We start from the raw sequence: 107417 nt of genomic DNA, 5'->3' as shown, positions 1-107417 counted from the left end.
ACCCGCGCCACGTCACCCGACAGCCGCCCGCGGTCGATGCGCGGCGCCGCCAGCGTGATGGCCACCGGCACGGCCGCCGCCAGCAGCAGCACGGCGACGAAGGCGCGCTCGGCGTGGCGGCGCCCGTCCAGTGCGCGCTGCCAGCCCATGGCCGCCAGCAAGGCCAGCGGCGGCAGCACGGGCAGGGCGTAGCCGATCAGCTTGGAGCGCGGCAGCGAGAAAAACAGCACGATGGCGCCCACCCAGATCCAGCACAGCACGGCCAGCCGGCGCTGCGCGTCGAGCGCCGCCGGGGCGGGCCGCCGGCGCAGGCGCAGCAGGCCGTCCCAGGCGGCGAAAAAGGCCCACGGAAACAGCAGCAGCGCACAGGCCGCCAAGTAAAACCACCAGGGCTGCGGATTGTTGAAGCCGCCGCCGGTGTAGCGCCCGAACTGCTGCACGCCGAACAGATAGGCCCACAGGCCCGGATAGCGCTGGCCCGCCAGCACGAACCAGGGCAGGGCGAGCACGGCAAACAGGGCCAGGCCGCTGACCCAGGGCAGGTGCAGCACCTTGCGCCACTGGCGCGTGGCCAGCAGCCAGGCGCCGATCACCAGCGCCGGCAGCGCCACGCCGATCAGGCCCTTGGTCAGCAGCCCGCCGGCGCACAGGGCGAAGCCCGCGCGCGCCCAGCCCGCGTGCGGGCGTTCGCCGTCCCAGCAGGCCAGGGCGAAGCACCAGATGGCGCTGGCGATCCAGGCGGCCACGCCCATGTCGTGGTTGACGTACTGGCCGCCGATCAGAAAGCCCGCGCTGGCGCCCAGCATCAGCGCCGCGCGCCGCGCCAGCGCGGCGTCGCCCAGGCGGCGGCCGGCCACCAGCACGCCCAGTAACATCAGACTGGCCAGCAACATGCCCGGTACGCGCGCGGCCCAGGGCGTGACGCCGAACACCGCCATGCTGGCCGCCTGCAGCCAATGGGTGAGCGGCGGCTTGTGAAAAAACGGCAGGCCGTCCAGGCGCGGCGTCAGCCAGTCGCCTGAGAGCAGCATCCAGCGGCCGATGTCGGCGTAGCGCCCTTCGTCGGGCACCGACAGCGGCCGCAGCGCGGCCAGCAGCGCCAGCAGCAGCACGAAGCCCAGCGGCGACCAGGCCCGCGCGCGCACGCCGGACGTCGGCGCCGGGGCGGGCGCCGCCAGGGAGACGGAGGGGTTCATGCGTGGGGGGGGTAGAGGGTGCTGCCGCGCACCAGGCGCACGCCGGCGGTGGCGCATTGTGCGGCAAACGCGGCGCTGGCGAAATGGGCGAATTCCCAGGCGCGGGCGGCGGCGATGGGGTCGGGCCCGTCGGTGGCCTCGGGCGCGGCGCCGGGGTGGCACATCAGCAGCGTGCCGGCGGGCGAGCCGGCCAGCCAGCCGGCCATCCGGTGGGCGTAGCCGGCCTCGTCGCCGGTGAAGTCATAAATGCCGGAAAGGGCTGAGGCGCATGGAATACGTGCGTGAGCAGCTATCTTTTCAAGAGCGTCGGCGCCCAGGCTGGCGATCACCCAGCTCTTGAGCGTGCGCTGGCCGGCTGGCGGGCGCGACACGCGCAACCAGGGCGGGCGGGCGCCGTAGCGCCGTGTCAGCACCTGCACCAGCGGCGTGCGGATGCCGGCGAACTGCTGTACGTGCTGGTGGCCGTCCACGTGGTCGGGTGGTGCGCCCCAGGCGGCCTCGAAGGCGTCCAGCTGGCGCTCGATCACGACGCGCGCGGCCGCGGGGTCGAAGCCGCCCAGCAGCGCGCGCCGCATGGCCGCGCCCAAGCTCAGGCCATGGCCGGCGGCCACCGCAAAGTCGCTGGTGAAGTCCAGGTGCAGGCCCACGTCCAAGCGGTCGCGCCACTCGCGCAGCGGCGCCGCATCCTCGCGCCAGCGCGGCGACAGCACCATGGCGCTGGTTGCGGTCAAGCGACCCTGCGCCGCCAGCGCCAGCACCGCCCGCGTCACGCCCGCGTGCTGGGCGTAGTCGTCGGCGCACAGCACCAGGGGCTTGGCGTCAGCGCCCACGCGTCACCAGGCGCCCCAGCCGCGCGCCAAAAACACCGCCGGCAGCGGGATCACGGCCACCAGGTGCGTGCCCAGCATGATCGGCTTGCGCGCGCGGTTGATCTCGGCCTCGCTGGGCAGCGCGCCGCCGGCGTCCAGCGCGAGCTGCCAACGGCGGTAGGCGCGCGTGGGGCCGATCTGCAGCCACGCGGCGGCCATGAACAGGCCGAACTTGGCCCACAGCAGCGGGTTGCTCCAGTACCAGCCGAAGCCCTTGCTGCCCAGCCAGGTGCGCGCCAGGCCGGTCAGCAACACGAAGGCGGTGGCGACCCACAGGATGCGGTCCAGCCGCACCAGGCGCGGCACGCTGGCGGCGTTGAACCAGGCGGCGCGGCAGATCGCCGACTGCGCGGTGGCGAACACGATCCAGCCGATGAAGGCGCTGATGTGCAGAAAGGCGAGTATGGGTTCGAGCATGGGGGCGATGTTACGGCCGCGTCCAGAAACCGGGCTCGGCGTAGCGCTGCTTCAAAAAATCCACCCACAGGCGCACGCGCAGCGGCAGGTGGCGCGTGGCGTGCGGCAGCAGGGCGTAGATGCCGTTGGGCGGCGCGGCGTAGGCCTGCAGCACGGGCACCAGCGCGCCGGCGGCGATCTCGGCTTCGACCTCCCAGGTCGAGCGCCAGGCGATGCCGTGGCCGGCCAGGCACCAGGCGTGCAGCACCTGGCCGTCGCTGCAGTCCAGCGGGCCCTGGGGGCGGATGTGGATCGGCTGCCCGTCCACCGTGAATGACCAGCCGCGCGACTGCGAGGCGTCGCTGGACAAAACCAGGCAGTCGTGGCGCGCCAGGTCCTGCGGGTGGCGTGGCACGCCACGGCGGCGCAGGTAGGCCGGCGTGGCCACCGCCAGGCGGTGGTTGTCGGCCAGCCGGATGCTGATGAGCGAGGAGTCGGGCAGGTCGCCCACGCGCACCGCGCAGTCGTAGCCTTCGGCCGCCAGGTCGACGATGCGGTCGGCCAGGTTGAGCGAGATGCGCAGCCGCGGGTGCGCATCGTGAAAGGGCGGCACCAGCGGCGCCACGTGCCGGCGACCGAAGCCCGCCGGCGCGGTGATGCGCAGCTGGCCGCTGGCCTGCACGCCGCCGGCCGACACGCTGGCCTCGGCGCCGGCCACCTCGGCCAGGATGCGCTGGCAGTCGTCCAGAAAGGCCGCGCCCTCGTGCGTGAGCGCGATGCGGCGCGTGCTGCGCACCAGCAGCTTCACGCCCAGCTGCGCCTCCAGCGCGTCCAGCCGCCGCCCGATGATGGCCGGCGCCACGCCCTCGGCACGCGCGGCCGCGCTCAGGCTGCCACGCGCGGCCACCGAGGCGAAGGTCTCGTAGGCCTTGAGCTTGTCCATGGGGGCGAATTATCGACAGCCGGCGTGCGGGCCAAGATGAACGGTCGGCGGGACCATTGGATTGAACCGCTGGCTATGCCATCATGCCAGCCACCCGTTGCCGCTCATCGCCGTGACCACGACCATCCCGCCCGCCCCCTCCGCGCCCGACATGCGCCGCTTCAGCCTGGCCCAGCTGCACCGGCTGGCCGAGGGCGGCAGCCGCCGCGCCCGTGCCGAGCTGGAGCGGCGCCTGCGCGAGCCTGGCCCCGCGGTCGCCGCGCCGGCGCCACGTGCGCCTTCGGTGGTCGCGGCCGTGCCCGGCAACGCCCGCCCGGTGCCCGCGCCGATCGCCGCGGCGGCAGCCGATGGCCACGACGCGCGCATCGACTCCTGGGCGCTGATGGAGCGCCAGCAGCTGGAGGCCGCGCGCCAGGACGGACCGCCGCGCCTGGTGGGCCTGGTGCTGATCGCCTGGGGCGTGCTGCTGGGCCTGGGCGGGCTGGCGCTGCTGGCGCGCGGCGGCGGCGCCTATTACCTGCTGTGCGGCGGGGCCGGCGCGGGCGTGGGCGCCCTGCTGATGCGCTGCAGCCGCTGGGCGCTGGCGCTGCAGGCGCTGGTGGTTCTGCTGGCGCTGGCCTGGGCCTGGCGTGGCGGCAGCGTGCTGCTGGCCGTGCTGCAGGCGGCGCCGCTGTGGCTGGCGGCGCTGTGGGCGGCGGTGCCGGCGGTGCGCGAGCCCTTGCGCTGACACGCGGCAATCGACTTCGGTGGCGTCCGGCCACTTGTGCAAAAAAGTCAATGGTTTTGCAATCCAGAGCTTCTTTTTTGCTGATACGGGTTGAAATATAGTGGGGCTTCGATGGCCGCCCGCAGCCGGCGGCCGGTGGTTTTTCTCCTGAAGCTTCACTGCCATGAATCAACGCATCCAAGCCGGCGCCCTGCGGGTGGCCTCCGAGCTCTACGACTTCATCAACCGCGAGGTGCTGCCCGACGTGGGCGTGGACCAAGGCCGCTTCTGGAAGGGCTTCTCGTCCATCGTCACCGAGCTGGCGCCCAAGAACGCCGCCCTGCTGGCCGAGCGCGATCGCCTGCAGGCCGAGCTGGACACCTGGCACCAGGCCAACCCCGGCCCGATCACCGACATGCGCGCCTACCGCGCCTTCCTGGAGGGCATCGGCTACCTGGTGCCGGTGCCGGCCAAGGTGAAGATCACGACCAAGAAGGTCGACGCCGAGTTGGCCGTGCAGGCCGGCCCGCAGCTGGTGGTGCCGATCCTGAACGCGCGCTATGCGCTGAACGCCGCCAACGCGCGCTGGGGCAGCCTGTACGACGCGCTGTACGGCACCGACGTGATCGCCGAAACCCCCGGCCTGGAAAAAGGCAAGGGCTACAACGCGCGGCGCGGCGCCAAGGTGATCGAATGGGCGCGCCACATGCTGGACCGCACGGCGCCGCTCAAGAAGGGCTCGCACCTCGATGCGGTGGGCTACAAGATCAAGGACGGCGAGCTGGTCGTCAAGCTGGCCGACGGCCGGCGCAGCAAGCTGCTGGACAAGGCGCAGCTGGTGGGCTTTCAGGGCGACGCCAAGGCGCCCAGCTCGGTGCTGCTGGTGCACAACGGCCTGCACCTGGACATCCGCATCGACCCGCAGTCCCCCATCGGCAAGACCGATGCGGCCGGCGTGGCCGACGTGGTGGTCGAGGCGGCCGTCTCCACCATCATGGACTTGGAAGACTCGATTGCCGCGGTCGACGCCGAGGACAAGGTGCTGGGCTATCGCAACTGGTTGGGCATCCTGCGCGGCACGCTGACCGAGAGCTTCGACAAGGGCGGGCGCACCGTCACGCGCGGGCTCAACCCCGATCGCCTGTACACCAAGCCGGCCGGCAAGGGCACGGTGCGGCTGCACGGGCGCTCGCTGATGTTCGTGCGCAACGTCGGCCACCTGATGACCAACCCGGCCATCTTGTACAAGGCGGCCGACGGCAGCGAGAAGGAAATCCCCGAGGGCATCCTGGACGCGGTGGTGACCACCGCCATCGCGCTGCACGACCTGCAGGGCAAGGGCGCGGGCGGCATCCGCAACTCGCGCACCGGCAGCGTCTACATCGTCAAGCCCAAGATGCACGGCCCGGCCGAGGTGGGCTTCGCCAGCGAGCTGTTCGGCCGCGTCGAGGAGCTGCTGGGCCTGCCCGACAGCACCGTCAAGCTGGGCATCATGGACGAGGAGCGCCGCACCAGCGTCAACCTCAAGGCCTGCATTGCCGCCGCCAAGTCGCGCGTGGCCTTCATCAACACCGGTTTCCTCGACCGCACCGGCGACGAGATGCACAGCTGCATGCGCGCCGGCCCGGTGTACCGCAAGGGCGACATGAAGAGCAGCGCCTGGATCGCCGCCTATGAGCGCAACAACGTGCTGGTCGGCCTGGCCTGCGGCCTGCGGGGCAAGGCGCAGATCGGCAAGGGCATGTGGGCCATGCCCGACCTGATGGCCGCCATGCTGCAGCAAAAGATCAACCACCCCAAGGCCGGCGCCAACACCGCCTGGGTGCCCAGCCCCACCGGCGCCACCCTGCACGCCATGCACTACCACCAGGTGCTGGTGAGCGACGTGCAAAAGGCCATGGAAGCCGAGCTGGCGCACGCCGACGTCGCCGCGCTGCGCGACGAGCTGCTGACCGGCCTGCTCAGCATCCCGGTGGTGCCCGAGGCCAAGTGGAGCGCCGCCGAGCGCCAGCAGGAGTTGGACAACAACTGCCAGGGCATCCTGGGCTACGTGGTGCGCTGGGTCGACCAGGGCGTGGGCTGCTCTAAGGTGCCCGACATCCACGGCGTGGGCCTGATGGAAGACCGCGCCACGCTGCGCATCTCCAGCCAGCACATCGCCAACTGGCTGCTGCACGGCGTGGTCAGCGAAGGCCAGGTGCGCGCCACGCTGCAGCGCATGGCCGCGCTGGTCGACCAGCAGAATGCGGGCGACCCGCTGTACCGCAACATGCACGGCAACTTCGAGAAATCGGCCGCCTTCCAGGCCGCCAGCGACCTGATCTTCAAGGGCCTGGTGCAGCCCAGCGGCTACACCGAGCCGCTGCTGCACGCCTGGCGGCAGAAGGTGAAGGCGGGGGCTTGACGATCGCGTCGGCGCCGAAAACTATATAAATGATAGCTGCCGGCGCTTGATGGATGGGCGCTACAGCCCGATTTCGCATATTTTCTGGTGGCGATCCGCGCGCTCGCCGCCTCAGCCGCGCAACCCCTGCTTGCGCTCGCGCTGCGACTTGCAGGCCACGCAATGCAGGGTCATGGGCTCCACCTTCAGGCGCTCGAAGGCGATCGGCTGGCCGCACTCCACGCACAGGCCGTAGCTGTCCTCGGCCATGCGCTCCAGCGCGCGGTCGATGCGCGCCAGCTCGTCCACGTCCAGCGAGGTCAGCGCCGCATCCACCTCGCGCGTCTGGTTGGTCAGGCGCCCGTTCTCGTCCTGCGACACGCTGCCGGCGGTGTTCTCGGCCGGTGCCAGGTTGCTGCGGTTTTGCTGCATCTGCGCCTGCAGCTCCTGGCGGCGCGCCAGCAGCAGGGCTTTCAGTTCTTGCCGCTGGGCGGCGGTCAGTGGTGCGGCGCTCATGATCGATTCTCCAAAAGCTGCGGGCGACGGCGGGTCCTGTACAGCAGAATATCACCCCCATGACCCCCGCGCCGCTGCCGCTCGACCCCACGGTTTGCCCCCTGTGCGGCGGCCCCAACGGCTGCGCCATGGAGCAAGAGCGCGCCAGCGGCCCGCCGCAGCCGCCCTGCTGGTGCACGCAGGCGTCGTTCACGCCCGCGCTGCTGGCGCGGCTGCCCGAGGACGCGCGCCGGCGCGCCTGCATCTGCGCCGCCTGCGCGCGGGCGGCGGCCGAGGGCGAACGGTCGCCGCCGTAGCATACTGAGCGCCATGTGCCAGCTGCTCGGGATGAACTGCAACACGCCGACGGACGTGACCTTCTCGTTCGCCGGTTTCGCGCAGCGCGGCGGGCGCACCGACCACCACGCCGACGGCTGGGGCATCGCGTTTTTCGAGGGGCGCGGCGCGCGCGTGTTTCTCGACCCCGGGGCGGCGGCCGACTCGCCCATCGCCGAGCTGATCCGGCGCTATCCGATCAAGAGCAAGAACGTCATTGCCCACATCCGCAAGGCCACGGTCGGACCGGTGCTGCTGGAGAACTGCCACCCCTTCCAGCGCGAGCTGTGGGGCCGCACCTGGGTGTTCGCCCACAACGGCGACCTGAAGGACTACCACCCGCGCCTGCACGGGCACTTTCACCCCGTGGGCGACACCGACAGCGAGCGCGCCTTCTGCTGGTTGATGCAGGAGCTGGCCAAGTCGCACGCCAGCCTGCCGCCGGTGGCCGAGCTGACGCGCACCCTGGCCGAGCTGCTGCCCCGGGTGGCGCGCCACGGCAGCTTCAACATGCTGCTGTCCAATGGCCAGGCGCTGTGGGCGCATGCCTCGACCAAGCTGTGCTACATCGTGCGCCAGCACCCCTTTGCCCGTGCGCGGCTGCAGGACGAGGACCTGGCCATCAATTTCGCCGAGCACACCACCCCGCGCGACCGCGTGGCCGTGGTGGCCACCACGCCGCTGACCTGCGACGAGGCCTGGACGCCGTTCGCGCCGGGCGAACTGGCGGTGTTCGTGGACGGGGCGCTGCAGGCGCTCGAGTTGCAATCGTTTCGATAGCTGCCCGCGCTTGGTGGGCGGGTGCTGGAGGCCTGAATGGTCCAAAAACCGGCGTGCTTCGACGCCAGCCGCCGGCCCTCAGCCCAAGCCTCGCCCAGAGGGCGAGGGGGTCGACGCGGGCCCCGCCCGCACCGTGCTTTCGCGCAGCGCGCGCCGCACGCGCGGCGGCTCGGTGCCGATGTGAAAGGCCAGCTTGCGCTCGCGCAGCGCCACGTCGGCGGTGGTGGTGCGCTCGAAGCGGCGCAGGTGCTCGGTCCAGGACGCGTCTTCGATCACCTCGATGAAGCGCCCCGGCTCGTTGATGTCCGACAGCAGCTCCCAGTCCACCGCGCCCACGCGCAGACGCGAGCGGCGGCTTTCCTCCATCAGGGCGCGAAAGGCGGTGGCGCGCGCCGGGTCGATCTGGTATTCGACCGTGACGACCACGCGGCCCTCGGGCGGCGGCGCCTCCACCTGCGGCAGCGGCCAGGGGCCGGCCGGCGTGGGGTCGTCGATCACGCCGCGGTCGGGCATGCGCCAGGTGGCGATGGCCATCGTCAAAATGCCGCTGGCTGCGCCGATGCCCAGCGTCAGCGGCACGTTGGTCCAGGTGGCCACCTGGCCCCACACCGCCGCGCCCAGGGCGGTGGCGCCCATGATGGCCATCTGGTACATCGACATGCCGCGCGCGCGCACCCAGTCGGGCAGGCTGATCTGCGCCGACACGCTGAGCGAGTTGGCCGTGGTCAGCCAGGCGCCGCCGCACAGCAGCATGGCCGGCACCGCCAGCCACAGGCTGCGCGTGACGGCCATCAGCGCCATCGTCGCCGCCTGCGTGATGGCGCCGGCCAGCACCAGCCGGTCGCGCGGAAAGGCGCGCCGCAGCTGCGGCAGCACGAAGGTCGACGCAATGGCGCCCGCGCCCATGGCGGCCAGCAAGACGGTGAAGGTGCCGGCGTTGCCGCCCTCGATCTCGCGCGCCACCAGCGGCAGCAGCGCGATCAGCGCCGTGGAGTGAAAAAAGAACAGCGCGATGCGCAGCAGCACCCCCTTGAGGTGGTAGGACTGCATCACGTACTGCAGGCCCACGCGCATGGCGCCGCGCAGGCTTTCGCGCCCCAGCGGGTGCGGCGTGTGCGGGCGCTGCCAGCGCGAGATGACCACCGCCGCGCCCACCGACAGCACGGCGTTCAGCCCGAACACCCAGGCGCTGCCCAGGCTGGCGATCAGCGCGCCGGCGATCAGCGGGCCGACGATGCGCGCCGCATTCATCGACGCGCCGTTCAGCGCCAGTGCCGCCGGCAGCTGCGCGCGCGGCACCAGCTCGGGCACGATGGCCGAGAACACCGGCCAGCGCAGCGCCAGCCCCACGCCGTTGCAAAACAGCAGCAAGAGCAGCAGCGGCGGCGTGATGACCTGTGCGAACGCCGCCAGCGCCAGCAGCGCGCCCACCACCGCCACCCACAGCTGGGTGAACAGCAGAAAGTGCTTGCGGTTCAGGATGTCGGCCAGCGCGCCCGAGGGCAGGCCCAGCAAAAAGACCGGCAGCGTGGCCGCCGTCTGCACCAGCGCCACCCAGTTGGGCTGCTCGGTCAACGTGGTCATCAGCCAGGCGGCCGCCACGTCGTTCATCCACATGCACAGGTTGGCGATCAGCCAGGTGCTCCACAGCAGGCTGAACACGCGGTGGCGAAACGGCGCCAGCGCGCCCAGGTCCTCGTCGGCGAGGGGGGCGGTGCTCGGGTGCGGCTGGGAGTCGGGCATGGCCCGCCGATCATAGTGGGGGCGGCGGCCCGCGGCCTGCGCCGCGCTCCGATAACTATGCATTCAATAGCTGCTCGCGCTTGACTGGAAACGGCTGCAGCCCGATTTGGCTTGAAATCGTGCGCCCCGACTCAATGCGCCGGCACCGACACCGTGGGGCGCGGGCGGGCCGACGCCGGCGCCCGGTCACGCCAGCGCAGCGCCCAGCGCTCGATCGTGTAGTAGGACAGCGCCGCCAGCGCCAGCGAGATGGCGCCGCCCAGCAGCACCACCCACGGCCAGGGCAGCTCGGCGCGCAAATAGCGCACCACCGGGTAGTGCCACAGGTACACGCCGTAGGACAGCTGGCCCAGCTTGACCAGCGCCGGCGCGCTCAGCATGCGCCAGATCAGGCCGCGCTGGCGCTGCACCGCCACCAGCAGCACCACCGCCGCGCCCTCGACCGCCGGCATGCCCCAACTGAGCGCATCGCTGCTGTCCCAGCCCAGGCCCATCAGCACCGGCACCGCCAGCGGCAGCCACAGCGCGCTGGGCAGGTGGCGCCGCGCGCGGGCGATGAAGTCGGGCTGCTCGTGCAGCAGCGCCGCCAGCAGCGCGCCGGCCAGCAGGCCGGTGGCGCGCGTGTCGAAGCGAAAGAACACCTGGTAGAACGGCTGGTCCCACGCCACGCACAGCACGCGCCACGCTGTGGCCGCCACCCACAGCACGGCAATCACGCGCCACAGCTGGCCGCGCCGGCAGCGCGCCACCCCCAGGGCCAGCAGCGGCGGCCAGATCAGGTAGAAGTGCTCTTCCACCGACAGCGACCACATGTGCAGCAGGCTGGCCGGCTGGTCGAAAAACGCGATGCCGTAGTCGGCCAGGTACAGCGCCGACACCAGCGCGTCGGTCAGCGCGTCGTGTGCGCCGGGCCACAGCAGCGGCGCCACCGCCACGTAGACGGCCAAAAACAGCAGCAGCGCCGGCATCAGGCGCAGCAGGCGGCGGCGATAAAAGCGCCAGTAGTCCAGCCGGCCCTCGGTCTGCAGCTCGATCAGCAGCAGCGAGGTGATCAAAAAGCCGCTGAGCACGAAGAACACGTCGACGCCGAAGAACGCGCCGTCGAACAGCGGCACGTGCGCGTGCGACAGGATCACCAGCGCGATGGCCACGCCCCGCAACCCATCCAGCGCCGGGTTGTAGCGCAAGCCGATACCGCCAGCCTTCATGATGTACTGCCCTTCTTCTGCCCGGCCCGCCGCGACAGGCGCGGGCCGAAAGGCAGGCAGTATGCGGGATAACCCGCAGATGTAGAGTTACAAGGCGTAGAGGCTTCTGCGCGGCAGCCAGACTGCGCGAGGTGCTACAAAATTAAACACCAGCCCGGTAGGCTGGGTTGAGGAACGAAACCCAGCTTGGAGCGGCCTTGGGATCAGCGGGCGCTGCCGCCGGGTCGCGCTGCGCTTGACCCAGCCCACGACCCTGCGCTTGACTCAGCCTGCGCGCCTATGACCTGCCCGCCACGCGCCGCTCCAGCGCGTCGACGAACAGCGCCGGCACGTCGCAGCCGGTCTGCTCGTGAATCTCCTGAAAGCAGGTCGGGCTGGTGACGTTGATCTCGGTGACGTGCGTGCCGATGATGTCCAGCCCGATCAGCAGCAGCCCGCGCGGCGCCAGCACGCGGCCGATGGCGGCCGCGGTGGCGCGGTCGCTGTCGGTGATGGGCTGGGCCACGCCCTTGCCGCCGGCCGCCAGGTTGCCGCGCACCTCGCTGCCCTGCGGGATGCGCGCCAGCACGAAGGGCACGGGCTCGCCGTCGATGATCAGGATGCGCTTGTCGCCGGCGGCGATCTCGGGCAGAAAGCGCTGCACCATCACCGTCTGCGCGCCGCCCGCGTTCAGCGTCTCGATGATCGAGCCCAGGTTGAGCGCGTCGGCCTTGACGCGGAAGATGCCCATGCCGCCCATGCCGTCCAGGGGCTTGAGGATGATGTCCTGGTGCTGGGCGTGAAAGCGGCGAATCTCGTCGCTGGATCGCGTGACCAGCGTCGGCCCGATGAACTGCGGCCACTCCATGATGGCCAGCTTCTCGGGGTGGTTGCGCAGCGCGGCGGGTTTGTTGACCACGCGCGCGCCCTCGCGCTCGGCCTGCTCCAGCAGGTGCGTGGCGTAGATGTATTCGGCGTCGAAGGGCGGGTCCTTGCGCATCAGCACGGCGCCGAAGTCCTTCAACGCCACGTCCTGCGCCGGCTCTTCGGCAAACCAGTCGGGCGTGCGGCCCGTGAGCTGGATCGGGCGTACGCGCGCCTGCACCACGCCGCCCGATTGCCAGTGCACATCCTGCGGCCCGCAGGCGGCGATGCGGTGGCCGCGCCGCTGGGCCTCGCGCATCATCGAGAAGGTGGTGTCCTTGTAGGTCTTGAAGTGCTCGAGCGGGTCGGCGATGAACAGCAGGTTCATGAGGGGGCTTTCGTGGGGCGTCGGGCCAAATCTTGCCTCAACGCGGCGGAGCCTGCGCGGCGGCGGGTTTTCGCCGCGCCTGGGTGACGAGCAGCGCCAGCGCGCCGGCCACCACGCCCCAGAAGGCCGAGCCGATGCCGGCCAGCGTCACGCCCGACAGCGTGACCAGGAAGGTGATGACGGCCGCCTCGCGGTGCGCCTCGCCCTGCAGCGCCGCCGCCAGCCCCGAGCCGATGGTGCCCAGCAGCGCCAGCCCGGCAATGGCGGCCACCAGCTCTTTCGGAAAGGCCGTCAGCAGCCCCGCCACCGCGGCGCCGAACAGGCCGATCGCCACGTAGATCACGCCGTTGACCACCGCCGCGGTGTAGCGCCGCGCCGGGTCGGGGTGCGCTTCGGGGCCCATGCAGATGGCGGCGGTGATGGCCGCCAGGTTGAGCGCATAGCCGCCAAAGGGCGCCAGCACCAGCGTGGCCAGGCCCGTCAGGCTGATCAGGCGGCTGACGGGCATCTGGTAGCCGGTGGCGCGCATCACCGCCACGCCCGGCAGGTTTTGCGAGGCCATGGTCACCACGAACAGCGGCAGCGCCACACTCACGGCCGCCTGCCAGCTGAACACCGGCGTCGTCCACACCGGCTGCGCCCAGTCCCAGCGCACCGCCGTCCAGCGGATGGTGCCCTGCCAGGCGGCAAACGCAATGGCCACGGCCAGCGTCGCCGGCACCGTGTAGCGCGGCCACCAGCGGCGCGCCAGCAGGTAGGCCGCCAGCATCACCAGCACCAAAGGCAGCGCCGTGCGCGCCGCGCCGAAGGCCGCCATGCCGAAGTGCGCCAGCACGCCCGCCAACAAGGCCGAGGCAATCGCCATCGGGATGCGGTTCATCACCCGCTCGAACCAGCCCGTCACCCCGCACAGCACGATCAGCGCCGCGCAGACGATGAACGCGCCCGTGGCCTGCCCCAGGTCGAACCCCAGCCCCGCGCTGGCCAGCACCGCCGCGCCGGGCGTGCTCCAGGCAATCATCACCGGCTGGCGCAGGATGAGCGAGGGAATGGCCGAGCACAGCCCCATGCCCAGCCCCAGCGCCCACATCCACGACGTGATGACCTCTTGCGACGCGCCGAACGCCTGCGCCGCCTGAAACACCAGCGCCACCGAGCTGGTAAAGCCCACCAGCACCGCCACGAAGCCCGCGCTGGCGGCCGACAGGCTCAGGTCCTTGAAAAATCGCATCGGGGGATTGTGCGCGTGCCGGCGTGGGCACGGCGCGCACGGGTAGCCAACGTGGCTCACCGCAGTTGGCAGGCCAATTGTTGTACGTACAACAATACAATGAGCGCTGAGTTCCACGATCGGCTGTACGTGGTGGTGTTCGTGCAGCGCGGCGAGGTGATGCGCATCATCAGCCTGCGCAAGGCCAACCGACGTGAGGTGAAGCTGTATGACGAAGCGATCTAAAAACCGGGGGCTGCTGCTGCCCACCGCGGCCGAGGACGCCGCCATTGCCGCCGGCTTGGCGCAGGACGCCGACACGATGGAAATCACCCGTGCCGACCTGCCGCGCCTGGCACCGCTGCGCCGGCCCGGTCGGCCAGTCGCCGAGCACCCCAAGGTGCCCATGACGATGCGCGTGGACGCCGACGTGCTGGCCGCCATCAAGGCCAGCGGCAGCGGCTGGCAAACGCGTGTCAACCGCGTGCTGCGCGAGGCCGTGCGCCGGGGCAAATTGGCCGCGTGAACGGGTCGGCACGGGCATCAAACCCGCGCGCCGATCAGGCCTGGGCCAGTCGCCGCGCTTGCCGTTGCAGTCGCGCTTTGCGCGCCTCGTCGAGCGGCAGCGCCGCGATGCGGGCAACCAGGGTGTCCATCGAGATGATGCCGTGGCGCAGCATCGTCGCGACGAAAGGGCCGTCCTTGTCGCGCCCCGCCACGAGCTTGGCCGCCGCCAAGTCATGCGGTTCCAGGCACCACCCCAGCTTCAAATCGGTCTGCTCGTTCTGCAACTTCACCAGGCGCTCTTGCCAGCCGTCCGGCAACACGGCGGTCTCGGGCCCCACGCCTTGGGCGTAATACCCGAAGCGCTCGTGAAACGGCGACAGCTCGCCAATGGCGCCGTCGATCAAATCCGCCAGCTCTGGGCGCCGCAGCGGGTAGCAGTCGGCCTCCATCGACTGCACCAGCTCGGGTGGCGGCGCTGGTACGCTGGCCAGAATCGATTGGCTGCCGATCACCACGATCTCGTATTCGTTGGTGACGGCCGCTGCCGCGCGGATCAGGTGCTCCAGTTCAGCGCGCCGCATCGCCTTGCCTTGCGCGCCAGTCTTTCAAAAACGCCAAGCGCTCGGCGTTGCTCAAAACGCCTGCAAAGGGCGATGCCTGGCGCAATGCGTCCGCGTGGGGTGAATCTTCTTCCGCCATCGCCAGGCAGGCTGGCAAGCCTTGGTCGGCCAAGGCTTGCCACTCGCTCACGTAGGGCTGCACCTGCGGGGCGGCATCGCGCTGCCAGCGCGCCAGATTGGCCCGCACGCGTTCGAACAAGGCCGGCTCGGCACGCACGCGCGCGGCCGCCAGGCGGTGCAGGGCGCGGGCGCGTTCGTCAAGCTGGGCATGCGTGGGCATGACTGGATTGTGCCGTCGCTCTCACGTCGCCGGTTGCGCGCCGCCATCGGCCGGCCCCACCGCCGCGCCCTGCAGCAGGCCATCCAGTTGCCGCCGGGCAATCGGGTGGCCCAGTGCCGCCGCCTTGGCGATCCACATCACCGCCAGTTGGTCGCCTTGCTCAGTGCCCTTGGCCGCATGGGCCGTGCCCAGCCACTGCATGGCCTCGGCGCTGCCCTGCTCGGCGGCCGCCTGCAGCCAGTACAGCGCGGCTTCGCGCCCCCCGTGCACCTGCAGCAGGGCGCCGATGTCGGCCTGCGCCTGGGCGTCGCCGGCGTCGGCCTGCAGCAGCACGGCCAGGTCCGCGTCGCTGAAGGCCACACGCGTGCCCTCGCCAATCAGGCCCAGCACGTCGGCCAGCGCCACCGTGGCACGCCCGCGCGCGTCCTTTTCGCCCTTGGCCAGGGCGCCGTCGGCCAGCTTGCGCCACAGGGTGCTGCGGCCGATGCCGGTCAGGGCCGCCACGGCGTCCAGGCTGATCGAGTTCATGCGCTGGGTTCTTTCATGGTCGGGCCGATTCTAGAGGGCTGAGCCCGTGTCGCCGGACGCCGGCGCCCATCCAAGGCGACGGCATGAGACGCCTGTCGCCGTCCCGCCGGGGTGTGAGACGGCGCTTGCCGTCCCAAACGCCGTCCTGTCACGTGCGATTTGTCACAAAAGGCGCCTGGTTGCCGCTTGGCACGCCCCCTGCAACACACAAGGCGTGCGGTGACGCACCTATCTATCCAGGAAGTGTCTCCAAGGTCCGAATCAATTTTTGAGAGGAAACGGAAATGAAACAAATGAAGAAACTGCAGCAAGGCTTTACCCTGATCGAATTGATGATCGTGGTGGCCATCATCGGTATCTTGGCCGCCGTGGCGCTGCCGGCGTATCAGCAGTACACCAAGAAGGCCAAGATGTCGGAAGTGATTCTGGCCGCCTCGCAGTGCCGCACCTCCATCACCGAAGCAGTGCAATCTGCGGTGAGCACGGCGCTGTCGGTCGCGACCGACGGCTGGGGTTGCGAATCAAGCGCAGCTTCGGGTACCGGCACCAAGTATGTGAACAAGGTTTCAACCAGTACCGTCGGAGTGATTACCGTCACGGCGCAGGGTTTTGGTGATAACGAAATTGATAACAAAAATGTGACGCTGATCCCGATGATCAATGGCACAGCTCTTGCGGCTACCGACGGCGGCAAGCAGATCACTTCGTGGGTGTGTGGCGGAACCGGCACTACGATTGCCACGAAATACCTGCCTGGCTCCTGCAAGGGCGGCGTCTGATTTTTCTTGAATGACAGCGAAGTGCGGCCTGCGGGCCGCACTTTTCATTGGTGCGCAATATTCTTGTCACCTTCGGCCTGATCGCCCTGTTTTTGGGCTGGAACCTGCCGAACCATTACCCTCTGTGGACGACCTTCCACAGCGAGGCCGTCACGGCGTTGGGCGTGGGCCTGCTGTTTCTGGGCCTGCTGGGTCGGCTCAAGGCGTCCGCGGGCAGCCCGGCGGCTGGCCTTGGCACGGCGCCCCTGCAGCCGCTGCACTGGCCGCTGTCCGCACGCATTTGGCTGCTGGCCGGTCTGGTGCCGGTCGTGCAGTACCTGGCGGGCGCCTTGGTATTTCGCGGCGATGCGGCGCTGGGCTTCATGTACGCGCTGGGCGGCGCGTTGAGCATCTACACCGGCTGTCTCTGGGCCGCGCAGGAGGGGCGCGGGCCGGTGTTGCAAGCGCTGTTTGGCACCCTCACGGCGGCTGCCATCGCCGCGGCCGGCCTGGCACTGATGCAGTGGCTGCGCCTGCCCAACCCGGGCTGGTGGGCGATGGACCTGATCAACAACCGGCCCTACGCCAATTTTGCGCAGCCCAACCTGTTCGGGCTGCTGATGGTGATGGGCCTGGTGGCGGCCACGGCGCTGTTCGAAATGCGCGTGCTGTCGCATCGCGCCAGCTATGCCCTGACCGTTGCCCTGCTGGGCTTTGGCGTGCTCATCAGCGAGTCGCGCGCCTCGCTGCTGGCTTTGCTGTGCATCGTCGCGTTCTGGTTTTTGGGCCGCGGGCGGGTGCCAACGCGGCTGCGGGTGCCGGAGGTGTTGGTCGGCCTGGCCGTGGGTTGGCTCATCCACCGATACCTGGGCGCGATCGAAGACGCGCTTTACCTGAAGGCCGAAGTGACACGCGAAATGCTGGAGGTCGGCCCGCGCGCGGGCATCTGGCGGCAATACATCGCGGCGATTCTTGAGCACCCCTGGCGGGGTTATGGCTTCGAGCAGGGCATGCTGGCCTTGCGCGAGGTGGCGGCGCACGCCGAGCCGGCGCGCAACGCCACCTATGCCCATAACTTCATGCTGGATTTGATGGCCTGGGGCGGCGTGCCGCTGGCGCTGGTTTTGAGTGGTGCGCTCGCCGTGTGGCTGCTGGGTTGGCTGAAAAAAACCCCGGATGCGGAGTTGCAGGCGCAGCGCCAATGGGTGTTTGCGGTGTGGCTGGCGCTGACGGTGCAGTCGCTGCTGGAGTTTCCGTTTGCCCACACCTTCTTCCTGTTTCCGGCAGCGTTGCTGGCGGGCTGCATCACAAGCCCGTCACAGAAGAGCGGGGCGCCGCACCGACAAGAGCGGTCCGGACGAATGGTGGCCAGTCGCTCTGCCGTGTTGCTCGGCGCACTCGGCGCCACCATGTTGGTCGCGCTCACGTACGACTATTTCAGGCTTGAAGACGACTTTCGCGCGAATCGATTCGAACGCGGTCGTTTCATTGGTGCTCCCGTTCACGAGTTGTATGCGAGCCCGCTGATTCTCGACCAGTTCGCTGCGCTGAATGCCGCGTCGCGCATTGCCATACGCGCCGGAATGTCAGCCGAGGAACTGGACCGTCTGGGCGTTATCGCCAGACGATTCCACCTGCTGTCCAGTCGCATGGACTACGCGAAAGCCCTGGCCCTGAATGGCCGGATGCCGCAGGCAAAGCAGGAACTGGTGGTTATCCGCGCTACCTACCATCCGACCTACTACGCCAAGATCGAGCGAGGATGGAATGAGTGGGTTGAGCAGAACAAAGCTGAAATCAGAAAAGCGGGGACAGATCATGATTGATCGTGACGCCTCGAAGCTGAAATGCCGGATGGCTGAATTTGAACGCTGACATGACCCTCTGGATATCCAAAGTTCGCGCATTGGTCATCCATCTGGGGCTCAGCCTGGCGGTGGCCGCCTTGGCCGCCGCACTGGTCTTCTGGCTTTGGTATCCGCCGCCATTTCGCGCCCTCTCGGGCGGGCGCGAGCTGTTTGTGCTGGTGGCCGTGGTGGACGTGGTGATCGGCCCGCTGGTCACCCTGGTGGTGTTCAACCCCCGCAAGTCGCGGCGCGAGAAGTGGCTGGACTTCTCGGTGATCGGCGTGCTGCAGCTGGCGGCGCTGGGCTATGGCCTGCACACCATTCATGAGGCGCGGCCGGTGCACGCGGTGTTCGAATACAACCGCTTTCGGGTGGTGCATGCCAACGACATTCCGCCCGACTTGCTGGGCCGCACGCCGGCCGGGATCACGGCCTTGCCTTTGAGCGGCCCCACCTGGCTGTCGCTGCGCCCGCTGGTGGGCGGCGAGGTGGCGGACTACACCCTGCAGGCGCTGGATGGCGTGCCGATATCGGCGCGGCCGGAGCTGTGGCAGCCCTATGACAGCGGCCGGCAGGCCATCCTGGCGGCGGCGCGCCCGGCGACGGAGCTGGAGGGACGTTTCCCCAGGGAGGCGGCGCTGATTGGGCAAGGCGTGGCGCAGTCGGGGCGTGCGGTGGACGGCTTGAAGTACCTGCCCATCCAGGGCCGCAAGGGCGTGGTGTGGACGGTGTTGCTGGATGCCCGGACGGCGCAGCCGGTGGGGTTTGTGCCGCTGGATTCGTTTTGACCTGGTTCGAGAAATTTTTCTGGCTCAGATGATCATTTTCCCTGTCGGGGGACAAGTTGGGCAGGGTAGGCTGGGCGCCGGTGGATGGGTTTTGATTGTGGGTAAAACAAGCCGCTGACGCCCGATCCGCAAGCGCTGGGAGCTATCAAATCAATAGAATTTGGCTGGGTTCGCGAAGCGAAATCCGGCATGAACCGGGGCGATGCGGCCGATGCATGGGATGCGCCCATGCATGGGTTTCGTGCCTCGACCCATGCATGGACGCCTCCGACGAAATCAGGCCAACTCGTGCTTGCGGATGTGGGCGAGCACGGTCTGCATGGACGACTGGGCGGCGCGCAGGTCGTATTCAGCCTGAAGGTTCATCCAGCTGATGGCATCGGTGCCGAAGAAGGCCGCCAGCCGCAGCGCGGTGTCGGCCGAGATGCCGCGCTGGCCCTTGACGATTTCGTTGACGCGCCGCGCGGGCACGCCGATGTCCTTGGCGATGCGATATTGGCTGATGCCCATCGGTTTGAGAAAGTCCTCCATCAGCACTTCGCCGGGGTGGGGCCATTGGATGCTGCTGCTCATGCTGGTTGCTCCTTTCAGTGGTAGTCCACGATTTCGACCTGCGTGGCGTTGCCGTCCGCCCAGACGAAGCACAGCCGCCATTGGTCGTTGATGCGGATGCTGTGCTGACCCGATCGGTCGGCGCTCAAGGCTTCCAACCGATTGCCGGGCGGCAATCGAAGAAAGTCGAGCGATCCGGCAGCATGCAATTGGGCCAGCTTGCGCAGCGCCACCGCCTCGATGTTGACAAACCGCCGTACGCGCCGCTGTTCAAACAAGGATTGCGTGTCGGAACAGCGGAAGCTCAAGATCATGGGGCGCCAATGATAACGCTAGTCGTTATTAACGTCAATCGCCCAGGGTGGTGCTGCGGGCACGTAGACTGGGAAAATTGGGGATGAGCATTTCCCCGATGCGCCGTCCAGTGGGTGCGCACCGGAATGGTCGAGGCCGCGCAGCGGGTGCAGCGCTTTGTCAACGGACGAAGCTATTAGGGCGAAAACTGGGTTGCCCCTGGTCCGCGGCAAGACGCTGGACTGGGTGGCCTCTACCAAGCTTTCAAGAAACTGATGGCCGCCATCAGCGAGAAGGACTCGGCTACGATTCATTGATTCTCAACCAGTGGTGTTGCACTTCGGAGTTGAGATCGCCCTTTCATCCAGCCCCCATCAAAACCCCGATTTCAGGGCTCGAACCGCACATCCTCATACAGCTCGGCCATGGGCAGGCGCAGGCCGACGCTGTCGCACTGAACCTCGTCGCCGGCCACGAACGGGTAGAGCACCCAGTGGCCGGAGTCGCTGTCGCGGCGAAACAGGTCCACGCTCAGGCGCTCGGTGTCGATGACGGCGTATTCGCGCAGGCTGGGCAGCTTGCGGTAGGCGGCAAACTTGGCGCCGCGGTCGAAGGCGCTGGTGCTGGGCGACAGCACCTCGGCCACCAGCGTGGGCGCACTTTTGAAGTGGCTTTGCGCGCGGTCGGCCTCGGCGCAGGTGACGAACACGTCGGGATAGAAAAAGGCGTTGTCCTCGGCTACCTGCAGCTTCATGTCGGAGATGAAGACGCTGCAGGGGCCGCCGCGCAGGTGACGACGCAGGGCCATGTAGAGGTTGCCCGCAATGGTGACGTGGGCGTCGGACGCGCCGGCCATGGCGAAGACTTCGCCATCGACGTATTCGTGCTTGTCGGCCTGCTCGGCTTCCCACGCCAGGTACGCCGGCGCGTCGAAACGGGGTTGGGGCAGAGGCAGCGACATGGCGGTGTTGAGATAGGGAGGAATCGCATCAAAGCTTACAGGAGATGGTGCGACGTGGCGAGCCACAGTTTTCTGGTCCATACGCCGCAATCGAAGCGTGACCTGACTGACATGGGTCAGAACCATATTTCACGTGATCCCAATGCGCCACCGTGATCGGAATGGGTCGGCGGCCGCATTCGCATGCGCAACTGATTGCCCGGATGCCCTTCGATCGGTAGACTGGCCATCATGCATGCCGCCATCGCCCAACACCTTGACGAGATCGCTGCCATTTGTCGCCACTACGGGGTTCGCAGATTGGATGTGTTCGGCTCGGCGGCGCGTGAAACCGACTTCGACCCGGCCCGCAGCGATGCCGATTTCTTGATCGAATTTGCGCCAGACGCACCCCCCGATCTGCATCGTTTCTTCGGCGCCAAGGCGGAGTTGGAGCAATTGCTCGGGCGCGACGTGGATTTGGTGGAGCCGGATGGGGTGCGCAATCCCTATGTGCGCGCGGCGATGAACCGGCAGCGCCAGAACGTGTATGCCGCCTGACCCAGAAAAAACTGGGGTCAGATGAACATTTTTCCGTCCACCCCCCTCGCCGGCCTGCGCGTGATCGAGATGGGCCAGCTGATCGCCGGGCCGTTTGCCGGCAAGACGCTGGGCGACTTTGGCGCGGAGGTGATCAAGATCGAGCCGCCGGGCGCGGGCGACCCGCTGCGCAACTGGCGGCTGCTGCGGCACGGCACCTCGGTGTGGTGGCAGGTGCAGTCGCGCAACAAGCGTTCGCTGGCGCTGGACTTGCGCGCGGCCGAGGGGCAGGACGTTGCGCGGCGGCTGATTGCCGAGGCCGACGTGCTGATCGAGAACTTCAAGCCCGGCACGCTGGAGGGCTGGGGCCTGGCGCCCGAGCGGCTGCAGGCGCTCAACCCGGGGCTGATCATCCTGCGCATCTCGGGCTATGGCCAGACCGGGCCGTACCGCGACCGCCCCGGCTTTGGCGTGGTGGGCGAGGCGATGGGCGGCCTGCGCCACCTGACGGCCGAGCCGGGACGCGTGCCGGTGCGGGTGGGTGTGTCCATCGGCGACACGCTGGCGGCGCTGCACGGCGTGATCGGCGTGCTGCTGGCGCTGCACCACCGCACGGCGCACGGCGGCGCCGGGCAGGTGATCGACGTCGCTCTGCACGAGGCGGTGTTCAACTGCATGGAAAGCCTGATCCCCGAGTACAGCGCGTTCGGCGCGGTGCGCGAGCCCGCGGGCAGCGCGCTGCCGGGCATCGCGCCCAGCAACGCCTACCCCTGCCAGGACGGCTGGGTGCTGGTGGCGGGCAACGGCGACAGCATCTTCAAGCGGCTGATGACCGCCATCGGCCGGGACGACCTGGGCGGCGCGCCCGACCTGGCCGACAACGCCGGCCGCGTGGCGCGCGTGGCCGAGATCGACGCCGCCATTGGCGCCTGGACGCAGCCGCGCACGGTGCGGGCGGTGCTGGACGCGCTGACCGCCGCGCGCGTGCCGGCCGGCAAGGTCTACACCGCGCGCGACATTGCCGAAGACCCGCACTACCAGGCGCGCGACATGCTGCTGGCGCAGGCCACGCGCGACGGCGACACGCTGACGGTGCCGGGCATCGTGCCCAAGCTGTCGGCCACGCCCGGTGGCGTGCGCGCCAGCGCGCCCCACTTGGGCGAGGACAGCGAGGCCGTGCTGCGCGAGCTGGGCCTGAGCGCCGAGCAGATCGCCGCGCTGCGCCAGCGCGGGATCGTGCAGTGATTGAATTACTATTTAAATGATAGCTTCCAGCGCTTGATGGACGTGCGCTGCAGGCCGATTCGGCTCAAATTTCGATCTGCGTGCCCAGCTCCACCACCGAGTTGACCGGCAGCTGCAAAAACTCGGCCATCGGGCTGGCGTTGAGTTGCAGGCGGGTGTAGAGCTTTTCGCGCCACAGCGCCATGCCGCCGCCGGTGTGCGGCACGATGGTGGTGGCCGACAGGAAGTAGCTGGTCTTCATCGGGTCCAGCGGCCCCACCGTGTCGACCGCGCCGCGCAGCGCGCCGGGCAGGTCGATGTGGTCCTTGAAGCCGTAGTGCAGCGTGATGCGCCAGCAGTCGTGGCCCAGCTCGACGATCTCCAGCCGCTCGGCCGGAGCCACCCAGGGCACCTCGTGGTTGCGCACGTTGACGAACAGGTTGCGCGCGTGCAGCACCTTGTAGTGCTTGAGGCTGTGCAGCAGCGCGTTGGGCGTGATGCCGGCCACCGCGCACAAAAACACCGCCGTGCCGTCCACGCGCAGCGGCGGGTGCACGAAGACGGCGTCCAGAAACAGCGGCAGCTCGACCGCGTGGTCGCGGTTGTTGGCGCGCACCAGCTCGCGCCCGCGCCGCCAGGTGCTCATCACGGTAAAGACCAGCGCCGCGATCAAGAGCGGAAACCAGCCGCCGTCGGCGATCTTGAGCGCGTTGGAGCCGAAGAACACCAGGTCGACCAGCAAAAACACCCCCGTGGCACCCAGCGCCAGCGGCAGCGGGTAATGCCAGCCGTGGCGCACCACGAAAAACGTGAGGCACGTGGTGATGACCATCAGCAGGCTGACCGACACGCCGTAGGCCGCCGCCATGGCCGAGGAGCTGCGAAACACGCCCACCGTCAGCACCACGCCCGCCAGCAGCAGCCAGTTGACGGCGCGGATGTAGATTTGCCCGATCTCCTCGGTGGAGGTGTGGTCGATGCGCATGCGCGGCAAAAAGTCGAGCTGCATCGACTGCTTGGCGGCCGAGAACGCGCCCGAGATCAGCGCCTGCGAGGCGATCACCGTCGCCGCCGTGGCCAGCAGCACCAGGCCCACCAAGGCCCAGGGCGGCGCCAGCAGGTAGAAGGGGTTGTCCACGGCCGCCGGCTGCGCCAGCACCAGCGCACCCTGGCCCAGGTAGTTCAGCATCAGCGCCGGCATCACCCCCACGAACCAGGCCAGCCGGATGGGGCGCTTGCCGAAGTGGCCCATGTCGGCGTACAGCGCCTCGGCGCCGGTCAGGCACAAGAAGACGGCGCCGAGTGCGATGAAGGCGATGTGCGGCTGCTCCCACATGAAGCGCAGCGCGTGGTGCGGCGACAGCGCCGCCAGCACCTGCGGCGCATGCGCGATCTGCCGCGCGCCGATGACGGACAGCACCACGAACCACAGCACCATCACCGGCCCGAAAAAGTGCCCGATGCGCGCCGTGCCGTGCTTTTGCACCATGAACAGCAGGGCCAGCACGACCAGGGCGATGGGGATCACGTAGGGCTTGGCCTCGGGCGTGGCCACCTCCAGGCCCTCCACCGCCGACAGCACCGAGATGGCGGGGGTGATCACGCCGTCGCCGAAGAACAGCGCCACGCCGAAGGCGCCCACCGCCAGCATGCCGGCGCGCAGGCGTGGGCGCGCGCCCACCGAGCGCGAGGCCAGCGCCAGCAGGGCCATCATGCCGCCCTCGCCGTCGTTGTCGGCGCGCATCACCAGCGCCACGTACTTGAAGGCGACGACCAGGATCAGCGCCCAGATGAACATGGACGTGGCGGCCAGCACGTTGGCCTGCGAAAACGGCACGCGCCCGCCGGCGAACACCTCGCGAAAGGCATACAGCGGGCTGGTGCCGATGTCGCCGAACACCACGCCCGTGGCGCCCAGCATCAGTGCCTGGATACTGGGTTTCGCCGACGCCGTCATGCTTGTCCCATGGGTTTTCCGGGCTCGACTCCGTGGCCCGTTCGATCAGTATGGGCAGATGGCTGCCGGCAAGGCTGCAGCGAGCCCAATGGCCGCGGAGCAGGCCATGCCAGCGATCGCCGTGGCCGGGGTCTCCCTGGCCACTGGCGATGCCCCCTTCAGGGGGAGGCGCAACATCGCGCGGCGAGTGGAGCAACGGGGGTGTTCATATCTCCACCTTGCCGCCCAGCTCGACCACCGCGTTGCTCGGCAGGTTGAGGTATTCGGCCGCCGCCGTCGCCGTGTGGTGCATGTAGGCGAACAGCTTTTCGCGCCAGGGCATCAGGCCGGTGCCGACGGTGGGCGTGACGATGTGGCGCGACAGGAAATAGCTGGTGCTCATCGGGTTCAACTTGACGCCGCGCGCGGCCAGCAGGGCCAGCGCCTTGGGCAGGTCGGGGTCGTTCTTGAAGCCGTAGTTCAGCACCACCTGCCAGCAGTCGTGGCCCAGGGGTTCGAGCAGCAGGCGCTTTTCCATGCCGATCCACGGCACCTCGTGCTGCTGCACGGTGACGAACAGGTTTTGCTGGTGCAGCACCTTGTTGCCGGGGTCGGGCGTCAGGAACACCGCCGTGCCGTCCACCCGCGTGGGCGGCGCCTCGAACAGGGCGGCCAGAAAGTCCTTCAGGTCCAGCGCCGTCTCCTGCAGCGCCTGGTGCAGCAGCGCGCGGCCGTCGCGCCAGGTCACCATCAGGATGAAGATGGCGCCGGCGATGGCCAGCGGAAACCAGCCGCCGTGCACCAGCTTGAGCAGGTTCGAGCTCCAGAACAGCAGGTCGACCACCAGGAAGAAGCCGGTGGCCGCCAGCGTCAGCGCCAGCGACAGCTTCCAGGCGTAGCGCACGACGAAGAAGGTCAGCACCGTGGTGATCAGCATGTCGGTGGTGACGGCGATGCCGTAAGCCGCCGCCAGGTTGCTGGACGAGCGGAACATGCCGATGGCCAGCACGATGGTGACGAACAGGCCCCAGTTGACCAGCGGCATGTAGATCTGCCCGATGTCGCGCACGCTGGTGTGCTGGATCGTCAGGTGCGGCAAAAAGCCCAGCTGGATGACCTGCTTGGTGACGCTGAAGGCGCCCGAGATCAGCGCCTGCGAGGCGATCACCGCCGCCGCCGTGGCCAGGCCCACCAGTGGCAGCGTGGCCCAGTCGGGCGCCATGTGGAAGAACGGGTTCTTGACCGCCGCGTCGCCCTCGGCCAGCAGCAGCGCGCCCTGGCCGAAGTAGTTGAGCACCAGCGCCGGCATGGCGATGGTGAACCAGGCCAGGCGGATCGGCCGCTTGCCGAAGTGGCCCATGTCGGCGTACAGCGCCTCGCAGCCGGTCACGCACAGCACCACCGCGCCCAGGGTGATGAAGGTGACGCCCGGGTGCTGCGCCGCGAAGGCCAGCGCGTAGTGCGGCGACAGCGCCCACAAGATGCGCGGGTTGTTGGCGATCTGCAGCACGCCCAGCACGGCGATGACGGCAAACCACAGCAGCATCACCGGGCCGAAGAAGCGCCCGATGCCCGCCGTACCCTTTTTTTGCACCAGAAACAGCGCGAACAGCACCGCCAGCGTGAGCGGGATGACGTATTCGGTGAAGGCGGGCGAGACCACCTCCAGCCCCTCCATGGCGCCCAGCGTGGTGATGGCCGGCGTGATGACGCCGTCGCCATAGAACAGGCAGGTGCCGAAGATGCCCACCATCAGCATGCCGCGCCGCAGCACCGGCTTGTCGGCCACCGCGCGCGAGGCCAGGGTCAGCATGGCCACCAAGCCGCCCTCGCCGTTGTTGTCGGCACGCAGCACCAAGGCCACGTACTTGATGGAGACGATGACGGTGAGCGTCCAGAAGATCAGCGACAGCACGCCGTAGACGTTGTTGGGCGTGAACTGCACGTGGCCGGGGCCGAAGATCTCCTTGACCGTGTACAGCACGCTGGTGCCGATGTCGCCAAAGACCACGCCGATGGCTCCGACCATCAACGTGGGCAACGAGGACTTGGTTTCGGCCATGGTCGGATGGGCGGGCGATGCATTGTGCGCCGAACGCGCCGGCGCGCCAAACCGGGCGGGGCCCAAGGCCTCAGGCGGTGTCGAGCAGTTCGGGGTCGGTGGCTTCCAGCTCGTAGCTGGCGGCCACCATGGCCAGGCGGGCGATCACGCCGTACATGTAGAAGCGGTTGGGCGCGCGCGCCTCGCCCTTGGCGCCGGGGCGCGGCAGGTGGGCGTTGCCGGCAAAGGGCAGGGGCACGAAGCGCGCGCCCGGCGCGTTCAGGCTGTTGTCGGCGCCGCGCTCGGCGTGGATGCGATAAAAGCCCCCCACCACGTAGCGGTCGATCATGTAGACCACCGGCTCGGCCACCGCGTCGTGGATGCGCTCGCCGGTCAGCACGCCTTCCTGGATGATCACCTCGCCGGTGGGCACGGGTGCGGCGCCGGCCTTGGGCGCCTTGGCGCCGATGTCGGCCAGGTCTTTCACGTCGCGCACCGTCATGATGCCCATGCCGCGCGGGCCGTGGTCGGCCTTGACGACGACGAAGGGCTTCTCGGCAATGCCGTATTCCTTGTACTTGCGCCGGATCTTGGTCAGCAGCGCGTCCACGTGCGTGCGCAGGCAGTCGCCGCCGTAGGCCTCGTGGATGTCGATCTGGCCGCAGGTGGCGAACAGCGGGTTGATCAGCCAGGGGTCGATGCCGATCAGCTTGCCGAAGCGCTTGCTCACGTCCTCGTAGCACTGGAAGTGCCGGCTCTTGCGCCGCACCGTCCAGCCGGCCTGCAGCGGCGGCAGCAGGTATTGCTCGTGCAGGTCTTCCAGGATGCCCGGCGCGCCGTCGGGCAGGTCGTTGTTGAGCAGGATGGTGCAGGGGTCGAAGTGCTTCAGGCCCAGCCGAAAGCGCTGGCGCTGCGCCGGCTCCAGCGTCAGCTTCTGGCCGTCGGCCAGCGTCATGGGGGTGGCGCGCTTGAGCAGCGGGTCGATCGAGCCCAGGCGCACGTTCAGCCCCGCCATGGTGAAGATTTCGGCCAGGCGCGCCAGGCTGGCCAGGTAAAAGCTCGACAGCTTGCCGCTTTCGGGCACGATCAGCAGGTTGTGCGCCTCGGGGCAGATTTTTTCGATCGCCGCCTGCGCCGCCTGCACCGCCAACGGCAGCGTGTCGGGCGACAGGTTGTGCCAGCCGTCGGGGTACAGGTTGGTGTCCACCGGCGCCAGCTTGAAGCCGGCGTTGCGGATGTCCACCGCGCAGTACAGCGGCGGCGTGTGCTCCATCCATTCCAGGCGAAACCAGCGCTCGATCACCGGCGTGGCGTCCAGCAGGCGCTGCTCCAGCTCGTTGATGGGGCCGTTCAGGGCGGTGATGAGGTGGGGAACCATGGGGGCGGGGGCGTTGGAGTCCCCGCAGTGTAATGGGCCTGCCAACCGGCCTCGGCCGCGTCGGGCGTGCCGGCGCGGCCGCTGGTTCAGCCGCGCACCTCGCCCTCGCCCAGCACCACCCACTTCAGCGAGGTCAGCCCCTCGATGCCCACCGGCCCGCGGGCGTGGAACTTGTCGGTGCTGATGCCGATCTCGGCGCCCAGGCCGTATTCGAAGCCGTCGGCAAAGCGCGTGCTGGCGTTGACCATGACGCTGGCCGAATCGACCTCGCGCAGAAAGCGCTGGGCGTGGCGGTGGTCGCTGGTCAGGATGGCGTCGGTATGGTGGCTGCCGTAGTGGTTGATGTGGGCGATCGCCTCGTCCAGGCCCGCCACCACCTTGATGCTGATGACGGGCGCCAGGTATTCCTCGTACCAATCCGACTCTTGCGCGGGCTTCAGCAATGCTTCGATATCAATAGCTGCTGGCGCTTGACTGGCGGGCGCTGCAGGCCGATTTTGCTTGAGAATCGCCAGCGCCTCGGCATCGCAGCGCATCTCCACCCCCTTGGCGGCAAACACGGCGCCGATGCGCGGCAGAAAGGCTTGGGCCACGCCGCGCGCCACCAGCAGGCTTTCGGTGGCGTTGCAAGGGCTGTATTTTTGCGTCTTGGCGTTGTCCACCACGGTGACGGCCAAGTCCAGGTCGCAGGGCTCGTCGACGTAGCTGTGGCAGTTGCCGTCCAGGTGCTTGATGACGGGCACCCTGGCCTCGCGGCTGATGCGCTCGATCAGGCCCCGGCCGCCGCGCGGGATGACGACGTCGACGAACTCGGGCATGGTGATCAGCAGGCCGACGGCGGCGCGGTCGGTGGTGGGCACCAACTGCACCGCCGCGGGCGGCAGGCCGGCCGCTTCGAGCGCCTGCTGCACCAGGGCGGCCAGCGCGCGGTTGGACTCGATGGCCTCGCTGCCGCCGCGCAGGATGGCGGCGTTGGCGCTCTTGATCGACAGGCTGGCGGCCTCGATGGTGACGTTGGGGCGGCTTTCGTAAATCATGCCGAACACGCCGATGGGCACACGCATCTGCCCCACGCGGATGCCGCTGGGCTGCTGCCGCAGGCCCACGACGTCGCCGATCAGGTCGGGCATGGCGGCCAGCTGCTCGCAGCCCTGGGCGCAGGTTTCGATGATGGGCGGCGTGAGCTTGAGGCGGTCGCGCATCGGCGCGCTCAGCTCGCCGGCGCGCGCCAAGTCGCGCGCGTTGGCGGCCTGCAGCGGCTCGACGTGGGCGCGCAGCAGGCGCGCCAGCTCGCGCAGCGCCTGGTTGCGCACGGCGGCCGGCGCGCGCGCCATGGCGCGCGAGGCGTCGCGGGCCTGGCGGCCCAAGGCTTGCATGGTGAGGGAGACGTCGGGCGCGTTCATGCCCCGATTGTCCCAAAAGATCGCGCCGAACGCCGGTTCAGCGCGCCGGTGCGCAGGCGCCGGTCAGGCTTTGCGCCAGCCGCTGCAGCGCCTGCCAGGGGTCCTGCGGCCAGCCGGGGTGCTGCAGGCCCTTGACGATGCCGTCCACGCGCCAGGCGGCCTCCAGCAGGGCGTCGAGCTGGCGCTCGGACAAGAGCGGCAGCACGCGCTCGAACAGGCGTTCGCGCAGGCCCCACACGCGCTCGCTGCGCAGCGCCAGCGGCAGCGGCTTGCCGGCGGCCATGGCGTCCTGGATGCGCTTGAGCGCGCGGATGTCCTCGGCAATGGCGTAGTGCACCAGCACCGGCGCCTCGCCCTCGGCCTGCAGGCCGTCGATCATGCGCTGCACGCGCTCGCGCCGGCCGGCCAGCACGGCCTCGGACAGCTTGAACACGTCGTAGCGCGCCACGTTGGTGACGGCCGCCTCCACCTGCTCCAGCGTCAGCTCGCCGGCCGGGTGCAGCAGGCCCAGCTTGCTGATCTCCTGGTGCGCGGCCAGCAGGTTGCCCTCCACCTGGTCGGCAAAGAACTGCAGCGTGCGCTGCCCCGCCTCGCCCGCCTGCACGCGCTGGCCCTGCGCGGCCAGGCGCTGGGCGATCCAGGCCGGCAGCTGGGCGCGCTCGACGCTGTCGATCTGGATCGCCACGCCGGCGCCCTCCAGCGCGCTGAACCAGGCGGATGTGCGCGTGGCCTTGTCCAGCCGCGGCAGCAGCACCAGCGTCAGCACCGCGTCGTTGCCCGCCGCCTGCTGGGCGATCTGCTGCAGCGCGGCGCTGCCGTCCTTGCCCGGCTTGCCCGAGGGCACGCGGATTTCGACGATCTGCCGGTCGGCAAACAGGCTCAAGGATCCGCCGGCGGCCAGCACGGCGCTCCAGTCGTAGTTGGCGCCCGCCACGGTGAAGCTGCTGCGCTCGGTGTAGCCCTGCGCGCGCGCCGTCGCGCGGATGGCGTCCGCCGCCTCCTGCGCCAGCAGCGCCTCGTCGCCGTGCAGCACGTACAGCGGGCGCAGCGCCTTTTGCAGGTGGGTGGGCAGTTGGGCGGCGCTCAGTTGCATGGTCCGATTCTCGCCGCTGGTGGCTTTTCTTGCGAGTCGGCATGGTGAACACGACAGTGGTCATGCTCGGGGTGGTGTGAATTGTGAAGCCTGTTCCAGATCGATGCATAGCAATTGCACTACACTTGGCTCATGAAAACCGCCCAACTGCCCCCGGTGCGTGTCGCCCCCGCCGTACGCGCGCAAATCGAAGCCGTGCTGCAGGCGGGCGAAACGCTGTCGCAGTTCGTCGAGCAGGCCGCCGTGCAGGCCGCGCAGCGCCGCCAAGCCCAGCAAGCCTTTGTGGCGCGTGGCCGCGCGGCGCTGGCCCGGGCACAGGAAACGGGTGTGCTGCATGACGCCGACGACGCTTTGGCAGCCATGCAGGCGCGGCTGGACGCCCGCGTGGCCGCGCTGCGGCGGTCATGAATCCCCGCACGCCCGCCGTGAAGGCAGCCCGCACGGCAATGAGACACACGGAGCTGACCCGGTGAGCTTTGCCGTCTGCCTGACGCCCGAGGCGCTGGACGACCTGCAACGGCTGGAAGACTTTCTCATCGAGTCCGCGCTGGCCCACGGAGACTTCGACCTGCCCGCCCGCGCCATGGCTGCCATCCAGCGCGAATTCCGCATCTTGGCGCGCAATCCCTTTACCTGCCGCATCGCTTTCGATGACCGGCTGGAGCGCGAACTGGTGATCCCGTTCGGCGCCTCGGGCTACGTGGCACTGTTCCACATCGTCAGCGACAAGGAAGTGATCGTGTCGGCCATTCGCCATCAGCGCGAGGATGACTATCACTGATGCTTGGGCATCACTGGCCTGGTTCAGTTGAGCTTGACGGTGGCCAGCCGCCGCATCACCTGCTGCACGATGTCGCTCTGCATGTTCTGGTAGAGCATCAGCGCCTCCTGCTCCTTCGACAGCGCGGCCGATTCGCTGTAGCTCTGGTCGATTTCGCGCAGGATTTCGGCGGTGGGCAGCAGCTCGCGTCCGGCGGGGGTGACGACCCGGAAGGCGAAGCGGATGCGCAGCTGGAACTCGCGCACCTCGCCGGTGGCCGTCAGGCTGACCACGGCGCGCTCGCGTTGCTCGCCCTTGCTTTCCAGCACCACGTCGGCCTTGGCCTTTTGCGCGGCGTCGGTAATGACCTGCACCTGTCCGGTGCCCTGCAGCTGGCGGCGCAGCTCCAGCCCCAGGCCCGACGTGGCGGGCAGCGCCAGGTCGATGCTGTGAAAGCTGAACGAAGGCGCCTTGCGCAGCGCAAAGCCGCAGCCGGCCAGGGCCAGCGGGGCGGCGGCCAGCAGCAGGGCGCGGCGTTGGCGGCGCACCGTGCTCAACCCACGACGACGTTGACCAGGCGCCCGGGCACGATCACCACCTTGCGCACCGTGGCGCCGGCGCCGAACTTGGCGAAGGCCTCGCTGGCCAGCGCGGCCTGCTCGATGGCCTCGCGCGAGGCGCCGGCGGGCACGCGGATGGCGCCGCGCAGCTTGCCGCCTACCTGCAGCACCAGTTCGATCTCGTCCTGCTCCAGCGCCTTGGCGTCGACGCCGGGCCAGGGCGCGTCCAGCACCTCGCCCTGCAGCGCGGCAAAGCCCAGCTGCTGCCACAGCTGGTGCGTGACGTGCGGCGTGACCGGGTAGAGCACGCGCAGCAGGATGGAGAAGCCCTCGGCCAGCGCGGCGGTGTCGCCGGGCGAGCCGTCGGGCTTGAACGCCTCAAGAGCATTGAGCATCTTCATCGCGCCCGACACCACGGTGTTGTATTGCAGGCGCTGATAGTCGTGCTCGACCTGGCCGAGCACGGTGTGGATCTCGTGGCGCAGCGCCTTGGCGGCCTTGCCGAGTTCCAGGCCTTTTTGACCGCTGACGCCCATGGATTGAGCGCTGACAGCTATGTTTTGAATAGCATTCAGCTTGACGCCGAAGTTCCACACCCGGCGCAGGAAGCGGTAGCTGCCTTCGACGGCGGCGTCGTTCCACTCCAGCGTCAGCTCGGGCGGCGAGGTGAACATGGTGTACAGGCGCGCGGTGTCGGCGCCGTACTTCTCGATCAGCGCCTGCGGATCGACGCCGTTGTTCTTGGACTTGGACATGGTGCCCACGCCCTCGTAGTCGATCGGCGTGCCCGCGGGCAGCCGGCCGTCGCCGCTGTCGGCCGGGTTCTTCAGCCGCGCGCCGACGATCTTGCCGCCTTCGTCGGTGACGTTTTCCACGTCCTGCGGCCAGAAGTAGTCCTTGCCGCCCTTGGCGGTGCGACGGCTGTAGATGTGGTTGAGCACCATGCCCTGCGTCAGCAGGCGGGTGAAGGGCTCGTCGACCTGCACCAGCTTCAGGTCACGCATCACCTTGGTCCAGAAGCGCGCGTACAGCAGGTGCAGGATGGCGTGCTCGATGCCGCCGATGTACTGGTCCATCGGCATCCAGTGGCGCGTGCCGCCGGCCACCATGGCCTGCTCGTTGGTGGGGTCGCAGTAGCGCATGAAATACCACGAACTGTCCACGAAGGTGTCCATGGTGTCGGTCTCGCGCCGCGCCGGCTTGCCGCATTGGGGGCAGCTGCAGGCCAGGAAGGTCTCGCACTTGTTGAGCGGGTTGCCGCTGCCGTCGGGCACCAGGTCCTGCGGCAGCACCACCGGCAAGTCCTTTTCGGGCACCGGCACCGCGCCGCAGTCCGCGCAGTGGATGATGGGGATCGGCGTGCCCCAGTAGCGCTGGCGCGAGATGCCCCAGTCGCGCAGGCGCCAGGTGACCTTTTTCTCGCCCAGGCCCTTTTGCTCCAGCGCCTCGGCCACGGCGTCGACCGCGTCGGGGTATTCGAGGCCGCTGAAGACGTCGGAGTTGATGGTCACGCCGCCCTGCTTGTCGGCGTACCAGTCGTGCCAGCGCGTGTCGTCGTATTCCTCGCCGTCGACGTGCACCACCTGCTGGATCGGCAGGCCGTACTTGAGCGCGAAGGCGAAGTCGCGCTCGTCGTGCGCGGGCACGCCCATCACGGCGCCGTCGCCGTAGCTCATCAGCACGTAGTTGCCGACCCACAGCGGCACCGCCTCGCCGGTCAGCGGGTGCGTCACCGTCAGGCCGGTGGCCATGCCTTCCTTTTCCTTGGCGGCCAGCTCGGCCTCGGTGGTGCCGCCCTGCTTGCACTTCTCGATGAAGGCGGCCAGCTTGGGGTTGCCCCGGGCGGCGTGCGCGGCCAGCGGGTGCTCGGGCGCCACGGCGCAAAAGGTCACGCCCATGATGGTGTCGGCGCGCGTGGTGAAGACGTACATGCGTCCGCCGCCGATGGGCTGGCCGTCCGCGCCCGCGATGTCGTGCGTGAAGGCAAAGCGCACGCCTTCGCTCTTGCCGATCCAGTTTTCCTGCATCAGGCGCACGCGGTCGGGCCAGCCGGTCAGCGTCGCCTTGGGGTTGCCGATCTGCACGTGGTCGAGCAGCTCTTGCGCGTAGTCGGTGATCTTGAGGTAGTAGCCCGGGATCTCGCGTTTTTCGACCACCGCGCCGGTGCGCCAGCCGCGGCCGTCGATCACCTGCTCGTTGGCCAGCACGGTCTGGTCCACCGGGTCCCAGTTGACGACCTGGGTCTTGCGGTAGGCGATGCCCTTGTCCAGCATCTTCAAAAACAGCCACTGGTTCCAGCGGTAGTAGCTGGCGTCGCAGGTGGCCACCTCGCGGCTCCAGTCGATGGCCAGGCCCATGGCCTGCATCTGGCCCTTCATGTAGGCGATGTTGTCGTAGGTCCACTGGGCCGGCGGCACCTTGTTCTTCAGCGCGGCGTTTTCGGCCGGCAGGCCGAAGGCGTCCCAGCCCATGGGCATCAGCACGTTGAAGCCCTTCATGCGCAGCTGGCGCGTGAGCATGTCGTTGATGGTGTAGTTGCGCACGTGGCCCATGTGCAGCTTGCCGCTGGGGTAGGGCAGCATGGAGCAGGCGTAGTACTTGGGCTTGGCCGCGTCCTCCGTGACGCGGTAGGCGTCGGCCGCACGCCACTGGGCCTGCGCGGCGGCCTCGACCTCCGAATGCGTGTATTGGTCTTGCATGGGGCAAATTGTAGGCGGCTCGCGGCCGCCCGATAACTATTAAAACAATAGCTGCCAGCGCTGGATGGACGGGCGCCGGAGGCCTGAAACGCTTGAAAACCGCGCCGCGCTCAGCGCGCGGCCCCCGCCGCCGGTGGGGCGCCGGCAGCGGCTGGCGGGGCGGCGCCGGGCGCCGGCGCGGGCGCCTCGGCCACGAAGCCGATGCGGTTCAGGCCGGCCTTTTGCGCCTCGCCCATCACCTCGACCACGCGGCCGTAGGGCACGCCCTGGTCGGCGCGCAGCTGCACCTCGGTGTCGGGGTTGTCCAGCTTGGCCTGCTGCAGCGCCACCGACAGCTCGGCCGCGTTGACCGGCTTGTCGTTGAAGAAGGCCTGGCCCGCCTGGTCCACCGCCACGGTGACGAACTGCGGCGGATCGCCCGGCTTGGCGCCGTCGGTCTTGGGCAAATCCAGCCGGATCGAGCTGGCCAGCAGCGGCGCGGTGAGGATGAAGATGACCACCAGCACCAGCATCACGTCCACCATGGGCGTGACGTTGATGTCGTACATGGGCTCGCTGCCCTTGGTGCGCTCCAGCCGCCCGAATGCCATGTCCGACTCCGTCAGGCCGGATGGGAGAACAGCTCGCGCAAATCGCGCGCAAAGCCTTCCAGCTCGGCCTCGATGGCGCCGATGACGCGCCCGAAGCCGTTGTAGGCCAGCACCGCCGGAATGGCCACCGCCAGGCCGGCGGCGGTCATGATGAGCGACTCGCCCACCGGGCCGGCCACGCGCTCGATCGAGATCTGCCCCGAGCCGGCGATGCTGGTGAGCGCGTGATAAATGCCCCACACCGTGCCCAAGAGGCCGATGAAGGGCGCGATGGAGCCGGTGGTGGCCAGCAGCACCTGGCCGAACTGCAGCCGCCGCATGACGCCGTGCAGCGCGCCGCGCAGCGTGCGCGTGAGCTGCTGCTCGCGCTCGCCGGCGCCGGCCAGGGTGCCGCCGTCCGGCGCCTGGGTGGCCTGCACCAGCGGCAGCACCAGCGCGGCGCGGTCGATGCCCTGCAGCTGCGTGGCGGCGTCCTGCAGCGAGGGCGCCTGCCAGAAGGCCGCCACCGCGCGCGTCACGTTGCCGCCGGCGCGCCGCAGCATCCAGGCCTTCCAGACGATGATCACCCAGCTGGCGATGGACATGAGCAGCAGCAGCAGCGCCACGGCCTTGCCGATGGCGTCGCTCTGCGCGAAGACTTGTTGCAGGTTCATGGAGGTTCAGCGCAAATTCAGCACGTCGGCCATGTCGAACAGGCCCGACTTCTTGCCGGCCAGAAAGCGCAGCGCGCGCAGGCTGCCCTGGGCGTAGCCGGCGCGGCTGGAGGACTTGTGGGCGATCTCGATGCGCTCGCCGGTGCCGGCGAACATCACCGTGTGCTCGCCCACGATGTCGCCGCCGCGCACGGTGGCGAAACCGATGGCGGCGGGGTCGCGCTCGCCGGTGTGGCCATGGCGTTCGTACACGGCGCGGTCGGCCAGGCGCGTGCCCTGCGCCGCGGCGATCACCTCGCCCATCTGCAGCGCCGTGCCCGAGGGCGCGTCGACCTTGTGGCGGTGGTGCGCCTCGATGATCTCGATGTCGTAGCCGCTGGACAGCGCCTTGGCGGCCAGCTCCAGCAGCTTGAGCGTGACGTTGACGCCCACGCTCATGTTGGGCGCCAGCACGATGGGGATGTGCTGCGCGGCGGCCTCGATCTGGGCCTTTTGCGCGTCGGCAAAGCCGGTGGTGCCGATCACCATGGCCACGCCGTGCTGGCGGCAGGCGGCCAGGTGCGCCAGCGTGGCCTCGGGGCGGGTGAAGTCGATCAGGCAGCTGGCGCCCTGCAGGCCGGCGGCCAGCTCGGCCGTCACCTTCACGCCGCTGGCCCAGCCGGCAAAGGCGCCGGCATCATGGCCCAGCGCCGGACTGCCGGCGCGGTCGAGCGCGCCGGCCAGCTGGCAGTCGTCGGCCGCGCGCACGGCCTCGATCAGCATCTGGCCCATGCGGCCGGTGGCGCCGGCAATGGCGACGCGGTGAGGAGCGGGGGCAGCGGTCATGGCAGGGCGGGGGAGGGCGCGGCGCGCGCGAGTGGCGCCGCAAGAAAACGTCAGCGCGGGCTGTCGAGCGGGGGGTAGCCGCCGGCCGGCGGCTCGGGGGTGGGCGCGGTGGCCGCCGCGGCGGCCGAGGCGCCGGGCGCCGGGAACTTGGCGAGCTGCTCCTCGGTGGCCTCCAGCGGCGGCACCTTGTAGGTCTTGTCGCGGCCGATGCGCTGCACGAACTCGTTTTCGCTGGGCATCTCGTCGCCCTCGAAGTGGTCCAGCGCGTCGCCGTTGAAGAACAGGGTCAGGCGGTACTGCTGCGGCTTGACGCCCTGGCGCGCGATGGTGAACACGTAGTCCCAGCGGTCGTTGTGAAACAGGCTGGTCATCAGCGGCGTGCCCAGCAGGTCGCGCACCTGCAGGCGCGTCATGCCCGGCTGCAGCTGGGCCACCTGCTCCTTGGAGACGAAATTGCCCTGCACCACCTCGGGCTTGTACAGCGTGATGGCGTTGGCCATGTCGCGCGTGGCGTCGTTGAACGAGCTGCAGGCGCCGACGAGCGCGGCCACGCACAGGGCGAGCGTCACCCGGCCGGCGTGGCGGACGGGGGGGCGGGGCATCTGGGGCATCGACGGGGGCTTGGGCACGATACGACCGGGCATTGTAGCCAGCGCGCGGCGCCGGGGCGTGCCGGCGGGTATGCTGCACGCCATGGACGACACCCTCAACGAGCTGAAGAACACGGGCCTGAAGGCGACCCAGCCGCGGCTGAAGATTCTGGAGATCTTCCAGACCTCCCAGCTGCGCCACCTGTCGGCCGAGGACGTGTACCGCCTGCTGGTGGCCGAGCACTCGGACATCGGTCTGGCCACGGTGTACCGCGTGCTGACGCAGTTCGAGCAGGCGGGGCTGCTCAGCCGAAACCACTTCGAGGCCGGCAAGGCGGTGTACGAGCTCAACGACGAGCAGCACCACGACCATCTGGTGTGCCTGGACTGCGGGCACGTCGAGGAGTTCTACGACGCCGAGATCGAGCAGCGCCAGAGCGCCATCGCGCGCGAGCGCGGCTTTACGCTGACCGACCACGCGCTGAGCCTGTACGCGCACTGCGACAAGCCGGTGTGCCCCTATCGCGGCAGCGCGCCGCCGCGCAAGGGGCCTTGAGCACCGCGGCCCCTCAGGCCGACGAGGCGCCGCCCTTTTCCATCGCCACGCGGTGGCGGTTGACGAACTCTTCGTAGGTGTCGATGCCGCGCAGCTGCAGGATGTGGTTGCGCACGGCGGCCTCCACCAGCACGGCGATGTTGCGGCCGGCCACCACCGGGATCACCACCTTGTGGATCGGCACGCCCAGCACGTCCTGCGACAGCGGCTCGTAGGGCAGGCGCTCGTAGTCGCGCTCCATGGTCTCGCGGCGCACCAGGTGCACGATCAGGCGCAGGCGCATGCGCCGGCGCACCGCCGCCTCGCCGAAGATGGCGCGGATGTCCAGCAGGCCGATGCCGCGCACCTCCAGCAGGTTTTGCAGCAGCTCGGGGCAGCGCCCCTCGATGGTGGTCTGGTTGATGCGAAACAGGTCGACCGCGTCGTCGGCCACCAGGCCGTTGCCGCGCGAGATCAGCTCCAGCCCCAATTCGCTCTTGCCCAGGCCGGATTCGCCGGTGATCAGCACGCCCAGGCCCAGGATGTCCATGAACACGCCGTGCATGGTGGTGCGGTCGGCAAAGTGCTTGGACAGGTAGGTGCGCAGCACGTCGATGACGAAGGCCGCCGACTCGTGGGTGGCGAACAGCGGAATCTGCGCGCGCTCGCACATGCTGACCAGCGCGTCCGGTGCCTGCTGGTTCTCGCACAGCACCAGCACCGGCGGCTCCAGCGTGACGATGCGCGCGATGCGCCGCGCGCCGTCCTCGGGCGAGCATTCGCTGATGTAGCGCACCTCGCGCTCGCCCAGGATCTGCAGGCGGTAGGGGTGGATGTAGTTCAGGTAGCCCACCAGGTCGGCACCCGAGCGCGCCTGGCGCACCACCACCTCGTCGAAGCGCCGTTCGGACGCGCCCTGGCCGGCCACCCAGTGCCAGCGCAGCGATTCGCGGTGGTCCTCGAACAGGACGTCGGCGCTGATGACGGTGGGTTTCATGCCGTCGTGACGCGGGGCGGAGGTGAAGCGGAAGCGGCGCTCAGCCGCCCTGGGCCGAATGCCAGTCGGCGATCAGCGCGTGCAGCTGCTCGGCCGTGGGCGCGGTCTTGATGCGCTCGCGCAGGCTGGCGTCCGACAGCAGCTCGGCGATCTCGGACAGGATCTCCAGGTGCTTTTGCGTCGCCGCCTCGGGCACCAGCAAGAAGATCAGCAGGCCCACCGGCTGCTCGTCGGGGGCGTCGAAGCCGATCGGCTGCGCCAGCTGCAGCACCGCCGCCATCGGCGCCTTCAGGCCCTTGATGCGCCCGTGCGGAATGGCCACGCCATGGCCCAGGCCGGTGGAGCCCAGGCGCTCGCGCGCGAACAGGCTGTCGGCGATCAGCGCGCGCGACAGCCCGTGCAGGTTCTCGAACAGCAGGCCGGCTTCCTCGAACGCGCGCTTCTTGCTGGTGACCTCGATGCCCACCAGCACCTGCGCGGCGGGAAGGATGGATGCAAGTCGATTCATGAAGGGGTGCGACAGCGTGGAGCGCCCATGTTACGCCAGCCGGCCGGCGCGCTGTCAAGCCGCGCGGTGCCGCGTGGGCGCTGGCTCATGCATGAGCCCGAGGGCCATCGAGTCATCGAAAAGAAAGCCGCCCGAAAAGAGGCGGCTGTGTAAGTGGAGTCGGTTGCAGGTGTTTTTATTTGCGAATCTTACATCAGATGTTTGCCGGCCACCCGGTCCACCGTCTGGCGCCGGTCCTTGTCGCGCACCAGCTGGCGATCGAGCTTGTCCATCAGTTCATCCACGGCGGCGTACAGGTCTTCGTGCGCACTCTCGGCATACAGCTCGCCGCCCTTGACCTTGATGTTGCATTCCGCGCGCTGGCGTCGGTCCTTTTCCTTCAGGTTGTCCACCGACAACAGCACCCGCACGTCCATCACCTGATCGAAATGCCGCGTGATCCGGTCCAGCTTGCCAGACACGTATCCGCGCAGCGCCGGGGTCACTTCCAGGTGGTGTCCGCTGATCGTCAAGTTCATACCAATCTCCTTGCTTGCGATGGGTGGCCGCCACGGGCACGTGCGGGTGGCGACCACCGGCCCATGCACGGCGCCTGGCAGCGCGCCGGGCGAGCCGTGCGATGCCATGATGCCCCCGATCCGCGGCCAGTGCAATCCCGCGGTGGCGCCCGGGGTGGTGCCATAATCGCCGCCGTTGAACCAAGCCAAGAAAGCACATCGTGGAATCCATTCCCAGTTGGTAGCTTTCGCCTCCCTGGAACGCTGGCACGGGGGGCCGAAAGCCCGCCTTGACCCATCCGCCAGACGCTTGCACCCCGCTGCAGGGAGAGCCTCATGTTGAACGTCTTCACGCTGTCGAACGGCCGCCTGTTCCAGGAAGAAATCGAATCGCTGGAAGAGCTGTCGCGCTTCCACCCCATCTGGGTCGACCTGGAAGAGCCCACACCCGAGGAAAAGCGCTGGGTCAAGCAGTATTTCGGCCTGTCGATCCCAGAGGACGCGATCGACGAGGACATCGAGGAGTCCGCCCGCTTTTACGCCGAGGACAACGGCGAACTGCACATCCGCAGCGACTTCCTGGTGGCCGACCCGGATGCGCCGCACCAGGTGCGCGTGGCCTTCATCCTCAACATCGTCAATGAGCAGCTGCGCAGCCAGGGCGTGCTGTTTTCCATCCACGACGAGACCGTGCCCGCGTTTCGCCTGCTGCGCATGCGCGCGCGCCGCATGCCCGGCCTGCTGACGGACGCCAAGGAGGTGCTGCTCAAGCTGCTGGACGCCGACGCCGAATACTGCGCCGACACGCTGGAGGGCATCTACGACGACCTGGAGGCGGCCGGCAAGAAGGTGCTGGACGACAACATCAGCGACGAGATGGCCAGCGAGGTGCTGGCCACCATTGCGCGCCAGGAAGACATGAACGGGCGCATCCGCCGCAACGTGATGGACACGCGCCGCGCCGTCAGCTTTCTGATGCGCAGCAAGATGCTGGACGCCGAGCAGTTCGAGGAGGCGCGCCAGATCCAGCGCGACCTGGACTCGCTGGACAGCCACACCACCTTCCTGTTCGACAAGATCAACTTCCTGATGGACGCCACCGTCGGCTTCATCAACATCAACCAGAACAAGATCATCAAGATCTTCTCGGTGGCCAGTGTGGCCCTGCTGCCGCCGACGCTGATCGCCAGCATCTACGGCATGAACTTTCGCAACATGCCCGAGCTGGAGCACCCCCTGGGCTACCCTTTCGCGCTGGCGCTGATGATCGCCAGTGCGCTGCTGCCGATGTGGTACTTCCGCCGGCGCGGCTGGCTGAAATAGCCCCTGGGTGTTCTCCCTCGCCCTCCGGGAGAGGGTTGGGGTGAGGGCGAGCGTTTTTGGACAAAACGTGGCCCTGGCCCGCGTCCAGCAAGCGCCAACAGCTATGCAAATCAGAGCGACTGGAAATACGCCTCCAGCACCGCCGCGCTGACCGGGCTGGCCACGCGGGCGACGAAGCGGCTGAAGTCGACGTGCGCGCTGTCGTCGGCGCGGTCCGAGATGGTGCGCAGGGCGGCAAAGGGCAGGCCGTAGTCGTGGCACACTTGGGCCACGGCGGCGCCTTCCATCTCCACCGCCAGCGCGTCGGGCAGGGCGGCGCGCAGCGCGGCGCTGTCGGCGGCGGCGGCAACGAAGCGGTCGCCGGTGACGACCAGGCCCTGGTGCAGGCGCGCCGCGTGCAGCGCGAACTCGCGCGTCACGCCCGCGCCCAGCGTGGCCTCGGGCCGCGCCAGCACGGCCTGCGCGGCGCGCGCCAGCGCGTCGGACAACGCGGCATCGGTGGCGAAGCGCGCGCGCCCGTACAGCGGCACCTCGTGGCGCGCAAACAGCGGCGAGGCGTCCATGTCGTGCTGCAGCAACTCGCGCGCCAGCACGAGGTCGCCCACGCGCACGTGCGCGGCCAGCCCGCCGGCGACGCCGGTGAAGACGATGCGGTCGACGCCGAAGCGCTCGATCAGGATCGTGGCCGTGGTGGCGGCCGCCACCTTGCCCACGCGCGCCAGCACCGCCACCAGCGCGTGCCCGTGCCAGTGGCCGCACCAGAAGTCGCGCCCGGCCACCGGCGCGCGCTGCTCGTCGGGCAGGCGCTGCAGCACGGCCGCCAGCTCGTCGTGCAGCGCGCTGACGATGCCGATGCGGGGCACTTCGTTCATCCCCGGCGCTGCGCGCCACCCGCCCCGCATGACACCCACGGAGCCGGGCGGCCGCGGAGCAGGCCACGCCAGCGATCGCCGTGGCCGGGGTCGCCCCGGTCACTGGCGATGCCCCCTGGAGGGGGGAGGCGCAACATCGCGCAGCGAGTGGAGCGACGGGGGTGGGTCATCATTTGTCGCGCAGCTCGCGCCGCAGCACCTTGCCGACGGGCGTCTTGGGCAGGTCGGCGCGGAACTCGATGATGCGCGGGCGCTTGTAGCCGGTGAGGTTGTCGTGGCAGTACTGGCGCACGGCGTCCTCGGTCAGGGCCGGGTCCTTCTTGACGATGACCAGCTTGACCGCCTCGCCCATCTTCTCGTCGGGCACGCCGACGGCGGCCACCTCCAGCACGCCGGGCATGGCGGCCACCACGTCCTCGATCTCGTTGGGGTAGACGTTGAAGCCGCTCACCAGGATCATGTCCTTCTTGCGGTCGACGATCTTGGTGTAGCCGCGCTCGTCCATGATGCCGATGTCGCCGCTCTTGAAGAAGCCGTCGGGCGTCATGACCTTGGCCGTCTCGTCGGGGCGCTGCCAGTAGCCGGCCATCACCTGCGGGCCCTGGATGGCGATCTCGCCCGGCTGGCCCAGCGGCACTTCGACACCGTTGTCGTCCAGGATCTTGATGGCCGTGCTGGGCAGCGGCAGCCCGATGGTGCCGGTGAAGGCCTTGGACGTCACCGGGTTGCAGGTGGCCGAGGGGCTGGTCTCGGACAGGCCGTAGCCCTCGCAGATCGGGCAGCCGGTCTTTTCCAGCCACAGCTTGGCCACGGCGCTCTGCACGGCCATGCCGCCACCGACCGACACCTTCAGGTTCTTCCAGTCGACGGTGCCGAAGTCGGGGTGGTGCGCCAGGCCGTTGAACAGCGTGTTGACGGCCGGAAAGGTGTGGATGGTCTCCTTGGACAAATCCTTCAGCACCGAGGGCAGGTCGCGCGGGTTGGGGATCAGGATCAGCAGGCCGCCGGTGCGCAGCGACAGCATCATGCCCACGGTGAAGGCGAAGATGTGATAGAGCGGCAGCGCGCAGACACAGGTGGACTGCTGGTCCTTGGGCACGGTGTCCATCGCCGGCTGGTTCCAGGCCTCGGACTGCAGCACGTTGGCGATGATGTTGCGGTGCAGCAGCATGGCGCCCTTGGCCACGCCCGTGGTGCCGCCGGTGTACTGCAGCACGGCGATGTCGTCCGGGCCGATGACCGGTGCCTTGAAGGTGGCGGCGCGGCCGCGGGCCACGGCGTCGTTGTAGCGCACCGCGCCCGGCAGGCTGAAGGGCGGCACCAGCTTCTTGACCTTGCGCACCACGTAGTTCACCAGCGTGCCCTTGAGCCAGCCCAGCCGGTCGCCCATCGAGGCCAGCACCACGTGCTTGACGGGCGTCCTGGCGATGCACTGCGCCAGCGTGGCGGCGAAGTTCTCGATGATGATGATGGCCTTGGCGCCCGAGTCGGTCAGCTGGTGCTCCAGCTCGCGCGCGGTGTACAGCGGGTTGACGTTGACCACCACGTAGCCGGCGCGCAGCACCGCCGCCACCGCGGCCGGGTACTGCGGCACGTTGGGCATCATCAGCGCCACGCGCTCGCCCTTGGCCAGGCCCAGGCCCTGCAGGTAGGCGGCCAGCGCGCGGCTTTGCTGGTCGGTCTCGGCGTAGCTGACGCTGTGGCCCATGAAGCGGTAGGCCGTGCGATCGGCGTACTTGCCGAAGCTCTCCTCCAACAGCTCCACCAGCGAGCCGTAGGCCGACGGGTCGATGTCCGCCGGCACGCCCTCGGGGTAGCCACTCAACCAGATGCGCTCGCTCATGCCAGAAATCCTCCGTGGGTTTGGTCGGGAAAAGGGGGAAATGCAAGCCATTGTGACCGGCGCCGGCGCGCCCGGTGCCGGCCGGGGTCAAAAAGAAGGCAAATGGAGAAGTCGGCAGGCGAAAAAAAGCGAGGCACGCCGTGCCTCGCCGTTGCCGGTGCGCCGGGCGCGCGGCCTACTCGATCGCCTTGGTGATCTCTTCCACCACCTTCTTGGCGTCGCCGAACACCATCATGGTCTTGTCCATGTAGAACAGCTCGTTGTCCAGCCCCGCATAGCCGGCCGCCATGGAGCGCTTGTTGACGATCACGGTCTTGGCCTTGTAGGCCTCCAGGATCGGCATGCCGTAGATCGGGCTGCCCTTTTGCAGCGCGGCGGGGTTCACCACGTCGTTGGCGCCCAGGATCATGGCCACGTCGGCCTGGCCGAACTCGCCGTTGATGTCGTCCATCTCGAACACCTGGTCGTAGGGCACCTCGGCCTCCGCCAGCAGCACGTTCATGTGGCCGGGCATGCGGCCGGCCACGGGGTGGATGGCGTACTTGACCTCGATGCCCTTGTCGGTGAGCTTTTGCACCATTTCTTTCACCGCGTGCTGCGCGCGCGCCACCGCCAGGCCGTAGCCGGGCACGATGATCACGCTGTCGGCGTTGCCCAGCATGAAGGCCACGTCGTCGGGGCTGCCGCTCTTGACCGGGCGCTGCTCCTGCTTGCCGCCGGCGGTGGCCGTCTCACCGCCGAAGCCGCCCAGGATCACGCTCAGGAAGGCGCGGTTCATCGCCTTGCACATGATGAAGGACAGGATGGCGCCCGAGCTGCCCACCAGCGAGCCGGCGATGATCAGCATGCTGTTGTTGAGCGAAAAGCCGATGCCCGCCGCCGCCCAGCCCGAGTAGCTGTTGAGCATGGAGATCACCACCGGCATGTTGGCGCCGCCGATCGGGATGATCAGCGTCACGCCGATGACGAAGCCCAGCAGACACACCAGCGCGAAGTCCCAGTTGCTTTGCGAGTGCCAGAAGCCGTAGATGAAGAAGATCGCCGCCAGGCCCAGCAGCAGGTTCAGCCAGTGCTGGCCGGCAAACTGCACCGGCGCGCCCTGGAACAGCCGGAACTTGCTCTTGCCCGACAGCTTGCCCCAGGCGATGACCGAGCCGCTGAAGGTGACCGCGCCGATGAAGGCGCCCAGCGACAGCTCGATGCGGTTGCCGCCCGGAATGGCCTCGCCCACCTGCGCCACGATGCCCAGCGCGTGCGGCTCGATCACCGTGGCCGCCGCGATGCACACCGCCGCCAGGCCGATCATGCTGTGGAAGAAGGCGATCAGCTCGGGCATCTGGGTCATCTCGACCGTCTTGGCGCGCCAGGCGCCGTAGCTGCCGCCGATGACCAGGCCCAGCAGCACCCAGCCCAGGCCGGCCATGGAACCCGAGAGCTTGACGATCAGCGCCGCCGTGGTCAGCACGGCAATCGCCATGCCGACCATGCCGAACAGGTTGCCGCGGATCGACGAGGTGGGGTGCGACAGGCCCTTCAAGGCCTGGATGAAGCAGACGCTGGCAATCAGGTACAGCAGCGCGACAAGGTTCATGCTCATGCCATGTGCTCCTTATTTTGCAGCGCCTTGCGCTTGTTCCGCCTTGGCTGGGCGCTCTTTTTTCTTGAACATCTCGAGCATGCGCCGGGTCACCAGGAAGCCGCCGAAGATGTTGACCGAGGCCAGCGCCACCGCCGCCACGCCCAGCAGCTTGGGAAACCAGTCGCCGGTCAGCGCGGCGGCCAGCATGGCGCCGACCACGACGATGGCCGAGATGGCGTTGGTGACGGCCATCAGCGGCGTGTGCAGCGCCGGCGTGACGGTCCACACCACGTGGTAGCCGACGTAAATGGCCAGCACGAAGATGGTCAGGTTGATGAGGGTGTGGGATACGACATCCATGGGTGGGCTCCTCGAAATCTCGGGTCGGGCCGCGCGCGGCGCGGGCCTATTGGCGGTCGGCGCGCGGGGCGCGGGCGGGCGGCGGCGCGGGCGGGTTCACCTGCACGGCGGTGGCGGCGGGCGGCGCCGTCACGACCGCTGGGGCGGCGGCAGGCGCGGGCGCCGCCAGCGGGGCCGAAAACGGAAACGGCGGCACGCGCAGCGCGCCCCCGGCGGCGGCGGCCTGCGTGGCGTGCGCGAACTGGCGCGCCCAAGCCTGGCCGGTGCCGCCGCTGACCAGAAAATCGTAGTTGTTGCGCGTCACCGGCTCCAGCAGCGCCGGGTTGACCAGCGCCACCGCCTCCACCGCGTCGCCGCTGCCGGTGGCGCGGTCGCTGATCCAGGCGCGCGGGCGCGCGGCCCAGCCGCGGGCGTCGATCCAGCGCTCCAGCACCGGGTTTTGCTGCTGCAGCCAGTGGTCGAAGTCGGCGTCGCGGCGCATGCGCAGGCAGCCGGCGGCGTCCTTCACGTCCAGCCGGCCGGGCGCGGCGCAGCTGCTGCCGCCGCCGGCCACGCGCTGCACCAGCACCAGCGCCAGCCACTGGCCGTCGGCGCGCTGCAGGCCGGCCACGCGCGTGGGCACGCTGGCGCCGCTGGCGGGCGCGGGGCCCACGCCGGCCAGCCAGGGCGCGTCGTAGGCGCCCAGGTCGTACCAGCGGCCGATGGCGCTGGGCGGCACCTCGATGGCGGGGGCGGATTCGGCGCCCTGCGGTGCGGCGGCCACGGCCGGGCTGCCGGCCGGCGCCGAGGCCAGCGGGGCGTTGGCGCAGGCGCCCAGCGCCAGCGCGGCGGCCAGCGCCAGGCCGGTGGCGCCGCGGCGAAGAAGAGGGGAGGAAGCGGTCATGGGCATGGCGCGGGGCGGCGCGTCAGGACTTGCGGGTGACGGCGCCCTGGTGCGCCATCAGGCAGGCGGCGACGATGTCGTCTTCCGGGTCGATGCGAAAGGCGCTGGCCGGCTCGCCCTTGGGTGCCGGCGGCAGCACCAGCTTCAAGAAGTCGAGCACGTTGCGCGCGTACAGGCTGCTGGCGTCGGCACCCACCAGCGCGGCCAGGTTGGTCTCGCCGACGATCACCACGCCGTGCCGGGTCACGGTCTGGTCGGCCACCGTCAGCGGGCAGTTGCCGCCCACCGTGCCGTTGGCGTTGGGCGCGCCCTTGCCGGCGGCCATGTCGATGATGACCGAGCCGGGCTTCATGCTTTGCACCATCTCCTCGGTGATCAGCACCGGCGCGGCGCGGCCGGGGATCAGCGCGGTGGAGATCACCACGTCGGCCTGGGCCACGCGCTTGGCGACCTCGACCTTCTGCCGGTCGAGCCAGCTTTGCGGCATCGGCCGGGCGTAGCCGCCCACGCCCTCGGCGGCTTCTTTCTCCTCGGCCGTCTCGTAGGGCACGTCGATGAACTTGCCGCCCAGCGACTCGATCTGCTCCTTCACGCTCGGGCGCACGTCGCTGGCCTCGATGACGGCGCCCAGGCGCTTGGCGGTGGCGATCGCCTGCAGGCCGGCCACGCCCACGCCCAGGATGACCACGCGCGCCGCCTTCACGGTGCCGGCGGCCGTCATCAGCATGGGAAAGAACTTCTGGTAGCGGTCGGCCGCCATGATGACGGCCTTGTAGCCGGCGATGTTGGCCTGGGATGACAGCACGTCCATGCTTTGCGCGCGCGTGGTGCGCGGCGCGGCTTCGAGCGCGAAGGCGGTCAGGTTGGCGGCGGCCAGGCGCTGCAGGCCCTCGGCGTTGAAGGGCTCCAGCATGCCCACCAGCACCGCGCCCGGCTTCATCTGCGCCAGCTCGGCCGGTGCCGGGCTGCGCACCTTCAGCACCATCTCGGCGCCCAGGGCGGCGGCGGCGTCCACCAGCTGCGCGCCGGCGGCGGCATAGGCCTCGTCGGTCACGCTGGCGCGCACGCCGGCGCCGGCCTGCACGCTCACCGCATGGCCCTGCGCCACCAGTTTCTTGACCGTTTCCGGGGTCGCGGCCACGCGGCTTTCGCCGGCGGCCGTTTCGGCGGGGACGCCAATCAGCATGAAATCTTCTCCTCGTACAAGCGCTTGCGCGAAGCGGTCCGGCGCGAGCCCGCGGCCCAGTCCGGCGGGCGGGGCCTCGGCCCACGGTGTCGGGGGGCCATTATGCTTGATTTCGGCTGGCCTACCCGGTTACGCCGTGTCGCGCCCGGCCGGCTCTGCATAATCGGCGCCATGAGCAAGCCCCGTTGGAGGCCGCGCGTCACCGTCGCGGCCGTGATCGAGCAGGACGGCCGCTACCTGCTGGTGGAGGAAAACACCGCGGACGGCCTGCGCCTGAACACCCCCGCCGGCCACCTGGAGCCGGGCGAGTCGCCGCAGGACGGCGCGGTGCGCGAGGCGCTGGAGGAAACCGCCCGCGCCTTCACGCCCAGCGCCCTGCTGGGGGTGTACCTGGCCGCCTCGCCCGACGCCGAAGGGCAGCCCACCACCTGGCTGCGCATCACCTACTGCGGCACGGCGGGCGAGCCCCAGCCCGGCCGCGCGCTGGACGCCGGCATCGTGCGCACCGTGTGGCTGACGCCCGAGGAGCTGCGCGCCAGCCAGGCGCGCCACCGCAGCCCGCTGGTGCTGCGCTGCGTGGAAGACCACCTGCGCGGCCAGCGCTTCGGCCTGGATGCGGTGCAGGCGCACGCCTCGGCGCTGGGTTTGAAATGAAATCGGCCTCTGGCGCCCGCCGGATGTGCGTGGACAGCTATCAATATCGTAGTCATGGCGGATGATGCGCTGACCTGGGCCGTGCTGGCGGCGGCGGCGTTCGGCGCCGGCGTGCTGAACGCCATGGCCGGCGGCGGCACCTTTTTGACTTTTCCGGCCCTGGTGTGGGCGGGCGTGCCGCCGATCGCGGCCAACGCCACCAGCGCGCTGGCGGTGTGCCCGGGCTACTTCGGCAGCGTGGCGGGCTTTCGGCGCGAGCTGGCGGCCCTGCCGCGCGCGCTGCTGGGGCGCGAAATGGCGATCAGCGCCGTCGGCGGCGTGGTCGGCGCCCTGCTGCTGCTGGTGACGCCGCCCCAGGTGTTTGCCGGCGTGGTGCCCTGGCTGCTGCTGCTGGTCACCGTGCTGTTCGCCGCCGGCCCGCGCCTGGCGCGCTGGAGCGCGGGCGAGGGTGGCAGCCGTCTGGCCGCCTGGCGCGCGCCCGGCCTGCTGCTGGCCACGGCCTACGGCGGCTACTTCAACGGCGGCGTCGGCATCCTGCTGCTGGCGCTGTACCTGCTGGTCGGCGAGACGCGGCTCACCACCGCCAACGCGCTCAAGAACCTCAACTCGTCCGTGCTGTCGGTGCTGTCGGTGGCCGCCTTCGCCCTGGGCGGCGCCATCGTCTGGGGGCCGGCGCTGCTGATGGCCGTGTTCGCCACCGTCGGCGGCGTGGCCGGCGCCCGCCTGGCCCGGCGCCTGCCCACGGCCTGGGTGCGCGCCATCGTCATCGCCACGGGGCTGGTGATGAGCGTGCTGTTCTTCGTGCGGGCGTAGGCGCTTCAACCGATCGGCGCGCCGGGTGCCGGCTCAGCCGCGGCTCACTTGATCCACAGGCGCACGGCGTCCCAGGCGCGGCCCAGGAAGCCCGACTCCTCGACGGCGTCCAGCGCCACCAGCGGCACCTCGGCCAGGGGCTGGCCGTTTTGCGTGATCTTGAGCGTGGCCACCACCTGGTCCTTCTTGAAGGGGGCGATCAGCGGCTCGGGGCGCGCCACCTCGGTCTTGACCTGGGCGGCGCTGCCGGCGGGCACCGACACCACGATCGGCGTCAGGCTGCCCAGCTTGAGCTCGCTGGTCTTGCCCTTCCAGACGCGCGGCGTGGCCACGGCCTGGCCGGCGTCGAACAGCTTGACGTCTTCCCAGGCGGTGTAGCCCCAGTTGAGCAGCTTCTGCGATTCGTTGGCGCGCGCGCTGTCGCTGGTGGCGCCCAGCAGCACCGACACCAGGCGGCGGCCCTTGAGGTTGGGAAAGTCGCGCGCCGCGGTGGCCACCAGGCAGTAGCCGGCGGCCTTGGTGTGGCCGGTCTTCAGGCCGTCCACCGTGGGGTCGCGAAACAGCAGGGTGTTGCGGTTGGTGTCGTTGCTGGCGGGCGTGCCGGGGTAGCGGTACTTCTTGATGGCGAAGTACTTCACGTCCTCCGGAAAGTCCTGCATCAGCCGCGCCGACAGCGCGGCCAGGTCGCGCGCGGTGGTGACGTGGGCCGGGTCGGGCAGGCCGTCGACGTTGACGTAGTGGGTGTTCTTCAGGCCCAGCGCCTTGGCCTGGTCGTTCATCATCTCGACGAAGCGCTCCACGGTGCCGCCCACGCCCTCGGCCAGGGCCACGGTGGCGTCGTTGCCCGACTGCACCAGCATGCCCTTGATCAGGTCTTCCACCGGCACCTGCATCTTGGGGTCGATGAACATGCGCGAGCCGGGCGTCTTCCAGGCGCGCTCGCTCACCGGCAGGGTCTGCGTCAGGCTCACCTTCTTGGCGCGCAGGGCGTCGAACACCACGTAGGCGGTCATCAGCTTGGTCAGCGAGGCCGGCTCCACCGGCGCGTCCATGTCCTTGCCGGCCAGGATCTGGCCCGAGCTGAGGTCCATCAGCAAATAGGCCTTGGCGGCGACCTCGGGCGGCTGCGGCGCCTGCGCGTGCGCCAGCAGCGCGGCGCTGGACAGGGTGAGGACGGCAAGGGAGCGGAGCAGGCGGTTCATCGGTTTGGGCAAGGGGAAAAAATGTTGGGGTGGTTCAAGCGCGCACGTGACGCATCACCAGGGACTTGAGCAGCGGCAGCTGACCGTGAAAGAAATGGCCGCCGCCGGGCACCACGGTGATCGGCAGGCTTTGCGGGCGCGCCCAGTCGAGCACGGCGGCCAGGGGAACGGTGTCGTCCTGCTCGCCATGGACGACCAGGGTGGCGGGGTGCAGTTCCGCCGCGATCGGCGCCACCGCGAAGTGCTCGGCCGCCGTGCCGACCAGCACCACGCGCTCGATCCGGCGGCGGCCGTGCAGTGCGGCGACCGCCTGGCTGGCGACGAAGGCGCCGAAGGAGAAGCCCGCGATCAGCAGCGGCGCCGCGGCCGGCGCCTGCTGCTCGATGACGGCCAGCATGTCCTGCAGCTCGCCGCGGCCTTCGTCGTAGGCACCCTGGCTGGCGCCCACGCCGCGAAAATTGAAGCGCAGCGCGCGCCAGCCGCACTGCACGCAGGCGCGCGCCACGGTCTGCACCACCTTGTTGGTCATGGTGCCGCCGAACTGCGGGTGGGGGTGGGCGATGACGGCGGTGCCGCGCGGGGCGGCGCCGTCGGCCGGCAGGGGGGTGTCGAGCAGGGCCTCGATCGCGCCGGCGGGGCCGGGCAGCGTGAGCGATTGGGTCAAGGCGTTCATCAGCTATTTAAATTATAGCTACCGGCGCTTGCCACAGCCGCGCGAGAACCTGAAAAAGCTTGTAAACGGCGGGCTGCGCGGGCGGCGGCCGGGCTCAGCGGCCCACGTCCGGCGGCAGCAGCAGGCGCTCGACCACCTGGCCGTTCTTGAGGTGCGCCTCGATGATCTCGTCGATGTCGCTGGTGTCCACGTACGAGTACCAGGTGCCCTCGGGGTACACCACCGCCACCGGCGCGCCGGCGCAGCGGTCCAGGCAGCCCGACTTGTTGACGCGCACCTGGCCCACGCCGGCCAGGCCCTCGGCCTTGACGCGCGCCTTGCAGTGATCGAAGGCGGCCTGGGCGCCGTGGTCGGCGCAGCAGTTTTCACCGTTGCTGCGCTGGTTCAGGCAAAAGAAGATGTGGCGCTGGTAGTAGGGCGGGGCGGCGGGGGTGCTCATGGCGCGATTTTAGGCACCGGCGTGCGCGCGAGGGTGCGCGCCGCCAGCCAGGCCAGCAGGGCAAAGGGCCACAGCCAGCCCAGCCACTGGGCCAGGCCGTAGAAATGAATGAAGCGCCCCTGCTCCCAGTTTTGCAGCGTGGCGGCAAAGTAGACATTGGGCGTGGCGCTGTTGAGCAGCGCCAGCTGGGCCAGCACGGCCAGCAGCAGGACGACGGCGCAGGCGCGCGGCGGCAGCGCCAGCAGCAGCAGCGCCGCCAGCGCCGCCAGCGGCAGGCCGTGCTGCACCGCCGGCGTCACCCAGGCCCAGGCGTTGACCGGCCCGTAGGACAGCGCCGTCGACAGGGTGGAGACAGCGATGCCCACGCCCAGCGCGGCCAGGGCAAAGGCGGCGCGCCGCCCGCGCGGCGCGATCACGCAGTAGCCCAGCAGGCAGGGCGCCAGCGCGCCCAGCGCGACGCTGGCCGCCTCGGCCCACGGCAGCATGGGCTGCAGCTCGATGTCGCGCACCGGCAGCCAGTCCAGGAAGGGCGTGCCCTGCAGCCAGTCGCCCAGCGCGGCCTCGCTGCGCTCGATCACCTGGCCCATGCCGAAGGCCACCGGCAGCGGAAACAGCAGGCCGATCGGCCACAGCGCCAGCAGCACCAGCGCGCCGCGCGCATCGCGCGCGAACCAGCGGCGGCGCACGCGTCGCCCGTGCTCGATGGCGCCCAGGCGATCGAGCAGCGCCGCGCCCAGCGCGCCCAGCAAGCCGCCCAGGGTGTTGAAGCCCAGGTCCACGTTGGAGGCCACGCGCAGCGGCAGGTAGGACTGCAGGCATTCCATGCTGAAGGACAGCGCCGCCGTGGCCAGGCTGGCCAGCAGCGCGGCCGTCCAGCGCGCGCGCGTGCGCAGCCGCAGCGCCAGCGTCAGCAAAAAGCCCATCGGCAAATAGCCCACCAGGTTGATCGCCAGGTCGAACCCCGTCCAGTACCGCGGCCAGGGCGCGCGCAGGTAGGCCCAGGGCACGATGCCCTGGTCGCGCCAGCCGGTGAACGGAAACAGGCTGGCGTAGACGATCAGCGCCGCGTACAGCAGGGTCAGCGGCCAGGCGGTGGAGGGCGGGTGGCGTCCCATGGCGGGCGCCTGGCTCGGTATCAAAACGGCTTGACCACCACCAGGATGACGGCGGCCAGCAGCCCCAGCACGGGCAGCTCGTTGAACCAGCGAAACCACACGTGGCCGGGCGCGGCCTGCCCGCGCTCGAAGCGCGCCAGCAGACGCGCGCAGGCCACGTGATAGACGATCAGCAGCGCCACCACCCCCAGCTTGGCGTGCAGCCAGCCGTTGCCCGGCCCCTGGCCGATGCCGTAGCCCAGCCACAGCCACAGGCCCAGGCCCAGCGCCGGCACGGCCAGCATGGTCATGAAGCGCAGCAGCTTGCGCGCCATCAACAGCAGGCGCGTGCGCTCGGCCGTCGACTGCGGCGGCACCATGGCCAGGTTGACGAAGATGCGCGGCAGGTAGAACAGGCCCGCGAACCAGCTGACCACGAACACGATGTGCAGGGCTTTGATCCACAACATGGGCTGAGTGTAGGCCGCTGCCGCGCAAGTTCCGCCGAACGGGCGGGCGGACAGGTACCAGTAAAAAACCCCAGCCGCGAACGGCTGGGGTCGAAAAGCCTGTCTGCTGTCACACATCAAGGCTCCCGCTCAGGGAGGAAAAGCGGGGGGCGACGAATCGCCCAAATGAACTATACCAAAAGTGTTCATGACTTTGCACAAAACCCATGAACTTTTCATGGGTGGCGGGATCGCGCGGTGCCGCCGGGTCGATCGCCAAGCGGCCATCGGCCGGCCCGCCGTTTGGGGCACAATTTTCCCCCATGACCCCTTTTGCACCCGCCCCGTTTCCCGCCCTGCGCCCGCGCCGCTTGCGCCGCGACGACTTCACCCGCCGCCTGGTGCGCGAGCACCGCCTGTCGGCCGACGACCTGATCTACCCCGTGTTCGTGCTCGACGGCAAGGGCAAGCGCCAGGCCGTGCCGTCCATGCCGGGCGTGGAGCGCCTGTCGCTGGACCTGCTGCTGCCGGTGGCCGAGGAGTGCGTGGCGCTGGGCATTCCCGTCATGGCGCTGTTTCCGGTGATCGACGCCAAGCTCAAGGACGACAGGGGCAGCGAATCGACCAACGCGCGCGGCCTGATCCCGCGCGTGGTGCGCGAGCTGAAAAAGCGCTTTCCCGAGCTCGGCATCATGACCGACGTGGCGCTCGACCCCTACACCAGCCACGGCCAGGACGGCTGGCTGGACAAGAGCGGCTACGTGCTCAACGACGAGACCGTGGGCCAGCTGGTCAAGCAGGCGCTCGTGCAGGCCGCGGCCGGCGTGGACATCGTGGCGCCCAGCGACATGATGGACGGGCGCATCGGCGCCATCCGCCAGGCGCTGGAGGCCAAGGGTCACATCCACACCCGCATCATGGCCTACAGCGCCAAGTACGCCAGCGCCTTCTACGGCCCGTTTCGCGACGCCGTGGGCTCGGCCGGCAACCTGGGCCAGAGCGACAAGAAGGTCTATCAGATGGACCCCGGCAACGGCGACGAGGCGCTGCGCGAGGTCGCCATCGACCTGCAGGAAGGCGCCGACATGGTGATGGTCAAGCCCGGCATGCCCTACCTGGACGTGCTGCGCCGCGTGAAGGACGCCTTTCGCGTGCCCACCTTCGCCTATCAGGTCAGCGGCGAATACGCCATGCTCAAGGCGGCGGCGCAAAACGGCTGGCTGGACCACGACCGCGTGGTGATGGAGGCGCTGCTGGCCTTCAAGCGCGCCGGCGCCGACGGCGTGCTGACCTACTTCGCACGCGACGCCGCGCGATTGCTACGAAATAAATAGCTGTTCGCGCTTGTTCTACCTGTGCTAGAGGCCGATTTGGCATAAATTCGTGCACATCGTCGAGTTCACCGCCGGCAGCCTGCGCTTCGTCGACACCGTGCCGGCGCAGGCGCCGGCCGACGGCTTCGTGTGGGTGTACCTGGAGCGCGCCGAATACGCCGCCACCCTGGCCGAGCAGCAGGCGCTGGCGCAGCGCCTGGGCGGCTCGGCCCTGCTGGACGTGCATGCGCGCGACCTGGCCAACGAGACGCACCCGTCCAACTACGACGCCACCTCGGTGTACGACCGCATCGTGTTCCGGCGCCTGCCCACCGCCGACGAGGCGCGACTGGCGCCGCGCGGCGCCGACCTGGCGCGCATCGACTCGCGCGCGGTGGCCTTCGCGGTGTTCGACCGCCTGCTGGTCAGCGTGCATCCGCCCGGCTGCCCGACGGCGGTCGCCTTCATCGAGCGCCTGGCCACCGACGCGCGCCTGAGCGTGGAGGCGCAGGCCGTGCGCTCGCGCCTGCCGCAAAGCCCGGCCGACCTGGCGCTGCAGTTGATCAACCAGATGGTCGACAGCTACCTGGACCACCGCAAGGAGCTGACGCGCGCGATGGACGGCGTGCAGGACGCGCTGCTGCGCGCCGACGCGCGCGCCGGCACCTGGCCCGCGCTGATGCGCGCGCGCCAGCGCCTGCACTGGCTGCAGGAGCTGTGCGAGGAGCAGCAGGACGCCATGCAGGAATGGCTGGACACGCTGCGCGAGCAGCCGCTGTCGGACTACGCCGCCGACGCCACGCAGGCGCTGGCGCGGCGCGACCAGCTGGTGGCACGCGCGCGCGACGTGATGGAGCACATCGACCGCGTGCTGCACCACGCGCGCCGGCTGGAGCAGTCGGCCGAGACGGTGGTGCAGATCCACTTCAACGCGCAGGGCCAGCGCACCAACGACATCATGCGCACGCTGACGGCGATCACGGCGGTGTTCTTGCCGCTGAACCTGTTCACCGGCTTCTTCGGCATGAACTTCGACCACCTGCCGCTCATTCACAGCGGCATCGGCATGTGGGTGGCGCTGCTGCTGCTGCTGGCGCTGGCCTTGGCCATCGTGGTGCTGTTCTGGCGCCGGCGCTATCTCAGCCACGAGCGCGACGACGAGGTCTGAGAAGGTGTGAACGAGCCCCTCATGCCCGTCTTGATCGCCAAAACCCGCCCGCTCGGCGTTGCAAATGCTCGCCGTAGCTCTTGCTACGTCTGCGCTTTGCGCCTTGATCGGACGCGTTTTGACGCTCCTTTCGGGCACGCTGGATTCATTCACACCTTCTGAAAACCGCAAACCCCGCCGGCACGCGTGCCGGCGGGGTTCGGTCGTGGCAGCCGGCCCCCGGGGGGCCGGCGCACTGAATCAGGCGGCTTCGCCAGAGGCCGGGTGAAAGCCCTGGGCCAGCGCCTGGCGCGTGGCCGCGCGCACTTCGGCGCGCGTCACGCTGCTGGCCGGCTCGGGCGTGGCCTGGGCGCTCAACTCGCCGGCGGCCGGCAGCTGGCGCGCGGCGTCGGCGCGCACGTCCTGGCGTTGCAGGCTGCTGGCGAGCACCACGTCCTGGCCGGCAAACGGCGCTTCACCGGCGGCCGGCTGCAGGCTGCCCGCAAAGGCAGTGCCCGACAGCAGCAGGGCGGCGGCGGCGAGGGTGGTGTTGAGCTTTTTCATGATGCATTCCTTCATATCGGCAAGTGGGTCCCGTGGCCGACCGGCCATGCGGGGCACGAAGGTTGAGTTGTTTGGGCCTTCGATGGAACGCAGTTTGGGCCGATCAGGGGGGTTAAAAAAGCCATCCCGAACGATTTCACTTGTTCCCGATTGGAAATAATGTCGGCATGGACTCGCTCGATCTCATCCAGACCTTTCGTGAAGTCGCGCGGCGCGGCAGCTTCTCGGCCACGGCGCGCGCGCAAGGGGTGTCGCCGGCCAGCGTCAGCAAGTCGATCGTGCAGCTGGAAACGCGCTTCGGCCTGCGCCTGTTCAACCGCACCACGCGCAAGGTGTCGCTGACCGACGCCGGGCAGCTGCTGTTCGAGCGCAGCGGCGCGCTGCTGGAGCTGATCGACCTGACGCAGGGCGAGCTGCACGAGCGCGCCACGCACCCCAGCGGACGCCTGCAGCTGACGGCCCCGCACGGGCTGATGCAGACCGACCTGCCCGCCCTGCTGGGCCAGTTCCTGCTGCAGTACCCCGAGGTGACGCTGGACCTGCACGTGACCGACCGCGTGCTCAATCTGGTCGAGGAGGGGATCGACCTGGCCTTTCGCGTCGGCCCCATCGACGACGCCAACCAGATCGTGCGACGCCTGGTGCCGATCGACTTCGTCGCCGCCGCCGCGCCGGCCTACTGGCGCGCGCACGGCAAGCCCAGCCATCCGCGCGATCTGCTCACCCACGCGCAACTGGCGCACAACCTGTTCGGCGAGGCGCCGCGCTGGCATTTCAGCGTGCAGGGCAAGCCGCTGGAGCTGCCGCTGCAGCCGCGCTTTGCCGCCACCAGCCAGATGCCGCTGGTGACGCTGGCGCTGCAGGGCGTGGGCGTGCTCTGGGGCTCGCGCCGGGCCCTGGCACCGCACTTCGAGCGTGGCGAGCTGGAGCCGGCGCTGGAGGCGTTTTCACCCACCGACATCTGGCTGCACGCGGTCTACACCCAGCGCCGCCACAACAGCGCCGCGCTGCGCGCGCTGCTGGCGCATCTGGATGAATTTGCGCAGGCTTTCCGGCACGCGGAGGCCGGCGCATCCAGCACCGGTTGAGCCGCCGATACCGACGCAGTCAGCGCAGATGCTGGGCAAAAAACGCCAGCGTGCGCTGGCGCGCCAGCGTGGCCGCGGCCTCGTTCCAGGCCGCGCGCCGGTCGCAGTTGAAGCCGTGCGGCGCGGGGTACAGGTGCACGTCGACCGCCGGGTGGGCCTGGCGCAGCGCCGCCACGCCTTCCAGTGGCACCGACTTGTCGTTATCCGACAGGTGGGCCTGCACCGGCACCCGGGGCTGTAGCGCCAGCTCGGCCGGCGCCGTCATGCCGCCGCCGTAGTAGCACACGGCGGCGCTCAGGTGCGCGCAGCCGCTGGCCGCGCGCCAGGCCAGCAGGCCGCCCCAGCAAAAGCCCACCACGCCCACCTTGCCGGCGCCCGCCTGCCGCGCGTGATCGATGGCGGCCTGGATGTCGGGCAGCACGCCGGGCGCGGGCAAGGCCTCGGCCGCGCGCTTGAGGCCCATGCCGGTCTGCATGGCGGCCTCGTCGTAGCCCAGGTCGACCCCGGCCCGCACCCGCCCGAAGGTGGCCGGCGCCAGCGCCAAATAGCCCTCGGCCGCGTAGCCCTCGGCCACCGCGCGGATGTGCGCGTTGACGCCGAAGATTTCCTGCAGCACCACCACGGCGCCGCGCGGCGCGCCGGCCGGCTCGGCTTGCCAGGCGGTGACGGCCTGGCCGTCGGCGGCTTTCAGTTCAATCCATTGCCCCATGCTTTTGCTCCTGTATGGATCGTTGGGCGTTCCATGGTCACGCGCGCCACAACCCAAGCTTGAATTTTCTGCGCCCTTTGCGATTCCTTTGCGTCCTCTGCGTTCGGCTGTTCTGCAGTGGCTTTTTCAAAGCCCCAGCGCCCGGCGCACGAAGTCCAGCCGATCCTGGCCCCAGAACAGCTCGCCCTCGATGACGTAGGTGGGCGCGCCGAACACGCCGGCGTCGATGGCCGACTGGGTCTGTGCCTCGTAGCGCGCCTGCACCTCGGGCGCCTGCGCCGCGCCCAGGCGCTCGGGCGGCAGGTCGCTTTCGTCCAGCAGCTCGGCCAAGGTGCCGGCGCTGGCGATGTCGCGCTGCTCGGCCCAGCAGGCGGCCATCACGGCGCCGGCGAGGCGCAGCGCGGCGTCCGGGCCGTCGGCCTGCGCCACGGCGGTGATCAGGCGCGCGGCGGGGCCGCCGTCGACCGGGAAGAAACGCGGCTCGGGGTGCAGGGCGACGCCCAGATGCTCGGCAAAGCGGCGCAGCTCGACCAGCCGGTAGGCCTGGCGCTGCGGCGCGCGCTGGCCCAGCGGCAGCCCGCCCGAGAGCGGAAAGATGCGGCCGTAGTCCACCGGCAGCACGCGCACCGCGCGCCGGCTGGCGCGCAGCAGCTCGACGAAGCGGGCGTGGCCCAGGTATGCCCAGGGGCTTTGCGGGGTGAAGAAGTAGTCGACGGTGCGGGACATGGCGAACCTTGCGAATAATGGGCCTGTTTTAGCAGAGAGCGGCCGCCCGCGCGTTCGGCCGGCCCGCCGCCGATTTTTCATGGAAACCCGCATGCCGCAAGCCAAGGCCGACAAGACCATCAAGTATTACTGGGAAGACCTGCACGCCGGCCAGACCATCGAGCTGGGCAGCGTCACCGTCGAGCGCGAGGAGGCGCTGGCCTTTGCCGGCCGCTACGACCCGCAGCCCTTTCACCTCGACGACGAGGCCGCCGCGCAGTCGATCTTCGGCCGGCTGGCCACCAGCGGCTGGCACACCTGCAGCATGGCCATGGGACTGATGGTGCGCAACTTCCTGCTCGAATCGTCCAGCCTGGGCTCGCCCGGGCTGGAAAAGCTGCAGTGGCGGAGGCCCGTGTTTCCGGGCGACACGCTCACGCTGCGCCAGCGCGTGCTCGAGACGCGGCCGATGAAGTCGCGCCCCGACGTCGGCCTGGTGCGCACCCTCTGGGAGATGTTCAACCAGCGCGGCGAGCAGGTGCTGCTGATGGACGGCTATGGCATGTTCCGCCGCCGCACGCCGGGTGCGTCCACCGGCGGCTGAGCCGGGCACGGCCGCGATCGTGCGGCCGGTCACTGCAAGTCGTGACCATCGGCACTGTGCCGGCGCGGCGGCGGCGCCTATCGTGTGGGCCATGCCCGATGACCTCCCGAGGTCGTCACTGCAACGGCGTTTCGCAGGCATCCCCCAAGCGCCGATGAACATGGAGCCCATCATGAACACGATCACCATCCAACGCGCCGGCCTGCGCACGGCCGTGGCGCTGGCCGCCCTGACGCTGGGCGGCGCCCTGGCCGCCCCCGCCTGGGCCGCCGCGCCCGCCACCACCGCGCCGGCCAAGACCGCCCCCGCCAACAAGCCCGCGGTGGTCGACGAGGACGTGACGATGTTCGACGTCGTGCCCGGCACCACCTACCTGAACGGCGGCGTCGGCCAGTTGAGCGAAGAGCGCATGCACAAGGACGCGCGCCACTGGCCGCTGCGCATGACTTTCTCGGACAAGACCAGCAACGAATTCGTCGCCGACGTCAAGCTGAAGGTGTTCGACCACAGCGGCCGCGCCGTGCTGCGCCTGAAGGACGCCGGCCCGATGACCTACGTGCAGCTGCCCCAGGGTGACTACCGCGTCACCGCGGACTACCGGGGCGACACGCTGACGCGCGAGATCCACATCGGCCCCAAGGGCATGGACGCCAACTTCCACTGGATGATATGACCCACCCCCGTTGCTCCACTCGCTGCGCGATGTTTCGGCATCCCCCCTCGAGGGGGCACCGCCAGCGGCCGGTGCAAGCCCGGCCGCGGCGGTCGCTGGCCCGGCTTGCTCCGCGGCCATTGGGCTCGTTGATGGTGATGCGCTGCACGCGATAGACCACCGAACGGGCTGAATCGGATCGACACACTGCCAACTCCTCTCAGGCCCCATCCATGCCGCGACTCGCAGGTTCCCACGCATTGAAAGCACCCCTGACCGCCCTGGTGCTGCAAGGCGGCGGCGCCTTGGGCGCCTACCAGGGCGGCGCCTACGAGGCGCTGGCGCTGCGCGCGCAGGCGCTGGACTGGGTGGCGGGCATCTCGATCGGCGCGGTCAACGCGGCGCTGATTGCCGGCAATCCGCCGGGGCGGCGCGTCGAGCGCCTGCGCGCGTTCTGGGAGCGCGTGAGCCTGGCGCTGCCGCTGCGCCCGCAGGCCGAGTGGGTGGCGCCGGTGCGCGGCTGGTGGGACAACGCCATGGCCCTGTGGGGCGCGGCCGTCGGCGTGCCGGGCTTTTTTGCCCCGCGCCCGCCGCTGGCCTGGTGGCCGCAGCCACCCGCCAGCTGGTACGACACCGCGCCGCTGCGCGACACGCTGCTGGAGCTGGTGGACTTCGAGTTGCTCAACCAGGGTCCGATGCGCTTTTCGGTCGGCGCGGTCGATGTGCAAAGCGGCAACTTCACCTATTTCGACAACCGGCGCGAGCGCATCGGCCCCGAGCACGTGATGGCCAGCGGCGCGCTGCCGCCGGGCTTCGGCGCGGTGCCCATCGGCGAGCACTTTTACTGGGACGGCGGCCTGGTGTCCAACACCCCGCTCACCTACGTGATGGACCAGCTGCCGGCCGGTTCCCGGCAGCCGGTCACGGTGTTCCAGATCGACCTGTTTCGCGCCCGCGGGCGCGTGCCCGAGACGCTGGCCGACGCGGCCGAGCGCGAGAAGGACATCCGCTACTCCAGCCGCACGCGGCTGGTCAGCGACGAGGTGCGCGCGCGCCATCAGCTGCACCAGCGCCTGCGCCGCCTGGCCGCGCTGCTGCCCAAGGCCCAGCGCGGCAGCGCCGAGGTGCAGGCCCTGCTGGCCGGCACGCTGGACGCGCCCATCACCCTGGTGCACGTGATCCACCGGCGCAAGGACAGCGAGACCCAGACCAAGGACTACGAGTTCTCGCACCTGTCGATGGCCGAGCACTGGCAGGCCGGCGGCGCCGACATGGGGGCCGCGCTGCAGCTGCTGGGCCGCCAGGGCGCGCCCGGGCCGGGCGAATTTCGCGTGCTCGACCCCCATCCCGACGCGCCCATGCCGCGCCGCGCCCCCGCCGTCAACCCGAAGGACAAACCATCATGAATCAGCACGACGTTCGCGCCCAGGCCTGGGCCATGCCGCTGACCAGCCCGATCTACCCGCGCGGGCCCTATCGCTTCATCAACCGCGAGTTCATGGTCATCAGCTACCGCACCGACCCGGCGCTGCTGGAGGCCGTGGTGCCGGCGCCGCTCAAGCCCGCGCCGGGCGGCATCGTCAAGATGGAGTTCATCCGCATGCCCGACTCGACGGGCTTCGGCGACTACACCGAGTCGGGCCAGGTCATTCCCGTCACGTTCAAGGGCGAGCCCGGCACCTACTCGCACAACATGTTCCTCAACGACGACGCGCCGATCGCCGGCGGGCGCGAGATCTGGGGCTTTCCCAAGAAGCTGGCCGGCCCCAGCCTGCGCGTGGACAAGGACGTGCTGGTCGGCACGCTGGACTACGGCGACCTCCGCGTGGCCACCGGCACCATGGGCTACAAGCACCGGCCGTTCGACCACGCCAAGGCGCTGGCGGCCGTCGCCGGCGCCAACTACCTGCTGAAGATCATGCCGCACGTGGACTGCACGCCGCGCATCTGCGAGCTGGTGCGCTACCACTGCCAGGACGTGACCATCAAGGGCGCCTGGGAAGGCCCGGCCGCGCTGCAGCTGTTCGACCACGTGCTGGCGCCCGTGGCGCGCCTGCCGGTGCTGGAGGTGGTGGGCGCGGTGCACATCCTGACCGACCTGACCCTGGGCCTGGGCGAAGTGGTGCACGATTACCTGGCCGACAGCGCCGCCGGCAAGCATGCCAAATAGTATCAATTTGATAGCTGTTGGCGCTTGATCGACGGGCGCCAGAGCCCGATTTCATTTAAATCTCAACCGGAGCATCCTCATGAACAACCCCCAAGTCCAAGCCAGCACCACCCTCAGCCTCAAGGGCAAGACCGCCCTCGTCACCGGCGCCGCCAGCGGCCTGGGCAAGCGCATCGCCGAGGTCTATGCCGATGCCGGCGCCAATGTGGTGATCGCCAACCTCCGGCTGGCCGACGCGCAGGCCACCGCCGACGCCATCGCCAAGAAGGGCGTCAAGACCCTGGCCGTGGTGATGGACGTGACCGACGAGGCCGCGGTGGAGGCCGGCTTCGCCCAAGTGCAAAAGACGCTGGGCGCGGTCGACATCGTGGTCAGCAACGCCGGCATCCAGATCGTCGCGCCGATCGAGGACTTCAAGTTTTCGGACTGGAAGAAGCTGCTGGCCGTGCACCTGGACGGCGGCTTTCTCACCGCGCGCGCGGCGGTGCGGCAGATGATCGCCTCGGGGCGCGGCGGCGCCATCATCTTCATGGGCTCGGTGCACTCCAAGGAGGCCTCCAAGCTGAAGGCACCCTACGTCACGGCCAAGCACGGCCTGGAAGGCCTGGCCAAGGTCATCGCCAAGGAAGGCGCGGCGCACAACATCCGCGCCAACGTCATCTGCCCCGGCTTCGTGCGCACGCCGCTGGTCGAAAAGCAGATTCCCGAACAAGCGGCCGAACTGCACATCAGCGAGGCCGACGTCATCAAGACCGTGATGCTCAAGGACACCGTCGACGGCGAGTTCACCACCACCGACGACGTGGCGCAGGCCGCGCTGACCTTTGCCGCCTGGCCCAGCAACGCCCTCACCGGCCAGTCGCTGGTGGTCAGCCACGGCTGGTTCATGCAGTGATGGCTCATACCCGGTGGCACGTTCAGTCAGCGACGCCTCGGATCAGGTCGTCGGGGCGCCCGGCGCAGTGAAGTGAAGGCGGAGCCGGCCGCAGGCCGGTGGGGGACATGAACGGAGCCGGGCGCCCCGACGGCCTGATCCCACCCCGCGGCTGGCATGTTTGATCTGATCGAATGCGAAACGGACTCAGCGCCTCAACCGTGCCGCCCCTGCGCCATCACCGCCAGCTCGGTGCGGTTGCGCGCGTGCAGCTTGTCCATGATGCGGCTGACGTAGTTCTTCACCGTGCCCTCGGCCAGGAACACGCGCTCGGCGATCTGCTTGTTGGACAGGCCGTCGGCCAGCAGCGCCAGCACGCGCTCCTCCTTGTCCGACAGCGGCTCCTGCAGCGCGTGCGGCGCGGGCGCGCGGGCCGTGCCGGGGTAGGGCGGCGGGCTGCCCGCGTGGCGGGCGTCGGCCGCCAGGGTGCGAAACTGTTCCAGCACCTTGCGCGCCACCGCCGGCGACAGGCGCGATTCGCCACGGTGCACGGCGCGCACGGTGTCCAGCACCTCGGCCTCGGCGGCGTCCTTCAGCAGGTAGGCGTGGGCGCCGGCGCGCACCGCCTCGTACACCAGCTCGTCGTCGTCGAAGGTGGTCAGCACCACCACGCGCACGCGCGGCAACTCGGCCGCCAGCTGGCGCGTGGCGGCCACGCCGCCCAGGCGCGGCATCTGCAGGTCCATCACCACCACGTCGGGCCGCAGCGCGCGCGCCAGCTCCAGCGCCTGCTGGCCATCGGCCGCCTGGCCCACCACCGCGATGTCGTCCTCGGCGTCCAGCATCAGCGCCAGGCCGCGGCGGATGATGGGCTGGTCGTCGGCCACCAGCAGGCGCAGCGGCGCTGACGCGGCTTCGCTCACGGCAGTACCTCCGTGCTGCGCACTGCGGTGCGAGCTGGCTTGGGGCGGCCCGGCGCGACGCTCATCGGGCGCTCCGGCGCCGCCCGCTGGCCGACAATGGGCGCACCCTGGATCTGTGCTGGCATGGCATGACATCAAGCTTATCGCAAGCGCCCACGCCGGATGACGGCGCGCCGCGCGAGCCGCTGGCGCAGCGGCTCGACCCGCGCCGCCACATCGCCGCCGCCGTCGGCTGGGCGGTGTTCGTGCTGGTTGTCGTCGGCGCGCTGGTGGCGGCCGAGCTGGCGGCCGGCACGGCCGAGCGCCAGGTGCGCGCCAACACCCAGGCGCGCCTGGGCCAGACCGCCGGCCAGGCCGCCGACGCGCTGGCTGCGCGCGTGCAGGTGCTGCTGGCCGCCCTGCAGGCCAGCGCCGCCCAGTGGCAGCTGGACGGCGCGGGCGCGCCGGATTGGGCCGCGCGCCTGCAGGCGCTGCAGCGCGCGCAGCCGGTGCTGGGCTGGATCGGCCTGCGCGACGCCCAGGGCCAGCTGCTGGCCGCCACCGACGCCGCCGATGCCGTCGCGCCCGCCGCCCTGCAGGGGCACATGGCGCAGGCCCTGCGCGCGCCGCAGCTCATCGTGCAGCGCGCGCGCGCCGCCGGCGCGGACGACGCCCTGGTGCTGAGCGTGCCGCTGGCCGCCGCCGGCGCGCCGCCGGCCGGCGTGCTGGTGGCGCAGCTGCCCTGGCTGTGGCTGCAGGCCGAGCTGGACGCGCGCCTGCGCGCCCTGGCCGGCGGCGCCCCGCTGCAGCTGCTGCTGCTCGATGCGCAGGATCGCCTGCTGGCCGGCCCGCCCGAGGTGCCCGAGGGCGCGCCGCTGGCCGACCCGAGCGAGCAGGGCCGCTACCTGGTGGGCCGCCCGAGCCCGCGCGCCGATGCCGGCACGCCCGCCGGCGGCGCCGGCTGGAAGCTGCTGGTGCGCGAGGACGCCGTCAGCGCCCTGGCGCAGGCGCGCCAGGCGCGCCGCACCATGCTGCTGGGCGTGCTGGGCGCCGGCCTGCTGGCGGCGCTGGTGGCGGTGGGCGTGGCGCACCGGCCGCTGCGCCGGCTGCGCGCGCTGGCGCGGCAGGCGCGGGCGGTGCAGGGCGGGCAGCGCGCCGGCGTGACGGTGCCGGCCGGGCGCGACGAGGTGCACGCCATCGGCCAGGCGCTGGCCGAGCTGATCGAGCACCTGCAGGCCGAGAAGGCCGCGCTGGCGCGACTCAACACCGAGCTGGACGCGCGCGTGGCGGCGCGCACCGCGCGCATCGAGCGGCTGGCGCAGGACGCGCGGCGCGCCGCCGTCACGCGCGAGCGCCTGCGCCTGGCGCGCGGCCTGCACGACACGCTGGCGCATTCGCTGATGGCGCTGCTGACGCAAATCCGCCTGATGCGCAAGCTGGGCGCGCGCTGGAGCGCCGAGCAATGGCAGGCCGAACTGGCCGAGGCCGAGCAGGCCGCCGCCAGCGGCCTGGCCGAGGCGCGCGCGGCCATCGGCCAGATGCGCGCCTCCGGCGTGGCCGACAGCGGCCTGGGCCCCGAGTTGCAGGCGCTGGCCCGGCGTCTGGCCGAGCGCAGCGGCGTGGCCCTGACGGCCGACATAGCCCCGGCCGCCGCCGAGCTGGTGGACGAGCGCGCGGCCGCCGTGCTGGCCATGGCGCGCGAGGCGCTGCGCAACGTCGAGCGCCACGCGCAGGCGCGCCACCTCACGCTGGCGCTGCAGCCCGAAAGCCTGCCCGCGCCCGACAGCGACGAGCCGGCGCGCTGGCGGCTGACGCTGGCCGACGACGGCGTGGGTTTCGACGTGCGGCAGCCGCGCCCGGGCCACTTCGGCCTGCTGGGCCTGCGCGAGCAGGCCGAACAACTGGGTGCCGAGCTGACGCTGGACAGCGCGCCCGGCCAGGGCTGCCGGCTGCAGCTGCGCTTTGCGGCGTGATGCCGCCGTTCAGGCGGCCGGCGGCGCGGGCGTGGCCGCATCGCCTTGCGCCGAGGCGCGGTTGCGCAGCACCACGGTGATCTGGCCGTTGGTCTCGATGGTGGCGCGCTCCACCTCGTGCGTGTGCAGGCAGCCGGCGGCACGCAGCGCGGCCTGCACGTCGTCCAGCGTCAGGCGCTCGTCGCGCAGGGTGTCCTTGTCCAGCGTGCCGGCGCGGATCAGCACGCGCGGCGCGCCGTCCAGCCAGCGCGCCAGGCGCGGGCTGGCCCAGCCCAGGCGCGAGATCAGCACGTGGCAGCCGATCAGGGTCAGCGCCGAGATCAGGCCGCCGATCAGCGAGTTGTCGCCCGCGTTCATCGAGTTCTGCACCGCGTTGGACAGGATGAGCAGCAGGATCAGGTCGAACGGGTCGTACTGGCCGATCTGCCGGCGCCCGGTCAGGCGCAAAAACACCAGCAGGAACAGGTAGACCACGACCCCGCGGACGATGAACTCCCACCAGGGGACGCTGAGATGGAACATGGGGTGCCGAAGGGATCGTTGAATTGAACAGCCGAACGCAGAGGGCGCAAAGGACTCGCAGAAGACGCAAAAAACAGCCAGAAAAATGCTTTCAAATCAATAGTACGTTATGCGCATGGTCGCGTCATTTCAGCGGTATTCATTTGAAATTCTGTTCTTTCTGCGTCCTCTGCGTTCGGCTGTTCGCATTGCGCTCTCACGAGCGCGGCGCCGGCAGCGCGTTCACCCAGTCCACCACCTCGCGCAGCACGGTGTCGGTGGCTTCGCGCAGGGCCTGTGCGCCGCCGGCGGCGTCGGGCGTGGGGGCGGCCACGCGCTGCACGAAGCTGCGCTGGCCCAGCAGGCGGCCCTGGCGGGCCTGCGGCGCGATGGCGGTCACGCGCAGGCGCACCACGCCCTCGCTGGCCTCGGGCGTGGTGAAGACCTGGGCGAACTCGTCCAGCTCGGCGCTCAACTGCAGCACGGCCAGGGTGTTGCCGGCATCCAGCACCGGGTGGCTGGCGGCCAGCGCCGCGCGCAGGCGCTGGCCGACCAGCTGGGCGGGCGCCATGCTCCAGCGTGCGTGCGCATAGGGGCGCGGCTGCTGGCTGCCGCCGGCGTACAGCAGGCGGTAGACGATGGCGTTGGTGTCGATGGCCGTGGGCGCCTCCACGCGGTCGAAGCCCAGCGCCACGCCCGGGGCGGCCGCGGGCATCGCCAGGGGCGGGCCCAGGTCGTAGGCGGCGGGGCGCACCGGCTTGTCGGGCAGCGGCAGGGCGCACCCGGACAGCAGCACGAACATCAGGCAAAAAACGGCTCTGGCGCCCATGGGGATTGCGCTGACAGCTATGTGTTTCATAGTATTGGCTCAATGCGATGCGCCGGCGCCGGTGGCGGCGGGGGCGACGAAGCCGGGCTCGCCCGGCCCGGGCGCGATGGCGCCGCTGCCGTACAGCAGGGCCTGCGGGTTCTCGCCCAGGGTGTTGGCGATGCGGTCCAGCCGGCGGATGGTGCGGCTGGCGTCCTCGGTCAGGTTCTGGATCTTGGGCAGCGTGGTGCGGTTGACGGTGTTGGCGCTTTCGTCGGCGCGCTCCAGCACGCCGCCGGGGCCGGTCAGGCGGGTCAGGCCCTGGCGCGCGTCGCCCACCATCGCGTCCACCCCGGTCAGCGTGCGGCGCACGTCGTTGGCGGCGCCCTCGGTGGCCTTGAGGGTCTGGCTGGCCTGGCGGATCAGGCCGGGCAGGTCGGCGCGCGCCGGGTCGAGTTGGGCGCGCAGGGTGTGGTCGGCGGTGCGCGCCAGCTGGTTGGCGCTGGCGGCGGCGGCGCCGACCTCGGTCAGCGCCTGGGTCAGCTTGGCCTGGTTCTCGGGCGCCAGCAGTTCGTTGAGCCGGTCCATCGCCTGGTCGACCTTGCCGATCAGGGCGCCGGCCTGATCCGAAATCTGCCCCAGCGGGTTGGGGCGCAGCGGAATGCGCGGCACGCCGTCGGGGCCGGGTGCGGGCGGCTGGGTGGAGTTGCCGTTGTCGTCGAGCTGGATGAAGGACAGGCCGGTGACGCCCTGGAACGCCAGCGTGGCGAAGGTGGACGCGGTGATCGGCGCCTGCGGGCTGACGGCGATGGTGACCAGCACGTTGTGGTGCTCGCGCGGATCGAAGGCGATGTCGGTCACCTTGCCCACGGCCACGCCCTTGTAGCGCACCGCGGCCTGCACCTGCAGGCCGGTCACGCCGTCGGCGGTGGTCATCTCGTAGTTGGTGGTGTGGGTCACGTCGCGCGTCAGCCACAGGGCCATGGCCACCAGCAGGGCCGACACCAGCAGCACGAAGAGGCCGGCGGCCAGCGCGTGGGCTTTGTTTTCCATGACTTATTGTCCTTTCTCGGTGTGCCGGCGGGTGTTCAGCAGCTCCATGGCCCGCTGGCCGCGCTCGCCCAGGAAGAAGTGGCGGATGAAGGGGTGATCGAAGGCCAGCACCTCGGGCACCGGCGCGCAGACGATGACGTGCTGCTCGGCCAGCACGGCCACGCGGTCCGCCAGCTCGAACAGCGTGTCCAGGTCGTGCGTGACCATCACCACCGTCAGGCCCAGCTCCTGGTGCAGCGAGCGCAGCAGGGCGACGAAGGCGTCGGAGCTGTCCGGGTCGAGCCCGGCGGTGGGCTCGTCCAGCATCAGCAGCGGCGGGTCCATGACGAGCGCGCGCGCCAGCGCCACGCGCTTGATCATGCCGCCCGACAGCTCGGCCGGCATCTTGAGCGCGTCGCCGGGCTGCAGGCCCACCATCTGCAGCTTGAGCAGCGCCGCCTCGCGCGCCAGCGCGTCGGGCACGGCGCGCGTCTCGCGCAGCGGCAGGGCGATGTTGTCCAGCACGTTGAAGGCCGAGAACAGCGCGCCCTGCTGAAACAGCATGCCCACGCGCGCGGCGGCGCCGGCGCTGGTCAGCTCGGCCACCGGCCGGCCCAGCACGGTGATGCGGCCGCGTGCCGGCCGGTTCAGCCCCAGCATCTGGCGCAGCAGCACCGTCTTGCCGGTGCCCGAGCCGCCCACCAGGGTCAGCACCTCGCCACGGCGCACCGTCAGGTCGAGGTCGCGGTGCACCACCACGGGGCTGCCGCCCGGCGTCGGAAACACGCTCCACAGGCCGCGCACCTCGATGACCGCATCGGCGGCGCGGGCGCGGTCGGCTGCGGGAGCGGCGACGACGTCCATCAGATCCCCACGTTCTTGAACACGACGGCAAACAGCGCGTCGATCAGGATCACGGCGGTGATCGAGGTCACCACCGACGCCGTCGTGCCCTGGCCCAGGCTCTCGGTGTTGGGCTTGACGCGCAGGCCGTAGTGGCAGCCGATGAGCGCGATGAACAGGCCGAAGACGAAGGACTTGCCCACCGCCAGCCCCAGGTTGGCCGCCTGCACCACGCGCGGCAGCGCCTCCAGGAAATAGCTGGCGTTGATGCCCAGCGTCACGTCGGCGGCCAGCACGCCGCCGATGAGCGCCGCCACCGTGGTCCACACGGCGATCAGCGGCATGGCGATGGCCAGCGCCATGGCGCGCGGCAGCACCAGGCGAAAGCCCTTGGGAATGCCCAGCACGCGCATGGCGTCCAGCTCCTCGGTCACGCGCATGACGCCGATCTGCGCCGTGATGGCCGAGCCCGAACGCCCGGCGATCAGCACCGCCGCCAGCAGCGGCCCCAGTTCACGGATCAGCGCCAGCCCCAGGATGTTGACGATGAAGGTTTCGGCGCCGAACTGGCGCAGCACCTGGCTCATCAGGTAGGCCAGCACCACGCCGATCAGAAAGCCCACCAGCGCCGTGATCGGCAGCGCCTGCGCGCCGATGCGGTACAGGTGGCCCGAAAAGTCCCGCCACGGCCCGCGCTGCGGCGCCGCCAGCAGGCGCAGCGTGGACAGCAAGAGCTGCCCCGCCAGCGCCACGAAGTCGCGCAGCTGCGCCAGCGCGCCCAGGATGGCGGTGCCGAAGGCGTCCACGCGCGCGCCCAGGCCCCGGCGTTCTTGGGGCAGCTCGGCCGTCCGCAGCGCAGCCACGCGCTCCAGCAGGGCGCGCTGCCCCTCGTGCGCCTGCAGCTGCGCCGGCCACTGCCGGCCCCAGTGCTGCCACAGGGTCAGCGCGCCCAGGTGGTCGAAGGCCTGCAGCGCGCGCAGGTCCCAGGCCGCCCCCGGCGCCACCTGGGCCAACGCCGCCTGGGCGGCGCGCCAGGCCTTCTTGCTGCCCAGCGCGCCGGCCGTCCACCGGCCCTGCAGCACCGCGCGCGCGTCGGCGGCGGTTTCGATCCAGGCGGGTGGGTGGGGCATGCAGGGGCGCTATGGGGATGGCGGCGGGGCGCTGGCATGGTAACGTGCCGGCCAGCGGGGAGGGGCGCGCCCGTCCGAGTCATGAATTCGTTACGACTCTTGCGCGTTGTTGGACGCATTATCCCGAGATGCGCCCTTAGGATCGACCGACCTTTAGACCGATTTTGTTACTTAGGAGAAAGCATGGCACTGCAAGGACCGTTTTTCGGCAAGCGCGACACCGACCCCACCCCCACCCGCCCCGCAGGCAGCTCACTGGGCGGCACCAGTTCACTCGGGTCCGCCGGCAGCAGCAGTGCGCAAGCCTTCGCGGCTCCGGTGCCGCCCAGCACGCCCGCCAGCCCGCTGACGGCCACGCCGGCGGCCCATGCCGCGTCCGACAGCGGCGCCAAGCTGACGGTGGGCCCCAACATCAAGCTCAAGGGCGTCGAAATCACCGACTGCGACACGCTGGTGGTCGAGGGCACGGTCGAGGCGACCATGAACTCGCGCGTGATCCAGATCGCCGAGCAGGGCGCCTTCAAGGGTTCGGCCGAAATCGACATCGCCGAGGTGCGCGGCAGCTTCGACGGCACGCTCACCGTGCGCGAGAAGCTGGTGATCTTCGCCACCGGCAAGGTCACGGGCAAGATTCGCTATGGCAAGATCGTGATCGAAGAAGGAGGCCAGCTTTCCGGTGAGATCACGTTCGGCACGGACAAGAGCGGCGGCAAGAGCGCCTGAAGTCTCCACCGCTACGCATCGCGCGGCGCGCGGTGCCCATGGGGCCGCCTTGGCGGCCCTTTTGCTGGCCGGCGCTTTGGCCGGCTGCGCCAGCAGCGCCCCGACAGCGCGCGGCGAAGTGCAGGGCGCCAGCTTTCAGTCCGGCGAGCTGCTGCAAAGCGACGGCAACCGCCTGACCCAGGCGGCCATGCGCGCCAACCTGGCCAGCCTGCGCCGGCTGGCGGACAAGCTGTACCGCCGCAACCCAGCCGAGTGGCGCAAGACGGCCGCCACGCGCGAGGCGGCCCTCGCCCAGCTGGACGCCAGCGTGCTGGGCGGCCAGCCCTGGGCCCCGCTGCAGGGCCAGCGCGACGTGGCCGCGCTCTCAACGGCGCTGTCGCCCGGTTTCACCGGCGACCGCGTGGCGGCCTTCATTGCCGCCTGCGCCGACACCCTGGTCACCGCGCACGGCGGCCGGCGCGAGTTCTACTACCTGGACGGCATCGACCCGCAGCACATCTACAACGCCGCGCGCAACATGGAGACGGCGCTGTGGATCCTGAACACGCGGCGCGACGCCGCCGGCCAGCCGCTGCTGCACGCCAACGAGATCACGGGCGAGGTGCGCAACCTCAGCTTCGAGCGCGAGTTCGGCCAGATCATCGGCCGGCTCGACCTGCTGGCCACCTACACCACCGAGCGCTACCGGCGCGCGGCCATCGACTACATGCAGAGCCTGGTGGCGGCGCCGTTTCTCGTCTTCCTGCCGGTCAAGTGAGGGCGCAGCGCCCTCGGCACGCGGGCCATTGCGCGACGCCTGCCCTCACCCCGACCCTCTCCCGCATGCGGGAGAGGGCGTGAACAGCACCGCGTGCCGCGTGGCTCACGTCAGCGCGCGGCCTTCACGTCGTCGGCCGTGACCTTCTTGGCCTGATTGCCCCAGGACGTGCGCTCGTGGTTGACGATGTCGGCCACTTCGGCGTCCGACAGCTGGTCGGCAAACGGCGGCATGGGGCTGGGGTAGGCCGTGCCGTTGATGGCCTCGCCCTGCATGCCGTGCAGGATGGTCTGGATGTGCTTGGCCGGGTTGGCGTCCAGCACCGCCGGGTCGCCCTTGAGCGGCGGGAAGGCGCCGGGCAGGCCCATGCCGGTGGCCTGGTGGCAGGCCGCGCAGTGCTGGGCGTACAGCGCATCGCCGCGCGCGGTGTCGAACTGGTAGGGCCCGGTCGGCGCCGGCATGGCGGCGTGCGCCGGGGCGGCCGTGGCGGCGCCGGCGGACTTGGTCAGCGTGGGCTTGGCGGGCGTGGTGGCCGGGCTGTCGCCCTTGGCCTCCAGGATGCCGACGGCGCCGATCGCCATGTGGGCCATGCTGTGGTCGACGAAGGGGTACTTGCCCGCCTTGGGCAGCACCACGTCGAACACCGCGCCCTCGCCGGGCCCCACGCTGTGGGTGGACACGCCGCTGAGCGCGTGCGCCGCGTCGGCATCGGGGTAGACCTTGTCGAACATGCCGCCGATGACGTGGAAGGCGCTCCACAGGCTGGGGCCGGCGTTGACGAAGTAGATGCGCGCGCGCTTGCCGGCGGTGACCGGCAGCGGCTGGTCGTGGTACTGGTTGGCGATGCCGTTGAACACGATTTCGTCCGGGCGCATCTGCAGCATCTTCTCGAAGCTGGGGCCCATCAGGTTGCCGCTCATCAGCTGCGTGTACCACTCGCTTTGCACGATGACGTAGCTCTCGGCCGCCTCGGGCAGCGGCGTGGCGGGGCTGACGATGATGGCGCCGAACATGCCGTTGGCCATGTGCAGCAACACCGGCGGCGTGCCGCAGTGGTAGACGAAGGCGCCCGGGGTGTTGGCGACGAAGGTGAATTCCAGCGTCTCGCCCGGGTTGATGTCGACGTAGTTCAAGTCCGGCGGCGTGATGGCCGAGTGGAAGTCGATCGCGTGGTGCATGGTGCCGCGGTTGGTGAACTTCACGGTCACCACCTGGCCCTGGCGCAGGTGGATGACGGGCGCCGGCACCTCGCCGCCGAAGGTCCAGGCCTGGTATTCGACGCCGTTGGCGATGGTGACCTTCTTGTCCTCGGCGATGACCTCGATGGTGGCCGTCTTGCCGTCGCCGGCCACCGGCGGCAGGCGGGCGTCGCGCGCCTTCTGGATCGGCTCCTTGGCTGCAAGCATCAGCGGCGACACGGCCTGCGCCGCCGTGGCGGGCGAGGCCGACTTGACGTTGAGCGTGCTGGGCAGGCCGGCGATCAGCAGGGCCAGCACCACCACGATGCCCAGCACCGCGACGATCTGCACGCCCGGCGGCAGGGCCTCGGGCGCGGGCGGCGGCTCGGTGGCGTTGCTCCACTCGGCGATCTTCTGCCAGCGCGGCCAGCGCCGCTCGATCAGGTAGTCCAGGCTGTAGGGCACCAGGCCGGCCCGGTAGTGCAGGCCGATCAGCGCCAGAAAGATCAGCACGTAGGTGATGGCCGTGCCGATGTTGGACACGCCCACCGCATACGGGCCGCCAAAGCCCTCGGCGGTGCTCCACACCAGCAGGCTGAACAGGGCGCCCAGGGCGTACAGCGTGCGCCCGCCAAAGCCGATCACCAGGCAGATGGCAATGGCCGACACCGCGATGCGCGTCAGCCAGGTGAACAACGCGGCGTGCGGCGTCACCAGCGCGATCCAGCCCGAGAACCACCAGGCGTTCCAGCCCGGCTGGCCCTGCGAGGCGTTGTGCAGGTAGCCGACGTAGTGCGAGGCGAAGTCGGGCAGCCAGGTGAGGGCCGCGGCCACCATCCAGATGATGCCGAAGGCCACGCGCAGGGCGGTGGTGGCGATGCCAGGCCAGGTGGAGGCGTGGTGGCGTGGGTCGTTGCTGGGGGATGTGCTCATGGGTCAGGCTCCGGGTTGCGCGGCAGGGGCCCAGGGTGGGCTGCAATGGCAAAACGGGAACGTCGCGCGTCGGTGTTGCGGATGATCCTCCTGTTCTTGTAACGATGCCATTGACAGAAGTCAAATTTAAACCCTGCTGCAGCGCCGGCCATGGCGCGCCGGCCAGGGCGGATCAGCCAGGCGCCGCCCGCAGCACGCGCCGGTACTGGATCGCCTCGGCCACGTGGGCCACGGTGGTGGCCTGGCTGCCGGCCAGGTCGGCGATGGTGCGCGCCACCTTCAGCGCTCGGTGCGTGGCGCGCGCGCTCCAGCCCAGGCGCGCGGCGGCGCTGCTGGCGAAGGCGGCGGCCGCCGCATCGAGCCGCAGGTGCGCGTCCAGCGCCTGGCCCTGCAGCGCCTGGTTGGGCGCGCCCTGGCGTGCCAGCGCCCGCTCGCGCGCCGCCACGCAGCGTGCGCGCACGGCGGCGCTGGCTTCGCCGGCGGGGGCGGCCAGCAGTTCGTCGGGCGCCAGTTGCGGCACCTCGATGTGCAGGTCGATGCGGTCGAGCAGCGGGCCCGACAGCCGGCCCTGGTAGCGCGCCACTTGGTCGGGCGTGCAGCGGCAGCTGGGCTGGCCGCTGCCGGCGCGCGCGCCCAGGTGGCCGCAGGGGCAGGGGTTCATGGCGGCGACGAGCTGGAAGCGGGCCGGAAACTCGGCCCGCCGCGCGGCGCGGCTGATGTGGATGCGCCCGCTCTCCAGCGGCTCGCGCAGCGCCTCCAGCGCGGCGCGCGGAAACTCGGGCAGCTCGTCCAGAAACAGCACGCCGCCATCGGCCAGCGAGATCTCGCCCGGGCGCGGCGGCGAGCCGCCGCCCACCAGCGCCACCGCGCTGGCGGTGTGGTGCGGCGCGCGCGTGGGGCGCTGGCCCCAGTGCGCCAGCTCGAACGTGCCGCCCAGGCTGGCGATGGCCGCGCTTTGCAGGGCGGCGTCCTCGTCCATCGGCGGCAGCAGGCCGGCAAAGCGCTGCGCCAGCATCGACTTGCCGCTGCCCGGCGGGCCCATCATCAAGAGCGAATGGCCGCCGGCGGCGGCGATCTCCAGCGCGCGGCGCGCGGCGGCCTGGCCCTTGACGTCGGCCAGGTCGGGGTAGGCGGGCTCGGGCGCGCGGGCGGCGGCGGGCACGCGCGCCCAGCCCTCGGTGGGTGCGGCCTCCTCGGCGCCGGGCACGAACTGCGCCACCACGTCCAGCAGGTGGCGGGCGCGGTACACCGCCAGGCCGGGCACCAGAGCGGCTTCTTCGGCGCTGCCGGGCGGCAGCACCAGCCGCGGCGCCGGCCGCAGGCCGCGCAGGGCCGCCGCCATGGCCAGCGCGCCACGCACCGGGCGCAGCTCGCCCGACAGCGACAGCTCGCCGGCGAATTCCCAGCCCGCCATGCGTGCGCCGTCGATCTGCCCGCTGGCCGCCAGGATGCCCAGCGCGATCGGCAGGTCGAAGCGCCCCGAGTCCTTGGGCAAATCGGCCGGCGCCAGGTTGACGGTGATGCGCTGGTTGTGCGGAAACGTGAGGCCGCTGTTCTGCAGCGCGCTGCGCACGCGCTCGCGCGCCTCCTTGACCTCGGTTTCGGCCAGCCCGACCAGGGTGAAGCTGGGCAGGCCGTTGGCCAGGTGCACTTCCACCGTGACGGCGGGTGCGGCCAGGCCCAGCAGCGCGCGGCTGGGCACCAGACTCAGACTCATGGGCGAGGCTCCTCCCGTTGTGATGCCGTCACTGTAGCGCGCGTGCCCATTGGGCCGGGTGACGAAGCGCTGAAACAGCCGAATGCAGAGGACGCAAAAGTCACGCAGAGGGCGCAGAAAAATTCAAAAATGGATGATTTCAGCGGATGCCCTTGTGCAAAAGGCACTGGTCGCCATGTTTTTGAAAGCAATTTGCGTTCCGTCTTTTTTGCGCCCTCTGCGTTCGGCTGTTTGATTTGTGCGTCACCCCGCAGCCTTGCGCGCGCGCTCGGCCAGGTAGCGCTCGGTCACGTCGCGCGCCATCGCGGCCGAGCCCAGCACCCGGCCGTCCTCGTTCTTGACCACGCTGAAGGTCATGTCCACGTACAGCTTGCGCCCGTCCTTGTGGGTGGCGCGCGTGGTGCGCACCTCGGCGCCGTGGCGCGTGGCGCCGCGCGCCAGCGCCTGCTCGAAGCCGTGCCAGTGCGCCGAGCGCAGGTGCTCGGGGATGATCAGGTCCACGCTGTGCCCCAGCGCCTCGTTGGCGCCGAAGCCGAACAGCGCCGCGCAGGGCGCGTTCCACACGCGGATCACGCCCTGCGTGTCGATGAAGATCAGCGCGTCGGCCACGTTGGCGACGATGCGCGCCCAGGGGATGGCGTCGGTGGCTGGCTGGGGCATGGCGATGAGGTCTGGCATGAGAGGATGATAGGCGCCGGCGGAAGTCCGCGGCGTTGAAATGCCGCCGCGCCAGCCCCAACTGAAGGACATCATGAGCACCATGGCCCCCACCCCATCGCCCTCCGGCGCTCGCATGCCGGCCTTCTACATCCCGCATGGTGCCGGCCCCTGCTTCTTCATGGACTGGAACCCGCCCGACGCCTGGGACCAGACCGCCGCCTTCCTGCGCGGCATCCCGGCCAGCCTGCCGGCGCGGCCCACGGCCATCGTGCTGGTCACGGCGCACTGGCTGGCACCGCAGGTCACGCTGACCGGCTCGGCCCAGCCGGGCATGCTGTTCGACTACTACGGCTTTCCGCCCCACACCTACGAGCTGCGCTACCCCGCGCCCGGCGCGCCCGCGCTGGCCGAGCGCGCGCGTGCCCTGCTGGCCGGCGCCGGCATCGCCGCCACGGTGGACACCCAGCGCGGCTACGACCACGGCACCTTCGTTCCGCTGCTGGTGGCCTTTCCCGACGCCGACGTGCCGGTGCTGCAGGTGTCGCTGCTGGGCAGCCTGAGCGCGCAGGCGCACCTCGACTACGGCCGCGCGCTGGCGCCGCTGCGCGACGACGGCGCGCTGATCATCGGCAGCGGCATGAGCTATCACAACATGCGCGGCTACGGCGATCCGCGCTCGACGCCGATCAGCGTCGAGTTCGACCGCTGGCTGACCGACACCCTGGCCCGGCCCGCGGCCGAGCGCGACGCGCGCCTGGCCGCCTGGGACACGGCCGCCGGCCCGGCCGGACGCCTGTGCCACCCGCCGCGCGCCGAGGAGCACCTGCTGCCGCTGCACGTGGTGGCCGGCGCCGCCGGCGACGGCGCGGGGCGCAAGGTGTTTTCGGACGAGGTGCTGCGCACCACCATTTCGGCCTTCCGCTTCGATTGAGGCGGTTTTGCGCCGCCAGCGCCCAGTCCATGGGCGCGAACAGCTATTGAAACAGGAGCAATCGACATGAGTTCAAGCACTTCATCGCCCGCGCCCGGCGGCGTGCCCCTGTCGCGCCTGGTGTTCGGCGGCAACGTGCTGGGCTGGACGGTCGACGAGGCCACCAGCTTCGCCCTGCTCGATCGGCTGGTCGACGCCGGCCTGACCACCATCGACAGCGCCGACATGTATTCCGCCTGGGCGCCCGGCCACCGGGGCGGCGAATCGGAGGCCACCCTCGGCGCCTGGCTGCGCGCGCGCGGCCCCGGCATGCGCCAGCGCGTGCAGCTGATGACCAAGGTCGGCAAGAGCGCGCCGGTCAACCCGCCGCCCGGCCAGGGGCTGTCGCCGGCCTACATCGAGCGCGCCATCGACGCCTCGCTGAAACGCCTGGGCACCGACCACGTCGACGTCTACTTCTCGCACGCCTTCGATGCGCAGGTGCCGCAGGCCGACACGCTGGGCGCCTACCAGCGGCTGCTTCGCGCCGGCAAGCTGCGCGCCATCGGCGCCAGCAACTTCAGCGCGCCGCAACTGCGCGCGGCGCTGGACACCGCCGCGGCGCACGGCCTGCCCGCCTACCAGGTGCTGCAGCCGCACTACAACCTGATCGACCGGGGCGGCTACGACGGCCCGCTGCGCGAGCTGGCCATGCAGCAAGGCCTGGCCGTGGTGCCGTACTTCAGCCTGGCCAGCGGTTTTCTCACCGGCAAATACCGCAGCGCTGCCGACCTGGCCGGCAGCGCGCGCGGCGGCTGGGTCAAGAACTACCTCAACCCGCGCGGCCTGCGCATCCTGGCCGCGCTGGACGAGGTCGCCGCGCAGCACCGCGCCCAGCCCGGCGAGGTGGCGCTGGCCTGGCTGATGGCGCGCCCCGGCGTCACGGCGCCGATCGCCAGCGCCACCAGCGTGGCGCAGCTGGAGGGCCTGATCCGCGCCACGCAGCTCGCCCTGAGCGCCGCCGACATCGCCGCGCTGGACGCCGCCAGCGCGCCCGATCCCCAAGCCTGAACCTGCCCAGGTTGCGTCATGACCGACACCACCGCCCAGCCCCTCTCCAGCGCCACCATCGCCACCGTGGAGCCGGCGCGCATCATCGCGCGCCTGTGCAAGCACTGGGGCCACAAGTTTCCGGTCAGCCACGACGACACGCAGGGCCGGATCGAGCTGCCGTTCGGCCTGTGCCTGCTGCGCGCGGGGGAGGGCCAATTGAGCGTGCGCCTGGAGGGCGTGGCCGGCGCCGACATGGCCCGGTTCGAGCAGGTCGTGGCCGACCACGCGCAGCGCATGGCGCGCGGTGAAACCTACGCCTGGCACTGGCAGCGCACCGCCGCATGAATGACCCCGACATCTGGCTGATGCTTCGATTTCAGGAGCTGTTTGCGCACATCCAGTCTGCGCCAGGGGCCGATTTGACTGTGAATGTGGACTTGCCCATCGGTGCCGACACCCTGGCGCGCGAAGTGCTGCGCCACGCGCCGCCGCGCCCGCTGGAGATCGAACGCGCCATCGAGCAGGTCGAGGAGGCCGTCATGCCCGCGCGCGCACGGCTGCCCGCCACGTTTCAACTGCAGACCGACGACGCACGGCTGCGCGCGCTGGCGGCCGACGCGAGGGCTGGGGCAGCCGCCGATGCGCCCGTCTGGCTCGACACCGACGCCGTCGAGCGCCTGTTCAACCGCCTGGTCGCGCGCGCCGAAGGCCGCCCCGCGTCGCAGGATGCGCTGCCGGTGGACGGCCCCAGCGCGGCGCGCCTCGTGATCGTGCGCGAGCTGCTGCACCACTGGCGGCTCGATGGATTGCGGCTCGTGGGCTGAGCTCGATCGGCACCTCGGCGAACCCGGTAAGCTGCGCACCGATCTCCGGGAGCCCTTCATGAGTCGATCGCTGCGCTTGTCCGAAAAGTGGTTTCGCCGCGGCCTGTGGCTGGTGGCGCTGGTGTTTGCCGGCTTTTTGATCGGCCTGGGCGGCACCGTCGTCGGCGACCTGCCGCGCGTCGAGACGGCGGCCTCGATCGACGACTTCATGGACGCCGCGAAGGCCGCCGACGCGCGCCGCACCATCGACGGCGCGCGCCAGCGCGTGCAGACGGCGCAGGACGCGCTGGCGCAGGCGCGGCTGAAAGAGCGCGTGGCCGCGTCCGACGTCGGCAACGCGCGCCAGGGCTTCGAGAACTGGATCGCCACGCGCACCGCCACCGAGCGCGCCGAGCAAGACCCCGAGCTCGTCGAGCGCACCCGCGCGCTGGACGAGCTGCAGGCGCGCGAGCGTGCCGCGCGCGCCGAGGTCGAGCGCCAGCAGCAGGCGCTGCTGGACGCCGGCCAGGCGCGCGACGGCGCCCAGCGCCAGCTGCAGCAGATGCAGGACGCGGCCCAGGGCGCCTTCGAGCGCGCGCGCCGCGCGCAGGAGCTGCGCGTGTTCGGCTACCGCCTGGCGCTGACCTTGCCCCTGCTGCTGCTGGCCGGCTGGCTGTTCGCCAAAAAGCGCAAGAGCAGCGCGTGGCCCTTTGTCTGGGGCTTCATCCTGTTCGCGCTGTTTGCCTTTTTCGTCGAGCTGGTGCCCTACCTGCCCAGCTACGGCGGCTACGTGCGCTACGCCGTCGGCATCGTGCTGACGGTGCTGGTCGGGCGCTGGGCCATCGGCGCACTCAACCGCTACCTGGCGCAGCAGCAGGCGGCCGAGGCGCAGCCCGAGCAGGAGCGCCGGCGCGAGCTGTCCTACGACACGGCGCTGGCGCGCCTGGCCAAGGGCGTGTGCCCCGGCTGCGAGCGCACGGTGGACCTGAAAGACGGGCAGATCGACTTTTGCCCGCACTGCGGCATCGGCCTGTTCAACCACTGCGGCCGCTGCGACGCGCGCAAAAGCAGCTTCGCGCACTACTGCCAAGCCTGCGGCACGGCGGCGACGGCCGGCGTGCAGGGCGGCTGAAAGCTATTGAAATAGTAGCTGCTCGCGCTTGACCATCGCCGGCCAGAGGCCGATTCGAGCAAAAATCTCAGTTCAGCATGCCCGCCAGGCGCTGGCGGATCAGGCCCTCGGCCTCGGCCATCATGCGTTCGACCAGCACCTTGACGGTGGGCACGTCGCGGATCAGGCCGGCCACCATGCCGCAGCTCCAGGCGCCGGCGTCCAGGTCGCCGTTTTGCATGATGCGCGGGTACACGCCCGCCACCTGCTCGATGATGTCCTCGAAGCGGATGGCGCTGCCCAGCTCTTTTTCCTTTTGCAGCAGGCGCTCGACGGCGGCGTTGTTCAGCACGCGCTCGGTGTTGCGCAGCGGGCGCATCACCAGGCGCGTGTCCAGCTCGCTGGCGGCCACGATGGCCTGCTTGACGTGCTCGTGGATCGGCGCCTCCTGCGTGGCCATGAAGCGCGTGCCCATGTTCATGCCGTCGGCGCCCAGCGCCAGGGCGGCCACCAGGCTGCGCCCGTCGGCCATGCCGCCCGAGGCGACGAAGGGAATCTTCAGCTCCTCGGCGGCGCGCGGCAGCAGGATGAAGTTGGGCACGTCGTCCTCGCCCGGGTGGCCGCCGCACTCGAAGCCGTCCACGCTGACGGCGTCGCAGCCGATCGCCTCGGCCTTCAGCGCGTGGCGCACCGAGGTGCACTTGTGAATCACCTTGATGCCGTGCTCGTGCAGCAGCGGCATCCACTTTTGCGGGTTGTTGCCGGCGGTCTCGACGATCTTCACGCCGCCCTCGACGATGGCCTGGATGTAGCCGGGGTAGTCGGGCGAGGTCACCGTGGGCAAGAAGGTCAGGTTGACGCCGAAGGGCTTGTCCGTCATGGCGCGGCAGCGCGCGATCTCGCGCGCCAGCAGCTCGGGCGTCTTTTGCGTCAGGCCCGTGATGATGCCCAGCGCACCCGCGTTGGACACGGCCGCCGCCAGCTCGGCCAGGCCGACGAAGTGCATGCCGCCCTGGATGATGGGGTGCTGGATGCCGAACAGTTCGGTGATGCGGGTTTTCAAGATGGGTCTCCAAGGGGGGTCAAAACACGGTGCGTGGCCGCAAGCATAAGCGGCGTGGCGCTGTCACCGATGCACCAAGCCGAGAAATCGTGTCAAAAATGAATCTTGACCGCGTGTGGCAAGCGCCACTAGCTCTTGAAAAGTGAGCGTCATTGCAGCAACGCCAGGTACTCGGGGCGTTTGGTGGCTAGAAAGCGGGCGCAGGGCGTTTTGGGCCAACCGGGGCGTCACTTGGGTTGACGCGGTTTTCCTCGTCCGTGGGCAGGGGCAGACGGTACAGAGATCACCGGTTCGGGAGAGTGGCTTGCTGCGCCAGTTCACGGCACAGCGCAGCCAGCGGCATGGCCTGCACGTCATGATCGAGGAAAAAGGGCTCGGTGCCGGGGTAGACGAGCAGCTTGCGCCTGGGGTGCAGGTCTTCGCAGGCGCTGTGGAAGCCGCGGCGAGCCTTGGGCGACAGACTGCGCTTGACCTCGATGGCCCAGGAATCGCCGCTGGGCCAATGCAGCAGCAGGTCGATTTCGGCGCCGCTGCTGGTGCGGTAGAAGTGGGCGCCGACCTGGGGCCCGGCGGCGGTGATGAGGTTTTCCAGCACGAAGCCTTCCCAGCTGGCGCCGACGGCGGGGTGACCCAGCAGCGTCTCCTCATCGGGCAAACCCAGCAGCGCATGCAGCACGCCGCTGTCGCGCACGTAGAGCTTGGGTGATCTGGTCAGACGCTTGCCCAGGTTGGCGTGCCAGGGCTCGAGGCGCCGCACCAGAAACATCTGGACCAGCAGATCGAGGTAGCGGTTGACGGTGCGGGTGTCCAGGCCCAGGCTGCGCCCCAGCACCGAGGCGTTGACCAGCGCGCCCTGCTGGTGGGCCAGCATGCCCCACAGGCGGCGCAGTGCGTCGGAGCCCACGCGGCCGCCAAACAGCGGGATGTCGCGTTCGACGTAGGTGCGGATGAAGTCTTGCCGCCAGCGAAAGCTGACGCCGGTGTTGCGTGCCAGGTAGCTTTCGGGAAAACCGCCGCGCAGCCACAGGCGCGCGTGCTCGTCTTCGGGCAATTCCTGGGCATTCAAGGGTGTCAGTTCGCGATAGGCGATGCGCCCGGCCAGGCTCTCGCCCGCTTGCTGCAGCAAGTCGAGCGACGCCGAGCCCAGCAGCAGGTAAAGGCCGCTGCGGCGCCCGTCGCGCCGTGCCCGGTCGATCAGTCCGCGCAGCACCGGGAACAAGCCAGGCACGCGATGCACTTCGTCCAGAATGACCAGCCGATCCAGGCGTTCGGCCAAATACAGCTCGGGCGACGCGAGCTTGGCGCGGTCCAGTTCGGACTCCAGGTCCAGGTACACGGTGTCGGACTGGCGCGCGAGCTCGAGTGCGACCGTGGTTTTGCCCGCCTGGCGTGGACCCAGCAGGGCAACGGCCGGGTAATCGGCCAGATCCTCGCGCAGGTCGGCCAGGATTTTTCGATCAAACATCATTGCATTTTATGCATTTATATGTTCAAAATGCAATAATAAACAGTTGTCGAACTACACCCCGCGCCCCCGGTCCGCGGCAAAGCGCGCGCGAAAGGCGGGGTAGTCGCCCGCATCCAGCGCCGCGCGCACCTCCTGCATCAGATTCAGGTAGTAGTGCAGGTTGTGAATGCTGGCCAGCATGGGCGCCAGCATCTCGCCGCAGCGCTCCAGGTGGTGCAGATAGGCGCGGCTGAAGCCACCGCGCCCGCCCTCGGCCCAAGGCACGCCGGCCTCGCCCGCGCAGGCGTGGCAGCGGCAGCTTTCGTCGATGGGACGCGGGTCGCTGCGGTGGCGGGCGTTGCGGATTTTCAGGTCGCCGAAGCGGGTGAACAAATGGCCGTTGCGCGCATTGCGGGTGGGCATCACGCAGTCGAACAGGTCGACCCCGCAGGCCACGCCTTCGACCAGGTCCTCGGGCGTGCCCACGCCCATCAGGTAGCGCGGTTTGTGCGCGGGCAGGCGGTGCGGTGTGTGCGCCATGATGCGGCGCATGTCGTCCTTGGGCTCGCCCACGCTGACGCCGCCGATGGCGTAGCCGGGAAAGTCCATCGCCGCCAGCGCGTCCAGCGACTCCTGGCGCAGGTGCTCGAACATGCCGCCCTGCACGATGCCGAACAGCGCGTTGGGGTTGTGCAGGCGATGAAATTCGTCCTGCGAGCGCCGGGCCCAGCGCAGGCTCATCTGCATGCTAGCGCGCGCCTCGGCCTCGGTGGTGACGTGGCCCTGGGTCTCGTACGGCGTGCACTCGTCCAACTGCATCACGATGTCGCTGTTCAGCACGGTCTGGATCTGCATGCTGACCTCGGGCGACATGAACAGCTTGTCGCCGTTGACCGGGCTGGCGAAGTGCACGCCCTGCTCGGTGATCTTGCGCATCTCGCCCAGCGACCAGACCTGAAAGCCGCCCGAGTCGGTGAGGATGGGCTTGTCCCACTGCTCGAAGCCGTGCAGGCCGCCCAAGGCGCGCAGCACGTCCAGCCCCGGGCGCATCCACAGGTGGAAGGTGTTGCCCAGGATGATCTGCGCGCCCATCTCGCGCAGGCTGCGCGGCAGCACGCCCTTGACGGTGCCGTAGGTGCCCACGGGCATGAAGATGGGCGTTTGCACCACGCCGTGGTTCAGCGTGAGCCGCCCGAGCCGGGCGTGGCTCAGCGGGTCCTGGCCCAGCAGCTCGAACTGCAGCATGGGGCTTACAGCGGTTTGCGCGCGGTGACCAGAAAGCCTGGCAGGGGCTGGCCGCCTTCCAGGCGCAGCGCGGGCAGGTCCTCGATCACGACCTCGTCGAAGCCGGCCTCGCGGCACTGGCGCTCCACCGCCGAGGCCTTGTGGGCGTAGCGGTTGCTGGGGCGCATCACTAGGTCGGCCTCGTCTTCGGTGGCCAGCTCGCACGAGAAAATGAAGTGCCCGCCCGCCTTCAGGATGCGCAGTGCGTTGGGAATCACGGAGGCGAGGTCGCCCACATAGACCAGCACGTCGGTGCAGGTGATGGCCTCATAGTGGTCGGCCGGCGTCTCGCGTAGCGCGTCCAGCACGTTGATGCGGTGAAAGCGCAAGTAAATGCCGTGACGCGCGGCCTGCTCGATCATCTTCTCGGACAGGTCGACCCCGACGATGTGGCCCTGGATGCGGCCCAGACAGAGGCCCACCAGGCCGGTGCCGCAACCCAGGTCGAGCAGATTGAACTTCCGGTCGGGGTGTTTTGCGAGCAGGATCTGCGTCACGCGCTCGGGTACCCGGTATTGCAGGGTGCGCAGCAGATGCAGGTCAAAACGCTGTGCGTAGTCGTCGAAGATTCCGATCACCATCTGGGGCGGCTGCGTCTGCGGCGTCTCGCCCCATGCGATGGCGTGCCAGTACTGGGCCTCCGCATCGTCGGGGCCGAGCGCCAGCCAGCGGCTGGCCCATTGTCGGGCTTCGTCCAGTTGGCCGGCCGCCAAGGCGCAATTAAGCAGGCCGCGCAGGCTCTCGACGTGGTGAGGCACACGCTCGTGAATGTAGGCGTAATGCGGCACGGCATCAGCCTTTTTGTCTTGGGCGACGAGGTAACGTGCGAGAAACAGGCGAATGCCGACGTCGTCCGGAAATCGGTGCACGCCGTCTTCGGCCCATGCCAGAGTTTGCTCAACGGTGCCGCTGTCTCGCGCCACGTTGATGGCGCCGGCTCGCACCTGCGTGTCGTATGGGGCGGCGGCCAGCGCCTGCATGGCCAGCTGCATGGCCTCGTCACCCTGCTTTTGCTGCGCCAGCAGCAGGGCCAGCTCGATCTGCGCCACATGCCAGCCGGGCGCGAGCGCCAGTGCGCGGCGCGCGGCCTGGGTGGCGCCGGCCAGGTTGCCGGCGCGCTGGGCCAGGCGCATGCCGACCAGGGGCACGCGCGCGTCGGTGGGTGCCTGTTTTTGCACGGCGTTGAGCGCCTGCGCGGCAGGCTGCAACTGACCGGCTTCGATCAGGCCTCGAATCTGCTGCAGTGCGAGCGTGAGGGGGTCGGGCATCGGGGTGGTGTCGGGCATGGTGGGTCGGGGGTCGTCAAGGGACTGCGCTCGGGCGCCTGCGGGCGAATTATCCGGGACTGGTGGCGTACGCTTGGCGCTTGAGCCACATCGCATCCCCATAGCTGAAGAAGCGGTAGCGCGCGGCCACGGCGTGGCGGTACAGCGCCATCACGTGCTCATAACCCGCGAAGGCGCTGATCATCATCATCAGCGTGCTGCGCGGCAGGTGAAAGTTGGTGACGAGCGCGTCGACCACCTGAAAGCGAAAGCCCGGCGTGATGAAGATGCCGGTGTCGCCGTCGGCGGCGCCGCTCTGCGCCCAGCTTTCCAGCGTGCGCACCGTGGTGGTGCCGACGGTCACCACGCGCCCTTGGCGTGCGCGACAGGCGGCGATGGCGGCTTGGGTGGCGGCGGGCACGTGGTAGCGCTCGCGGTGCATCACGTGCTCGGCGAGGCTCTCGGTCTTGACCGGCTGGAAGGTGCCGGCGCCCACGTGCAGGGTGACGGCCGCGCGCCGCACGCCGCGGGCGTCCAGCGCGGCCAGCACCGATTGGTCGAAGTGCAGCGCCGCGGTGGGGGCGGCCACGGCGCCCGGGTTTTTGGCAAACACGGTCTGGTAGCGGGCGGCGTCCTCGTCGCTATCGGCGTGGGTGATGTAAGGCGGCAGCGGCACGTGGCCGTGCGCGGCCATCAGTGCGTAGGCGTCATCCGACAGCCGCAGGTGAAACAGCGCGCCATCCGCGTCGGGCCAGCGGCCCAGCAGCGTGGCCGCAAATCCGCCGTCCATGCGCAGCACGGTGCCGGCGGGCGGCTTCTTGCTGACCTTCATGTGCGCGGCCACGCTGCCGTCGGGCAGCACGCGCTCGATCAAAAGCTCCAGCCGTCCGCCGGTTGGCTTTTCGCCAAACAGGCGCGCCTTGACGACCTGCGTGTCGTTGAACACCAGCAGATCGTTGGGCGCCAGCAGCGCGGGCAGATCGCGAAAGACGCGGTCCACCGGCGGCGCGCCGCTGCCGTCCAGCAGGCGCGCGCCGCTGCGCTCGGGCGCGGGGTGCTGGGCAATGAGTTCGGGGGGCAGAGCGAAGTCGAAATCGCTCGTGGTGAAGATGCGTTCGGACATGCTTGAGGGCCGGACGGGCCCGTGCCAAGAGAAGGGGAAGGGGGAAGGCAGAATTGTCCCATGCCCGATGCCCCGGCCCCTGCTCCGCCCAAGCCGCTGTCCGCGCCGCAAAAGGCGCTGCGCAAGCTGGGCCTGCTGCGGCCGATCGACCTGGCGCTGCACCTGCCGCTGCGCTACGAGGACGAGACGCGCCTGACCCCCTTGTCCGAGGCCGCGCGCGTGCTGGGCAGCGAGCCGCTGCAGTTCGAGGCCACGGTGCTGCACCAAGAGGTGACGTACCGCCCGCGCCGCCAGCTGCTGGTGACGGTGGAAGACGGCGGCGAGCGTTGCCTGCTGCGCTTTTTCAACTTCTACCCCTCGCAGCTCAAGCAGCTGGCGGTGGGCGCGCGCCTGCGCTTTCGCGGCGAGCTGCGCGGCGGCTTTGGCGGCTTGACGATGATGCACCCCACGGTGCATGCCGCGGGCGGCACGCTGCCGGGCGCGCTCACGCCGGTGTATTCCACGGTGGCGCAGCTGCCCCAGGCCTATCTGCGCAAGGCTGTGCAGGCGGGCCTGGCGCAGGCGGATTTGAGCGCCACCATTCCGGACGAGTTTTCAAGCCAGATCGACGTCTTGCGCGCGTGGGACTTGCGCCAGGCGCTCACTTTTTTGCACCACCCGGCGGCCGACGTCACGCTGAGCGAGCTGCAGGACCACAGCCACCCGGCCTGGCAGCGCCTGAAGGCCGAGGAGCTGCTGGCCCAGCAGCTGTCGCAGTGGAAGGCCCGCGTCGCGCGCCAGCAATTGCACGCGCCGGCCCTGCGCGTCGCGCCCGGCGGCCTGCCCGAGCAGCTGCTGGCCGCGTTGCCGTTCGAGCTGACCGGGGCGCAGCGCCGCGTGGGCGAGGAGATCGCGCGCGATCTGGCGCGCAGCCAGCCCATGCACCGCCTGCTGCAGGGCGACGTGGGCAGCGGCAAGACCGTGGTCGCCGCGCTGGCCGCCTGCGTTGCCATCGACGCCGGCTGGCAGTGCGCGCTGATGGCGCCGACCGAAATCCTGGCCGAGCAGCACTTCGCCAAGCTGGCGCAGTGGCTCGCGCCGCTGCTGGCCACGCGCGGCCAGGCGGTGGCCTGGCTCACCGGCAGCCAGAAAAAGAAGGAGCGCGCGCCCATGCTGGCCGCCATCGAGAGCGGCGCGGCGGCGCTGGTGATCGGCACGCACGCCGTCATCCAGGCGCAGGTGAAGTTCGCGCGCCTGGGCCTGGCCATCATCGACGAGCAGCACCGCTTTGGCGTGGAGCAGAGGCTGGCCTTGCGGCAAAAGGCACTCCCTCCCCCGCTGGGGGAGGGCAGGGGTGGGGGCGCGGAAGTGCAAGGTGAAGCCGGGGCGAGCCCCCATCCCAACCTTCCCCCAAAGGGGGAAGGAGCCATGGAACCCCACCTGCTGATGATGAGCGCCACCCCCATCCCGCGCACCCTGGCCATGAGCTACTACGCCGACCTGGACGTGTCCACGCTGGACGAGCTGCCGCCCGGCCGCACGCCCGTCGTCACCAAGCTGCTGGCCGAGCACCGCCGCGACGAACTGGTCGAGCGCTTGCGCGCGCAGATCGGCGAGGGCCGGCAGGTGTACTGGGTGTGTCCGCTGATCGAGGAAAGCGAGGCGCTGGATTTGCGCCACGCCAGCCAGACGCACGCCGAGCTGTCGGCCGCGCTGCCCGCCGCCCGCGTGGGCCTGCTGCATGCGCGCCTGCCGCCGGCCGAGAAGAAGGCGGTGATGGCCGAGTTCGTCGCCGGTCGCATCGACGTGCTGGTCAGCACCACCGTGATCGAGGTCGGCGTGGACGTGCCCAACGCCAGCGTGATGGTGATCGAGCACGCCGAGCGCTTCGGCCTGTCGCAGCTGCACCAGCTGCGCGGACGCGTGGGACGCGGCGCCGCGGCCTCGGCCTGCGTGCTGCTGTACAGCGTGCCCGAGGGCGGCCGCCTGGGCGAGACGGCGCGCGCGCGCCTGAAGGCCATGCTGGAGACCGCCGACGGCTTCGAGATCGCGCGGCGCGACCTGGAGATTCGCGGCCCGGGCGAATTTCTGGGCGCGCGCCAGTCGGGCGACGCCCTGCTGCGCTTTGCCGACCTGGCCGAGGACAGCGCCCTGCTGCAATGGGCGCGCGCCACGGCGCCGGCGATGTGGGCGCGCCACCCGCAGGACGCCGCGCGCCACGTCGAGCGCTGGCTGGGCGCACGCACCGACTACCTGAAGGCGTAAACCGCCCTGCCCACCACCGCGCGCCGGAACGCGGCGCGCGGTGCTCCCATCCTATGTCGTGACGAGTCCATGCGACGCCGATGAAGCTATTCGTTCGGCGCTACACCTGCTCATCAGTCATCAACACAGGAGATCATCATGAAATTCAGTCTTGTCGCCCTTGCAGCCGTCATGGCCCTGGGCGCCGCAGTGACCGGTTGCGCAGCCACCGAGCCGGCGCGCACGCACGCGGCCATGGCCAGCAGCGCCGCCGCCGCCACCACCGCGCCCAAGCTGCACGCCGCCATGCGCGGCCTGTGGCACGGCCACATCGTCGCCACGCGCGACTACGCGCTGGCCGTGCACGCCGGCAACGCCGCAGCCGAGCAAAAGGCCGAAGCGGCCGTGATCGACAACGCCAAGCAGATTGCCCATGCGGTGGGCGGCTTCTACGGCGCGTCGGCGGGTGACGCGACGCTGAAGGCGCTGGGCGGCCACTGGGCCGGCGTGAAGGCGCTGACGCTGGCCGCCAAGGCGCACGACGCGGCGGCCGAGCAAAAGGCCATGGACGAGCTGGCCGCCAACGCCACGGCCATCGCGCAGTTCTTTGCCGGCGCCAACCCGCAGAACTGGACCGTCGGCCAGCTGCAGGGCGCGCTGCTGATGCACGTGGGCGACCACAAGCAGCAGGTCGACGCCATGATGGCCAATGCGCCCGCCGCGCAGCAGGCCGAGCTGTGGGCCGGCATGGAGCACCACATGAACATGATCGCCGACGTGCTGTCCGACGGCATCGCCAAGCAGTTTCCAGACAAGGCCAGCTGAGCGCCCGCGCCTGATCTGACAACGGCCTCGGTAGACACCGAGGCCGTTTTTGTGTCCCGGTGGGGCTGGCGTATCCTTGCTGCCGTGACCCTCACAGAGCTCAAATATATTGTCGCGGTGGCGCGCGAAAAGCACTTTGGCAAGGCGGCCGAGGCCTGCTTCGTCTCGCAGCCCACGCTGTCGGTGGCGGTCAAGAAGCTGGAGGACGAGCTGGAGCTGAAGCTGTTCGAGCGCAGTGCGGGCGAGATCACCGTCACGCCGCTGGGCGAGGAGATCGTGCGCCAGGCGCAAAGCGTGCTGGAGCAGGCGGCCGAGATCAAGGAAATCGCCAAGCGCGGCAAGGATCCGCTGGGCGGCCCCTTGCGGCTGGGCGTGATCTACACCATCGGCCCCTATCTGCTGCCCGAGCTGGTGCGCCGCAACATCGAGCGCACGCCGCAGATGCCGCTGATGCTGCAGGAGAACTTCACCGTGCGCCTGCTGGAGATGCTGCGCACCGGCGAGATCGACTGCGCCATCCTGGCCGAGCCCTTCCCCGACACCGGCCTGGCCGTCGCACCGCTGTACGACGAGCCCTTCGTCGCCGCCGTGCCGGTCAATCACCCGCTGGCGGCGCAGAAATCCATCACCACGCAGCAGCTGCAGGGCGAGACCATGCTGCTGCTGGGCACCGGCCACTGCTTTCGCGACCACGTGCTGCAGGTGTGCCCCGAGTTCGCGCGCTTCGCCAGCCAGGCCGAAGGCATTCGCAAGAGCTTCGAGGGCTCGTCGCTGGAGACCATCAAGCACATGGTGGCCGCCGGCATGGGCGTCACCCTGGTGCCCGCGCTGGCCGTGCCCGCGCCCGACGTGCACGGCACCGAGCCGCTGCTGCGCTACCTGCCGGTGGTGGACGAGCACGCCGGCGCCGCCCCGCCCACGCGCCGCGTGGTGCTGGCCTGGCGGCGCAGCTTTACCCGCTACGAAGCCATCGCCGCGCTGCGCAACGCCGTCTACGCCTGCGAGCTGCCGGGGGTGACGCGCCTGTCGTGAGGGGGTTTTCTCCCTCTCCCCCGGGAGAGGGTTGGGGTGAGGGCCAGCGGCGTTGCACCCGGCAACGGGTCATCCATTTCAAGCAAAATTGCCATCCAGCGCCCGTCCATCCAGCGCCATCAGCTATCAATTTCATTGCATGACCGCCTCCGTTTTGCCCCGCAGCAAGCTCGCCCAGTACCTCGACCTCATCCGCTGGAGCCGCCCGGCCGGCTGGCTGGTGCTGCTGTGGCCCACGCTGTCTGCCCTGTGGCTGGCGGCGGGCGGCTTTCCGGGCTGGCACCTGCTGATCGTCTTCGTGGCCGGCACCATCCTCATGCGCTCGGCCGGCTGCTGCATCAACGACGTGGCCGACCGCGAGTTCGACCGCCACGTCAAGCGCACCGCCCAGCGCCCCGTCACCACCGGCGAAGTCGGCGTGCGCGAGGCGCTGGCGCTGGGCGCCGTACTGGCGCTGGCGGCCTTCGCCCTGGTGCTGACCACCAACGCCACCGCCATCGCGCTGTCGTTTCCGGCGCTGGCCATCGCCCTCGTCTACCCGTTCGCCAAGCGCCACGTGTCCATGCCGCAGGCCGTGCTGGGCGTGGCCTTCAGCTTCGGCATTCCGATGGCGTACGCGGCGGTGCAGGGCCAGGTGCCGCCCGAGGCCTGGCTGCTGCTGCTGGGCAACGGCTTCTGGGTGCTGGCCTACGACACCGAGTACGCCATGGTCGACCGCGACGACGACCTGAAGATCGGCATGAAGACCTCGGCCATCACCCTGGGCCGCTGGGACGTGGCGGCGGTGATGGGCTTTTACGTCGTCTACCTGGCGGTGTGGCTGGCGGTCAGCGCCGCCCGCGCGCCCTCGCCCATCCTGTATGCGGCCTTTGCCCTGGCGGCGGCGCAGGCCGCCTGGCACTACACGCTGATTCGCGACCGCACGCGCGAGGGCTGCTTCGTCGCCTTCAGCCAGAACCACTGGCTGGGCGCCACGGTGTTCGCCGGCATCGCGCTGTCGCTGGCGGTGGCCGGCTGAACCTCAGGCGCCGAACTCGTCGCCCAGCTCTTTCGCGCGCACGCAGGCCGCGTGCATGGCCTGCACGAAGGCGGCCTTGACGCTCGCCTGCTCCAGCGCCGTCAGCGCGGCAAAGGTGGTGCCACCCTTGCTGGTGACGCGCTCGCGCAGGGTGGCCAGCGGCTCGGGCGAGGCGCCCGCCAGGTGCGCGCCGCCGGCAAAGGTGCCCACCGCCAGGCGGCGCGCCTGCTCGGGGCTCAGGCCCAGCTCGGCGCCGGCCTGCTGCATGGCTTCGAGGAAATAGAACACATAGGCCGGGCCCGAGCCCGACAGCGCGGTGACGGCGTCCAGCTGCTCCTCGCGCTGCACCCACAGCGCGTCGCCCGTGGTGCGGATCACCGTCTCGGCCAGCGCGCGGTCGGCGGCGTTGACGGCGGGGCCGGCAAACAGCCCCGTCATGCCGCGCCCCACCAGCGCCGGCGTGTTGGGCATGCAGCGCACGATGCGGGCGGCGCCGGTGGCCTTGGCGATGGCATCGGCGCGGATGCCGGCCATCACCGACAGCTGCAGCGCCCCGCCCACGTGCGGCGCCACCGGCGCGGCGGCGGCCTGAAAGCTCTGCGGCTTGACGGCCCACACCAGCAGGTCGGCGCCGGCCAGTGCGGCGCTGGCGGCGGGCAGGGCGGTGACGCCGTGGTGCTCGCGCAGCGCGGCGCGCGCCGCCTCGAAGGGCTCGACCACGGCGATCTGCGCCGCCGGCAGCCCGCGCTGGATCAGCCCGCCGAGGATGGCGCTGGCCATGTTGCCGCCGCCGATGAAGGCGATGCGGGTGGAGGGGGGCAGGGGCTGGTCTGACATGGCGGGTCGATGCGCTTGAGGTTTGTCCGCAGTGTAGGGCCACGGGCGTTCCGCTACGCTCGCCGCCATGCGATACATCCTTGCACTCGACCAGGGCACGACCAGCAGCCGCGCCATCGCCTTCGACGAGCGCGGCCAGGTGGCGGCGCTGGCGCAGCGCGAGTTCGCGCAGCACTTTCCGCAGCCCGGCTGGGTGGAGCACGACGCCGACGAGATCTGGGCCACGCAGCTGGCCGTGGCGCGCGAATGCATGCAGAAACTGGCTGCAGAGCAGACGGGACAAGCGCGGACAGCTCCTCAAATCGAAGCAATCGGCATCACCAACCAGCGCGAGACCACGGTGCTGTGGGAGCGCGCCACGGGCCGCCCGGTGGCGCACGCCATCGTCTGGCAGGACCGGCGGACGACGGCGCGCTGCGAGCAACTGCGTGCCCAAGGCAAGGCCGGTCTGATCCAGCGCAAGACCGGGCTGGTGCTGGACGCCTACTTCTCGGCCACCAAGCTCGAATGGCTGCTGGACCAGGTGCCCGGCGCCCGCGCGCGCGCCGAGGCGGGCGATCTGGCCTTCGGCACCGTCGACAGCTGGCTGATCTACAAGCTCACGGGCGGGCGCGTGCACGCCACCGACGCCAGCAACGCCGCGCGCACCCTGCTCATGGACATCCACCGGCTGGCGTGGGACGACGAGTTGCTGCGCCTGTTCAACATCCCGCGCGCCGTGCTGCCGGCCATCGTGCCTTCCAGCGGCGTGTTGGGCGAGACGGCGCCGGGGCTGCTCGGCGACGCGCCGATCCCGATTGCCGGCGTGGCCGGCGACCAGCAGGCCGCCACCTTCGGCCAGGCCTGCTTCGCCCCCGGCATGGCCAAGAACACCTACGGCACCGGCTGCTTCATGCTGATGAACACCGGCACGCGCGCGGTGCGCAGCCGCAACCGTCTGCTGGCCACGGTGGGCTGGCAAGGCCCGGCCACACTGGGCGCGCGGCGCACGGCGTACTGCCTGGAGGGCAGCGTGTTCATGGCCGGCGCCACCGTGCAATGGCTGCGCGACGGCCTGCAGATGATTGAAAAAGCGTCCGACATCGAAGCGCTGGCCGCCAGCGTGCCCGACACCGGCGACGTGTTCCTGGTGCCCGCCTTCACCGGCCTGGGCGCGCCCGACTGGGACGGCCGCGCGCGCGGCACCCTGGTGGGCCTGACGCGCGGCAGCACGCGCGCGCACATCGCCCGCGCCGCGCTGGAGGCCATCGCCCTGCAGTCGGCCGACCTGTTCGGCGCCATGGTGCGCGACGCCGGCATCCAGCTCACCGAGCTGCGCGTGGATGGCGGCGCCAGCCGCAACGACCTGCTGATGCAGCTGCAGGCCGACCTGCTGGGCGTGCCGGTGGTGCGCCCGCGCGTGACCGAGACCACCGCGCTGGGCGCGGCCTACCTGGCCGGGCTGGCCACCGGCGTGTGGTCGGGCGGCGGCGACATCGCGGTGCAGTGGGCGGTGGACCGGCGCTTCGAGCCCCAGCTGTCCGAGCCGGCGCGACGCCAGCGCGTGGCCCGCTGGCGCGAGGCGGTGGCGCGTGCGCGCGGCTGGGCGCGCGAAGATGCCTAAGCTGCCCGGGTCCAGGTTTCATGAATAAAATCGGCCCCTGGCGCTTGTCCATCAAGCGCGAGCAGCTATCAAATATATAGTTTATCCGTCATGACCAGCGCCCCTTTGCCCACCGATCGCACCGCCCTGCTGGCGCGCCTGGCCGAGCCGCTGCGCTACGACCTGGCCGTCGTCGGCGGCGGCGCCACCGGCCTGGGCGTGGCGCTGGACGCCGCCCAGCGCGGCCACCGTGTGCTGCTGGTGGAGGCGCACGACTTCGCCAAGGGCACCTCGTCGCGCGCCACCAAGCTGGTGCACGGCGGCGTGCGCTACCTGGCGCAGGGCGACATCCACCTGGTGCGCGAGGCGCTGCACGAGCGCGTGCACATTCTGGACAGCGCGCCGCACCTGGCGCAGCCGCTGGCCTTCGTCATGCCCTCGTACAAGCTGTGGGAGACGCCGTTCTACGGCGTCGGCCTGAAGATGTACGACCTGCTGGCCGGCCGCGCCGGACTGGGCGCCACCCAATGGCTGGGCGCGGGCCAAACCCAGCGCCTGCTGCCGGGCGTGCAGCCGCAGGGCCTGAAGGGCGGCGTCAAGTACTGGGACGGCCAGTTCGACGACGCCCGCCTGGCGCTGGCGCTGGCACGCACCGCCGCCGCGCACGGCGCGCTGGCCATCAATTACTGCGAAGCGCTGGAGGTGCTGCACGACGCCGGCCAGGCCGTGGGCCTGCGCCTGCGCGACGCCGAGAGCGGGCGCGAGTTCCGCGTGCAGGCCGGCTGCATCGTCAACGCCACCGGCGTCTGGGTCGACACCCTGCGTCAGCAGGACGCCCAGTTGGCCGGGCAAAAGCTGGCGCCCATGGTCGAGCCCAGCCAGGGCGTGCACGTGGTGGTCGACCAGGCCTTTCTGCCCGGCGAGCACGCCCTGCTGGTGCCCAGCACGCGCGACGGGCGGGTGCTGTTCGCCGTGCCCTGGCTGGGCAAGCTGATCCTGGGCACCACCGACACGCCGCGCGGCGACGTGCCGCTGGAGCCGCGCCCGCTGGCGTCCGAGCTCGACTTCATCCTGACCGAGGCCGCGCGCTACCTGAAGCGAGCGCCCACTCACGCCGACATTCTCAGCAGCTGGGCCGGTCTGCGCCCGCTGGTGCGCCCCGGCGGCGACGCCGGCAGCACCAAGTCGATCAGCCGCGAGCACACGGTGCGGGTGGCGCGCTCGGGCCTGGTCACGGTGACGGGCGGCAAATGGACCACCTACCGCGCCATGGCCGAGGACGTGCTGGCCCACTGCGTGGACAGCGGCCGGCTGGCGGCGCTGGGCCCCTCGCGCACGGCGGGCCTCAAGCTGGTGGGCGCGGACTTGCCCGCCGGCAGCGCGCCGGTGGCCATCAGCCAGCCGCAGGGCCTGCATTCCTACGGCGCCGAGGCGCCGCTGCTGGCCAGCCTGCCCGGCGCCGAGCGCCCACTGGCCCCCGGCCTGACCGAGGCCATGGTGCGCTTTGCCGCCCGCCACGAGTACGCCCGCACGGTGGAAGACGTGCTGGCGCGCCGCTGCCGCCTGCTGTTTCTGGACGCCGCCCAGGCCGCCCGCGCCGCCCCCGCCGTCGCCGCCGTGCTGCAGGACGAATTGGGGCGCGATGCGGCGCAGGCCCCCTTCGAGCAGCTGGCCGCCGCCTACGCGCAACAGGACGCGGCGACAGGCGCAGTCTTTTCCAATTCAGGTATGAGCCTGAACGAGCCGGATTGAAGGTTGGGTTCAGGCCAAGCGTCTGGATCGTTTTTCAATTGTCGCAAACAGCGCCATGCGCGCTGCATTGAGCTGTTCAGCGGCCTGCAAGTCAGTCACTTGCACGGCCTGCTGTTGCAGCAGCTGGACAGTGATGCCGCGGCGCAACTGCTTGTCAATGTCCGGCAAGCTCGCGAGCTTCTCCAACGGCGTTTGCACCAGCTCGGGTGGGTAGGTCTTGCGAATTTTGCCCTTGGCATCCATCACCTGCTTGGCAAACAGGCAAGGGCGGTGCAGGTTGACGTAGGTGTTCAGATGCTCTTGGCAGAACGTGTTGATCAGGCCGGCAAAGCGCTGCGGAATATGGCTGTAGCCGAACGTCTTGCGCACCACGGCGGCGTTCTTGCTCTCGGCCAACGCGTTGTCATTGCTCTTGCGCGGGCGCGACTTGGTCTGCTCGGCCTGCAGCTTGCCCAGCAAGGCGGCCACCTGTCGATTGACGAACTCGCCGCCGTTGTCCGAATGAAAGCCGCGGATCGGAAACGGAAACTGAGCCATGAGCTGCTCCAACACCGGCAGCAAGAACGCCTCGCTGATGCGCTCGCAGCAAGCCACCACCTCCCACTGAGTGAGGATATCGACGGCATTGACGTAGTACACCCCCTTGATGCGATCGAGATCGCCCTGATGGACGCTGTCGATGCGAATGAAGCCCACTCGCCCGCCGGGGTCGGGCGCGCGTCGCTGGCCAATGGCATTGAGCACGGGCCGGGTTTTGGTCAAGGACACCCGGGCGGCTTTGTATGGGCCGCTCTTGCGCAGGTTGTACAGGTGCGAGGGCGACAGTTGCGCCAGGCGTTCAAAGCGCGCATCACCGTGCACATGCCAGGCGCGGCGCAGCAGGTGCACCGTCGCCGGCCCCGACAAGCAGCCATGGGCGCGATCAACGCTCACCAGCAGCGCCACATCGGCGGGGCTGTAGCGCCGGGCAAAGGCATGCGCTGGCACGCGGTAGCGCTTGGCCAGAGGCTGGCCTTCCAGCACGCGCGCCAGCAGCCGCGTCAGTTGCGCGCGCGAGTAGCCGCTGGTGCGCGCCAGATAGCGCAGCACGATGCCCTTGTCGGGCCTGGACAGACGCGTATAGCCCAAGCGGCGCACCACGCTGGCAATGTGCGCATAGCGCTCTTGATCATCGGCGAAGGCGCTGAAGCTGACCTCCAGCGTGCCTTCGAGAAACGCCTGCAATTGGGCAATGCTGCCCAGCCGGGATTCGTCCATGTCGATCACCATCTGAAAAATGATCGACCCAGATCGCCCATTCAGGCTCATATCTCGTTGGAATCTCGGCAACTCGTTCAGGCTCATACCTCGTTGGACAAGACTTGCGCTTGACCGCTTGCCGCGAATCGGCCATAATCGCTGGCTTCGCCATCACTGGCGGAAGAATTTCAGCCCCGCGAAAGCACTGGGCGCCTGGCGACAGGCGTGCAGCGCCGGGCCCAAGACTGATCCGGCTCAATCCTTGAGCCGGATGCAAGTTGGGAAACATTGAACAATGATCCAGACTGAATCTCGACTCGAGGTGGCCGACAACACCGGCGCCAAGTCCGTCATGTGCATCAAGGTGCTGGGCGGCTCCAAGCGGCGTTATGCCAGCGTGGGCGACATCATCAAGGTGAGCGTCAAGGAGGCCGCCCCGCGCGGTCGCGTCAAGAAGGGCGAGGTCTACAGCGCCGTCGTGGTGCGCACCGCCAAGGGCATCCGCCGCGGTGATGGCTCGCTCATCAAGTTCGACGGCAACGCCGCCGTGCTGCTCAACAACAAGCTGGAGCCCATCGGCACCCGCATCTTCGGCCCGGTCACGCGCGAATTGCGCACCGAGCGCTTCATGAAGATCGTGTCGCTCGCTCCCGAAGTCCTGTAAGGAAAGGCGCGAGACATGAACAAGATTCGCAAGGGCGATGAAGTGATCGTGATCGCCGGGCGCGACAAGGGCAAGCGCGGCACGGTGTCGCTGCGCGTGGACGCCGATCGCGTGCTGGTCGATGGCATCAACCTCGTCAAGAAGCACGCCAAGCCCAACCCCATGAAGGGCATCCAGGGCGGCATCGTTGAAAAGGCCATGCCGATTCAGCAATCCAACGTGGCCATCTACAACAAGGCGAGCGGCAAGGCCGATCGCGTCGGCGTCAAGACGCTGCAGGACGGCACCCGCGTGCGCGTGTTCAAGTCCAGCGGCGAAGAGATCAAGGCCTGAGGTAAACCATGGCACGACTGCAACAACACTACCGCGAAAAAGTGGCGCCCGAGCTGATCAAGAAGTTCGGCTACAAGTCGCCCATGGAGGTGCCGCGCATCACCAAGATCACGCTCAACATGGGCGTGAGCGAGGCCGTGGCCGACAAGAAGATCATGGACAACGCCGTCGCCGACCTGACCAAGATCGCCGGCCAGAAGCCCGTGGTCACCAAGGCCAAGAAGGCCATCGCCGGCTTCAAGATCCGCGAGCAACAGGCGATCGGCACCATGGTCACGCTGCGCGGCGCGCGCATGTATGAATTTCTCGACCGCTTCGTTACCGTGGCGCTGCCGCGCGTGCGCGACTTCCGCGGCATTTCGGGGCGCTCGTTCGACGGCCGCGGCAACTACAACGTCGGCGTCAAAGAGCAGATCATCTTCCCCGAGATCGAGTACGACAAGGTCGACGCCCTGCGCGGCCTGAACATCTCCATCACGACGACGGCCAAGAACGACGAGGAAGCCAAGGCGCTGCTCGCGGGCTTCCGTTTTCCGTTCAAGAACTGAGGGTGAACCCGTGGCAAAAACCGCTTTGATCGAACGCGAACTCAAGCGCGAGAAACTGGCCGCCAAGTACGCCAAGAAGCATGCCGAGCTGAAGGCCATCGCCAATGACGTCAAGCGCAGCGACGACGAGCGCGCGCAGGCCCGCCTGGCGCTGCAAAAGCTGCCGCGCAACGCCAACCCGACGCGCCAGCGCAACCGTTGCGAAATCACCGGTCGTCCGCGCGGCACCTTCCGCCAGTTCGGCCTGGGCCGTGCCAAGGTGCGCGAGCTGGCGTTCGAGGGCCAGATCCCCGGCGTCACCAAGGCCAGCTGGTAATCGGCAGGAGTAAAGCAACATGAGCATGAGTGATCCCATTGCCGACCTGCTGACCCGCATCCGCAACGCGCAGATGGTGGCCAAGCAGACCGTGTCGGTGCCGTCGTCCAAGGTGAAAGTCGCCATTGCCCAGGTCCTGAAGGACGAGGGCTACATCGACGGCTTCCAGGTCAAGCAGGATGCCGGCAAGTCCGAACTCGAAATCGCCCTCAAGTACTACGCCGGCCGCCCGGTCATCGAGCGCATCGAGCGCGTGAGCCGCCCCGGCCTGCGCGTTTACAAGGGCGCGGGCGCCATTCCCCAGGTCATGAACGGCCTGGGCGTGGCCATCGTCACCACCCCCAAGGGCGTGATGACCGATCGCAAGGCGCGCGCCACCGGTGTCGGCGGCGAAGTGCTGTGCTACGTGGCCTAAGGAGAGTCTCAGATGTCACGTATCGCAAAAATGGGTGTGTCCGTGCCGGCAGGCGTGGACGTCAAGCTCGGTGACGCGCAGATCACCGTCAAGGGCAGCGGCGGCGAGCTGAAGCTGGCCGCCAATCCGCTGGTCAAGGTCGCCGCCAACGGCGCCAACCTGAGCTTCGCGCCGGCCGACGAGTCGCGCGAGGCCAACGCCATGAGCGGCACCATGCGCCAGCTGGTCAACAACATGGTGGTGGGCGTCAGCAAAGGCTTCGAAAAGAAGCTGACCCTGGTCGGCGTGGGTTTCCGCGCGCAGGCGCAGGGCAACAAGCTGAACCTGTCGATCGGCTATTCGCACCCCGTCAACTTCGACATGCCGGCCGGCCTGAAGGTCGAGACCCCGGCGCCGACCGAGATCGTCGTCAAGGGCGCCGATCGCCAGGCCGTCGGCCAGATGGCTGCCGTGATCCGCGCCGCTCGTCCGCCCGAGCCCTACAAGGGCAAGGGCATCCGCTATGCGGACGAGAAGGTGGTGATCAAGGAAACCAAGAAGAAATAAGGACCTGCATCATGATGACCAAGAAAGAGCAGCGTCTTCGCCGTGCCCGCCAGACGCGCATCCGCATCGCGACGCAAGGCGTGGCCCGCCTGACCGTCAACCGCACCAACCTGCACATCTACGCCACCGTCATTTCCGGCGACGGCGCCAAGGTGCTGGCGAGCGCCTCCACGGCCGAGGCCGAGATGCGCCAGCAGCTGGGTGCCGCGGGCAAGGGCGCCAATGTGGCGGCCGCCCAGGTGATCGGCAAGCGCATCGCCGAGCGTGCCAAGGCCGCCGGCGTCGAGCAGGTGGCGTTCGACCGCGCGGGTTTTGCGTATCACGGCCGCGTCAAGGCGCTGGCCGAAGCGGCCCGTGAAGCGGGTCTGCAGTTCTGATTGCGAGGACGGACAAGATGGCAAGGTTTCAGGCAAGAACGCAAGGTGACGGTCCCGAGGACGGCCTGCGCGAGAAGATGATTTCGGTCAACCGCGTGACCAAGGTGGTCAAGGGCGGCCGGATTCTGGGTTTTGCCGCGCTCACCGTGGTGGGCGATGGCGACGGCCGTGTCGGCATGGGCAAGGGCAAGTCCAAGGAAGTGCCCGCCGCCGTGCAGAAGGCCATGGACGAGGCGCGCCGCAACCTGCGCAAGGTCTCGCTCAAGGACGGCACCATCCACCACAACGTGACGGGCCACCACGGCGCCGCCACCGTGATGATGGCGCCCGCGCCGCGCGGCACCGGCATCATCGCCGGCGGCCCGATGCGCGCCGTGTTCGAGGTGCTGGGCATCACCGACATCGTGGCCAAGAGCCACGGCACGTCCAACCCCTACAACATGGTGCGTGCGACGCTGGATGCGCTGAACAACTGCACCACGGCCTCCGAAGTGGCGGCCAAGCGCGGCAAGTCGGTCGAAGACATCTTCGCCGCCTGAGGAGTGATGGCATGACACAGCAAACCAAGACCGTCAAGGTCCAACTGGTGCGCAGCCCCATCGGCTGCAAAGAGGACCACCGTGCCACCGTGCGCGGCCTGGGCCTGCGCAAGGTCAACAGCGTGCGCGAGCTGCAGGACACGCCCGCGGTGCGCGGCATGATCAACAAGATCGACTACCTGGTCCGCATCGTCTAAGGAATTTGCGACATGGAACTCAACAGCATCAAACCCGGTGACGGCGCCAAGCGCGCGCGCCGCCGCGTCGGGCGCGGCATCGGCTCGGGCCTGGGCAAGACTGCCGGTCGTGGCCACAAGGGCCAGAAGTCGCGTTCGGGCGGCTACCACAAGGTCGGCTTCGAAGGCGGTCAGATGCCCATGCAGCGTCGCCTGCCCAAGCGTGGCTTCAAGTCCGCTTCACTCAAGTACAACGCCGAGATCACGCTGTCCGAGCTCGATCGCCTGGGCCAGGCCGAGGTGAACCTGCTCACGCTCAAGCAGGCAGGGCTGGTGCGCGAGCTGGCGCGCGTGGTCAAGGTCATCAAGAGCGGCGAGCTGACGCGCGCGGTCAAGCTGACCGGCATCGGCGCCACCGCGGGTGCCAAGGCGGCCATCGAGGCGGCCGGCGGCGCGCTGGCCTGAACGCGGCCAACCCCCCAAGTGAAGGACTGAAGTGGCCACGGGCGCAAACCAAGTTGCAAAGACGGGCAAGTACGGCGATCTGCGCCGCCGCCTGTTCTTTTTGCTGGGCGCACTGGTCGTGTACCGGATCGGTGCGCACATTCCCGTGCCCGGCATCAATCCGGACCAGTTGCGTCAACTGTTCCAGAGCCAGCAGGGCGGCATCCTCAACCTGTTCAACATGTTCTCGGGCGGGGCGCTGTCGCGCTTCACCGTGTTCGCGCTGGGCATCATGCCGTACATCTCGGCGTCGATCATTTTCCAGTTGATGGTCTACGTCGTGCCTGCGCTCGAGGCGATCAAGAAAGAGGGTCAGGCCGGGCAGCGCAAGATCACGCAGTACACGCGCTACGCCACGCTGGGCCTGTCGATGTTCCAGTCCTTCGGCATCGCCGTGGCGCTGGAGGCCTCGCAGGGCCTGGTCATCAGCCCGGGCTGGGGCTTTCGCCTGACGGCGGTGGTCAGCCTGACGGCGGGCAGCCTGTTCCTGATGTGGCTGGGCGAGCAGATCACCGAGCGCGGTCTGGGCAATGGCATCTCGATCCTGATCTTCGCGGGCATCGCGGCCGGCCTGCCGGGCGCCGTGGGCGGATTGGCGGAACTGGTGCGCACGGGGGCCATGAGCATCATCGTGGCGCTGTTCATCGTCGCCGTGGTGTGCCTGGTGACCTACTTCGTGGTGTTCGTCGAACGTGGCCAACGCAAGATCCTGGTCAACTACGCGCGCCGCCAGGTGGGCAACAAGGTGTACGGGGGACAGTCCTCGCACCTGCCGCTGAAGCTGAACATGGCCGGCGTGATTCCGCCCATCTTCGCCTCGTCGATCATCCTGCTGCCGGCCACGGTGGTGGGCTGGTTCAGCACCGGCGACTCGATGCTGTGGCTCAAGGACATCGCCTCGACGCTGTCGCCGGGCCAGCCGATCTACGTGCTGCTGTATGCGACGGCGATCATCTTCTTCTGCTTCTTCTACACGGCGCTGGTGTTCAACAGCCGCGAAACCGCCGACAACCTGAAGAAGAGCGGGGCGTTCATTCCGGGCATTCGTCCGGGCGAGCAGACCGCCAAGTACATCGACAAGATCCTGATGCGGCTGACGCTGGTGGGCGCCATCTACGTGACGCTGGTCTGCCTGCTGCCCGAGTTCCTGATCTTGCGCTACAACGTGCCGTTCTATTTTGGCGGCACGTCCTTGCTGATTCTGGTGGTGGTCACCATGGACTTCATGGCCCAGGTGCAGAACTACATGATGAGCCAGCAGTACGAGTCGCTGCTCAAGAAGGCCAACTTCAAGACCACGCTCGGCGGCTGAGTGCCAGCACCGCAGGTGGTTTCGCCAACGTCAACATGATTGCCGTCCAACAGGGCCAGGGGCCCCGGACACAAGGGTTTTAGGAGAATGAAATGAGAGTGTCAGCTTCGGTCAAGAAAATTTGCCGTAACTGCAAGATCATCCGTCGCAAGGGTGTGGTTCGCGTCATCTGCACCGACCCGCGTCACAAGCAGCGCCAGGGCTGAGCCCCGCCTGCCGGTCAGATAGTTCAAGAGGACATACCCACATGGCACGTATTGCTGGTATCAACATTCCGCCGCATCAGCACACCGAGATCGGTCTGACGGCGATCTTCGGCATCGGTCGCACCCGCGCGCGCGAAATCTGCGACGCCTGCGGCATTGCGTACTCCAAGAAGGTCAAGGACCTGACGGACGCCGACCAGGAAAAGATCCGCGACCAGATCGCCAAGTACACCATCGAGGGCGACCTGCGCCGCGAAACCACGATGAACATCAAGCGCTTGATGGACATCGGCTGCTACCGGGGCTTCCGCCACCGCCGTGGCCTGCCGATGCGCGGTCAGCGCACGCGCACCAACGCGCGCACCCGCAAGGGCCCGCGCAAGGCCGCCCAGTCGCTGAAGAAATAATCAAGGAACCGTTCAAACATGGCCAAAGCTCCTGCCAGCAACGCCGCGCAACGCGTGCGCAAGAAGATCCGCAAGAACATCGCGGACGGCATTGCCCACGTGCACGCGTCGTTCAACAACACCATCATCACCATCACCGACCGCCAGGGCAACGCCTTGTCGTGGGCCTCGTCGGGTGGCCAGGGTTTCAAGGGCTCGCGAAAGTCGACGCCGTTTGCCGCCCAAGTGGCGTCCGAAGTGGCCGGCCGCGCGGCCATCGACCAGGGCATCAAGAACCTGGACGTCGAGATCAAGGGTCCGGGCCCGGGTCGTGAGTCCTCGGTGCGCGCGCTGGCGGCACTGGGCATTCGCATCAACTCCATTTCGGACGTGACGCCGGTGCCGCACAACGGCTGCCGGCCGCAAAAGCGCCGGAGAATCTAAACAGGACACACGGCATTGCTGCGCATGCCGTGTCCTTGTGTTTTTGAAGACCACCGCTCCGGGCACTGCGATCCGGGGCTCCCACGGCGGAAATGGCCGTGGCAGATGAATTTAGAAGGAAGCTCACGTGGCACGCTATCTCGGCCCCAAGGCCAAACTCTCCCGCCGTGAAGGCACCGACCTGTTCCTGAAGAGCGCGCGCCGCTCGATCACCGACAAGGTCAAGTTCGAATCCAAGCCCGGCCAGCATGGCCGCACCTCGGGCCAGCGCACCTCCGACTACGGCCTGCAGCTGCGCGAGAAGCAGAAGGTCAAGCGCATGTACGGCGTGCTCGAAAAGCAGTTCCGCCGCTACTTCGCCGAGGCCGAGCGCCGCCGCGGCAACACCGGCTCCAACCTGCTGTCGCTGCTGGAGTCGCGCCTGGACAACGTGGTTTACCGCATGGGCTTCGGCTCCACCCGCGCCGAGGCGCGCCAGCTGGTGTCGCACAAGGCCGTCACCGTCAATGGCCAGCCGGTCAACATCCCGTCCTACCTGGTCAAGGCTGGCGATGTGGTGGCCGTGCGCGAGAAGTCCAAGAAGCAGACGCGCGTGCTCGAGGCGCTGCAACTGGCCGGCCAGGTGGGTTTTCCGGGCTGGGTCGAGGTCAATGCCGACAAGGCCGAGGGCACGTTCAAGAAGGTGCCCGACCGCGACGAGTTCGGCGCGGACATCAACGAATCGCTGATCGTCGAACTGTACTCGCGCTGATTCTTGCGCGCCCACCGACGCACCCAGTTCCAGCCCGCCATCCCTGGCGGGCTTGGCGCTTCACCAGCCTTACCGGTGTAACGAGCCGGGGGTATTGAGAGGAAGTCTGAAGAATGCAAAGCCAATTGCTGAAACCCAAAGCCATCAACGTCGAGCCCCTGGGCGAGCACAAGGCCAAGGTCACGCTCGAACCCTTCGAGCGTGGCTACGGGCACACCCTGGGCAACGCGCTGCGCCGCGTGCTGCTGTCGTCCATGGTGGGCTATGCCCCCACAGAGGTGACGATCGCCGGCGTGGTGCACGAATACTCCAGCATCGACGGCGTCCAGGAGGACGTGGTCAACCTGCTGCTGAACCTCAAGGGCGTGGTGTTCAAGCTGCACAACCGCGACGAGGTCACGCTGAGCCTGCGCAAGGACGGCGAGGGCGTGGTCACAGCGGCCGACATCCAGACCCCGCACGACGTCGAGATCGTCAACCCGCAGCACGTCATTGCCAACCTGTCGCACGGCGGCAAGCTGGACATGCAGATCAAGGTCGAGACCGGCCGCGGCTACGTGCCCGGCACGCTGCGCCGCTACGCCGACGAAGCCACCAAGTCGATCGGCCGCATCGTGCTCGATGCGTCCTACTCGCCGGTCAAGCGCGTCAGCTACGCGGTCGAGAACGCGCGCGTCGAGCAACGCACCGACCTGGACAAGCTGGTGATGGAGATCGAGACCAACGGCGCCATTACCGCCGAGGAGGCCGTGCGCGCCTCCGCCAAGATTCTGGTCGAGCAGTTGGCGGTGTTCGCCCAGCTCGAAGGTCCGGCCATCGACGGCCTGTTCGAGTCGGCCGCGCCACGCGGCGGCGTCCTGCCGACCTTCGACCCGATCCTGCTGCGCCCGGTCGACGAGCTGGAGCTGACGGTGCGCTCGGCCAACTGTCTGAAGGCCGAGAACATCTACTACATCGGCGATCTGATCCAGCGCACCGAGAACGAGCTGCTCAAGACCCCCAACCTGGGCCGCAAGTCGCTCAACGAGATCAAGGAAGTGCTGGCCTCGCGTGGCCTGACCCTGGGCATGAAGCTCGAAAACTGGCCCCCGTCGGGACTGGACAAGCGCTGACAGCTATTGATTTTATAGTGGTCGCCCATCGCTGGGCGGCATTTCGTGCACCAGGCCGTACCTGATCCGGCGGCCTGCACAACAAGGCAAGAAAGGAAAAGCACCATGCGACACGGTCACGGCCTGCGCAAACTCAACCGCACCAGCTCGCATCGCCTGGCGATGCTGCGCAACATGATGAACTCGCTGATCGCCCACGAGGCGATCAAGACCACGGTCCCCAAGGCCAAGGAACTGCGCCGCGTGATCGAGCCCATGATCACCCTGGCCAAGAACGACAGCGTGGCCAACCGCCGCCTGGCCTTTGCCCGCCTGCGCGACGACGCCAGCGTGGCCAAGCTGTTCGCCGACCTGGGCCCGCGCTTCAAGACCCGTCCGGGCGGCTACACGCGCATCCTGAAGATGGGCTTTCGCGTCGGCGACAACGCCCCCATGGCCTTCGTCGAGCTGCTCGATCGCCCCGAGACGGGCGACGAACCCAAGGCCGAATAAATATCGGTTATAATTTCAAGCTTGCCGCGCGATGGAGCAGTCTGGTAGCTCGTTGGGCTCATAACCCAAAGGTCGGAGGTTCAAATCCTCCTCGCGCAACCAGCATTCTGAGCAAAAAGCCGCCTTCGGGCGGCTTTTTTGTTGCCTGAACGGACAGCTGCAGGACGGGTTCGTGCGTGGAAACCCTGCTGCCAGCCATGCCTTGCCCCAGGTCAAGGTGACAAGTGCGCGTGGCTGGGGCATAAACGGGGCCGCGCGCGGTGAGCACGGGTTCTGGGTCCGTGCCCGGGCGCGCCAACGCATCGGGATGATTGGGCGCGGGTCGTTCACCGGCCCCATGCGGTGGCCGACAATCTCATAGGACTCAAAACCATGGACAGCGCCCTGTTGAGCCTGCTGGCAGCCTTTCTGCTGTCATTGCTGGGTTTATTCGCCTTCATCTGGTCGCTCCGAAAAGGCCTGCTGGTCGAAAACGTCCGGGCGGCCTCGGCCATCTTCGTCAAGGGCGAGATCGGGCGGGTGGACGATCCGGCGCTCAAGCCGGCGGGGCAGGCCAGCCTGCAGGCCGCCGCGGTCGAGCCGGGCGACACGGTGCACCCCCCCGATGCCGAGGAGCTGGAGGAGCGCCTGGCGGCCGACCGTTCGAGTGCGTTCCCGGTCTTCATGTTCATCAGTTTCGCCTGCATGTGGCTGCTGTTCGGCGGCATCGCGGGCCTGACCGCCTCGCTGAAGCTGCATTGGCCCGATTGGCTGGTGAGCGAGGCGTGGATGACCTTCGGGCGCATGCGCACCATGCACCTGACGGCCGTGCTCTACGGCTGGATCACCAACGCCGAGCTGGGCATCATCATCTGGCTGATGCCGCGCCTCTTGCGTCGCCCGCTGATGGGGCCGATGTGGATCATGCTGGGCGGCGCGCTGGTCAACGTCGCCATTGCCAGCGGCGTCGGCGCCATCGGCGCGGGCTGGACGGACGGCCTGGAGTACCTCGAAATGCCTTGGCAGATCGGGATCTTCTTTGCCGCCGGCATGATCTGCATCATCGGCCCGGTGATCTACACGCTGGTCAATCGCCGGGTCGAGTCGCTGTACGTGACCACCTGGTACCACACCGCGGCGCTGCTGTGGATCACGCTGCTGTTCATCGTCGGCAAGGTGCCGGGCGTGCAGTTCGGCGTGCAGCAGGCGGCCATGAACTGGTGGTACGGCCACAACGTGCTGGGCCTGTGGTTCACGCCGGTTGCCGTGGGCGCCATCTACTATTTTCTGCCCAAGATCATTGCGCGGCCCATCCGTTCGTACAACCTGTCCATCCTGGGCTTCTGGACGCTGGCCTTCTTTTACGCTCAGGTCGGCGGTCACCATCTGGTGGGCGGGCCGGTGCCGGGCTGGCTGGTCACGCTGTCCATCGTGCAGAGCATGATGATGATCATCCCGGTGCTGGCCTTTGGCATCAACATGGCGCTGACGATGAGGGGGCGCATGCACCTGGCGCGCTATTCGCCCGTGCTGCGCTTCATGATGTTCGGTGGCTTCATGTACCTGATGTCGTCCCTGCAGGGCTCGTTCGAGGCCTTGCGCTCGGTGCAGAAGGTGGCGCACTTCACGCACTACACCGTGGCCCATGCGCACCTGGGCGCCTACGGCTTCGTCACCATGGTGCTGTTTGGCGCTATCTATTTCATGATGCCGCGCATCCTGCACCACGAGTGGCCGTTTCCCAGGCTGATCTCCTGGCACTTCTGGCTGGCCAGCATCGGCATCCTGATCTATTTCGTGTTCCTGAGCTATGGCGGGTGGCTGCAGGGTCTGGCGATGCTCGACCCGGCCAGGCCGTTCATCGAGTCGGTCCGGGTCACGATCCCCTACCTGGAGTGGCGCAGCGTCGGCGGCAGCCTGATGGTGGCCAGCCACGTGGTGTTCGTTCTGCACTTCCT

General features: G+C 69.5%; 116 protein-coding genes and 1 tRNA gene (2 of these 117 cut by a window edge). 58 read left to right on the top strand and 59 right to left on the bottom strand.

Features of this window, described 5'->3' with window-relative positions; genetic code table 11:
* The 4 genes in view from ACWHMB_RS19170 to ACWHMB_RS19155 are tightly spaced (at most 10 nt apart) and all read right to left on the bottom strand, a layout consistent with a single transcriptional unit that may run on beyond the window.
* A protein-coding gene (locus ACWHMB_RS19170; RefSeq protein ID WP_377482272.1) for an ArnT family glycosyltransferase crosses the window boundary here: on the bottom strand, positions 1-1196 show its 5' portion. 436 nt of this gene lie to the left of the window's left edge; 1196 of the gene's 1632 nt are visible here — the first part of the coding sequence; its start codon is at positions 1194-1196; its stop codon lies off the left edge, out of view.
* Positions 1193-2026 (bottom strand): ChbG/HpnK family deacetylase, encoded by an 834-nt coding sequence (locus ACWHMB_RS19165; RefSeq protein WP_377482270.1) that lies wholly within the window; start codon positions 2024-2026, stop codon positions 1193-1195. Before ACWHMB_RS19165 ends, ACWHMB_RS19170 begins: the two co-directional genes overlap by 4 nt.
* A 3-nt stretch (positions 2027-2029) precedes the next feature.
* Positions 2030-2482 (bottom strand): DUF2214 family protein, encoded by a 453-nt coding sequence (locus ACWHMB_RS19160; RefSeq protein ID WP_377482268.1) that lies wholly within the window; start codon positions 2480-2482, stop codon positions 2030-2032.
* Between the two features lie 10 nt (positions 2483-2492).
* Positions 2493-3404, bottom strand: coding sequence for a LysR family transcriptional regulator (locus ACWHMB_RS19155; protein WP_377482267.1), 912 nt, complete (start codon positions 3402-3404; stop codon positions 2493-2495).
* 112 nt (positions 3405-3516) lie between these two features.
* On the opposite strand from ACWHMB_RS19155, the gene ACWHMB_RS19150 reads away from it, so the two are divergent.
* Positions 3517-4131 carry a hypothetical protein gene (locus ACWHMB_RS19150; protein ID WP_377482265.1) on the top strand — a complete coding sequence of 205 codons (615 nt, stop codon included), beginning with the start codon at positions 3517-3519 and terminating at the stop codon, positions 4129-4131.
* 163 nt (positions 4132-4294) lie between these two features.
* Positions 4295-6514 carry a malate synthase G gene (locus tag ACWHMB_RS19145; RefSeq protein WP_377482263.1) on the top strand — a complete coding sequence of 740 codons (2220 nt, stop codon included), beginning with the start codon at positions 4295-4297 and terminating at the stop codon, positions 6512-6514.
* 111 nt (positions 6515-6625) lie between these two features.
* Here the strand turns inward: ACWHMB_RS19145 and ACWHMB_RS19140 are convergent, their stop codons facing one another.
* Positions 6626-7009: a TraR/DksA family transcriptional regulator gene (locus ACWHMB_RS19140; RefSeq protein WP_377482261.1), complete on the bottom strand. Its 384-nt coding sequence runs from the start codon at positions 7007-7009 to the stop codon at positions 6626-6628.
* Positions 7010-7068: 59 nt separating this feature from the next.
* Here ACWHMB_RS19140 and ACWHMB_RS19135 point away from each other — a divergent pair, with 59 nt between their 5' ends.
* Both ACWHMB_RS19135 and ACWHMB_RS19130 read left to right on the top strand, forming a co-directional pair.
* Entirely contained in the window at positions 7069-7305 is a 237-nt protein-coding gene (locus ACWHMB_RS19135) for a cysteine-rich CWC family protein (protein WP_377482259.1), read from the top strand.
* Positions 7306-7318: 13 nt separating this feature from the next.
* Positions 7319-8104 carry a class II glutamine amidotransferase gene (locus tag ACWHMB_RS19130; RefSeq protein ID WP_377482257.1) on the top strand — a complete coding sequence of 262 codons (786 nt, stop codon included), beginning with the start codon at positions 7319-7321 and terminating at the stop codon, positions 8102-8104.
* Between the two features lie 78 nt (positions 8105-8182).
* Here ACWHMB_RS19130 and ACWHMB_RS19125 read toward each other — a convergent pair whose 3' ends face one another.
* From ACWHMB_RS19125 to ACWHMB_RS19110, 4 genes are all read right to left on the bottom strand, one after another.
* Positions 8183-9847: an MFS transporter gene (locus tag ACWHMB_RS19125; protein WP_377482255.1), complete on the bottom strand. Its 1665-nt coding sequence runs from the start codon at positions 9845-9847 to the stop codon at positions 8183-8185.
* Between the two features lie 131 nt (positions 9848-9978).
* On the bottom strand, positions 9979-11055 hold the full coding sequence (locus ACWHMB_RS19120; protein ID WP_377482253.1) for an acyltransferase family protein: 1077 nt from the start codon (positions 11053-11055) through the stop codon (positions 9979-9981).
* A gap of 277 nt (positions 11056-11332) precedes the next feature.
* Positions 11333-12286 (bottom strand): glutathione synthase, encoded by a 954-nt coding sequence (gene gshB, locus ACWHMB_RS19115; RefSeq protein WP_377482251.1) that lies wholly within the window; start codon positions 12284-12286, stop codon positions 11333-11335.
* Between the two features lie 37 nt (positions 12287-12323).
* Positions 12324-13517, bottom strand: a complete 1194-nt coding sequence (locus ACWHMB_RS19110) for a benzoate/H(+) symporter BenE family transporter (RefSeq protein ID WP_377482249.1) — start codon at positions 13515-13517, stop codon at positions 12324-12326.
* A 99-nt stretch (positions 13518-13616) separates the two neighbouring features.
* Between ACWHMB_RS19110 and ACWHMB_RS19105 the strand changes: the two genes are divergently transcribed.
* Complete coding sequence (locus ACWHMB_RS19105; RefSeq protein WP_377482247.1) at positions 13617-13742, top strand: BrnT family toxin; 126 nt, start codon at positions 13617-13619, stop codon at positions 13740-13742.
* Entirely contained in the window at positions 13726-14022 is a 297-nt protein-coding gene (locus ACWHMB_RS19100; protein WP_377482245.1) for a BrnA antitoxin family protein, read from the top strand. Before ACWHMB_RS19105 ends, ACWHMB_RS19100 begins: the two co-directional genes overlap by 17 nt.
* A 34-nt stretch (positions 14023-14056) precedes the next feature.
* Here ACWHMB_RS19100 and ACWHMB_RS19095 read toward each other — a convergent pair whose 3' ends face one another.
* Genes ACWHMB_RS19095 through ACWHMB_RS19085 form a run of 3 tightly spaced genes read right to left on the bottom strand, consistent with a single transcriptional unit; the run spans position 14057 to position 15431 of the window.
* The gene (locus ACWHMB_RS19095; RefSeq protein ID WP_377482243.1) at positions 14057-14584 is read right to left on the bottom strand and encodes a DUF6036 family nucleotidyltransferase; all 528 of its coding nucleotides are present in this window, start codon (positions 14582-14584) and stop codon (positions 14057-14059) included.
* Positions 14571-14903: a hypothetical protein gene (locus tag ACWHMB_RS19090; RefSeq protein WP_377482240.1), complete on the bottom strand. Its 333-nt coding sequence runs from the start codon at positions 14901-14903 to the stop codon at positions 14571-14573. Before ACWHMB_RS19090 ends, ACWHMB_RS19095 begins: the two co-directional genes overlap by 14 nt.
* A gap of 21 nt (positions 14904-14924) precedes the next feature.
* The gene (locus ACWHMB_RS19085; protein WP_377482238.1) at positions 14925-15431 is read right to left on the bottom strand and encodes a hypothetical protein; all 507 of its coding nucleotides are present in this window, start codon (positions 15429-15431) and stop codon (positions 14925-14927) included.
* Positions 15432-15715: 284 nt separating this feature from the next.
* On the opposite strand from ACWHMB_RS19085, the gene ACWHMB_RS19080 reads away from it, so the two are divergent.
* Genes ACWHMB_RS19080 through tfpZ form a run of 3 tightly spaced genes read left to right on the top strand, consistent with a single transcriptional unit; the run spans position 15716 to position 18824 of the window.
* Positions 15716-16210 (top strand): pilin, encoded by a 495-nt coding sequence (locus tag ACWHMB_RS19080; protein ID WP_377482235.1) that lies wholly within the window; start codon positions 15716-15718, stop codon positions 16208-16210.
* A 50-nt stretch (positions 16211-16260) separates the two neighbouring features.
* A complete protein-coding gene (locus ACWHMB_RS19075) occupies positions 16261-18015 on the top strand; it encodes a PglL family O-oligosaccharyltransferase (protein WP_377482233.1) in 1755 nt (584 codons plus the stop codon).
* A gap of 50 nt (positions 18016-18065) precedes the next feature.
* Positions 18066-18824 (top strand): TfpX/TfpZ family type IV pilin accessory protein, encoded by a 759-nt coding sequence (gene tfpZ, locus ACWHMB_RS19070; RefSeq protein WP_377482230.1) that lies wholly within the window; start codon positions 18066-18068, stop codon positions 18822-18824.
* A gap of 276 nt (positions 18825-19100) precedes the next feature.
* Here tfpZ and ACWHMB_RS19065 read toward each other — a convergent pair whose 3' ends face one another.
* The 3 genes from ACWHMB_RS19065 to ACWHMB_RS19055 form a co-directional block, all read right to left on the bottom strand.
* Entirely contained in the window at positions 19101-19397 is a 297-nt protein-coding gene (locus ACWHMB_RS19065) for a HigA family addiction module antitoxin (RefSeq protein ID WP_293225829.1), read from the bottom strand.
* Between the two features lie 14 nt (positions 19398-19411).
* A complete protein-coding gene (locus tag ACWHMB_RS19060) occupies positions 19412-19690 on the bottom strand; it encodes a type II toxin-antitoxin system RelE/ParE family toxin (protein ID WP_377482227.1) in 279 nt (92 codons plus the stop codon).
* A gap of 368 nt (positions 19691-20058) precedes the next feature.
* Positions 20059-20631, bottom strand: coding sequence for a Uma2 family endonuclease (locus ACWHMB_RS19055; RefSeq protein ID WP_377482224.1), 573 nt, complete (start codon positions 20629-20631; stop codon positions 20059-20061).
* A 231-nt stretch (positions 20632-20862) separates the two neighbouring features.
* Here ACWHMB_RS19055 and ACWHMB_RS19050 point away from each other — a divergent pair, with 231 nt between their 5' ends.
* Both ACWHMB_RS19050 and ACWHMB_RS19045 read left to right on the top strand, forming a co-directional pair.
* A complete protein-coding gene (locus tag ACWHMB_RS19050; protein ID WP_377482221.1) occupies positions 20863-21171 on the top strand; it encodes a nucleotidyltransferase family protein in 309 nt (102 codons plus the stop codon).
* Between the two features lie 21 nt (positions 21172-21192).
* Entirely contained in the window at positions 21193-22395 is a 1203-nt protein-coding gene (locus ACWHMB_RS19045; RefSeq protein ID WP_377482218.1) for a CaiB/BaiF CoA transferase family protein, read from the top strand.
* 64 nt (positions 22396-22459) lie between these two features.
* Here the strand turns inward: ACWHMB_RS19045 and ACWHMB_RS19040 are convergent, their stop codons facing one another.
* From ACWHMB_RS19040 to holA, 5 genes are all read right to left on the bottom strand, one after another.
* Positions 22460-24331: a potassium transporter Kup gene (locus tag ACWHMB_RS19040; RefSeq protein ID WP_377482215.1), complete on the bottom strand. Its 1872-nt coding sequence runs from the start codon at positions 24329-24331 to the stop codon at positions 22460-22462.
* Positions 24332-24536: 205 nt separating this feature from the next.
* On the bottom strand, positions 24537-26372 hold the full coding sequence (locus tag ACWHMB_RS19035; RefSeq protein ID WP_377482213.1) for a potassium transporter Kup: 1836 nt from the start codon (positions 26370-26372) through the stop codon (positions 24537-24539).
* Between the two features lie 70 nt (positions 26373-26442).
* The gene (gshA, locus tag ACWHMB_RS19030; RefSeq protein ID WP_377482209.1) at positions 26443-27729 is read right to left on the bottom strand and encodes a glutamate--cysteine ligase; all 1287 of its coding nucleotides are present in this window, start codon (positions 27727-27729) and stop codon (positions 26443-26445) included.
* Positions 27730-27815: 86 nt separating this feature from the next.
* Positions 27816-29132: a glutamate-5-semialdehyde dehydrogenase gene (locus ACWHMB_RS19025; RefSeq protein ID WP_377482206.1), complete on the bottom strand. Its 1317-nt coding sequence runs from the start codon at positions 29130-29132 to the stop codon at positions 27816-27818.
* Between the two features lie 37 nt (positions 29133-29169).
* Positions 29170-30225 carry a DNA polymerase III subunit delta gene (gene holA / locus ACWHMB_RS19020; RefSeq protein ID WP_377482203.1) on the bottom strand — a complete coding sequence of 352 codons (1056 nt, stop codon included), beginning with the start codon at positions 30223-30225 and terminating at the stop codon, positions 29170-29172.
* Positions 30226-30357: 132 nt separating this feature from the next.
* Between holA and ACWHMB_RS19015 the strand changes: the two genes are divergently transcribed.
* Both ACWHMB_RS19015 and ACWHMB_RS19010 read left to right on the top strand, forming a co-directional pair.
* Positions 30358-30633 carry a YlcI/YnfO family protein gene (locus ACWHMB_RS19015; RefSeq protein ID WP_293222894.1) on the top strand — a complete coding sequence of 92 codons (276 nt, stop codon included), beginning with the start codon at positions 30358-30360 and terminating at the stop codon, positions 30631-30633.
* Positions 30634-30694: 61 nt separating this feature from the next.
* A complete protein-coding gene (locus ACWHMB_RS19010) occupies positions 30695-31006 on the top strand; it encodes a type II toxin-antitoxin system RelE/ParE family toxin (RefSeq protein ID WP_377482200.1) in 312 nt (103 codons plus the stop codon).
* Between the two features lie 23 nt (positions 31007-31029).
* On the opposite strand, the gene ACWHMB_RS19005 is transcribed toward ACWHMB_RS19010, so the two are convergent.
* The 6 genes from ACWHMB_RS19005 to ACWHMB_RS18980 form a co-directional block, all read right to left on the bottom strand.
* Complete coding sequence (locus tag ACWHMB_RS19005; RefSeq protein ID WP_377482197.1) at positions 31030-31533, bottom strand: LPS-assembly lipoprotein LptE; 504 nt, start codon at positions 31531-31533, stop codon at positions 31030-31032.
* Between the two features lie 5 nt (positions 31534-31538).
* On the bottom strand, positions 31539-34244 hold the full coding sequence (gene leuS, locus ACWHMB_RS19000) for a leucine--tRNA ligase (protein ID WP_377482194.1): 2706 nt from the start codon (positions 34242-34244) through the stop codon (positions 31539-31541).
* Between the two features lie 110 nt (positions 34245-34354).
* Positions 34355-34834: an ExbD/TolR family protein gene (locus ACWHMB_RS18995; protein ID WP_377482191.1), complete on the bottom strand. Its 480-nt coding sequence runs from the start codon at positions 34832-34834 to the stop codon at positions 34355-34357.
* 11 nt (positions 34835-34845) lie between these two features.
* Positions 34846-35487, bottom strand: a complete 642-nt coding sequence (locus tag ACWHMB_RS18990) for a MotA/TolQ/ExbB proton channel family protein (protein WP_377482188.1) — start codon at positions 35485-35487, stop codon at positions 34846-34848.
* A 6-nt stretch (positions 35488-35493) separates the two neighbouring features.
* On the bottom strand, positions 35494-36312 hold the full coding sequence (gene dapB / locus ACWHMB_RS18985) for a 4-hydroxy-tetrahydrodipicolinate reductase (protein ID WP_377482185.1): 819 nt from the start codon (positions 36310-36312) through the stop codon (positions 35494-35496).
* A gap of 50 nt (positions 36313-36362) precedes the next feature.
* Positions 36363-36914 carry an outer membrane protein assembly factor BamE gene (locus tag ACWHMB_RS18980; protein ID WP_293225957.1) on the bottom strand — a complete coding sequence of 184 codons (552 nt, stop codon included), beginning with the start codon at positions 36912-36914 and terminating at the stop codon, positions 36363-36365.
* Between the two features lie 91 nt (positions 36915-37005).
* Between ACWHMB_RS18980 and fur the strand changes: the two genes are divergently transcribed.
* Positions 37006-37458 carry a ferric iron uptake transcriptional regulator gene (fur, locus tag ACWHMB_RS18975; RefSeq protein WP_293225955.1) on the top strand — a complete coding sequence of 151 codons (453 nt, stop codon included), beginning with the start codon at positions 37006-37008 and terminating at the stop codon, positions 37456-37458.
* Positions 37459-37471: 13 nt separating this feature from the next.
* Here the strand turns inward: fur and hprK are convergent, their stop codons facing one another.
* The 3 genes from hprK to hpf all read right to left on the bottom strand — a co-directional run bounded on the left by hprK (position 37472) and on the right by hpf (position 39460).
* A complete protein-coding gene (hprK, locus tag ACWHMB_RS18970) occupies positions 37472-38434 on the bottom strand; it encodes an HPr(Ser) kinase/phosphatase (protein ID WP_377482181.1) in 963 nt (320 codons plus the stop codon).
* Between the two features lie 40 nt (positions 38435-38474).
* Positions 38475-38942, bottom strand: a complete 468-nt coding sequence (locus ACWHMB_RS18965; RefSeq protein ID WP_293226619.1) for a PTS sugar transporter subunit IIA — start codon at positions 38940-38942, stop codon at positions 38475-38477.
* Between the two features lie 188 nt (positions 38943-39130).
* Positions 39131-39460 carry a ribosome hibernation-promoting factor, HPF/YfiA family gene (gene hpf / locus ACWHMB_RS18960; protein ID WP_293226635.1) on the bottom strand — a complete coding sequence of 110 codons (330 nt, stop codon included), beginning with the start codon at positions 39458-39460 and terminating at the stop codon, positions 39131-39133.
* Positions 39461-39775: 315 nt separating this feature from the next.
* Here hpf and corA point away from each other — a divergent pair, with 315 nt between their 5' ends.
* The gene (gene corA / locus ACWHMB_RS18955; protein ID WP_293226622.1) at positions 39776-40762 is read left to right on the top strand and encodes a magnesium/cobalt transporter CorA; all 987 of its coding nucleotides are present in this window, start codon (positions 39776-39778) and stop codon (positions 40760-40762) included.
* 110 nt (positions 40763-40872) lie between these two features.
* On the opposite strand, the gene ACWHMB_RS18950 is transcribed toward corA, so the two are convergent.
* The 6 genes from ACWHMB_RS18950 to ACWHMB_RS18925 all read right to left on the bottom strand — a co-directional run bounded on the left by ACWHMB_RS18950 (position 40873) and on the right by ACWHMB_RS18925 (position 47485).
* Positions 40873-41634 (bottom strand): 5'-methylthioadenosine/adenosylhomocysteine nucleosidase, encoded by a 762-nt coding sequence (locus tag ACWHMB_RS18950; RefSeq protein ID WP_293226625.1) that lies wholly within the window; start codon positions 41632-41634, stop codon positions 40873-40875.
* Between the two features lie 169 nt (positions 41635-41803).
* A complete protein-coding gene (locus tag ACWHMB_RS18945) occupies positions 41804-43477 on the bottom strand; it encodes a long-chain-fatty-acid--CoA ligase (protein WP_377482176.1) in 1674 nt (557 codons plus the stop codon).
* 175 nt (positions 43478-43652) lie between these two features.
* Positions 43653-45074, bottom strand: a complete 1422-nt coding sequence (locus ACWHMB_RS18940; RefSeq protein ID WP_447648684.1) for an NAD(P)(+) transhydrogenase (Re/Si-specific) subunit beta — start codon at positions 45072-45074, stop codon at positions 43653-43655.
* A gap of 12 nt (positions 45075-45086) precedes the next feature.
* A complete protein-coding gene (locus tag ACWHMB_RS18935; protein WP_293226632.1) occupies positions 45087-45416 on the bottom strand; it encodes an NAD(P) transhydrogenase subunit alpha in 330 nt (109 codons plus the stop codon).
* A 46-nt stretch (positions 45417-45462) separates the two neighbouring features.
* Positions 45463-46299 (bottom strand): hypothetical protein, encoded by an 837-nt coding sequence (locus tag ACWHMB_RS18930; RefSeq protein WP_377482170.1) that lies wholly within the window; start codon positions 46297-46299, stop codon positions 45463-45465.
* Between the two features lie 22 nt (positions 46300-46321).
* The gene (locus ACWHMB_RS18925; protein WP_447648683.1) at positions 46322-47485 is read right to left on the bottom strand and encodes an NAD(P) transhydrogenase subunit alpha; all 1164 of its coding nucleotides are present in this window, start codon (positions 47483-47485) and stop codon (positions 46322-46324) included.
* Between the two features lie 171 nt (positions 47486-47656).
* Here ACWHMB_RS18925 and ACWHMB_RS18920 point away from each other — a divergent pair, with 171 nt between their 5' ends.
* Positions 47657-48139 carry an NUDIX hydrolase gene (locus tag ACWHMB_RS18920; RefSeq protein WP_377482164.1) on the top strand — a complete coding sequence of 161 codons (483 nt, stop codon included), beginning with the start codon at positions 47657-47659 and terminating at the stop codon, positions 48137-48139.
* 54 nt (positions 48140-48193) lie between these two features.
* On the top strand, positions 48194-48952 hold the full coding sequence (locus ACWHMB_RS18915) for a sulfite exporter TauE/SafE family protein (RefSeq protein ID WP_377482161.1): 759 nt from the start codon (positions 48194-48196) through the stop codon (positions 48950-48952).
* A gap of 44 nt (positions 48953-48996) precedes the next feature.
* Here the strand turns inward: ACWHMB_RS18915 and ACWHMB_RS18910 are convergent, their stop codons facing one another.
* The 5 genes from ACWHMB_RS18910 to ACWHMB_RS18890 all read right to left on the bottom strand — a co-directional run bounded on the left by ACWHMB_RS18910 (position 48997) and on the right by ACWHMB_RS18890 (position 52830).
* A complete protein-coding gene (locus ACWHMB_RS18910) occupies positions 48997-50154 on the bottom strand; it encodes a D-alanyl-D-alanine carboxypeptidase family protein (protein WP_377482158.1) in 1158 nt (385 codons plus the stop codon).
* A 34-nt stretch (positions 50155-50188) separates the two neighbouring features.
* Positions 50189-50827 (bottom strand): alpha/beta hydrolase, encoded by a 639-nt coding sequence (locus ACWHMB_RS18905; protein ID WP_377482155.1) that lies wholly within the window; start codon positions 50825-50827, stop codon positions 50189-50191.
* A 94-nt stretch (positions 50828-50921) separates the two neighbouring features.
* Positions 50922-51266: a (2Fe-2S) ferredoxin domain-containing protein gene (locus ACWHMB_RS18900; RefSeq protein ID WP_377482152.1), complete on the bottom strand. Its 345-nt coding sequence runs from the start codon at positions 51264-51266 to the stop codon at positions 50922-50924.
* Positions 51263-52381, bottom strand: a complete 1119-nt coding sequence (locus ACWHMB_RS18895) for a VanZ family protein (RefSeq protein ID WP_293221152.1) — start codon at positions 52379-52381, stop codon at positions 51263-51265. The genes ACWHMB_RS18900 and ACWHMB_RS18895 overlap by 4 nt, the downstream gene beginning before the upstream one ends.
* 20 nt (positions 52382-52401) lie before the next feature.
* Positions 52402-52830 (bottom strand): CopD family protein, encoded by a 429-nt coding sequence (locus ACWHMB_RS18890; RefSeq protein WP_293221154.1) that lies wholly within the window; start codon positions 52828-52830, stop codon positions 52402-52404.
* 302 nt (positions 52831-53132) lie between these two features.
* On the opposite strand from ACWHMB_RS18890, the gene hemB reads away from it, so the two are divergent.
* Positions 53133-54143, top strand: a complete 1011-nt coding sequence (gene hemB / locus ACWHMB_RS18885) for a porphobilinogen synthase (protein ID WP_293221155.1) — start codon at positions 53133-53135, stop codon at positions 54141-54143.
* Between the two features lie 49 nt (positions 54144-54192).
* Complete coding sequence (locus tag ACWHMB_RS18880; RefSeq protein ID WP_293221156.1) at positions 54193-55290, top strand: magnesium transporter CorA family protein; 1098 nt, start codon at positions 54193-54195, stop codon at positions 55288-55290.
* 240 nt (positions 55291-55530) lie between these two features.
* Here the strand turns inward: ACWHMB_RS18880 and ACWHMB_RS18875 are convergent, their stop codons facing one another.
* Positions 55531-55833, bottom strand: coding sequence for a hypothetical protein (locus ACWHMB_RS18875; RefSeq protein WP_293221157.1), 303 nt, complete (start codon positions 55831-55833; stop codon positions 55531-55533).
* Between the two features lie 167 nt (positions 55834-56000).
* Between ACWHMB_RS18875 and ACWHMB_RS18870 the strand changes: the two genes are divergently transcribed.
* On the top strand, positions 56001-56921 hold the full coding sequence (locus ACWHMB_RS18870; RefSeq protein WP_377482145.1) for a LysR family transcriptional regulator: 921 nt from the start codon (positions 56001-56003) through the stop codon (positions 56919-56921).
* 19 nt (positions 56922-56940) lie between these two features.
* Here the strand turns inward: ACWHMB_RS18870 and ACWHMB_RS18865 are convergent, their stop codons facing one another.
* Both ACWHMB_RS18865 and ACWHMB_RS18860 read right to left on the bottom strand, forming a co-directional pair.
* Positions 56941-57630 (bottom strand): dienelactone hydrolase family protein, encoded by a 690-nt coding sequence (locus tag ACWHMB_RS18865; protein ID WP_293221161.1) that lies wholly within the window; start codon positions 57628-57630, stop codon positions 56941-56943.
* 126 nt (positions 57631-57756) lie between these two features.
* Positions 57757-58356 carry a 2-hydroxychromene-2-carboxylate isomerase gene (locus ACWHMB_RS18860; RefSeq protein WP_377482142.1) on the bottom strand — a complete coding sequence of 200 codons (600 nt, stop codon included), beginning with the start codon at positions 58354-58356 and terminating at the stop codon, positions 57757-57759.
* Between the two features lie 91 nt (positions 58357-58447).
* On the opposite strand from ACWHMB_RS18860, the gene ACWHMB_RS18855 reads away from it, so the two are divergent.
* From ACWHMB_RS18855 to ACWHMB_RS18835, 5 genes are all read left to right on the top strand, one after another.
* Positions 58448-58939, top strand: a complete 492-nt coding sequence (locus ACWHMB_RS18855; RefSeq protein ID WP_377482139.1) for a MaoC family dehydratase — start codon at positions 58448-58450, stop codon at positions 58937-58939.
* A gap of 172 nt (positions 58940-59111) precedes the next feature.
* Complete coding sequence (locus ACWHMB_RS18850) at positions 59112-59612, top strand: hypothetical protein (protein ID WP_377482136.1); 501 nt, start codon at positions 59112-59114, stop codon at positions 59610-59612.
* Positions 59613-59851: 239 nt separating this feature from the next.
* Complete coding sequence (locus ACWHMB_RS18845) at positions 59852-60997, top strand: patatin-like phospholipase family protein (protein WP_377482133.1); 1146 nt, start codon at positions 59852-59854, stop codon at positions 60995-60997.
* Positions 60994-61761, top strand: coding sequence for an acetoacetate decarboxylase (locus ACWHMB_RS18840; protein ID WP_377482130.1), 768 nt, complete (start codon positions 60994-60996; stop codon positions 61759-61761). The genes ACWHMB_RS18845 and ACWHMB_RS18840 overlap by 4 nt, the downstream gene beginning before the upstream one ends.
* A 79-nt stretch (positions 61762-61840) precedes the next feature.
* Positions 61841-62656, top strand: coding sequence for a 3-hydroxybutyrate dehydrogenase (locus ACWHMB_RS18835; protein ID WP_447648682.1), 816 nt, complete (start codon positions 61841-61843; stop codon positions 62654-62656).
* 194 nt (positions 62657-62850) lie between these two features.
* On the opposite strand, the gene ACWHMB_RS18830 is transcribed toward ACWHMB_RS18835, so the two are convergent.
* A complete protein-coding gene (locus ACWHMB_RS18830; protein ID WP_377482125.1) occupies positions 62851-63558 on the bottom strand; it encodes a response regulator in 708 nt (235 codons plus the stop codon).
* Between the two features lie 128 nt (positions 63559-63686).
* Between ACWHMB_RS18830 and ACWHMB_RS18825 the strand changes: the two genes are divergently transcribed.
* The gene (locus tag ACWHMB_RS18825; protein ID WP_447648681.1) at positions 63687-65510 is read left to right on the top strand and encodes a sensor histidine kinase; all 1824 of its coding nucleotides are present in this window, start codon (positions 63687-63689) and stop codon (positions 65508-65510) included.
* A gap of 9 nt (positions 65511-65519) precedes the next feature.
* Here the strand turns inward: ACWHMB_RS18825 and ACWHMB_RS18820 are convergent, their stop codons facing one another.
* The 5 genes from ACWHMB_RS18820 to ACWHMB_RS18800 all read right to left on the bottom strand — a co-directional run bounded on the left by ACWHMB_RS18820 (position 65520) and on the right by ACWHMB_RS18800 (position 69824).
* Positions 65520-66032, bottom strand: a complete 513-nt coding sequence (locus tag ACWHMB_RS18820) for a DUF421 domain-containing protein (RefSeq protein ID WP_377482119.1) — start codon at positions 66030-66032, stop codon at positions 65520-65522.
* Positions 66033-66228: 196 nt separating this feature from the next.
* A complete protein-coding gene (locus ACWHMB_RS18815; protein WP_377482116.1) occupies positions 66229-66840 on the bottom strand; it encodes an ABC-type transport auxiliary lipoprotein family protein in 612 nt (203 codons plus the stop codon).
* Positions 66841-66879: 39 nt separating this feature from the next.
* Positions 66880-67872, bottom strand: a complete 993-nt coding sequence (locus ACWHMB_RS18810; RefSeq protein ID WP_377482113.1) for an MlaD family protein — start codon at positions 67870-67872, stop codon at positions 66880-66882.
* Between the two features lie 3 nt (positions 67873-67875).
* A complete protein-coding gene (locus tag ACWHMB_RS18805) occupies positions 67876-68715 on the bottom strand; it encodes an ABC transporter ATP-binding protein (protein WP_293219809.1) in 840 nt (279 codons plus the stop codon).
* Positions 68715-69824: an MlaE family ABC transporter permease gene (locus tag ACWHMB_RS18800; protein WP_377482110.1), complete on the bottom strand. Its 1110-nt coding sequence runs from the start codon at positions 69822-69824 to the stop codon at positions 68715-68717. The genes ACWHMB_RS18805 and ACWHMB_RS18800 overlap by 1 nt, the downstream gene beginning before the upstream one ends.
* A gap of 183 nt (positions 69825-70007) precedes the next feature.
* Here ACWHMB_RS18800 and ACWHMB_RS18795 point away from each other — a divergent pair, with 183 nt between their 5' ends.
* On the top strand, positions 70008-70547 hold the full coding sequence (locus tag ACWHMB_RS18795; protein WP_377482107.1) for a bactofilin family protein: 540 nt from the start codon (positions 70008-70010) through the stop codon (positions 70545-70547).
* Between the two features lie 49 nt (positions 70548-70596).
* A complete protein-coding gene (locus ACWHMB_RS18790) occupies positions 70597-71304 on the top strand; it encodes a hypothetical protein (RefSeq protein WP_377482104.1) in 708 nt (235 codons plus the stop codon).
* 110 nt (positions 71305-71414) lie between these two features.
* Here ACWHMB_RS18790 and ACWHMB_RS18785 read toward each other — a convergent pair whose 3' ends face one another.
* From ACWHMB_RS18785 to ACWHMB_RS18775, 3 genes are all read right to left on the bottom strand, one after another.
* Complete coding sequence (locus ACWHMB_RS18785) at positions 71415-73415, bottom strand: multicopper oxidase domain-containing protein (protein WP_447648680.1); 2001 nt, start codon at positions 73413-73415, stop codon at positions 71415-71417.
* A gap of 172 nt (positions 73416-73587) precedes the next feature.
* Positions 73588-75132, bottom strand: a complete 1545-nt coding sequence (locus ACWHMB_RS18780) for a YifB family Mg chelatase-like AAA ATPase (protein ID WP_377482098.1) — start codon at positions 75130-75132, stop codon at positions 73588-73590.
* Positions 75133-75375: 243 nt separating this feature from the next.
* Positions 75376-75810 (bottom strand): PAS domain-containing protein, encoded by a 435-nt coding sequence (locus ACWHMB_RS18775; protein ID WP_447648679.1) that lies wholly within the window; start codon positions 75808-75810, stop codon positions 75376-75378.
* A gap of 73 nt (positions 75811-75883) precedes the next feature.
* Between ACWHMB_RS18775 and ACWHMB_RS18770 the strand changes: the two genes are divergently transcribed.
* The 5 genes from ACWHMB_RS18770 to ACWHMB_RS18750 all read left to right on the top strand — a co-directional run bounded on the left by ACWHMB_RS18770 (position 75884) and on the right by ACWHMB_RS18750 (position 79690).
* Positions 75884-76723 carry a DODA-type extradiol aromatic ring-opening family dioxygenase gene (locus tag ACWHMB_RS18770; protein WP_377482092.1) on the top strand — a complete coding sequence of 280 codons (840 nt, stop codon included), beginning with the start codon at positions 75884-75886 and terminating at the stop codon, positions 76721-76723.
* Between the two features lie 66 nt (positions 76724-76789).
* The gene (locus ACWHMB_RS18765; RefSeq protein ID WP_377482089.1) at positions 76790-77773 is read left to right on the top strand and encodes an aldo/keto reductase; all 984 of its coding nucleotides are present in this window, start codon (positions 76790-76792) and stop codon (positions 77771-77773) included.
* Between the two features lie 18 nt (positions 77774-77791).
* Positions 77792-78100 carry a DUF2218 domain-containing protein gene (locus ACWHMB_RS18760; RefSeq protein ID WP_377482086.1) on the top strand — a complete coding sequence of 103 codons (309 nt, stop codon included), beginning with the start codon at positions 77792-77794 and terminating at the stop codon, positions 78098-78100.
* On the top strand, positions 78097-78579 hold the full coding sequence (locus tag ACWHMB_RS18755; protein WP_377482083.1) for a hypothetical protein: 483 nt from the start codon (positions 78097-78099) through the stop codon (positions 78577-78579). Before ACWHMB_RS18760 ends, ACWHMB_RS18755 begins: the two co-directional genes overlap by 4 nt.
* A 58-nt stretch (positions 78580-78637) precedes the next feature.
* The gene (locus ACWHMB_RS18750) at positions 78638-79690 is read left to right on the top strand and encodes a serine endopeptidase (protein WP_377482080.1); all 1053 of its coding nucleotides are present in this window, start codon (positions 78638-78640) and stop codon (positions 79688-79690) included.
* A 67-nt stretch (positions 79691-79757) separates the two neighbouring features.
* Here ACWHMB_RS18750 and ACWHMB_RS18745 read toward each other — a convergent pair whose 3' ends face one another.
* The 5 genes from ACWHMB_RS18745 to queA all read right to left on the bottom strand — a co-directional run bounded on the left by ACWHMB_RS18745 (position 79758) and on the right by queA (position 85851).
* Positions 79758-80732 (bottom strand): NAD(P)H-dependent flavin oxidoreductase, encoded by a 975-nt coding sequence (locus tag ACWHMB_RS18745; protein ID WP_377482077.1) that lies wholly within the window; start codon positions 80730-80732, stop codon positions 79758-79760.
* Positions 80733-81015: 283 nt separating this feature from the next.
* Positions 81016-82200, bottom strand: coding sequence for an ATP-binding protein (locus ACWHMB_RS18740; protein WP_377516457.1), 1185 nt, complete (start codon positions 82198-82200; stop codon positions 81016-81018).
* A gap of 51 nt (positions 82201-82251) precedes the next feature.
* Entirely contained in the window at positions 82252-83424 is a 1173-nt protein-coding gene (gene tgt / locus ACWHMB_RS18735) for a tRNA guanosine(34) transglycosylase Tgt (RefSeq protein WP_377482073.1), read from the bottom strand.
* Positions 83425-83429: 5 nt separating this feature from the next.
* Positions 83430-84749: a tetratricopeptide repeat protein gene (locus ACWHMB_RS18730; RefSeq protein WP_377482069.1), complete on the bottom strand. Its 1320-nt coding sequence runs from the start codon at positions 84747-84749 to the stop codon at positions 83430-83432.
* Positions 84750-84798: 49 nt separating this feature from the next.
* On the bottom strand, positions 84799-85851 hold the full coding sequence (gene queA, locus ACWHMB_RS18725; protein WP_377482066.1) for a tRNA preQ1(34) S-adenosylmethionine ribosyltransferase-isomerase QueA: 1053 nt from the start codon (positions 85849-85851) through the stop codon (positions 84799-84801).
* 60 nt (positions 85852-85911) lie between these two features.
* Between queA and recG the strand changes: the two genes are divergently transcribed.
* From recG to ubiA, 4 genes are all read left to right on the top strand, one after another.
* On the top strand, positions 85912-88095 hold the full coding sequence (recG, locus tag ACWHMB_RS18720; protein ID WP_377482063.1) for an ATP-dependent DNA helicase RecG: 2184 nt from the start codon (positions 85912-85914) through the stop codon (positions 88093-88095).
* 138 nt (positions 88096-88233) lie between these two features.
* Complete coding sequence (locus ACWHMB_RS18715; protein WP_377482061.1) at positions 88234-88899, top strand: hypothetical protein; 666 nt, start codon at positions 88234-88236, stop codon at positions 88897-88899.
* Positions 88900-88983: 84 nt separating this feature from the next.
* Positions 88984-89931, top strand: coding sequence for a hydrogen peroxide-inducible genes activator (locus tag ACWHMB_RS18710; protein ID WP_447648678.1), 948 nt, complete (start codon positions 88984-88986; stop codon positions 89929-89931).
* A 139-nt stretch (positions 89932-90070) separates the two neighbouring features.
* Positions 90071-90949: a 4-hydroxybenzoate octaprenyltransferase gene (gene ubiA / locus ACWHMB_RS18705; protein WP_377482055.1), complete on the top strand. Its 879-nt coding sequence runs from the start codon at positions 90071-90073 to the stop codon at positions 90947-90949.
* A 3-nt stretch (positions 90950-90952) separates the two neighbouring features.
* Here ubiA and proC read toward each other — a convergent pair whose 3' ends face one another.
* Positions 90953-91786, bottom strand: coding sequence for a pyrroline-5-carboxylate reductase (gene proC, locus ACWHMB_RS18700; protein WP_377482052.1), 834 nt, complete (start codon positions 91784-91786; stop codon positions 90953-90955).
* Between the two features lie 67 nt (positions 91787-91853).
* On the opposite strand from proC, the gene glpK reads away from it, so the two are divergent.
* Entirely contained in the window at positions 91854-93389 is a 1536-nt protein-coding gene (gene glpK / locus ACWHMB_RS18695) for a glycerol kinase GlpK (RefSeq protein WP_377482049.1), read from the top strand.
* Between the two features lie 90 nt (positions 93390-93479).
* Positions 93480-95120 (top strand): FAD-dependent oxidoreductase, encoded by a 1641-nt coding sequence (locus ACWHMB_RS18690; RefSeq protein ID WP_447648677.1) that lies wholly within the window; start codon positions 93480-93482, stop codon positions 95118-95120.
* A gap of 9 nt (positions 95121-95129) precedes the next feature.
* Here ACWHMB_RS18690 and ACWHMB_RS18685 read toward each other — a convergent pair whose 3' ends face one another.
* Positions 95130-96428 carry an integrase gene (locus tag ACWHMB_RS18685; protein WP_377542571.1) on the bottom strand — a complete coding sequence of 433 codons (1299 nt, stop codon included), beginning with the start codon at positions 96426-96428 and terminating at the stop codon, positions 95130-95132.
* Between the two features lie 226 nt (positions 96429-96654).
* On the opposite strand from ACWHMB_RS18685, the gene rplN reads away from it, so the two are divergent.
* From rplN to ACWHMB_RS18590, 19 genes are all read left to right on the top strand, one after another.
* A complete protein-coding gene (rplN, locus tag ACWHMB_RS18680; RefSeq protein ID WP_293222603.1) occupies positions 96655-97023 on the top strand; it encodes a 50S ribosomal protein L14 in 369 nt (122 codons plus the stop codon).
* Positions 97024-97038: 15 nt separating this feature from the next.
* On the top strand, positions 97039-97356 hold the full coding sequence (gene rplX / locus ACWHMB_RS18675) for a 50S ribosomal protein L24 (protein ID WP_377483440.1): 318 nt from the start codon (positions 97039-97041) through the stop codon (positions 97354-97356).
* Between the two features lie 8 nt (positions 97357-97364).
* On the top strand, positions 97365-97904 hold the full coding sequence (gene rplE / locus ACWHMB_RS18670) for a 50S ribosomal protein L5 (protein ID WP_377483438.1): 540 nt from the start codon (positions 97365-97367) through the stop codon (positions 97902-97904).
* A gap of 10 nt (positions 97905-97914) precedes the next feature.
* Positions 97915-98220 (top strand): 30S ribosomal protein S14, encoded by a 306-nt coding sequence (rpsN, locus tag ACWHMB_RS18665; protein WP_377483436.1) that lies wholly within the window; start codon positions 97915-97917, stop codon positions 98218-98220.
* 19 nt (positions 98221-98239) lie between these two features.
* Positions 98240-98635, top strand: a complete 396-nt coding sequence (rpsH, locus tag ACWHMB_RS18660) for a 30S ribosomal protein S8 (RefSeq protein ID WP_377483433.1) — start codon at positions 98240-98242, stop codon at positions 98633-98635.
* 12 nt (positions 98636-98647) lie between these two features.
* On the top strand, positions 98648-99181 hold the full coding sequence (gene rplF / locus ACWHMB_RS18655; RefSeq protein ID WP_377483431.1) for a 50S ribosomal protein L6: 534 nt from the start codon (positions 98648-98650) through the stop codon (positions 99179-99181).
* Between the two features lie 11 nt (positions 99182-99192).
* Positions 99193-99558, top strand: coding sequence for a 50S ribosomal protein L18 (rplR, locus tag ACWHMB_RS18650; protein ID WP_293221932.1), 366 nt, complete (start codon positions 99193-99195; stop codon positions 99556-99558).
* Between the two features lie 17 nt (positions 99559-99575).
* Positions 99576-100097, top strand: coding sequence for a 30S ribosomal protein S5 (gene rpsE / locus ACWHMB_RS18645; protein ID WP_293221930.1), 522 nt, complete (start codon positions 99576-99578; stop codon positions 100095-100097).
* An 11-nt stretch (positions 100098-100108) separates the two neighbouring features.
* On the top strand, positions 100109-100294 hold the full coding sequence (rpmD, locus tag ACWHMB_RS18640) for a 50S ribosomal protein L30 (RefSeq protein WP_293221928.1): 186 nt from the start codon (positions 100109-100111) through the stop codon (positions 100292-100294).
* Positions 100295-100306: 12 nt separating this feature from the next.
* On the top strand, positions 100307-100738 hold the full coding sequence (gene rplO, locus ACWHMB_RS18635; RefSeq protein WP_293221926.1) for a 50S ribosomal protein L15: 432 nt from the start codon (positions 100307-100309) through the stop codon (positions 100736-100738).
* A 31-nt stretch (positions 100739-100769) separates the two neighbouring features.
* Positions 100770-102089, top strand: coding sequence for a preprotein translocase subunit SecY (secY, locus tag ACWHMB_RS18630; RefSeq protein ID WP_377483425.1), 1320 nt, complete (start codon positions 100770-100772; stop codon positions 102087-102089).
* A 92-nt stretch (positions 102090-102181) separates the two neighbouring features.
* Entirely contained in the window at positions 102182-102295 is a 114-nt protein-coding gene (gene rpmJ / locus ACWHMB_RS18625; RefSeq protein WP_011481465.1) for a 50S ribosomal protein L36, read from the top strand.
* A gap of 41 nt (positions 102296-102336) precedes the next feature.
* A complete protein-coding gene (gene rpsM / locus ACWHMB_RS18620; RefSeq protein WP_377483423.1) occupies positions 102337-102702 on the top strand; it encodes a 30S ribosomal protein S13 in 366 nt (121 codons plus the stop codon).
* An 18-nt stretch (positions 102703-102720) separates the two neighbouring features.
* The gene (gene rpsK / locus ACWHMB_RS18615; RefSeq protein WP_377483421.1) at positions 102721-103125 is read left to right on the top strand and encodes a 30S ribosomal protein S11; all 405 of its coding nucleotides are present in this window, start codon (positions 102721-102723) and stop codon (positions 103123-103125) included.
* Between the two features lie 127 nt (positions 103126-103252).
* A complete protein-coding gene (gene rpsD / locus ACWHMB_RS18610; protein ID WP_377483419.1) occupies positions 103253-103876 on the top strand; it encodes a 30S ribosomal protein S4 in 624 nt (207 codons plus the stop codon).
* 113 nt (positions 103877-103989) lie between these two features.
* Positions 103990-104988 (top strand): DNA-directed RNA polymerase subunit alpha, encoded by a 999-nt coding sequence (locus ACWHMB_RS18605; RefSeq protein ID WP_377483417.1) that lies wholly within the window; start codon positions 103990-103992, stop codon positions 104986-104988.
* A 105-nt stretch (positions 104989-105093) separates the two neighbouring features.
* Positions 105094-105480, top strand: coding sequence for a 50S ribosomal protein L17 (gene rplQ / locus ACWHMB_RS18600; protein ID WP_377483415.1), 387 nt, complete (start codon positions 105094-105096; stop codon positions 105478-105480).
* A 25-nt stretch (positions 105481-105505) separates the two neighbouring features.
* Positions 105506-105582, top strand: a tRNA-Met gene (locus tag ACWHMB_RS18595).
* Positions 105583-105852: 270 nt separating this feature from the next.
* Positions 105853-107417 carry the 5' portion of a cbb3-type cytochrome c oxidase subunit I gene (locus ACWHMB_RS18590; protein WP_377483413.1) on the top strand. It continues 91 nt past the right edge of the window, so only the first 1565 of its 1656 coding nucleotides appear in the window; it begins with the start codon at positions 105853-105855; its stop codon lies off the right edge, out of view.

Source organism: Ottowia pentelensis, from assembly GCF_964341695.1.
The sequence above is the reverse complement of the archived record's forward strand: the minus strand, read 5'-3'. Positions and strand labels throughout refer to the sequence as shown.

Excerpts from the sequence above, each read along its gene's own strand:
- rplN (WP_293222603.1), top strand. The coding sequence starts at position 96,655 with ATGATCCAGACTGAATCTCGACTCGAGGTGGCCGACAACACCGGCGCC.
- ACWHMB_RS19125 (WP_377482255.1), bottom strand. The coding sequence starts at position 9,847 with ATGCCCGACTCCCAGCCGCACCCGAGCACCGCCCCCCTCGCCGACGAG.
- ACWHMB_RS18780 (WP_377482098.1), bottom strand. The coding sequence starts at position 75,132 with ATGAGTCTGAGTCTGGTGCCCAGCCGCGCGCTGCTGGGCCTGGCCGCA.
- leuS (WP_377482194.1), bottom strand. The coding sequence starts at position 34,244 with ATGCAAGACCAATACACGCATTCGGAGGTCGAGGCCGCCGCGCAGGCC.
- ACWHMB_RS18825 (WP_447648681.1), top strand. The coding sequence starts at position 63,687 with ATGACATCAAGCTTATCGCAAGCGCCCACGCCGGATGACGGCGCGCCG.
- ACWHMB_RS18945 (WP_377482176.1), bottom strand. The coding sequence starts at position 43,477 with ATGAGCGAGCGCATCTGGTTGAGTGGCTACCCCGAGGGCGTGCCGGCG.
- proC (WP_377482052.1), bottom strand. The coding sequence starts at position 91,786 with ATGTCAGACCAGCCCCTGCCCCCCTCCACCCGCATCGCCTTCATCGGC.
- ACWHMB_RS18685 (WP_377542571.1), bottom strand. The coding sequence starts at position 96,428 with ATGAGCCTGAATGGGCGATCTGGGTCGATCATTTTTCAGATGGTGATC.
- rpsK (WP_377483421.1), top strand. The coding sequence starts at position 102,721 with ATGGCCAAAGCTCCTGCCAGCAACGCCGCGCAACGCGTGCGCAAGAAG.
- ACWHMB_RS18820 (WP_377482119.1), bottom strand. The coding sequence starts at position 66,032 with ATGTTCCATCTCAGCGTCCCCTGGTGGGAGTTCATCGTCCGCGGGGTC.
- holA (WP_377482203.1), bottom strand. The coding sequence starts at position 30,225 with ATGCAACTGAGCGCCGCCCAACTGCCCACCCACCTGCAAAAGGCGCTG.
- queA (WP_377482066.1), bottom strand. The coding sequence starts at position 85,851 with ATGTCCGAACGCATCTTCACCACGAGCGATTTCGACTTCGCTCTGCCC.
- ACWHMB_RS19140 (WP_377482261.1), bottom strand. The coding sequence starts at position 7,009 with ATGAGCGCCGCACCACTGACCGCCGCCCAGCGGCAAGAACTGAAAGCC.
- ACWHMB_RS18890 (WP_293221154.1), bottom strand. The coding sequence starts at position 52,830 with ATGTTGTGGATCAAAGCCCTGCACATCGTGTTCGTGGTCAGCTGGTTC.
- gshB (WP_377482251.1), bottom strand. The coding sequence starts at position 12,286 with ATGAACCTGCTGTTCATCGCCGACCCGCTCGAGCACTTCAAGACCTAC.
- ACWHMB_RS19080 (WP_377482235.1), top strand. The coding sequence starts at position 15,716 with ATGAAACAAATGAAGAAACTGCAGCAAGGCTTTACCCTGATCGAATTG.
- ACWHMB_RS19110 (WP_377482249.1), bottom strand. The coding sequence starts at position 13,517 with ATGCGATTTTTCAAGGACCTGAGCCTGTCGGCCGCCAGCGCGGGCTTC.
- ubiA (WP_377482055.1), top strand. The coding sequence starts at position 90,071 with ATGACCGCCTCCGTTTTGCCCCGCAGCAAGCTCGCCCAGTACCTCGAC.
- ACWHMB_RS18915 (WP_377482161.1), top strand. The coding sequence starts at position 48,194 with ATGGCGGATGATGCGCTGACCTGGGCCGTGCTGGCGGCGGCGGCGTTC.
- ACWHMB_RS18925 (WP_447648683.1), bottom strand. The coding sequence starts at position 47,485 with ATGCTGATTGGCGTCCCCGCCGAAACGGCCGCCGGCGAAAGCCGCGTG.
- hpf (WP_293226635.1), bottom strand. The coding sequence starts at position 39,460 with ATGAACTTGACGATCAGCGGACACCACCTGGAAGTGACCCCGGCGCTG.
- ACWHMB_RS18810 (WP_377482113.1), bottom strand. The coding sequence starts at position 67,872 with ATGGAAAACAAAGCCCACGCGCTGGCCGCCGGCCTCTTCGTGCTGCTG.
- ACWHMB_RS18755 (WP_377482083.1), top strand. The coding sequence starts at position 78,097 with ATGAATGACCCCGACATCTGGCTGATGCTTCGATTTCAGGAGCTGTTT.
- rpsH (WP_377483433.1), top strand. The coding sequence starts at position 98,240 with ATGAGCATGAGTGATCCCATTGCCGACCTGCTGACCCGCATCCGCAAC.
- rplF (WP_377483431.1), top strand. The coding sequence starts at position 98,648 with ATGTCACGTATCGCAAAAATGGGTGTGTCCGTGCCGGCAGGCGTGGAC.
- ACWHMB_RS18940 (WP_447648684.1), bottom strand. The coding sequence starts at position 45,074 with ATGAGCATGAACCTTGTCGCGCTGCTGTACCTGATTGCCAGCGTCTGC.
- ACWHMB_RS19135 (WP_377482259.1), top strand. The coding sequence starts at position 7,069 with ATGACCCCCGCGCCGCTGCCGCTCGACCCCACGGTTTGCCCCCTGTGC.
- ACWHMB_RS18895 (WP_293221152.1), bottom strand. The coding sequence starts at position 52,381 with ATGGGACGCCACCCGCCCTCCACCGCCTGGCCGCTGACCCTGCTGTAC.
- ACWHMB_RS18815 (WP_377482116.1), bottom strand. The coding sequence starts at position 66,840 with ATGGGCGCCAGAGCCGTTTTTTGCCTGATGTTCGTGCTGCTGTCCGGG.
- ACWHMB_RS19040 (WP_377482215.1), bottom strand. The coding sequence starts at position 24,331 with ATGACGGCGTCGGCGAAACCCAGTATCCAGGCACTGATGCTGGGCGCC.
- ACWHMB_RS18795 (WP_377482107.1), top strand. The coding sequence starts at position 70,008 with ATGGCACTGCAAGGACCGTTTTTCGGCAAGCGCGACACCGACCCCACC.
- rplO (WP_293221926.1), top strand. The coding sequence starts at position 100,307 with ATGGAACTCAACAGCATCAAACCCGGTGACGGCGCCAAGCGCGCGCGC.
- ACWHMB_RS19050 (WP_377482221.1), top strand. The coding sequence starts at position 20,863 with ATGCATGCCGCCATCGCCCAACACCTTGACGAGATCGCTGCCATTTGT.
- ACWHMB_RS19035 (WP_377482213.1), bottom strand. The coding sequence starts at position 26,372 with ATGGCCGAAACCAAGTCCTCGTTGCCCACGTTGATGGTCGGAGCCATC.
- ACWHMB_RS18850 (WP_377482136.1), top strand. The coding sequence starts at position 59,112 with ATGAACACGATCACCATCCAACGCGCCGGCCTGCGCACGGCCGTGGCG.
- ACWHMB_RS18910 (WP_377482158.1), bottom strand. The coding sequence starts at position 50,154 with ATGAACCGCCTGCTCCGCTCCCTTGCCGTCCTCACCCTGTCCAGCGCC.
- ACWHMB_RS18740 (WP_377516457.1), bottom strand. The coding sequence starts at position 82,200 with ATGATGTTTGATCGAAAAATCCTGGCCGACCTGCGCGAGGATCTGGCC.
- rpsE (WP_293221930.1), top strand. The coding sequence starts at position 99,576 with ATGGCAAGGTTTCAGGCAAGAACGCAAGGTGACGGTCCCGAGGACGGC.
- ACWHMB_RS19095 (WP_377482243.1), bottom strand. The coding sequence starts at position 14,584 with ATGCGGCGCGCTGAACTGGAGCACCTGATCCGCGCGGCAGCGGCCGTC.
- rplX (WP_377483440.1), top strand. The coding sequence starts at position 97,039 with ATGAACAAGATTCGCAAGGGCGATGAAGTGATCGTGATCGCCGGGCGC.
- rpmJ (WP_011481465.1), top strand. The coding sequence starts at position 102,182 with ATGAGAGTGTCAGCTTCGGTCAAGAAAATTTGCCGTAACTGCAAGATC.
- ACWHMB_RS18715 (WP_377482061.1), top strand. The coding sequence starts at position 88,234 with ATGAAATTCAGTCTTGTCGCCCTTGCAGCCGTCATGGCCCTGGGCGCC.
- rplQ (WP_377483415.1), top strand. The coding sequence starts at position 105,094 with ATGCGACACGGTCACGGCCTGCGCAAACTCAACCGCACCAGCTCGCAT.
- tfpZ (WP_377482230.1), top strand. The coding sequence starts at position 18,066 with ATGACCCTCTGGATATCCAAAGTTCGCGCATTGGTCATCCATCTGGGG.
- ACWHMB_RS18800 (WP_377482110.1), bottom strand. The coding sequence starts at position 69,824 with ATGCCCCACCCACCCGCCTGGATCGAAACCGCCGCCGACGCGCGCGCG.
- ACWHMB_RS18785 (WP_447648680.1), bottom strand. The coding sequence starts at position 73,415 with ATGAGCACATCCCCCAGCAACGACCCACGCCACCACGCCTCCACCTGG.
- ACWHMB_RS18870 (WP_377482145.1), top strand. The coding sequence starts at position 56,001 with ATGGACTCGCTCGATCTCATCCAGACCTTTCGTGAAGTCGCGCGGCGC.
- ACWHMB_RS18865 (WP_293221161.1), bottom strand. The coding sequence starts at position 57,630 with ATGGGGCAATGGATTGAACTGAAAGCCGCCGACGGCCAGGCCGTCACC.
- ACWHMB_RS18875 (WP_293221157.1), bottom strand. The coding sequence starts at position 55,833 with ATGAAAAAGCTCAACACCACCCTCGCCGCCGCCGCCCTGCTGCTGTCG.
- gshA (WP_377482209.1), bottom strand. The coding sequence starts at position 27,729 with ATGGTTCCCCACCTCATCACCGCCCTGAACGGCCCCATCAACGAGCTG.
- ACWHMB_RS18750 (WP_377482080.1), top strand. The coding sequence starts at position 78,638 with ATGAGTCGATCGCTGCGCTTGTCCGAAAAGTGGTTTCGCCGCGGCCTG.
- ACWHMB_RS18990 (WP_377482188.1), bottom strand. The coding sequence starts at position 35,487 with ATGAACCTGCAACAAGTCTTCGCGCAGAGCGACGCCATCGGCAAGGCC.
- ACWHMB_RS19085 (WP_377482238.1), bottom strand. The coding sequence starts at position 15,431 with ATGAACTCGATCAGCCTGGACGCCGTGGCGGCCCTGACCGGCATCGGC.
- ACWHMB_RS18930 (WP_377482170.1), bottom strand. The coding sequence starts at position 46,299 with ATGACCGCTTCCTCCCCTCTTCTTCGCCGCGGCGCCACCGGCCTGGCG.
- fur (WP_293225955.1), top strand. The coding sequence starts at position 37,006 with ATGGACGACACCCTCAACGAGCTGAAGAACACGGGCCTGAAGGCGACC.
- ACWHMB_RS19055 (WP_377482224.1), bottom strand. The coding sequence starts at position 20,631 with ATGTCGCTGCCTCTGCCCCAACCCCGTTTCGACGCGCCGGCGTACCTG.
- ACWHMB_RS18605 (WP_377483417.1), top strand. The coding sequence starts at position 103,990 with ATGCAAAGCCAATTGCTGAAACCCAAAGCCATCAACGTCGAGCCCCTG.
- ACWHMB_RS18900 (WP_377482152.1), bottom strand. The coding sequence starts at position 51,266 with ATGAGCACCCCCGCCGCCCCGCCCTACTACCAGCGCCACATCTTCTTT.
- ACWHMB_RS18980 (WP_293225957.1), bottom strand. The coding sequence starts at position 36,914 with ATGCCCCGCCCCCCCGTCCGCCACGCCGGCCGGGTGACGCTCGCCCTG.
- recG (WP_377482063.1), top strand. The coding sequence starts at position 85,912 with ATGCCCGATGCCCCGGCCCCTGCTCCGCCCAAGCCGCTGTCCGCGCCG.
- dapB (WP_377482185.1), bottom strand. The coding sequence starts at position 36,312 with ATGACCGCTGCCCCCGCTCCTCACCGCGTCGCCATTGCCGGCGCCACC.
- ACWHMB_RS18770 (WP_377482092.1), top strand. The coding sequence starts at position 75,884 with ATGAGCACCATGGCCCCCACCCCATCGCCCTCCGGCGCTCGCATGCCG.
- hprK (WP_377482181.1), bottom strand. The coding sequence starts at position 38,434 with ATGAAACCCACCGTCATCAGCGCCGACGTCCTGTTCGAGGACCACCGC.
- rplR (WP_293221932.1), top strand. The coding sequence starts at position 99,193 with ATGATGACCAAGAAAGAGCAGCGTCTTCGCCGTGCCCGCCAGACGCGC.
- ACWHMB_RS18840 (WP_377482130.1), top strand. The coding sequence starts at position 60,994 with ATGAATCAGCACGACGTTCGCGCCCAGGCCTGGGCCATGCCGCTGACC.
- ACWHMB_RS19045 (WP_377482218.1), top strand. The coding sequence starts at position 21,193 with ATGAACATTTTTCCGTCCACCCCCCTCGCCGGCCTGCGCGTGATCGAG.
- rpmD (WP_293221928.1), top strand. The coding sequence starts at position 100,109 with ATGACACAGCAAACCAAGACCGTCAAGGTCCAACTGGTGCGCAGCCCC.
- ACWHMB_RS19100 (WP_377482245.1), top strand. The coding sequence starts at position 13,726 with ATGACGAAGCGATCTAAAAACCGGGGGCTGCTGCTGCCCACCGCGGCC.
- ACWHMB_RS18760 (WP_377482086.1), top strand. The coding sequence starts at position 77,792 with ATGACCGACACCACCGCCCAGCCCCTCTCCAGCGCCACCATCGCCACC.
- ACWHMB_RS18965 (WP_293226619.1), bottom strand. The coding sequence starts at position 38,942 with ATGAATCGACTTGCATCCATCCTTCCCGCCGCGCAGGTGCTGGTGGGC.
- ACWHMB_RS19025 (WP_377482206.1), bottom strand. The coding sequence starts at position 29,132 with ATGAACGCGCCCGACGTCTCCCTCACCATGCAAGCCTTGGGCCGCCAG.
- ACWHMB_RS18730 (WP_377482069.1), bottom strand. The coding sequence starts at position 84,749 with ATGCCCGACACCACCCCGATGCCCGACCCCCTCACGCTCGCACTGCAG.
- ACWHMB_RS18775 (WP_447648679.1), bottom strand. The coding sequence starts at position 75,810 with ATGCCAGACCTCATCGCCATGCCCCAGCCAGCCACCGACGCCATCCCC.
- rplE (WP_377483438.1), top strand. The coding sequence starts at position 97,365 with ATGGCACGACTGCAACAACACTACCGCGAAAAAGTGGCGCCCGAGCTG.
- ACWHMB_RS19155 (WP_377482267.1), bottom strand. The coding sequence starts at position 3,404 with ATGGACAAGCTCAAGGCCTACGAGACCTTCGCCTCGGTGGCCGCGCGT.
- ACWHMB_RS19145 (WP_377482263.1), top strand. The coding sequence starts at position 4,295 with ATGAATCAACGCATCCAAGCCGGCGCCCTGCGGGTGGCCTCCGAGCTC.
- ACWHMB_RS18860 (WP_377482142.1), bottom strand. The coding sequence starts at position 58,356 with ATGTCCCGCACCGTCGACTACTTCTTCACCCCGCAAAGCCCCTGGGCA.
- ACWHMB_RS18805 (WP_293219809.1), bottom strand. The coding sequence starts at position 68,715 with ATGGACGTCGTCGCCGCTCCCGCAGCCGACCGCGCCCGCGCCGCCGAT.
- ACWHMB_RS18905 (WP_377482155.1), bottom strand. The coding sequence starts at position 50,827 with ATGAACGCCTTGACCCAATCGCTCACGCTGCCCGGCCCCGCCGGCGCG.
- rpsM (WP_377483423.1), top strand. The coding sequence starts at position 102,337 with ATGGCACGTATTGCTGGTATCAACATTCCGCCGCATCAGCACACCGAG.
- corA (WP_293226622.1), top strand. The coding sequence starts at position 39,776 with ATGTTGAACGTCTTCACGCTGTCGAACGGCCGCCTGTTCCAGGAAGAA.
- ACWHMB_RS18855 (WP_377482139.1), top strand. The coding sequence starts at position 58,448 with ATGCCGCAAGCCAAGGCCGACAAGACCATCAAGTATTACTGGGAAGAC.
- ACWHMB_RS19160 (WP_377482268.1), bottom strand. The coding sequence starts at position 2,482 with ATGCTCGAACCCATACTCGCCTTTCTGCACATCAGCGCCTTCATCGGC.
- ACWHMB_RS19065 (WP_293225829.1), bottom strand. The coding sequence starts at position 19,397 with ATGAGCAGCAGCATCCAATGGCCCCACCCCGGCGAAGTGCTGATGGAG.
- glpK (WP_377482049.1), top strand. The coding sequence starts at position 91,854 with ATGCGATACATCCTTGCACTCGACCAGGGCACGACCAGCAGCCGCGCC.
- ACWHMB_RS19060 (WP_377482227.1), bottom strand. The coding sequence starts at position 19,690 with ATGATCTTGAGCTTCCGCTGTTCCGACACGCAATCCTTGTTTGAACAG.
- hemB (WP_293221155.1), top strand. The coding sequence starts at position 53,133 with ATGACCCCTTTTGCACCCGCCCCGTTTCCCGCCCTGCGCCCGCGCCGC.
- ACWHMB_RS19105 (WP_377482247.1), top strand. The coding sequence starts at position 13,617 with ATGAGCGCTGAGTTCCACGATCGGCTGTACGTGGTGGTGTTCGTGCAG.
- ACWHMB_RS18935 (WP_293226632.1), bottom strand. The coding sequence starts at position 45,416 with ATGGATGTCGTATCCCACACCCTCATCAACCTGACCATCTTCGTGCTG.
- ACWHMB_RS18920 (WP_377482164.1), top strand. The coding sequence starts at position 47,657 with ATGAGCAAGCCCCGTTGGAGGCCGCGCGTCACCGTCGCGGCCGTGATC.
- ACWHMB_RS18950 (WP_293226625.1), bottom strand. The coding sequence starts at position 41,634 with ATGAACGAAGTGCCCCGCATCGGCATCGTCAGCGCGCTGCACGACGAG.
- ACWHMB_RS19015 (WP_293222894.1), top strand. The coding sequence starts at position 30,358 with ATGAAAACCGCCCAACTGCCCCCGGTGCGTGTCGCCCCCGCCGTACGC.
- tgt (WP_377482073.1), bottom strand. The coding sequence starts at position 83,424 with ATGCTGCAGTTCGAGCTGCTGGGCCAGGACCCGCTGAGCCACGCCCGG.
- ACWHMB_RS18765 (WP_377482089.1), top strand. The coding sequence starts at position 76,790 with ATGAGTTCAAGCACTTCATCGCCCGCGCCCGGCGGCGTGCCCCTGTCG.
- ACWHMB_RS18690 (WP_447648677.1), top strand. The coding sequence starts at position 93,480 with ATGACCAGCGCCCCTTTGCCCACCGATCGCACCGCCCTGCTGGCGCGC.
- ACWHMB_RS19090 (WP_377482240.1), bottom strand. The coding sequence starts at position 14,903 with ATGCCCACGCATGCCCAGCTTGACGAACGCGCCCGCGCCCTGCACCGC.
- ACWHMB_RS18995 (WP_377482191.1), bottom strand. The coding sequence starts at position 34,834 with ATGGCATTCGGGCGGCTGGAGCGCACCAAGGGCAGCGAGCCCATGTAC.
- ACWHMB_RS18835 (WP_447648682.1), top strand. The coding sequence starts at position 61,841 with ATGAACAACCCCCAAGTCCAAGCCAGCACCACCCTCAGCCTCAAGGGC.
- ACWHMB_RS19130 (WP_377482257.1), top strand. The coding sequence starts at position 7,319 with ATGTGCCAGCTGCTCGGGATGAACTGCAACACGCCGACGGACGTGACC.
- ACWHMB_RS19120 (WP_377482253.1), bottom strand. The coding sequence starts at position 11,055 with ATGAAGGCTGGCGGTATCGGCTTGCGCTACAACCCGGCGCTGGATGGG.